77 protein-coding genes and 1 pseudogene are annotated in these 86118 nt (G+C 67.8%); 36 read left to right on the top strand and 42 right to left on the bottom strand.

The window, feature by feature from the left end; genetic code table 11:
• Positions 1 to 60 precede the first annotated feature (60 nt).
• The 6 genes from ACFWF2_RS10970 to ACFWF2_RS10945 all read right to left on the bottom strand — a co-directional run bounded on the left by ACFWF2_RS10970 (position 61) and on the right by ACFWF2_RS10945 (position 5605).
• Positions 61 to 579 carry a ribonuclease H gene (locus ACFWF2_RS10970; RefSeq protein ID WP_379306840.1) on the bottom strand — a complete coding sequence of 173 codons (519 nt, stop codon included), beginning with the start codon at positions 577 to 579 and terminating at the stop codon, positions 61 to 63.
• A 10-nt stretch (positions 580 to 589) separates the two neighbouring features.
• Positions 590 to 1063 carry an SRPBCC family protein gene (locus tag ACFWF2_RS10965; protein WP_379306838.1) on the bottom strand — a complete coding sequence of 158 codons (474 nt, stop codon included), beginning with the start codon at positions 1061 to 1063 and terminating at the stop codon, positions 590 to 592.
• Positions 1064 to 1131: 68 nt separating this feature from the next.
• Positions 1132 to 2337 (bottom strand): L-2-hydroxyglutarate oxidase, encoded by a 1206-nt coding sequence (gene lhgO, locus ACFWF2_RS10960; protein WP_379306836.1) that lies wholly within the window; start codon positions 2335 to 2337, stop codon positions 1132 to 1134.
• Positions 2334 to 3017 (bottom strand): hypothetical protein, encoded by a 684-nt coding sequence (locus tag ACFWF2_RS10955; RefSeq protein WP_379306834.1) that lies wholly within the window; start codon positions 3015 to 3017, stop codon positions 2334 to 2336. Before ACFWF2_RS10955 ends, lhgO begins: the two co-directional genes overlap by 4 nt.
• Positions 3018 to 3353: 336 nt before the next feature.
• On the bottom strand, positions 3354 to 4145 hold the full coding sequence (locus ACFWF2_RS10950) for a TIGR03084 family metal-binding protein (protein WP_379306832.1): 792 nt from the start codon (positions 4143 to 4145) through the stop codon (positions 3354 to 3356).
• 104 nt (positions 4146 to 4249) lie between these two features.
• A complete protein-coding gene (locus ACFWF2_RS10945) occupies positions 4250 to 5605 on the bottom strand; it encodes a hypothetical protein (RefSeq protein ID WP_379306830.1) in 1356 nt (451 codons plus the stop codon).
• Positions 5606 to 5832: 227 nt separating this feature from the next.
• Here ACFWF2_RS10945 and ACFWF2_RS10940 point away from each other — a divergent pair, with 227 nt between their 5' ends.
• The gene (locus ACFWF2_RS10940) at positions 5833 to 7521 is read left to right on the top strand and encodes a serine/threonine-protein kinase (RefSeq protein ID WP_379306828.1); all 1689 of its coding nucleotides are present in this window, start codon (positions 5833 to 5835) and stop codon (positions 7519 to 7521) included.
• 297 nt (positions 7522 to 7818) lie between these two features.
• On the opposite strand, the gene ACFWF2_RS10935 is transcribed toward ACFWF2_RS10940, so the two are convergent.
• Entirely contained in the window at positions 7819 to 8430 is a 612-nt protein-coding gene (locus tag ACFWF2_RS10935) for a TetR/AcrR family transcriptional regulator (RefSeq protein WP_379306826.1), read from the bottom strand.
• Between the two features lie 84 nt (positions 8431 to 8514).
• On the opposite strand from ACFWF2_RS10935, the gene ACFWF2_RS10930 reads away from it, so the two are divergent.
• The 4 genes from ACFWF2_RS10930 to lon all read left to right on the top strand — a co-directional run bounded on the left by ACFWF2_RS10930 (position 8515) and on the right by lon (position 13114).
• A complete protein-coding gene (locus ACFWF2_RS10930) occupies positions 8515 to 9291 on the top strand; it encodes a hypothetical protein (protein ID WP_379306824.1) in 777 nt (258 codons plus the stop codon).
• 29 nt (positions 9292 to 9320) lie between these two features.
• Positions 9321 to 9491: a DUF2613 domain-containing protein gene (locus ACFWF2_RS10925; RefSeq protein ID WP_189031615.1), complete on the top strand. Its 171-nt coding sequence runs from the start codon at positions 9321 to 9323 to the stop codon at positions 9489 to 9491.
• A complete protein-coding gene (locus tag ACFWF2_RS10920) occupies positions 9488 to 10561 on the top strand; it encodes a DUF3068 domain-containing protein (protein WP_379306822.1) in 1074 nt (357 codons plus the stop codon). Before ACFWF2_RS10925 ends, ACFWF2_RS10920 begins: the two co-directional genes overlap by 4 nt.
• A 144-nt stretch (positions 10562 to 10705) precedes the next feature.
• The gene (gene lon / locus ACFWF2_RS10915) at positions 10706 to 13114 is read left to right on the top strand and encodes an endopeptidase La (RefSeq protein ID WP_379306820.1); all 2409 of its coding nucleotides are present in this window, start codon (positions 10706 to 10708) and stop codon (positions 13112 to 13114) included.
• 267 nt (positions 13115 to 13381) lie between these two features.
• Here lon and ACFWF2_RS10910 read toward each other — a convergent pair.
• Positions 13382 to 13804 (bottom strand): annotated as a pseudogene (locus tag ACFWF2_RS10910) (PaaI family thioesterase); the annotation flags it as partial.
• 148 nt (positions 13805 to 13952) lie between these two features.
• Here ACFWF2_RS10910 and ACFWF2_RS10905 point away from each other — a divergent pair.
• Both ACFWF2_RS10905 and ACFWF2_RS10900 read left to right on the top strand, forming a co-directional pair.
• Entirely contained in the window at positions 13953 to 15029 is a 1077-nt protein-coding gene (locus ACFWF2_RS10905) for a DNA polymerase IV (RefSeq protein WP_379306818.1), read from the top strand.
• Positions 15030 to 15118: 89 nt separating this feature from the next.
• Positions 15119 to 16114: an acryloyl-CoA reductase gene (locus tag ACFWF2_RS10900; protein ID WP_379306816.1), complete on the top strand. Its 996-nt coding sequence runs from the start codon at positions 15119 to 15121 to the stop codon at positions 16112 to 16114.
• A gap of 63 nt (positions 16115 to 16177) precedes the next feature.
• On the opposite strand, the gene ACFWF2_RS10895 is transcribed toward ACFWF2_RS10900, so the two are convergent.
• The gene (locus tag ACFWF2_RS10895; RefSeq protein ID WP_379306814.1) at positions 16178 to 18064 is read right to left on the bottom strand and encodes an ABC transporter ATP-binding protein; all 1887 of its coding nucleotides are present in this window, start codon (positions 18062 to 18064) and stop codon (positions 16178 to 16180) included.
• Positions 18065 to 18222: 158 nt separating this feature from the next.
• Here ACFWF2_RS10895 and ACFWF2_RS10890 point away from each other — a divergent pair, with 158 nt between their 5' ends.
• Together ACFWF2_RS10890 and ACFWF2_RS10885 are read left to right on the top strand one after the other, a co-directional pair.
• Positions 18223 to 21252: an FAD-binding and (Fe-S)-binding domain-containing protein gene (locus ACFWF2_RS10890; protein ID WP_379306812.1), complete on the top strand. Its 3030-nt coding sequence runs from the start codon at positions 18223 to 18225 to the stop codon at positions 21250 to 21252.
• A 295-nt stretch (positions 21253 to 21547) separates the two neighbouring features.
• Entirely contained in the window at positions 21548 to 22495 is a 948-nt protein-coding gene (locus tag ACFWF2_RS10885) for a DNA-3-methyladenine glycosylase family protein (RefSeq protein ID WP_379306810.1), read from the top strand.
• Here the strand turns inward: ACFWF2_RS10885 and ACFWF2_RS10880 are convergent.
• A complete protein-coding gene (locus ACFWF2_RS10880) occupies positions 22492 to 22698 on the bottom strand; it encodes a hypothetical protein (protein WP_379306808.1) in 207 nt (68 codons plus the stop codon). The two genes, ACFWF2_RS10885 and ACFWF2_RS10880, sit on opposite strands and share 4 nt — an antisense overlap.
• A gap of 180 nt (positions 22699 to 22878) precedes the next feature.
• Between ACFWF2_RS10880 and ACFWF2_RS10875 the strand changes: the two genes are divergently transcribed.
• The 4 genes from ACFWF2_RS10875 to ACFWF2_RS10860 all read left to right on the top strand — a co-directional run bounded on the left by ACFWF2_RS10875 (position 22879) and on the right by ACFWF2_RS10860 (position 24459).
• Complete coding sequence (locus tag ACFWF2_RS10875) at positions 22879 to 23796, top strand: helix-turn-helix domain-containing protein (protein ID WP_379306806.1); 918 nt, start codon at positions 22879 to 22881, stop codon at positions 23794 to 23796.
• Positions 23793 to 24011: a DUF397 domain-containing protein gene (locus tag ACFWF2_RS10870; RefSeq protein ID WP_189031590.1), complete on the top strand. Its 219-nt coding sequence runs from the start codon at positions 23793 to 23795 to the stop codon at positions 24009 to 24011. The genes ACFWF2_RS10875 and ACFWF2_RS10870 overlap by 4 nt, the downstream gene beginning before the upstream one ends.
• Positions 24008 to 24223 (top strand): DUF397 domain-containing protein, encoded by a 216-nt coding sequence (locus ACFWF2_RS10865; RefSeq protein WP_379306804.1) that lies wholly within the window; start codon positions 24008 to 24010, stop codon positions 24221 to 24223. Before ACFWF2_RS10870 ends, ACFWF2_RS10865 begins: the two co-directional genes overlap by 4 nt.
• A gap of 98 nt (positions 24224 to 24321) precedes the next feature.
• The gene (locus tag ACFWF2_RS10860) at positions 24322 to 24459 is read left to right on the top strand and encodes a hypothetical protein (RefSeq protein WP_229740032.1); all 138 of its coding nucleotides are present in this window, start codon (positions 24322 to 24324) and stop codon (positions 24457 to 24459) included.
• A gap of 49 nt (positions 24460 to 24508) precedes the next feature.
• Here ACFWF2_RS10860 and ACFWF2_RS10855 read toward each other — a convergent pair whose 3' ends face one another.
• The 6 genes from ACFWF2_RS10855 to ACFWF2_RS10830 all read right to left on the bottom strand — a co-directional run bounded on the left by ACFWF2_RS10855 (position 24509) and on the right by ACFWF2_RS10830 (position 31262).
• A complete protein-coding gene (locus ACFWF2_RS10855; RefSeq protein ID WP_379306801.1) occupies positions 24509 to 25255 on the bottom strand; it encodes a succinate dehydrogenase/fumarate reductase iron-sulfur subunit in 747 nt (248 codons plus the stop codon).
• Positions 25256 to 25257: 2 nt separating this feature from the next.
• Positions 25258 to 27192, bottom strand: a complete 1935-nt coding sequence (locus ACFWF2_RS10850; RefSeq protein ID WP_379306799.1) for a fumarate reductase/succinate dehydrogenase flavoprotein subunit — start codon at positions 27190 to 27192, stop codon at positions 25258 to 25260.
• A gap of 30 nt (positions 27193 to 27222) precedes the next feature.
• Entirely contained in the window at positions 27223 to 28053 is an 831-nt protein-coding gene (locus tag ACFWF2_RS10845) for a hypothetical protein (protein ID WP_379306797.1), read from the bottom strand.
• Between the two features lie 228 nt (positions 28054 to 28281).
• Entirely contained in the window at positions 28282 to 28572 is a 291-nt protein-coding gene (locus tag ACFWF2_RS10840) for a hypothetical protein (RefSeq protein ID WP_189031575.1), read from the bottom strand.
• A 192-nt stretch (positions 28573 to 28764) separates the two neighbouring features.
• Positions 28765 to 29691, bottom strand: a complete 927-nt coding sequence (locus tag ACFWF2_RS10835; protein WP_379306795.1) for an alpha/beta fold hydrolase — start codon at positions 29689 to 29691, stop codon at positions 28765 to 28767.
• Positions 29692 to 30080: 389 nt separating this feature from the next.
• Entirely contained in the window at positions 30081 to 31262 is a 1182-nt protein-coding gene (locus tag ACFWF2_RS10830) for an AAA family ATPase (protein ID WP_379306793.1), read from the bottom strand.
• A gap of 105 nt (positions 31263 to 31367) precedes the next feature.
• On the opposite strand from ACFWF2_RS10830, the gene ACFWF2_RS10825 reads away from it, so the two are divergent.
• The 3 genes from ACFWF2_RS10825 to ACFWF2_RS10815 all read left to right on the top strand — a co-directional run bounded on the left by ACFWF2_RS10825 (position 31368) and on the right by ACFWF2_RS10815 (position 32936).
• Positions 31368 to 31649 (top strand): hypothetical protein, encoded by a 282-nt coding sequence (locus tag ACFWF2_RS10825; protein ID WP_379306791.1) that lies wholly within the window; start codon positions 31368 to 31370, stop codon positions 31647 to 31649.
• A 360-nt stretch (positions 31650 to 32009) separates the two neighbouring features.
• Positions 32010 to 32540: a C40 family peptidase gene (locus tag ACFWF2_RS10820; RefSeq protein ID WP_379306854.1), complete on the top strand. Its 531-nt coding sequence runs from the start codon at positions 32010 to 32012 to the stop codon at positions 32538 to 32540.
• Positions 32541 to 32543: 3 nt separating this feature from the next.
• Positions 32544 to 32936, top strand: coding sequence for an RNA-binding S4 domain-containing protein (locus ACFWF2_RS10815; protein ID WP_379306789.1), 393 nt, complete (start codon positions 32544 to 32546; stop codon positions 32934 to 32936).
• On the opposite strand, the gene ACFWF2_RS10810 is transcribed toward ACFWF2_RS10815, so the two are convergent.
• A complete protein-coding gene (locus tag ACFWF2_RS10810) occupies positions 32933 to 34063 on the bottom strand; it encodes a cation:proton antiporter (RefSeq protein WP_379306787.1) in 1131 nt (376 codons plus the stop codon). The genes ACFWF2_RS10815 and ACFWF2_RS10810 overlap by 4 nt on opposite strands.
• Positions 34060 to 34437 carry a hypothetical protein gene (locus ACFWF2_RS10805; RefSeq protein WP_379306852.1) on the bottom strand — a complete coding sequence of 126 codons (378 nt, stop codon included), beginning with the start codon at positions 34435 to 34437 and terminating at the stop codon, positions 34060 to 34062. Before ACFWF2_RS10805 ends, ACFWF2_RS10810 begins: the two co-directional genes overlap by 4 nt.
• Before the next feature lie 154 nt (positions 34438 to 34591).
• On the opposite strand from ACFWF2_RS10805, the gene ACFWF2_RS10800 reads away from it, so the two are divergent.
• A complete protein-coding gene (locus tag ACFWF2_RS10800; protein ID WP_379306785.1) occupies positions 34592 to 35533 on the top strand; it encodes an MBL fold metallo-hydrolase in 942 nt (313 codons plus the stop codon).
• A gap of 69 nt (positions 35534 to 35602) precedes the next feature.
• On the opposite strand, the gene ACFWF2_RS10795 is transcribed toward ACFWF2_RS10800, so the two are convergent.
• On the bottom strand, positions 35603 to 36529 hold the full coding sequence (locus ACFWF2_RS10795) for an NAD-dependent epimerase/dehydratase family protein (protein WP_379306783.1): 927 nt from the start codon (positions 36527 to 36529) through the stop codon (positions 35603 to 35605).
• A 160-nt stretch (positions 36530 to 36689) separates the two neighbouring features.
• Between ACFWF2_RS10795 and ACFWF2_RS10790 the strand changes: the two genes are divergently transcribed.
• Together ACFWF2_RS10790 and ACFWF2_RS10785 are read left to right on the top strand one after the other, a co-directional pair.
• Positions 36690 to 39062, top strand: coding sequence for a lysylphosphatidylglycerol synthase domain-containing protein (locus tag ACFWF2_RS10790; protein WP_379306781.1), 2373 nt, complete (start codon positions 36690 to 36692; stop codon positions 39060 to 39062).
• A 304-nt stretch (positions 39063 to 39366) separates the two neighbouring features.
• The gene (locus ACFWF2_RS10785) at positions 39367 to 40134 is read left to right on the top strand and encodes a GntR family transcriptional regulator (RefSeq protein WP_379306779.1); all 768 of its coding nucleotides are present in this window, start codon (positions 39367 to 39369) and stop codon (positions 40132 to 40134) included.
• A gap of 66 nt (positions 40135 to 40200) precedes the next feature.
• Here the strand turns inward: ACFWF2_RS10785 and ACFWF2_RS10780 are convergent, their stop codons facing one another.
• The 3 genes from ACFWF2_RS10780 to ACFWF2_RS10770 form a co-directional block, all read right to left on the bottom strand.
• Positions 40201 to 41319 carry an NAD(P)H-dependent flavin oxidoreductase gene (locus ACFWF2_RS10780; protein ID WP_379306777.1) on the bottom strand — a complete coding sequence of 373 codons (1119 nt, stop codon included), beginning with the start codon at positions 41317 to 41319 and terminating at the stop codon, positions 40201 to 40203.
• A 43-nt stretch (positions 41320 to 41362) separates the two neighbouring features.
• Positions 41363 to 42721, bottom strand: a complete 1359-nt coding sequence (locus tag ACFWF2_RS10775) for a wax ester/triacylglycerol synthase family O-acyltransferase (RefSeq protein WP_379306850.1) — start codon at positions 42719 to 42721, stop codon at positions 41363 to 41365.
• Between the two features lie 181 nt (positions 42722 to 42902).
• A complete protein-coding gene (locus ACFWF2_RS10770) occupies positions 42903 to 43706 on the bottom strand; it encodes a hypothetical protein (RefSeq protein WP_379306775.1) in 804 nt (267 codons plus the stop codon).
• Positions 43707 to 43930: 224 nt separating this feature from the next.
• On the opposite strand from ACFWF2_RS10770, the gene ACFWF2_RS10765 reads away from it, so the two are divergent.
• Complete coding sequence (locus tag ACFWF2_RS10765) at positions 43931 to 44818, top strand: DMT family transporter (RefSeq protein ID WP_379306773.1); 888 nt, start codon at positions 43931 to 43933, stop codon at positions 44816 to 44818.
• A 54-nt stretch (positions 44819 to 44872) separates the two neighbouring features.
• Here the strand turns inward: ACFWF2_RS10765 and ACFWF2_RS10760 are convergent, their stop codons facing one another.
• The 5 genes from ACFWF2_RS10760 to ACFWF2_RS10740 form a co-directional block, all read right to left on the bottom strand.
• Positions 44873 to 46558 (bottom strand): cutinase family protein, encoded by a 1686-nt coding sequence (locus ACFWF2_RS10760; RefSeq protein ID WP_379306771.1) that lies wholly within the window; start codon positions 46556 to 46558, stop codon positions 44873 to 44875.
• A gap of 233 nt (positions 46559 to 46791) precedes the next feature.
• The gene (locus ACFWF2_RS10755; protein WP_379306769.1) at positions 46792 to 47220 is read right to left on the bottom strand and encodes a hypothetical protein; all 429 of its coding nucleotides are present in this window, start codon (positions 47218 to 47220) and stop codon (positions 46792 to 46794) included.
• A gap of 56 nt (positions 47221 to 47276) precedes the next feature.
• Positions 47277 to 47966 carry a DUF2637 domain-containing protein gene (locus ACFWF2_RS10750; RefSeq protein WP_379306767.1) on the bottom strand — a complete coding sequence of 230 codons (690 nt, stop codon included), beginning with the start codon at positions 47964 to 47966 and terminating at the stop codon, positions 47277 to 47279.
• 109 nt (positions 47967 to 48075) lie between these two features.
• Positions 48076 to 49110: a 1-aminocyclopropane-1-carboxylate deaminase/D-cysteine desulfhydrase gene (locus tag ACFWF2_RS10745; RefSeq protein WP_379306765.1), complete on the bottom strand. Its 1035-nt coding sequence runs from the start codon at positions 49108 to 49110 to the stop codon at positions 48076 to 48078.
• 18 nt (positions 49111 to 49128) lie between these two features.
• Positions 49129 to 49956, bottom strand: coding sequence for an alpha/beta fold hydrolase (locus ACFWF2_RS10740; RefSeq protein WP_379306763.1), 828 nt, complete (start codon positions 49954 to 49956; stop codon positions 49129 to 49131).
• 217 nt (positions 49957 to 50173) lie between these two features.
• Between ACFWF2_RS10740 and ACFWF2_RS10735 the strand changes: the two genes are divergently transcribed.
• The 5 genes from ACFWF2_RS10735 (at position 50174) to ACFWF2_RS10715 (ending at position 54882) form a co-directional block, all read left to right on the top strand.
• Positions 50174 to 51451, top strand: coding sequence for a serine hydrolase domain-containing protein (locus tag ACFWF2_RS10735; protein WP_379306761.1), 1278 nt, complete (start codon positions 50174 to 50176; stop codon positions 51449 to 51451).
• A gap of 3 nt (positions 51452 to 51454) precedes the next feature.
• Positions 51455 to 52270 (top strand): class I SAM-dependent methyltransferase, encoded by an 816-nt coding sequence (locus ACFWF2_RS10730; RefSeq protein ID WP_379306759.1) that lies wholly within the window; start codon positions 51455 to 51457, stop codon positions 52268 to 52270.
• 155 nt (positions 52271 to 52425) lie between these two features.
• Entirely contained in the window at positions 52426 to 53292 is an 867-nt protein-coding gene (locus ACFWF2_RS10725) for an SDR family NAD(P)-dependent oxidoreductase (protein ID WP_379306757.1), read from the top strand.
• 31 nt (positions 53293 to 53323) lie between these two features.
• The gene (locus tag ACFWF2_RS10720; RefSeq protein WP_379306755.1) at positions 53324 to 54217 is read left to right on the top strand and encodes a LysR family transcriptional regulator; all 894 of its coding nucleotides are present in this window, start codon (positions 53324 to 53326) and stop codon (positions 54215 to 54217) included.
• Positions 54218 to 54336: 119 nt separating this feature from the next.
• Positions 54337 to 54882: a dihydrofolate reductase family protein gene (locus tag ACFWF2_RS10715; protein ID WP_379306753.1), complete on the top strand. Its 546-nt coding sequence runs from the start codon at positions 54337 to 54339 to the stop codon at positions 54880 to 54882.
• A gap of 14 nt (positions 54883 to 54896) precedes the next feature.
• Here ACFWF2_RS10715 and ACFWF2_RS10710 read toward each other — a convergent pair whose 3' ends face one another.
• Positions 54897 to 55280, bottom strand: coding sequence for a winged helix-turn-helix transcriptional regulator (locus ACFWF2_RS10710; RefSeq protein WP_379306751.1), 384 nt, complete (start codon positions 55278 to 55280; stop codon positions 54897 to 54899).
• Positions 55281 to 55359: 79 nt separating this feature from the next.
• On the opposite strand from ACFWF2_RS10710, the gene ACFWF2_RS10705 reads away from it, so the two are divergent.
• Entirely contained in the window at positions 55360 to 55770 is a 411-nt protein-coding gene (locus ACFWF2_RS10705) for a RidA family protein (RefSeq protein WP_379306749.1), read from the top strand.
• A gap of 403 nt (positions 55771 to 56173) precedes the next feature.
• Positions 56174 to 57472: a hypothetical protein gene (locus ACFWF2_RS10700; protein WP_379306747.1), complete on the top strand. Its 1299-nt coding sequence runs from the start codon at positions 56174 to 56176 to the stop codon at positions 57470 to 57472.
• A gap of 19 nt (positions 57473 to 57491) precedes the next feature.
• Here ACFWF2_RS10700 and ACFWF2_RS10695 read toward each other — a convergent pair whose 3' ends face one another.
• From ACFWF2_RS10695 to rpsF, 5 genes are all read right to left on the bottom strand, one after another.
• On the bottom strand, positions 57492 to 60587 hold the full coding sequence (locus ACFWF2_RS10695; protein ID WP_379306745.1) for a replicative DNA helicase: 3096 nt from the start codon (positions 60585 to 60587) through the stop codon (positions 57492 to 57494).
• Between the two features lie 589 nt (positions 60588 to 61176).
• On the bottom strand, positions 61177 to 61629 hold the full coding sequence (gene rplI / locus ACFWF2_RS10690; protein WP_189031508.1) for a 50S ribosomal protein L9: 453 nt from the start codon (positions 61627 to 61629) through the stop codon (positions 61177 to 61179).
• Positions 61630 to 61646: 17 nt separating this feature from the next.
• Complete coding sequence (rpsR, locus tag ACFWF2_RS10685; RefSeq protein WP_019050001.1) at positions 61647 to 61898, bottom strand: 30S ribosomal protein S18; 252 nt, start codon at positions 61896 to 61898, stop codon at positions 61647 to 61649.
• A gap of 31 nt (positions 61899 to 61929) precedes the next feature.
• Positions 61930 to 62487 carry a single-stranded DNA-binding protein gene (locus ACFWF2_RS10680; RefSeq protein ID WP_379306743.1) on the bottom strand — a complete coding sequence of 186 codons (558 nt, stop codon included), beginning with the start codon at positions 62485 to 62487 and terminating at the stop codon, positions 61930 to 61932.
• A 94-nt stretch (positions 62488 to 62581) separates the two neighbouring features.
• Positions 62582 to 62869 (bottom strand): 30S ribosomal protein S6, encoded by a 288-nt coding sequence (gene rpsF / locus ACFWF2_RS10675; RefSeq protein ID WP_022565973.1) that lies wholly within the window; start codon positions 62867 to 62869, stop codon positions 62582 to 62584.
• Positions 62870 to 63038: 169 nt separating this feature from the next.
• Here rpsF and ACFWF2_RS10670 point away from each other — a divergent pair, with 169 nt between their 5' ends.
• Positions 63039 to 64424 (top strand): glycosyltransferase family 87 protein, encoded by a 1386-nt coding sequence (locus tag ACFWF2_RS10670; protein WP_379306741.1) that lies wholly within the window; start codon positions 63039 to 63041, stop codon positions 64422 to 64424.
• Positions 64425 to 64495: 71 nt separating this feature from the next.
• Here ACFWF2_RS10670 and ACFWF2_RS10665 read toward each other — a convergent pair whose 3' ends face one another.
• Positions 64496 to 65602 (bottom strand): DUF475 domain-containing protein, encoded by a 1107-nt coding sequence (locus ACFWF2_RS10665; protein ID WP_379306739.1) that lies wholly within the window; start codon positions 65600 to 65602, stop codon positions 64496 to 64498.
• Positions 65603 to 65671: 69 nt separating this feature from the next.
• On the bottom strand, positions 65672 to 66247 hold the full coding sequence (locus tag ACFWF2_RS10660) for a TerD family protein (RefSeq protein WP_019049996.1): 576 nt from the start codon (positions 66245 to 66247) through the stop codon (positions 65672 to 65674).
• Positions 66248 to 66532: 285 nt separating this feature from the next.
• Between ACFWF2_RS10660 and ACFWF2_RS10655 the strand changes: the two genes are divergently transcribed.
• Genes ACFWF2_RS10655 through ACFWF2_RS10640 form a run of 4 tightly spaced genes read left to right on the top strand, consistent with a single transcriptional unit; the run spans position 66533 to position 72204 of the window.
• On the top strand, positions 66533 to 67657 hold the full coding sequence (locus ACFWF2_RS10655) for a hypothetical protein (RefSeq protein WP_379306737.1): 1125 nt from the start codon (positions 66533 to 66535) through the stop codon (positions 67655 to 67657).
• 16 nt (positions 67658 to 67673) lie between these two features.
• Positions 67674 to 68885: an HpcH/HpaI aldolase/citrate lyase family protein gene (locus tag ACFWF2_RS10650; protein ID WP_379306848.1), complete on the top strand. Its 1212-nt coding sequence runs from the start codon at positions 67674 to 67676 to the stop codon at positions 68883 to 68885.
• Entirely contained in the window at positions 68882 to 71359 is a 2478-nt protein-coding gene (locus ACFWF2_RS10645) for a phosphoribosyltransferase (RefSeq protein ID WP_379306735.1), read from the top strand. Before ACFWF2_RS10650 ends, ACFWF2_RS10645 begins: the two co-directional genes overlap by 4 nt.
• A gap of 38 nt (positions 71360 to 71397) precedes the next feature.
• Complete coding sequence (locus ACFWF2_RS10640) at positions 71398 to 72204, top strand: HAD family hydrolase (protein WP_379306846.1); 807 nt, start codon at positions 71398 to 71400, stop codon at positions 72202 to 72204.
• Between the two features lie 45 nt (positions 72205 to 72249).
• On the opposite strand, the gene ACFWF2_RS10635 is transcribed toward ACFWF2_RS10640, so the two are convergent.
• From ACFWF2_RS10635 to ACFWF2_RS10620, 4 genes are all read right to left on the bottom strand, one after another.
• Positions 72250 to 73299: an alpha/beta hydrolase gene (locus ACFWF2_RS10635; protein ID WP_379306733.1), complete on the bottom strand. Its 1050-nt coding sequence runs from the start codon at positions 73297 to 73299 to the stop codon at positions 72250 to 72252.
• 135 nt (positions 73300 to 73434) lie between these two features.
• Positions 73435 to 74199 carry an AIM24 family protein gene (locus tag ACFWF2_RS10630; RefSeq protein WP_379306731.1) on the bottom strand — a complete coding sequence of 255 codons (765 nt, stop codon included), beginning with the start codon at positions 74197 to 74199 and terminating at the stop codon, positions 73435 to 73437.
• 4 nt (positions 74200 to 74203) lie between these two features.
• Positions 74204 to 74902, bottom strand: coding sequence for an AIM24 family protein (locus ACFWF2_RS10625; RefSeq protein ID WP_379306729.1), 699 nt, complete (start codon positions 74900 to 74902; stop codon positions 74204 to 74206).
• A gap of 9 nt (positions 74903 to 74911) precedes the next feature.
• Entirely contained in the window at positions 74912 to 75535 is a 624-nt protein-coding gene (locus tag ACFWF2_RS10620; RefSeq protein WP_379306727.1) for an AIM24 family protein, read from the bottom strand.
• A gap of 167 nt (positions 75536 to 75702) precedes the next feature.
• Here ACFWF2_RS10620 and ACFWF2_RS10615 point away from each other — a divergent pair, with 167 nt between their 5' ends.
• Positions 75703 to 77064 (top strand): TerD family protein, encoded by a 1362-nt coding sequence (locus ACFWF2_RS10615; protein WP_379306725.1) that lies wholly within the window; start codon positions 75703 to 75705, stop codon positions 77062 to 77064.
• Positions 77065 to 77094: 30 nt separating this feature from the next.
• Entirely contained in the window at positions 77095 to 78615 is a 1521-nt protein-coding gene (locus ACFWF2_RS10610; protein WP_379306723.1) for a TerD family protein, read from the top strand.
• 3 nt (positions 78616 to 78618) lie between these two features.
• Here ACFWF2_RS10610 and ACFWF2_RS10605 read toward each other — a convergent pair whose 3' ends face one another.
• The 3 genes from ACFWF2_RS10605 to ACFWF2_RS10595 all read right to left on the bottom strand — a co-directional run bounded on the left by ACFWF2_RS10605 (position 78619) and on the right by ACFWF2_RS10595 (position 83819).
• Entirely contained in the window at positions 78619 to 80298 is a 1680-nt protein-coding gene (locus ACFWF2_RS10605; RefSeq protein ID WP_379306844.1) for a glycosyltransferase family 87 protein, read from the bottom strand.
• Positions 80299 to 80379: 81 nt separating this feature from the next.
• Positions 80380 to 82602, bottom strand: a complete 2223-nt coding sequence (locus tag ACFWF2_RS10600) for a transglycosylase domain-containing protein (protein WP_379306842.1) — start codon at positions 82600 to 82602, stop codon at positions 80380 to 80382.
• 797 nt (positions 82603 to 83399) lie between these two features.
• Entirely contained in the window at positions 83400 to 83819 is a 420-nt protein-coding gene (locus ACFWF2_RS10595) for a DUF5318 domain-containing protein (RefSeq protein WP_189031475.1), read from the bottom strand.
• Positions 83820 to 83942: 123 nt separating this feature from the next.
• Here ACFWF2_RS10595 and ACFWF2_RS10590 point away from each other — a divergent pair, with 123 nt between their 5' ends.
• Positions 83943 to 85016 (top strand): DUF1707 domain-containing protein, encoded by a 1074-nt coding sequence (locus ACFWF2_RS10590; RefSeq protein ID WP_379306721.1) that lies wholly within the window; start codon positions 83943 to 83945, stop codon positions 85014 to 85016.
• Between the two features lie 7 nt (positions 85017 to 85023).
• Positions 85024 to 85815: a DUF1707 domain-containing protein gene (locus tag ACFWF2_RS10585; protein ID WP_379306719.1), complete on the top strand. Its 792-nt coding sequence runs from the start codon at positions 85024 to 85026 to the stop codon at positions 85813 to 85815.
• Positions 85816 to 86118 lie beyond the last annotated feature (303 nt).

The raw sequence follows: 86118 nt of genomic DNA, 5'->3' as shown, positions 1-86118 counted from the left end.
CAGAGCGACTCTGCCGCCGGAGGCGTTTTCGTGCGGACCAACCCCGGTCGTGCCGACCCGTCAGAACAGGGTGAGTGTTCCGGACGGCACTGCCGGCTCGACCGGCTTCCCCGTGGTCCGCGGTCTGGTGGTTTCGGCTTGCGCCGGGCGGGCTGCGGCCTCGCGTGCGGCCTCGCCTGCCAGTGTGTCGGCTTGTTCGTTGAAGTAGTTGCCCACGTGCCCGCGGACCCAGCGGAAGCGAACCGGTCCTTCGCGCCTGGTGATGGCCCGGTCGATCTGCTTGATGATGTCGACGTTCTTCACCGCGCCGCCGGTGGAGGTGCGCCAGCCGTTGCGCCGCCAGCTGCCGATCCACTCGGAGGCGCACTTGATGGCGTACTGGGAATCGCTCTCGATGAGCATCGGCTCAGCGCCGGGGTGGGCGAGGATGGCTTCCAAGACCGCGCGCAGTTCGGCGATCTGGTTGGTACCGCTGACCGCTCCCCCGCTGTCGGCGGGACCCTGGTGATTCACCCAGGCCCAGCCGATGGCACCACCGGGATTGCGCAGGCAGGACCCGTCGGTGCTCACGATGATCATGACCGCCACCCTAGGCGATGCGGCCGACAAGATCGGTACCGTGGAATGCCTCTATCTCCCTTCGCAACCGCGACTCCGTACGGCGCAGTGCCGATCTCGCGGCCGCGTCTACGAGGCCATGGCACAGGCGGCCGAACACACCGCGTGGTGGTGGATAGTCGGCTTCGGAGGTCAGCACCGACCGTTCGTAGCCGAGTGGGTCGAACCGTAGTGTCACGGTTCCGTATACCCGCCCACGCAGGGTATACCCGATCACCGCATTGCGCCGGTATTCGGTGATCTCGCAGGTGGATCGGAGCGGGATCACCCCGAACAGGCGGATTTTCATCGCGAAGGCGGCGCCGAGACCCCGGTCGGGTTCGCCCGCGGGCTCGATGCCGGTGACGCCGGACATCCAGTGTGCGATGAAGCGGAAGTTCTCGGCGTAGGCGAAGGCGACGTCGACCGGTGCGCCGACGTCGCACGCATACTTGATGTGGCCCATCGGCCCTCCCTGATCACGGATGGCCTCAAAATTACTACAAATTTCCTCTTTATTCGCCGGAATGGCGGTCAGAGCTGTTCGACAAGGTATTCCGCGATCGGCATCGCCGAGGTCGCCGCCGGTGAGGGCGCGTTGAGGACGTGAATCGAGCGCGGTGTCCGCTCGATCAGGAAGTCGTGCACCAGGGTGCCGTCGCGCAGCACCGCCTGCGCCCTGATTCCCGCGCGATGCGGCAGCAGGTCGGCAGCGGTGAGTTCCGGGCAGTACTTGCGGCATTCGGCGAGGTAGCCGCGCTTGAACAGCGAATTGCGCAGCTCGCGCGCGCCGGTGCGGACATGGTCGCGGGCCACCCGATGGAAACCGGGGAAGCTCAGTACGTCGACCGCGTCGCGCAGGTCGACGCTGCCCTTGGGATAGCCCTCTCTGGCCAGGCCGAGGACCGCGTTCGGGCCTACGGTCAGCTCGCCGTCGATGGTCGGGCTCAGGTGGACGCCGAGGAACGGCAGCGCCGGGTCAGGCACCGGATAGATCAGCGTGCTGACGATCTCGGCCCGGTCGGCAGGCAGCCGGTAGTACTCGCCACGGAACGGGACGATGCGGAAGTCGGTGCGGATACCGGCCATTCGCGCCATCCGATCGGCCTGCAAGCCCGCGCACACCACCAGCGTGCGCGCGGTGGTCGAGCCGGTCGGCCCGGAAACCGTCACGGCGGAATCGGTTTCGCTGATCGACTCGATCGGGGTGCCGAGCATGATCCGGCCGCCCATGCCCGTCACCTGATCGGCCAGTGCCGCGGTGACCTTCGCGTAATCGATGATGCCGGTGGCGGGCACGAACAGCGCACCGACACCGGCGATCCTGGGTTCACGCCGGACCAGCTCGGCCGCGTCGATGGCCTCCACGTCGACACCGTTGGTGATCGATCGCTCGTAGAGGTCGAGCATCCGTGCGTGCTCGGCCGAATCGGTGGCCACCAGCAGCTTTCCGCATTCCTGGAACGGAATGTCGTTGGCGGCCGCGAACTCCTTGGTCCACTGCGCCCCCGCGCGGCACAGCCTGGCCTTCAAACTGTCCGGTGGGTAGTAGATCCCGGAGTGGATGACGCCGCTGTTGTGCCCGGTCTGGTGCGCGCCGAGAGAGGACTCCTTGTCGAGCAGAACCAGGCTGGCCCCGGGAAACTTGGTCAGCAGCCGATGCGCGGTCGCCACGCCGACGATGCCGCCGCCGAGCACGCAGAAGTCGTACACACCGTCCGCGGTGCCGCCAGAACTCACACGCCGACGGTAGTCGGCGCCTCGTCGTCGGGCGACTGCGGTGCCGGCGTAGCGTCCGCGGCCGGTTCGGTGCCGTTCTGCACATCGGTCGACGGCTGCTGCACCCGCTCGACGCGCAGGGTATGACTGCCGAGACCGGGATCGGACAGGACGAAGACCAGTTCGCCACGGCGCGTGTCGAGTTCGGTACGCAGCGCGGTCACGCCGGCCGGATCTGCCGTGATGCCGAGGTATTTCGTCGCGATGGTCGTCACCAGGTTGGTGTCCACCGTGAACGCGATGGTGTCGGTGCGCGCGGGCGCGACCTGCGCGCCGACGTAGCTGCTGGTGCCGATCCGCAGCCGTCCGCCGAGCGTCGAACTGTCCGGCGTCGCACCGGCACCGGACTGCTGGGTCGCCACGGTGCGGGTCGCGGTCGGCACGGCACGCTCGGACGACATCGTGAGTTCGACGATATCGCTGGCCGACCGCGGCGAAGGTTCCCCGGCGAGCGGGGGACGATGGTGCCCGTGCCCGGGTGAATCGGAAGGCGTCGCGTGGTCGGCGGCCGGTGGCTGCGCGAGTTCGGGCATGTGATTGACGATGTAGGCGCCCGCGGCCACGGTGAGGCAGAGGCTGGCGGCGCCGGCGAGGACGGTCGCGGACAGGCGCACGATCTGCGCTGGTCGATGTGCGGTCACGATGCGGTCCTTCCTGCGTGTGGGTAAACCCGAGGGAACGGGGCCCGCATCGTTGAAAGCCACGCGCTGAATCCCACCGTACGGGGTGCTAGCTGGAGTTAGCACTCTCCGCCGGGTGAGATCAGGACCACATCTGGACGCATGACCTATAAGTCGTAGTCAGGGCGGTGAATCGAGGGTGTGGTTGTTTCTCACATCCACTCGGTGGGTATCCCGGGTTGGCAGGCGAGCGTCATTCACGACTGCCACGGTGGTCAACCCCCGGCCAACGACGTCCGGGGCAGTCGTCACGGATGGCGCTCAGAGACTGACGCTCGCCTGTTCCAGGGATATTTCTCAGGCGAACTGGCCTGCTTCGCGGCCGGATCCGGGCGGGCCCGCGAAGGCTTGCGCGATCCCGAGCCAGTGTTCGGCGTCCGGGCCTTCGGTGACCAGGGCGGTGTCCTCGCGATGGCGTCGCTGGGTGGCGACCAGGCAGAAGTCGACGGCCGGACCGGTGACGCGCTGCTTCGCGTCCTCGGGGCCCCAGGTCCACAGGGTGCCGTCGGGCGCGGTCAGTTCCACCCGGAATTCCTCGGCCGGGCCCGATTCACCGTGGACGGTGTAGGCGTAGTTCCTGGTACGGACGCTGATGTGGGCGACAGTGCGCAGCCGGGCGGTGGGCGTGCGGTCGACGCCGAGCGCGTCGGCGACGTCCTGTCCGTGCGCCCAGCACTCCATGATGCGGGCCGAGATCATCGACGCCGGGCTCATCGGCGGGCCGAACCAGGGCAGCTTGGTGCCCGCGGGCACGGCGGCCAGCGCGGCGATGAGCTCGGCGCGGCCCGCGCGCCAGCGCACGAGCAGCTCGGCGGGCGGGGTCTGCGCCACTTCCTCGGCGGCCTCGTCGACGAAGGTGAACATCTTCGGCGCGGCCTCGGTCAGCAGCTTCGTGAAGGTCTCGCCGTCGGTGGCGGCGAGCTTGGACACCTCGTCGGTCCAGGTCAGGTGGGCGATCTGGGTGGTGATGTCCCAGCCGGGCGACGGGGTCGGGGTCTGCCACTGTTCGGGGGTCAGCGGTGCGACCAGGTTTTCCAGATCCGCGCATTCGGCGGCGAAGTCGTCGAGGAGCGCTGCGAGGTCAGCCATCTGTTCCCTTGCCGATCATGGCGCGGCCCGGTACGGGTGCGCCTCGTCACCAAGAATCTCAGCGGCCCGAGAAAAATGCAAGCACGCGTGCTTGTTATTTGCCGCTACCAGCCGAAGGTGAGCAGGTGGATCGCGCCGACTACGACACCGAGCACACCACCGTGCACGTACAGCAGCCACGCGTCCTGCTCCACCGCGGCATAGAACATCTCCATGAACTCGCCCGGCGTGAGTTTCTGCAGCTTGCGATCGGCGAACTCGTCGATCTTCTTCGCCTGCTCCAGCACGAACTTCTCGTCGTCGACCATTTCCGGCGCGAGGCTCATGCCCGCGCCCGCGCCGGAGATGGCGAGGTTGTCGTACCCTTTCCGCCCGATCGCCGCGCGCACCATGAACGCGGTCGGGCCGAGCTGGTGCTGGATCTCCTCGGCGACGACCCGCTCGATCAACTGCTTGGTCTTGTCGCCGTTCGGCCCATCGAGCAGCTCGTTGGACAGGTTCTCCACGGTCAGCACCTGGTAGGCCAGGATGTGCGCGAGGTCGGTCGCCGCCTGCGGCTGCCGCTTGGCCAGCAGGGCTTGGCGCCACAGGTACTTGTAGCGCGGCTGCGGGTCGCCCGGCTCGAACACCATCTTGATCGCGATGACGTTCACGATGACGCCGATCGCGGCCGAGGCCAGCAGCACGATCACCCACGCGGGCACCAGCCCCCAGTACGGGATCTGCGAGTGCACGTGCAGGTACAGCGCCAGCACCAGGCCGAACGGCGCGCCGAGCAGGCCGATCCGCGCCATGAACTTCAGTTCCGGCGCGGCGATGGTGGTGGTGAGGTCCTTGAGAATGGTCGGGTTCTTCTCCAGGTACCTGATCACGAAGTTCTTGACGTCGAGCAGCTGGTCGATGTTGTCGCCCAGGCTCGCGAACGCGCGCCGGCCCAGCGCGGGCAGCTGCCGGTCGACCCGCTGGTAGACGGCCTGCTTCACCGGCCGCGGCAGCGAGCGCCACAGATCGGGATTCTCCCGGTACATGATCTCGTCGACGATCGGTCGCACCTGGTCGCGGGCCCGTTCGGCGAGATAGTCGCCGATGCCGTCCAGATCGAGTTCATGGATGAAATCGCGCGGGCTGCCGATGCGCATCAGCGCCTTGTCGACGCAGATACTCGCCATCTTCTCGGCGCGGGCGGGGATGAAGCCCTGGAAACCGAGCCTGCGCCCGTCGCCGGAGAAGGTCGGCAGCACCTGGACCCGGCGCGGCAGATACGGGTACAGGACGTGCAGCATCGGTACCCGGAAGCCCTTGAAATGCAGCGGCCAGAACAGCATGAGCACGCCTGTCCAGTTGGTGAGCCAGCCCGCCACCGCGCAGAAGATCGGGAAGCTCACCAGTTCGACCACGAATTTCGACTGCCCCGTCAGCTCTTCCCAATCGATGAAGAGTCCGGAGGCCAGTGTGGTCATCGAGGAGCCCCCTAGTGCTGACGCGCGAAGAACGTGAAGAACGTGAGAATAAGGCAATCACATTCTGACCGGTCTCGATGGGGTACGGCGTCGCGACCCCGTTTGCCGAGGCGGCCGACGCCCGATCTTCCGCGCCCGATGGACCTGGTCACGAGCCCAGTTCGTCGTCTGATCGTGCGGCTAGAGTGACCGGGCAGGCACGCGCTCATGTTCGGAGGGGACCGGTGGTGGAACAGGTATCCGCGATACAACCCCTCGGCAGCGACGATCCACGCCAGATCGGGGCGTACCGGCTGCTCGGCGTCCTCGGCGCCGGTGGCATGGGCAAGGTATATCTGGGCCGCAATGCGGGCGGGCGCACCGTCGCGGTGAAGGTGATCCGGCCGGATCTGCTGGGCGACACCGAGTTCCGGGTCAGGTTCCGCCGGGAGGTTGCCGCCGCGGGCCGGGTCGGCGGGGCGTTCACCGCGCCCGTGCTCGACGCCGATGTCGATGCCGATCCACCATGGCTGGCCACCGGTTACGTTGCCGGTCTTGCGCTCTCGGACGCCGTGGCCCGGTTCGGTCCCTTCGCCGAACCGTCGCTGCTCGCCCTTGGTCACGGGTTGGCCGAAGCGCTCGTCGCGATTCACGGTGCGGGCGTGGTGCATCGCGATCTGAAGCCGTCGAATGTACTGCTGGCCGTCGACGGACCCAAGGTGGTCGACTTCGGTATCGCGCGAGCGGTCGAGGACACCGCGCTCACCACCACCGGAAAGGTCATCGGCTCACCGGGTTTCATGTGCCCGGAGCAGGTCACCGGCGAACCGCTCGGGCCCGCGTGCGATGTGTTCGCGCTCGGTGGTGTGCTGACCTTCGCCGCATCAGGGCACGGCCCGTTCGGCTCCGCCGAGATCGTGCAGATGCTGTGGCGGATCGTTTATGAGGAGCCGCGTCTGGAGGGCCTGCCACCGTCGCTGCGCCCGCTGGTCGCGGCCTGCGTCGCCAAGGACGCCGCGGCAAGGCCTACACCGCGGGAAGTACTGGCCGAGCTCGCCGGAATCGGCAGGCCCGAGCGATCGGGATGGCTGCCGCCCGCGGTGCTCGAAGAGGTCGGCATGCGCGCGGTGCGCCTGCTCGACCTGGATTCCGGCCCGGCCGGCCTCGGCACGCCGGATGCCTCGATGCCGAACTGGGCTGCCACCGGCAGGCACACCGGCGGCCATACGCCGCCTCCTGGCACTCCCCTGCCTGCCGCGAACGTCGGCGGGTACACCCCCGCGCCATATTCGACTGTCGGTCGGCCGGTCGGCGGAGCCGGTGATCCCACCATGACGCCGACGGCCTGGCACCTGGCGACCCATCCGGACGCCGTCTCGGGACCGCATCCGGTCCTGCCCGAGCGCTCGGCCCCGCGCCGCACGCGCCCTCTCCTCGTGGCCGCGGCGGTCACCGTCGCGGTGGCTGTCGCGGCGGGTGCGTTCCTGATCGGCGTCCAGTTGCGCGGCGAGCCCGATGCGGGCGGCGTGCCCATCTCGACGCCGGTCGCCGCGGACACGGACGCGCCGACCGCCACCGGTGCACCGGCCACCACGGTCCCCAGCGCCTTCGTCGGGAGCTGGCAGGGGCAGGCGGCGGACGGTCCGGTGCGCTTCGCGATCGAGCTGACCATCGGCAACGGCAAGGTCGGGCAGAAAGTGGCCACCGCGTCGAACACCGGGATGATCTCCGGTGAGCGCTGCGAGCGGTCGGAGATCCTGGTCGAGGCCACCACCGACCGCCTCGTCCTGCGGGCGAAGCTGACCGGCAAGAGCGCGAGCGGCTGTCTCGACGAGGGCGCGACATCGACGGTCACTCTGCGGCCGGACGGCACCCTCGCCTACAGCACGCCGGGCGCGCTCGGCGGCAGCATCGCGGGCGTGCTGCGGAAGTCCTGATCGCTGGTTGCCGGTCGATTGCCGGACACGTACCGCCGGGTGTGAAACGGCGAACCGGACACCCCGCGCGGCCGGTGGTGGTTCACTACCACCACGAGCTTGTTTGGACCCGTGACCAGCACATCTCCCCAGGTGATGTCGATCGCAAAGTTTCAGCCGTTGCGATCTGGGTCACTACTATGCCAGACTCTCGTCCCACACTGTGAAGCCGTCCGGTCTCACAATGTTCGGAGAGGGAGTGGGTTGAGCAAGCGGCAAGTGCGTGAAGTTGCCACTCTCCCGGCGATGGCGCGGAAATCAGTCCTGATCGACCAGCGAGAGCGCTGCGGCGGTCAGCAGGTCGACCAGCTCGCCTACCGGCGGACGCGAAGCGAGCAGCAGCCATTCGTGCGCGACACCGTTGACCGCGCCGGTGAGCAGGCCCGTGGCGAGCTGTGCGTCGCCGCGCAGCCGGACGCCCTTGCCTGCCAGCGCGGTCTCGATCAGCGCCGACCAGGCGTGGCGCCGCTCCCGGCGATGGTTCTCCATCCGATCGCTGACCCCGATCACCTCGATCAGCGCCACCTGCGCGCGGTACGGGTCGGAGCCGAGCGATTCCAGGTAGGCGGCCAGGCCCGCGCGCAGCGCGGCCTCCGGGTCGGAGTGGTCGATCACCGCCGTGGCGACCGCGGCCGCCGCGTCGTCCTGGATGCGGTCGTAGGCCGCGATGAGCACGTCCTCGCGGGTCTCGAACTCCTCGTAGAACTGCCGCTTGGACAGCCCGGCCGCCGCGCACACCTCGGCGAGCGAGCACGTGACGTACCCGCGTTCGGCGAAGATTCGCGTCGCTGCTTCCAGGAACCGCTGGCGCCGTTCGGCTTTACGCGCGACGACTGTACGACCCCCATACCGCCTGTCCGCTGTAGTCACCTCTCCAATGTATATGAAACCCGGGATCACACTTACCCTTCCGGGCTGCTCCAACCAATCCCCACAAAGAAGGACGGCTGACCAGTGCTGCGCACCCGAGGCTCGCGGACCGCATTGTCCGCTCTCGTACTAGCGGTGAGTGCCTCACTCGCCGCACCGGCATCGACCATGGCTGCCCCGCGGCCTGCGGCTCAGCCGAGCGTCCCGGCGATCGCGGAGAACGTTCCCTCCGAGACGCTGGCCGCGCTGGCACCGTCGATCGTAAGCGCCATCTCCGCTCCCGCCCCCATCGCCGACGGCGCGCAGGCCGCGATCCTGGCCCAGGCGCGCGTGCTGCTCGCTACGCCGGGCATCCCCGCGCAGGTCAAGTCGACGCTCGAGCGGGTCATCACCTTCCTCGACGGCAGTGGTGGCGGTGGCCCCGAGCTCCCGCCGTCCGATGGGCCGCGGATCGCGCAATTCCTCTACCCGACCATCGGCAAGGGCTGCATCGGCCCGACCTCCGATTCCGTCGGCACCGCGCTGGCCGTACCCGGCCCGGCCGAGCTGCCGCCGCCGGGGCCCGCCGCGGGCCAGACCGGTTTCGTCTTCACCGCGCTGGGTACCAAAACGCCTACCGTCGCGCAGAACCCGCCGATGACGGTGCAGTGGGTCAACCTCGACAACCGGCGCACCGGCAACCAGCCGCTCACCACCGCGGCCGGAATCAACCCGGACGGACCGGCCACCCTGTCCGCCATCGCCGACACCGGTTCGGGCCGGGTCGCCGCGGTGATCACCGGTTCGCTCACCACGACCACCGCCGACGGTGACCGGACCTGCTCGTTCGCCCCGACCATCGGGTTCTTCTCCGTCGCTTGAGCCGACGCCGGATATTGGAGTTTCGATCTATGAAGTTTGCCGTCCCCGGCCTGATCAGCGGTCTGGCCGGCGCGATCCTCGGGGTGATTGCCGTGCTCGGCATCACCGCAGGCGCGCAACAGAATTCGATCCCAGCGCCCGAGACCACCGCTGACCCGGGCTCGTCTGTGCTCGGCAACGTGCAGTACGGCAGCCGATGAACAGCGGGCGCAGGATAATCGCCTGCATTCTCGTCGGACTCGGCGCGCTGCTGCTCGCCGCCGCCGTCATGATTCCCACCTACACCGTCGGCAAGGTCGCCAAGACCCCGCTGGATCTGCGGATCACCACGATTGCCAAGAATGTGCCGGGCGAGGAAAGCCTTGTGCTGGACGCGAGGTCGCTGACTTCGCCGGAGGGCTCGGCCAAGGTCGACAAGAACGTCCCCGTCGTCTCGCAGCGCTTCCTGACCGTCGAGGAGCCCTCTGGCTCCGACGAGATGACGGTCCAGGCAGGCCAGACCCTGCGTCGTGACGACCGCGACGGCGACACCGGCATCCTGACCGCCTCGATCGACCGGGTCACCATCGACCGCGTGACGGGTCAGCCCGTCGACGCTTCGCCCAACGGTTCGCTCGCGGTCACCGTCGACAGGTCGGGCGCCTCGGTGGCCGACGCCCTGACCCGTCAGGGTCTGCAGTACCGCTTCCCGATCGGCACCGAGAAGAAGTCGTACCCCTACTTCGACACCAACGCCCGCTCGACCCGGCCCATCGACTTCGTCGAGGAAGCCGAGATCAACGGCGTGCCGGTCTACCACTTCCGGCAGACCATCCCGGTGACGAACATGAACGACGTGGTCCCCGCCGCGACCAACAAGCTCACCCTCCCCGCCGCCAAGTGGGGCCTCGAGGGCGACGAGCCGGTCACGATGACCCGCTTCTACACCAACACCCGCGACCTGTGGGTCGAGCCGCGGACCGGCGCGGTCCTCAAGGGCGGCGAGTCCATCCACCTGTACTACGGCCGCAGCGCCAACCAGGTCGATGTCACCGCCCTGAAGTCGCACCTGGTCTTCGACGAGGAGACCATCGACTCGCAGATGGCCGTCACCCAGGAGAGCCTCGACAGGCTCGACCTGTTCGGCAAGACCCTGCCGATCATCCTGGGCATCCTCGCCGCGATCCTGCTCATCGCGGGCGCCGTCCTCGGCGTCATGAGCGCAGGCGGTTCCACCGCGCGTCGCACCTACGACCCGCCCACCGAACAGCTCCGCTCCACGAACCTCTAGCTCGGTTCCCCTGCACAGCGCGGCCTCCCCGGATCACCCGGGGAGGCCGTGTTGCGTTCGCCGTCGGTGAACGACCGGCCCGGCAGGAACAAACCGGTGGGGCGGTGGGTTGAGTCAGCAAAGCTCAACTTTGGAAGGGTCGACATGACTACAGCTCAGAACCTGCCGGTGCTGTTCCTCACCGATCCGATCGTGCTGCCGGGCATGGTCGTGCCCATCGAATTGGACGAGTCGGCGCAGGCCGCCATCGACGCCGCGCAGGCCGGGAAGACCGGTGCCGTGCTCGTCGCGCCGCGGCTGGACGAGGGGTACGCCTCCTACGGCGTCGTCGCCTCGATCGAGCAGGTCGGGCGCATGCGCGGTGGCGCTCCCGCCGCCGTGCTCAAGGCCGAGCGCAGGGCGCGGATCGGGCACGGCGTGACCGGGCCCGGCGCCGCCCTGTGGGTGGAGGCCGAGGTCGTCGAGGAGGTGGCGGCCGACGCGCGGACCACCGAACTGGCCGCCGAATACAAGAAGCTGGTCGTCGCGGTGCTGCAGCGGCGCGAGGCGTGGCAGATCATCGACATCGTCAACCAGCTCGACAATCCGGACGCCATCGCCGACACGGCCGGCTACGCGCCGTACCTGTCCGACGAGCAGAAGCGCGAGCTGCTGGAGACCCCGGACGTCGCCGTCCGGCTGACCAAGCAGATCGAGTGGATCACAGACCACATCGCCGAGGTCGAGGTCACCGACAAGATCTCCGAGGATGTCCGCGAGGGCATGGAGAAGAGCCAGCGCGAGTTCCTGCTGCGTCAGCAGCTCAACGCCATCCGCAAGGAACTCGGCGAGGACGAACCCGACGGCGCCGACGACTACCGCACCCGCGTGGAGAACGCCGACCTGCCCGAGAACGTGCGCGCCGAGGCGCTGCGCGAGGTCGGCAGGCTGGAGCGCGCCAGCGATCAGAGCCCCGAATCGGGCTGGATCCGCACCTGGCTCGACACCGTGCTCGACCTGCCGTGGACGGTGAAAACCGAAGACAGCACCGATGTCCCGGCCGCGCGTGCCGTGCTCGACGCCGATCACCACGGCCTGGACGAGGTGAAGGACCGCATGGTCGAGTACCTGGCGGTGCGTGCGCGCCGGGCCTCGCGCGGGCTCGATGTCGTCGGCGGACGTGGCTCGGGCGCGGTGCTCGTGCTGGTCGGTCCGCCCGGTGTCGGCAAGACCTCGCTGGGTGAATCGGTCGCGAAGGCGCTGGGCCGCAAGTTCGTTCGCGTCGCCCTCGGCGGCGTGCGCGACGAGGCCGAGATCCGCGGCCACCGCCGCACCTACGTCGGCGCGCTGCCCGGCCGGATCGTGCGTGCGGTGAAGGAGGCGGGTTCGATGAATCCCGTTGTCCTGCTGGACGAGATCGACAAGGTCGGCTCCGACTTCCGCGGTGATCCGGCGGCGGCGCTGCTCGAGGTCCTCGACCCCGCGCAGAACCACACCTTCCGCGACCACTACCTGGATCTGGACCTCGACCTGTCGAACGTGCTGTTCATCGCGACGGCCAATGTCATGGATACCATCCCCGGCCCGCTGCTCGACCGGATGGAGCTCATCACCGTCGACGGCTACACCGAAGCCGACAAGGTGGCCATCGCCCGCGACTTCCTGGTGCCTCGGCAGCTGGAACGCAATGCCCTGACCGCGCAGGAGGTTTCGATCACCGATGCGGCCCTGCGCGAGATCGCGGCGAACTACACCAGGGAAGCCGGTGTGCGCCAGATGGAGCGGCTGGTCGCCAAGGCGCTGCGCAAGGCGGCGACCAAGCTGTCCGGAGGTGACGCGCCCGCTTCCGGCGCCGACGTGATCGACATCGGTCTCGGCTACGATCCGTCGCTCGGATACGACAGCGCGGCAACGGGTCTGACCGTCGACGTCGACAACCTGACCGACTACCTGGGCCGTCCCCGGTTCACCCCGGACTCGGTGGAACGCACCGCGGTCCCCGGCGTGGCGACCGGCCTCGCGGTCACCGGTGCAGGCGGCGATGTCCTCTACATCGAGGCCAATGCCGCCGAGGGCGAGCGTTCGCTCACCCTCACCGGCCAGCTCGGCGACGTCATGAAGGAGTCGGCGCAGATCGCCCTCACCTACGTGCGCTCGCACCTGGAGGAGATCGGCATCGAACCGAAGGTCCTCGACCGCAATATCCACATCCACTTCCCTGCGGGTGCGGTGCCCAAGGACGGACCATCGGCGGGCGTCACCATGGTGACCGCCCTGGTGTCGCTGGCCCTGGATCGCCAGGTGCGCGGTGATGTCGGCATGACCGGTGAGGTCACGCTGAACGGCCGTGTCCTGCCGATCGGCGGCGTGAAGCAGAAGCTGCTCGCCGCCCAGCGAGCGGGCCTGAAGACGGTCTTCATCCCGGCCCGCAACGAACCGGACCTCGACGAGGTCCCGGCGGAAGTGCTGGCCGCCCTGGATGTCCGTCCCGTCGCCGACGTGGCCGAGATCCTGGCCTACGCCATCGAGCCGATCGCCGAGCCTGCGGCCGAGAAGCTGGCGTACACGGCCTAGATCGTCACACTGGCGTAATCGTGCATTTCGCGTCTCCGCGGTCAGATATCTGACTGCAGCGAGCCGGATTGCACGATTACGCCAGTAGCTCTACCGGCTGACCGTGGGCGGCAACTGCGGCGCTTCGTCCGGACTGACGGTGATGACCGGCAGCTGATCGGTCTCGAAGCTGTCCTGCTCCTCCCCGAACTCGTCGTCGAAGTCGGCGTCGTCGTCGAATTCCGGGTCTTCGTCGGCGTCGTCGGCTGCGGACGGGGCGAGATCCTTCTCCACGCGCCGGGTCGTTCCCTGCGCGACCGCGCACAGGATCGGCTCCTCGCCCTCGGTCTCGGCGTAGACATCGCAGTGGGTGACCGCCTGACGGCGGGTGGCGCCGAGGACGGTGGCGTGGATGCGCAGCCGCTCGCCCATGGCCGGGCGCAGGTAGGTGATGGTGAAGCCGCCGGTCAGGACGTTGGGGCCGAGGACGGTGCCCGCGGCGAAGGTCAGCGCGTTGTCCGCCGCGTAGGCGAGCACCCCACCGTGCACGAAACCGAACTGCTGACCGTGTTCAGGCTGGATCTCGATGACCAGCGTGGCCGCACCGTCCCCGAATTCGGTCAGTTCGGTGCCGACGAGGCGCGCGAACGGCTGCGCGGCTAATACCTGGCGGGCCAGGTCGAGGTCGAGGGTGGTGGCTTCGGTCGGCATCGGGTGTTCCGTTCTTCGAGCTCTGTCGTGACATCGGTTGGCGCGCTACGGATATTGCCATCCGGCCGGTGCGGCGATTACCTCAGTGCCGCACCCGTCAGCGCCAGGTTGCGGCGGTTTGTCGGTACCGTGCGGTAATACTTCAACCGTGCCCCAGTGGCTGCTGCATGTCGATCTCGACCAGTTCCAGGCGGCGGTGGAATTCCGGCGTCGCCCTGAGCTGCGCGGACAGCCGGTCATCGTCGGCGGTACCGGCGATCCCGACCAGCCGCGCAAGGTCGTCACCTGCGCGTCCTACCCGGCCAGGGCCTACGGCCTGCGCGCCGGCATGCCGTTGAAGATGGCGCAGCGCAAGTGCCCCGACGGTGTGTTCCTGCCGGTGGACATGGCCGCCTACGAGGAAGCCTCCGACGAGATCATGGCGACCCTTGGCCGGGTGGCCGGCGCGGTCGAGGTGTGGGGCATGGACGAGGCGTTCGTCGCCACCGACGGCGACCCATGGCCGCTGGCCGCCGAAATCCGCAGCGCCGTCGTCGAACTCGGCCTGACCTGCTCGGTCGGCATCGGCGACAACAAGCTCACCGCGAAACTGGCCACCGGTTTCGCCAAGTCGGCGGGCAAGTCCTCCGCCGAGCCCGAACACGACCCCGGCGCGGCGGCCGGCGTCTTCGAGCTCACCGCGGCCAACTGGACCGAGCTGATGGGTCATCGTCCCACCGACGCGCTGTGGGGCGTCGGCGCCAGGATCGCGCAGCGCCTCGCCGCCATCGACATCGCCACCGTCGCCGACCTGATGGCCGCCGACCGGCAGCGCCTCGCCGCCGAATTCGGCCCCACCACCGGGCCCTACCTGTGGGTCCTCGGCCACGGCAAAGGCGACACCGAGCTCACGACCACCCCGCGAATCCCGGTGGGCCGCAGCAAGTCCGAGACCTTCCCGCACGATCTCACCGAGCCGGACGAGATCCGCCGCGAGGTGGCGAGACTGGCCACCGAGGTCGCCGAGGAGATGATCGAGCATCAGCGGATCAGCACCCGCGTCTCGGTCACCGTCCGCACCAAGACCTTCTACACCCGCAGCAAGCAGCAGAAACTCCCCGCGCCGACGGATGACGTCCCCACCATCGTCGACACCGCCCTGGCGATCATCGACCGCTTCGACCTCGACCGCCCGGTCCGCCTCCTCGGCGTTCGCCTCGAACTCCTCCCACCCGAGCACCCCTGACCACCCCCGAGCCCACCCCGACTCGTGATCGCCTGTCCAGGAAGTTGTGCGCTGCCCGTGGGGGTGGTTCGCCTCGTATGCTCTGATCCATGGATTACTCCGCGATGGTTGCCCGGGAGAACGACGGCCAGATCGTGCTCGCTCGTGAGCAGGTCGGGGAGGATTTCCTCGGCAGCGGCGAGGTGACGATCAAGGTCCACTACTCGAGTGCCAACTACAAAGACCTCCTCGCGATCACCCCGCGCGGCGGCGTGGTGCGCAACTACCCGATCGTGCCCGGTATCGACCTCACCGGTGAGGTGGTCGCGTGCGAGACCGACGACTTCGCCCCCGGCGACCAGGTGATCGCGCACGGCTATGAAATCGGCGTCGCCCGCAACGGTGGCTTCGCCGAATACGCCAGGGTGCCCGCCGAATGGGTGGTGCGCCTGGACGGCCTCGACACCCGCGACGCCGCCACCATCGGCACCGCGGGCTTCACCGCGGCGATGAGTGTGCAGGCCCTGCTCGACCGTGGCCTCACCCCCGACGACGGCGCGGTCCTGGTCACCGGTGCGACCGGTGGTGTCGGCACGGTCGCCATCGACATCCTCTCCGGCCTCGGCTTCGAGGTCATCGCCTCCACCGGCAAGACCGACGCGGGCGACCTGCTCGCCGAGCTCGGCGCCAACGAGGTCATCGGCAGGCTCCCGCTCGATCAGGACGCCAAGCCGCGCCCCCTCAACAAAGCGTTCTGGGCGGCCGCGGTCGACAGTGTCGGCGGCGCGTCACTGGCCCACGTGCTGAGCTCCATCGGCTACGGCGGCGCGGTCGCGGCGAGCGGCCTCACCGGCGGCGCCGAACTGCCCGCCACCGTGCTGCCCTTCATCCTGCGCGGTGTCAGCCTGCTCGGCATCGACTCCGTCTTCCTGCCGATCGAGAAGCGGCGGGCGCTGTGGTCGAGGCTGGGTAAAGAGCTTCGCCCGCAGCATCTCTCGGCGATCGAGTCGTTCGCCCCGATCACCGAGGTCGGCCGGGTCCTGCAGTCGATCAAGGACGGCAGCCACTCCGGGCGCACCGTCATCGGGGTCGCCGGCGAGTTCTGACCGGCTCCACAGCCCACTGTTCCCCACCTGCCGACGGTGACAGCAGGTGGGGAACAGTTATATCTAGACCGCGGTCTTGACCGGGACCGGTTCGTCGGCGAACTGGGTGCGGTAGAGCTCGGCGTAGCGACCGTCGGCGTTGAGCAGGTCGGCGTGGGTGCCGCGCTCCACGATCCGGCCCTGCTCGAGCACCACGATCAGGTCCGCGGCGCGGATCGTCGAGAGCCGGTGCGCGATCACCAGGGCGGTCCGGCCGTGCAGCGCCTCGGTGAGCGCTTCCTGCACCGCGGCTTCCGAGGTGGAGTCCAGCGAGGCGGTGGCCTCGTCGAGGATCACCACGCGCGGCTGCTTGAGCAGCAGCCGGGCGATGGTCAGGCGTTGCCGTTCGCCGCCGGAGAGCCGGTAGCCGCGTTCACCGACGACGGTGTCGAGGCCGTCGGCGAGCGAGCCGACCAGGTCGCCGAGGCGAGCCCGGCGCAGCGCGTCCCACAGCTGCTCCTCGGTCGCTTCCGGTTGTGCCAGCAGCAGATTCGCGCGGATCGTGTCGTGGAACAGGTGCCCGTCCTGGGTGACGAGGCCGACCGTGCGCTGGATCGATTCGGTGGTCAGCTCGCGCACATCGGTGCCGTTGAGCCGGACCGCGCCGGAATCGACGTCGTAGAGCCGCGAAACCAGTTGGGCGATGGTCGATTTGCCCGCGCCCGAGGATCCGACCAGGGCGACCAGCTGACCGGGTTCGGCCCGCAGCGACACCTCGTGCAGCACCTCGACGCCACCGCGGGTGTCCAGGGTCGCGACGTCTTCGAGCGAGGCGAGCGACACCTTGTCGGCCGAGGGGTAACCGAAGTCGACCGCGTCCAGCTCCACCGCCACCGGACCGTCCGGCACCGGGACCGCGCCGGGCGCGTCCTCGATCAGCGGCTTCAGGTCGAGCACCTCGAAGACGCGCTCGAAGCTCACCAGGGCGGACATGATCTCCAGGCGCGCGCTGGCCAGGGCGGTGAGCGGGGTGTAAAGGCGGGTCAGCAGCAGCGACAGCGCGACGACCGAACCGGCGTCGAGACTGCCCTGTAGCGCGTACCAGCCGCCGAGGCCGTAGACCAGCGCGAGCGCGAGGGCCGACACCAGCGTCAGCGAGGTGACGAAGGTGGTCTGCAGCATGGCGGTGCGCACGCCGATGTCACGGACCCTGGTGGCGCGCACGGCGAACTCGGACGATTCCTGCTTCGGCCTGCCGAACAGCTTGACCAGCGTGGCGCCGGGCGCGGAGAAACGCTCGGTCATCTGGGTGCTCATGGCGGCATTGAGCTGGGCGGCCTCGCGCTGCATGGCGGCGAGCCGGTTGCCCGCGCGGCGAGCCGGGATGACGAACACGGGCAGCAGCACGAGGGCGAGCAGGGTGATCTGCCACGAGATGCTGAGCATCACGGCCAGGGTCAGCGCCAGCGTCACCAGGTTGGTGACGACGCCGGACAGCGTGTCGCTGAACGCGCGCTGCGCGCCGATCACATCGCTGTTCAACCGGCTCACCAGGGCGCCGGTCCTGGTGCGGGTGAAGAACGCGACCGGCATCTTCTGCACGTGATCGAACACGGCGGTGCGCAGGTCGAGGATCAGCCCCTCACCGATCCGGGCGGACAGCCAGCGGATGACCACCCCCAGCCCGGCGTCGAGGATCGCGAGCCCGGCGATGGCTAGGGCGAGCAGGACGACGGTCCGCGGTGCCGAACCGCCGACGATGTCGTTGACGACCCGTCCGGCGAGCACCGGCGTCGCCACGCCGAGGATCGCGGCCACCACGCTGAGCAGCAGGAACCCGGAGATCCGGCGCTGGTGCGGGTCGGCGAAGCGGAGGATGCGGCGGGCCGTGGCCAGGCGGAACGGCCGTTCCTCCTCTGGCGCGTTCATCCGCCGGTACATCTGGCTGTAGGCCACCGATTCGATACTCACTGCCACACTCCTCTTCGCTCCCCACCCATCGAACTCCTGCCCACCGACACTAAAACCTCAACAAAGGTTGACCGCAAATACTTTCCGCCGACGGCTGGTTCCGCGCACAGCGAAACCGGGCGCGGAAAGCCGCGGGTGGGGCCGAATAGGCTGGTCGGGTGGACGAGATCCGGAGTGCGGAGCTGCTGGCCGATGCCCTGCGTGGCCGGGTCACCTGTGCGGTCGACGCCTCGACGCGCAGGCTCGCGGAGTACTCCTCGGACGCCTCCAACTACCGGGTCAGGCCCTCGATGGTCGTGTTTCCCCGCCACGATTCCGACGTCGCCGCGACGGTGAGCTTCGCCCGCGAACACGGGTTGGCGGTGACCGCGCGCGGCGGCGGCACCTCGGTAGCGGGCAATGCGGTCGGCCCCGGCATCGTGCTCGATTTCAGCAGGCATATGCGGGCCATCCGGGCGGTCGATCCCGAGGCGCGCACGGCGCTGGTACAGCCGGGCGTCGTGCTGTCGGACCTGCAACGACGGTTGCGACCCGACGGCCTGCGGTTCGGACCCGATCCGTCCACCCAGGACCGCTGCACGCTGGGCGGGATGATCGGCAACAACGCCTGCGGTCCGCACGCGCTGGCCTGGGGACGCACCTCCGATACCGTGCGATCGCTGCGCGTCATCGACGGGACCGCGACGCAGCGCATGCTCGGCACGAATCCTGCCGAAATACCTGGCCTTTCCAGCTTCACGAATACCCACCTCGCGGTGTTGCGCACCGAGCTGGGCAGGTTCGACCGCCAGGCCTCCGGCTACGGTCTGGAACATCTACTGCCGGAACGCGGTTCGTCGATCGCGAAGGCGTTCGTCGGCACCGAGGGCACCTGTGGGCTGCTGCTCGAGGCCGAGATCGAGCTCACGCCGCTGCCTGCCGCGACAGTGCTGACCGTGCTCGGCTATCCCGATATCGCCACGGCGGCAGACGATGTCGCCGCGGTGATGGGATGCGCGCCCGTCGCGGTGGAGGGTATCGACGCCGGGTTGGTCGACCGGGTGCGCGCCCATCGCGGGACGGTGCCCGAGCTGCCGCGCGGCCGCGGCTGGCTGTTCGTCGAAACCGCGGGTGCGAGTGCCGCCGAAGCGCTGGCCGCGGCCGAGCGGTTGTGCCGGGAAGCCAATGCCGACGACTACCGGATCGTCACCGATCCCGCTGCGACTGCGGCACTGTGGCGTATCCGCGCCGACGGGGCGGGATTGGCCGGGCGGACGCCGGACGGGAAACCGGCGTGGCCCGGCTGGGAGGACGCCGCCGTCCCGCCCGAGCGCCTTGGCACGTACCTCCGTGAATTCTCGGCGCTGACCGGTGAATACGGAGTCGACGGACTGCTGTACGGCCACATCGGTGACGGCTGCATCCACGTCCGCCTCGACTTCCCGATCGCGGACGCGCCACAACGGTTCCGCTCCTTCCTGTTCGAGGCCGCCGAACTGGTAGTGCGCCACGGTGGCTCGCTGTCGGGCGAACACGGCGACGGCCGAGCCAGATCCGAACTGCTCGCGGTGATGTACTCCCCCGCCGCCCGCGCCGCCTTCGCCGGATTCAAGGCCCTGTTCGATCCCGATGACGTGCTCAATCCGGGCGTACTGGTCGCGCCGAATCCGGTCGACGCCGATCTACGCGTGGCTGGGCTCCGGCCGCTGGCCCCGGCAGGCGGCTTCGCCCTGTCCGCCGACTCCGGCGATCTGTCCACAGCTGTGCACAGATGTGTAGGAATCGGCAAGTGCCGTGCGGACACTCGCGGTTCCGGCGGCTTCATGTGCCCGTCCTACCTGGCGACCGCCGACGAAAAGGACACCACACGCGGCCGGGCCAGAGTGCTGCAGGAAGTAGTGCGCGGCGAACTCGACTGGCGCGCACCGGCAGTCGAGCAATCCCTGGACCTGTGCCTGTCCTGCAAAGCCTGTGCCTCGGACTGCCCCGCCGGCGTCGACATGGCGACCTACAAATCCGAAGTCCTGCACCGCCGCTACCACCATCGCCTACGCCCCCTCGACCACTACGTCCTCGGTCAACTCCCCCGCTGGCTCACCGCCGCACAACGCTTCCCCCGCCTCGCCAACGCCCTCGCCGCGCGCCCGCTGCTCCGGCGCACGGCCATGCGCGCCGCGGGAATCGACCCCCGCCGCGAGGCTCCAGTACTCGCGACGACATCATTCCGCCGAATCTGGCAGGACATCGGCGGCGACAACCGCACAGATCCGGCCGCGATCGCCCTGCAGCGCACCCCTCACCGCCACCTCCTGCCGAACCTGCTCCCCAACACCGAGACGTATACCGCCGCAACGCCTGCCGATGACAAGGCGGCAGACGGCCCGACTGCGGGCGACGCGGCCGCAGGTGACGCAGCGGCTGGCGGCCAGGTTGTGGGTGATGCGGCGCTGGGCGAGGCGGCTGCACGTGACGCGGGGGTGGGGGCGGCAGGTCCGCCAGCCTCTACCACCGGCGAGGTGATGCTGTGGGTCGATACGTTCACCGACACGTTCGCCCCGGACAACGCCGTGGCCGCGACGCTGCTGCTCGAACAGCTCGGCTATCGCGTCCGCATCCCGGCGGCTCGCGTCTGTTGCGGACTGACCTGGATCACCACCGGCCAGCTCGACGGCGCCCGCACCCGCCTGCGCGCCACCCTCGACGCGCTGGCCGATCACGTGGCGGCGGGTGGCCTTGTCGTCGGCCTTGAGCCGTCGTGCACCGCCACCCTGCGCGCCGACCTGCCCGAACTACTCCCGGAAGATCCTCGCGCACCACAGGTCGCCGCCGCCGTGCGCACCCTCGCCGAATTCCTGCTCGAGCATCCCGGTTGGCAGCCGCCACGGCGCACCGGCGAGACGGTCGTGGTCCAGCCGCACTGCCACCAGCACGCCGTGGGTGGCTTCGCCGCGGAACGCAGGCTGCTGGCCGCGATGGGAGTCACCGTCGACGAGCTCGCCGGGTGCTGCGGGCTGGCAGGCAACTTCGGCATGCAGAAAGGCCACTACGACGTCTCGGTGGCCGTAGCCGAGAACGCGCTGCTCCCGGCCCTGCGCACGGCCACGCCCGGAACGACCTTCCTGGCGGACGGCTTCTCCTGCCGAACCCAGGCCGCGCAGCTGGCGGGCGTGCGCGGTGTGCCGTTGGCGTCGTACCTGCTCGGCGGCTGACCCGGCGGTGGTGGCTCGGCTCGATCCGAGCAAGAGCCCGCCCCTTCGGCAGCCTGCGCAGTCGGACCGTGCTCAGCTGCCGTGCGGCAGAGTCCCCGGTGCGAGCTGGTAGCCGGAGCTGCCCGCGGACCCACTGCCCCACGCCGCTAGCAGCCAGTTGAGCGCGTTGGTGATCATCGGTTACCTCCTGCGGCGGCGGGATGCCAGCTGTTTGCCGACGGAGGATGTATCGCGGTCGACGTGGCGAATATTACGAATCCGCGGAGGCACCGGATCGGGCGCGCACAATGGTCGGGTGCGCGATCAGACCCTCGACCCCGGCCTGACGACGGCCGGGCTGTCCAGGACCGTCCGGTCGACCAGGCCGTTCGACGTCGGGCTGACCGTGGTCCCGCTGCGGCGCGGCGGCGGCGACCCGTGCCATCACGTCGACCTCGACGGCGCGCACTGGCACGCCTCGCGGATGCCGAGCGGCGTGGTCACCTACCGGCTCACCCAGGACGGCCGCGACGGTGCGCACGCGCGGGCGTGGGGGCCGGGCGCCGAGGAATTCCTGGCCGGTCTGGACCGGATGCTCTGTCTCGAGGAAGACCTCGACGACTTCGCTCCCGGCCATCCCAAGCTGGTCGAAGCGCATCGCGTGGTGCCCGGCCTGCGCATGCTGCGGACCGGGCTGGTGTTCGAATCGCTGGTGCCCGCGATCCTCGAGCAGAAGGTGCACACGAAGTCGTCGTTCGCGTCCTGGCGGAGCCTGGTGCGCGAGTTCGGGACGAAGGCGCCAGGTCCGGCACCCGCCGGTCTGATGGTCGCGCCCGACGCCGAGACCTGGCGGCGCATCCCGTCGTGGAAGTACCACCGGGCCAATGTCGGGCCGCAGCGCGCGCAGACGATCGTGCGCGCCGCCAGGGTGGCCGACTCGATCGAGCGCACCGCCGACCTGCCGCCCGCCGAGGCCGCGCAACGGTTGCGCAGCCTCCCCGGCATCGGTGTCTGGACGGTTGCCGAGACCGCGCAGCGGGCCTTCGGTGACGCCGACGCCCTCTCGGTCGGCGACTATCACCTGGCCGCGGTGGTCGGCTGGAGCCTGCTCGGGCGCCCGATCGACGACGCGGAGATGATCGAGTACCTGGAACCGCTACGCCCGCACCGCTATCGAGCGGTCCGGCTGCTCGCGCTCAGCGGCCAGGCGCGCAAGCCGAAGTTCGGCCCGCGCACCCCGATCACCGATCACCGGCACCGCTAACGGATCGCGCGCTGGTCGAGCACGCATCGCCCCGACTCCACCAGGGTGTCGCGCGCCCGCCTGCGCACCCGGCACTCGTCGACGGTGCAGTCCAGGTGCGATTGCATTGCGGCATGGGCCTGTTCGGCGTCCATGGGGCCCGGATCGGTGCCGCAACCGAGTAGTGCAGCGGCAACATGCATGTTCACATCGCTCAATTGCATGAACCAAGCACAGCACGCAAACGCCCGGCTAACGGTCAGTACACGCCGATCCCGATATTTAGCGCGAATTCCCAGCACAAGATCCAAGGGGGAGTGCAGGATTCCCCATAGTGGACGAAATCCACCGCCAGACCAGGGTTATGGGTCGTGGCGGGTTGCGAACACAGGAGGAGTGGGGCTGTGGCAACGAACGCATCGACCGGAGCGGGTGGCACGGCGGCGGGTGTCTCCTCGACACTGCCGCGCCGCCAGCTCGGGCGCTATCTGCGCGATTGGCGAACCCAGGCGGGTCTGACCATCGCCGAGGCGGCCAAGTTGATGGAATGGGGCGCCAGCACACTGCAGCGCCTGGAAAAGGGTCAGGCCGATCGCATTCGGACGATCGACATTCACGAACTGTGCCGGATCTACGGCATCCCCGACGATCTCGCCGAAGGATTGACCGGCCTCGCGCAGCAGGCCGCTGTCAAGAGCTGGTGGCACGCCTACGGCGATCTGATTCCCGAAAACTTCGACGTCTATGTGGGTTTGGAGGCGTCGGCGCATCGGTTGCGGGCCTATCAGTCCGAATTGGTCCTCGGTCTACTCCAGACGGCCGACTACGCGCGGGCGCTGAATCATCTGGGCTATCCCAAGGATTCGGTCGACGAACTCGACCGAAGGGTCGCGTTGCGGCTGCAACGGCAGGCGTTGATCACCCGCAAGCATTCGCCCGCCGAGATCGATGTGGTTCTGCACGAATCGGTATTGCATCGCATCGTCGGTGATGCAAAGGTAATGGCTGCGCAGCTGCGACATCTTGCCGACACGAGTACCCGAAGCAATGTGGCTCTGCGTATCCTGCCGTTTGCCGCCGGTGTTCCACTCGGAGTCTCCACCGGACCTTTCACGGTTCTCGAGTTCGGCACCGACAGCAAGGGGCAACCGGTCGAACCGCCGGTGGTGTATGCCGAAGGCTTCACCGGCGATCTCTACCTGGAACGACGCGCGGATGTCAGAAGGTACGACCGGGCTCACGAGTGCCTCCAGCGTCATGCGCTGGATATTCAACCGAGTAGAGACCTGCTGCGGCGGGTCGCGAAGGAGTATGTGGCATGAGTTTCGATCTCGTCGACGCACACTGGTTCAAGAGCACGCGCAGCGGCGCTGGCAAGGACTGCGTCGAAGTCGCGTTCCTGTACGGCGGGCGCGTCGGCGTCCGTGACAGCAAGAACCCGGCGGGCCCCGCGCTGGTCTTCGACGGACCGAGCTGGGACGCCTTCACCCGCGGCATCGACAACGGCGCGTTCGCCTGCGCGCTTGGCGCACGGTGAACAGCAAGCGCACCATCGACACCACCGGTGCCACCTGGCTGCGGGCGGGCACCGCGGGGGCGGGCAGCAGCGTCGAGGTCGCCATGCTGGACGACGGGTATGTCGCCCTACGCGATGGCAAAAACCCCGAAGGGCCGGTGTTGATCTTCACCCCGAGCGAATGGGCCGCGTTCACCGCGGGCGTGCACGACGGCGAGTTCGATCGCCCTTGATCACGTTTGGATCAAGACGCGGCGGGTAACCCTTGGTTATGGACCGAGGGTTGAAGAAAATGCCACCCCGGTACCGGAGGCTGGCGCCTGAGGACGGGGTGGAGCGCCTGATCGTGATACTGCTTTTCGCGGTGTCGTCGGTCGGAATCTATGTGCTCACCGGCTCGTTGCTCGCGGCGCTGTTCATCGGATTACTGGTCGGATTAGTCGCGGTAGGGACTGTAGCCGTGTTGTAGGTAGCAGTCGCTGCGGGGTTCGCCTGCGCGGACCCCGCAGCGCAGCTGCCTACCGCCGGAACAGTTTGTTGCCCAGCCAGACAATCGGGTCGTATCGACGATCGACGACGCGCTCTTTCAACGGAATCAACGCGTTGTCGGTGATCTTGATGCCTTCCGGGCAGACCTCGGTGCAGCATTTGGTGATATTGCAATAACTCAGACCCGCTTCCTCCTGCGCCAATTCGCGGCGATCGGCGGTGTCGAGCGGATGCATCTCCAGTTCGGTGATGCGCATCAGATAGCGCGGCCCGGCGAAGGCCTGCTTGTTGTCCTCGTGATCACGCACCACATGACAGGTGTTCTGGCACAGGAAGCACTCGATGCACTTGCGGAACTCCTGTGAGCGCTCCACGTCGACCTGTTTCATCCGGTACTCGCCCGGCGCGAGATCCGCGGGAGGCGTGAAAGACGGTATCTCCCTTGCCTTCTCGTAATTGAACGAGACGTCGGTAACGAGGTCCTTGATGATCGGGAACGTGCGCATCGGCGTCACCGTGATCACCTCGTCCTGGGTGAACGTCGACATTCGCGTCATGCACAGCAACCCCGGTCTGCCGTTCACCTCCGCCGAACACGAACCACATTTGCCCGCTTTGCAATTCCAGCGCACCGCGAGGTCGGGCGCCTGGGTGGCCTGCAGGCGATGGATGATGTCGAGCACCACTTCGCCCTCGTTCACCAGCACCGTGAAGTCCTCGAGACCGCCGCCGTCGACATCACCGCGCCAGACCCGGAACCGGGCGTCGTACCCCATCGCTACGCCTTTCCCTCGGCCGAGCTCGCGGCCGGATGTTCGGCCAATTCCTGCCCGGTGTAGTACTTCTCGAGTTCACTCAGTTCGAACAGGGCGAGCAGGTCCTCGCGCATCGGCGTCTGATCGGCCGGGGTGACCGTGATCGCCGGCATCTGCTGTCCCGCCGTGGCGGGGTCGATCGCGCAGACCAGCAGTTTGTTGCGCCAGTCCGGATTCATGCCCGGGTGGTCGTCGCGGGTGTGCCCGCCGCGGCTCTCGGTGCGCAACAGCGCGGCCTCGGCCACGCATTCGCTGACCAGCAGCATGTTGGCCAAGTCGAGCGCCAGGTGCCAGCCGGGATTGAACTGCCGCTGCCCAGCCACCGTGACGTTGGCGAATCTGGCGCGCAGCTGCGCCAGCTTCTCGATCGCCTCGCGCACCTCGTGTTCCTTGCGGATGATGCCGACCAGGTCGTTCATCGTCTCCTGCAACTCGCTGTGCAGGGTGTAGGGGTTCTCGCCGGGACCGGCCGCGGGTGGATCGAACGGTGCCAGTGCGGTTTTCGCGGCTGCCTCGATATCGGCGCCGGCCGGTGCGGGCCGCTCGGTGAGCTGCTTGACGTAGGCCGACGCGCCGAGTCCGGCGCGTCTGCCGAACACCAGCAGGTCCGACAGCGAGTTGCCGCCGAGCCGGTTCGAGCCATGCATGCCGCCGGAACACTCACCGGCGGCGAACAATCCGGGGACAACGGCCGCGCCGCTGTCGGGGTCGACCTCGATGCCGCCCATCACGTAGTGACAGGTCGGGCCGACCTCCATCGGTTCGGCGGTGATGTCGACGTCGGCCAGTTCCTTGAACTGGTGATGCATCGACGGCAGCCTGCGCACGATCTCGTCGGCGGGCATGCGGGAGGCGATATCCAGGTAGACGCCACCGTGCTCGGTGCCGCGCCCGGCCTTGACCTCCTCGTTGATCGCCCTGGCGACCTCGTCGCGGGGGAGCAGGTCGGGGGTGCGGCGCGCGGAATCGTTGTCGCGCAACCACTGATCGGCCTCGGCCTCTGTCTCGGCGTACTGGCCCTTGAACACCGGCGGGATGTAGTCGAACATGAACCGCTTGCCCTCGGAGTTCTTCAGCACGCCACCGTCGCCGCGCACGCCCTCGGTGACCAGGATGCCCTTCACGCTCGGCGGCCAGACCATGCCCGTCGGATGGAACTGCAGGAATTCCATGTTGATCAGCGTCGCGCCCGAGCGCAGCGCCAGCGCGTGCCCGTCGCCGGTGTACTCCCAGGAATTCGAGGTCACCTTGTAGGACTTGCCGATGCCGCCGGTGGCGAGCACGATCGCGGGCGCCTTGAACAGCACCAGCCCGCCCGATTCACGCCAGTACCCGAAGGCTCCGGCGAGCCGGCCATTGTCGGTGAGCAGTTCGGTGATCGTGCACTCGGCGAAGACCTTGATCCTGGCCTCGTAGTCGCCGGTGGCCGCGTGGTCCTCCTGCTGCAGCGACACGATCTTCTGCTGCATGGTGCGGATGAGCTCGAGCCCGGTGCGGTCGCCGACGTGGGCAAGGCGCGGGTAGGTGTGGCCGCCGAAGTTGCGCTGGCTGATCCGCCCGTCCGGTGTCCGATCGAACAGCGCGCCATAGGTTTCCAGCTCCCACACCCGGTCGGCGGCTTCGCGCGCGTGCAGTTCGGCCATCCGCCAGTTGTTGAGGAACTTGCCACCACGCATGGTGTCCTTGAAATGGGTCTGCCAGTTGTCCTTCTCGTTGGCATTGCCCATCGAGGCCGCGCAGCCGCCCTCGGCCATCACGGTGTGCGCCTTGCCGAACAACGACTTACACACCACCGCGACCGAGAGCCCCTGCTCCCTTGCCTCGATGACGGCACGCAATCCGGCGCCGCCCGCCCCGATCACCACGACGTCGTAGTCGTGTTGTTCCACTTCTGGCATGTCGATGAAGCTCCTCGAGTCGACGCGAAATCAGTTGACGAACCGCAGGTCCGAAATGGTCTGGCTCGCAACCAACATCACGTAGAAGTCGGTGAGCGCGAGGGTGCCGAGGGTGGTCCAGGCCAGCGCCATGTGGCGGGTGTTGAGCTTGGAGACCTGGGTCCAGAACCAGTACCGCACCGGATGCGCGGAGAAGTGCTTGAGCCTGCCGCCCGCGATGTGCCTGCACGAGTGGCACGACAGGGTGTAGGCCCACAGCAGAATGACGTTGACGGTCAGCACGATATTGCCGAGACCGAAGCCGAAACCGCCGGTGTCACCGTGGAATGCGTAGATCGCGTCGTAGGTGTTGATCACCGATACCACCACCGCGACATAGAAGAAGTAGCGGTGCGAGTTCTGGATGATCAACGGCAGCCGCGACTCACCGGTGTAGCGCGTGTGCGGCTCGGCGACCGCGCAGGCGGGCGGGGAGAACCACACCGAGCGGTAGTAGGCCTTGCGGTAGTAGTAGCAGGTCAGCCGGAAGCCGAGCAGGAACGGCAGCACAACGAAGCCGAGTGGGATCCACATCGGGAGTTCGCCGAACGGGGTGCCGAAGTGGCTCGATCCCGGTGCGCAGGAGTCGCTCAGGCACGGGGAGTAGAACGGCGTCAGATAGTGGTACTGCGGCACCCAATAGGCCGTGCGCACAAACGATCTGATCGTCGCGTAGCCGACGAAGGCGGCCAGGCCGATTGCGGTGAGCAGGGGTGGCAGCCACCACCGGTCGGTGCGCAGGGTGCGCGCGGCGATACGGGCTCTCGTTTTGCTGAAGACGCCCGTGCCGGACGGTGGGGTGGTGGTCGGTGCGGCACTCACGGTGGATGCCTCGCTGATCTAGGCCGTGCGGCGGTTGATCATTCCCCACCGCGATGGATTGTGATGTGGAGCACCATACGCCTGTGTTATCGCCGCTCGAGCCGGGTCTCCCTCAACCGGCCATGACCGCCTCGGTGATCTCTGTCACAGGCCGGGAATGCCGGGTCCGGACAGGGGTCGGCGCGGCGACCCTGGGTGGCAGGACCGCCGCGCCGGTGAACAGGTCTTCTATTTGGTTCGCGGCCGGGAGTGGAAACCGAGCCCCTCGTCCTGCGCGCCCATCCAGGCGGCCTCGTCGGACTTGCTGTCCGGGACGTAGATCGGTTCCGCCCTGCGTGGGGCGGCGAGCTCCGGCGGTGGCGCCTGCTCGAACTCCTCGGCATCGATGACGAGCCGCTCGAGGTCGTTCTCCAACCTGCGCACGGTGGCCGCGTCGCCGTAATTGGAGCGCAGTGCGCCGATCGATTGCCGGAGTTGGCCGACCGCGTAGCGCAGTTCCGCGATATCGCTGCGTGTCATCGTTACCTCCTGTGTATATGGCGGGCATACCGACTCGTCGGATCACCTGGCACGCCCGTGAACTCCCGGGCCGCACTGCACCGAGCCGTGTGACTCACCACACAACGTGATCTCCACCACAATAACCGAGCTTTTCGGTTTGCGCCCGAAGTTGGGTCGGATCCCGCGGTTGCCGTCCGGTAACTCGCGAGCTCAGCCCGCGACGGCGTAGTGCTTGCGGACGCCGACGGCCGCGCGCTCGACCAGCGTGGCGATCGAGTGGGCGACCTCCTCGGCGCACTCGAGGATGACGCTGTGCCCCGCGCCCTCGATTCGCACCAGTTCGGCGCCCGCCAGCTGGGAGGCGAGCACCACCGAGTGCGTGAACGGCACCATCAGGTCGGCCGAGCCTGCCAGCACCAGGGTAGGCAGCTCGCTCAGTCGCGGCAGGGTGTGTGCCTCGTCGAAGGTCAGCAGCGAGCTCAGGAAACCCGACATCGTCAGCAGCGGCGTCTCGTTGAGGATCGCGGTCGCGATCGCGGCGACCCGCGGGTTCACCCGCCTGGTCCCCGCGCTCGCCTCGCGGATCAGCGGTCCGAAGATCCAGCGCGAGAAGCGCTTCGACGCCTGCATCACCCGCGGCGCGTGCACGACGGCCCGCTGGAGCGAGGCGACGGCGTGCCGGTTGAGCAGCCTGCCGAGGCCGACCTCGGTGATCCCGCCCGCCGCGCCGGCGATCAACCCGATCCCGGCGACCCGCTCGCCGATCGCCGCCGGGAACAGCCGGGCGTAGGCCAGCAGCACCATCGCGCCCATCGAATGGCCGACCAGCACGACCGGCCCGGTGGGCGCGATCGCGCGCAGCACGGCGTCGAGGTCGGTCGCGAGCTGGTCGATCGTGTAGGTCGTGTGGTGGGCGTGCCCGGATTCGCCGTGGCCGCGGTGGTCGTAGAACACCATCCTTGTCCCCGCGTCCCAGTGCCGGAGCAGCTGTTCGCGCAGGATCGCCCAGGACTCGGTGTGCAGGCAGTGGCCGTGGACGAAGACGACGGTCAGCGTCGCGTCATCGGCGCCGAAGGTGCGGACCGCGATCGGCACGCCGTCGTCGGCGGTGACCGTCGCGCGTCGGACTGTGTTCATCGGAGCGCTGGCGCGCTCGGGTTCGCGGCCCCTTGGGTCCCGCTGATCAGGCGCCATGGCTTGCTCCTTCGTCGCCTGCGCCATGACGCCTGATCAGCGGGACGGCCGCGAACCCGCCGCTGCGCGGCGGGCCCCTCCTCGGGGTCGGGGCGTGTGTGGCGTGGTGGTCCTGTATGGACATTTTCGAATCAGATTTCCGGGCCGTTAGCCCGCGAATCCTCGCGTTATCCAGCTGATGCGCAACCGAATCCGGACGGGCTCCGGTCGTTATCAAGGAGACTCTTCGGCTTTCTAGCGCTATTGCTAGAAATCTGTAGATCAACCTGCGGACGCAGCCCGTAAGGTCCGTATCGGCATATCTAGTAGAAGGGCTAGATAGCCGAAGAGAGCTATACGCTTCGGAGGTAGCGGCCGAAGTGCGGGACCGTGAAGCCGATCGTGCCGCGTTCGGCCGAGTAGATCAGGCCCTTCTTGATCAGGCCGTCGCGCGCGGGGGAGACCGAGGCGGGCTTGCGGCCGAGCTCGGCGGCCACCGCCGACGTCGCCACCGGGCCGTCGTCGCCGGCGAGGTCGGCCATCGCGCGCATGTACTCGCGCTCGGCGGGCGTGGCGCGCTCATAGCGGGAACCGAAGAAGCCGACCGCCAGTTCTTCCTCGGCCGTCGGTGCGGCGACCTCGACGTCCTCGGCGGTGATCGGGCTCTCCGGCGCCTGATCCCAGGCCGCCTTGCCGTAGGCCTGCACGAAATACGGGTAGCCGTCGGCCTTCTGATAGAGCGAGTCGAGGGCTTCGGAGGTGAACTTCACCTCTTCGCGCTCGGCGGGGGCGATCAGCGCGAGGTCCGCCGATTCCCGGTCGAGCCGATCGATGCGGTGATAACTGAACAGGCGCTCCGAGTAGCTCTTGGACGCCGAGAGCACTGCGGGCAGATGCGGCAGCCCCGCGCCGACGACGATCAGCGGCGCGGCGTCCTGGCTGAGCTCGTGGCAGGCGCCGCAGATCGCGGACACATCGGCAGGGCCAAGATCCTGCATCTCGTCGATGAAGATGCCGATCCCGACGCCGATGTCGGCCGCCAGCGCCGCGGCCTCCTTGAACAGCTCGATCAGGTCGATCTCGATATCGCCGGAATCGGCGCGCCCGGTCACCGCGGGTACATCGATGCCGGGCTGCCAGCGTTCGCGCATGCCCTTGTCGGCGGTGGCGCGCAGGGCGAAGGCCTTGAGGATGCCGAGGAAGTCGTCGACGTGTTCGGGATTGCGGTGCGCCATCGCGATCGCGCGTACCGCCATGTGCAGCGCGGACGACAGCGGCCTGCGCAGATCCTGATCCGGCCGCGCCTCGATCTTGCCGGTCCCCCAGCTGCGCGAGACAGCGGCCGAGCGAAGCTGGTTGAGCAGCACGGTCTTTCCCACACCACGCAAACCGGTGAGCATCACGCTGCGCTCCGGCCTGCCCCTGGCGACGCGCTCGAGCACGATGTCGAAGGCGGCGAGTTGCTTGTCGCGCCCGGCCAATTCGGGTGGACGTTGGCCGGCGCCGGGGGCGTAGGGATTGCGCACGGGGTCCATGCCGGACAACCGTAGCGCGTCGGCACGGCAGAATCTCGGCAACTCTGGGCTGTGTCCTAGATACTGCTAGCGAACGTAAGACGAGCGGAACGGGGACGGAGCGGCATGGTCGAGGAATCCTGGCGCGATGGTCACGACGCCGAGCCTGAGGTGGCCTCCACCGCCGAGATCGTCGCGGGTTGGGAGCTGCCCGCGGGCGCTTTCCTGGCTGACACCATCCGGCGCGGCGTGCTCGCCACCATCGACGCCGGATACGACGATCCGGCGGCGATCGCCGACCTGGCGATCGGGCCGCTGGTGATCGCGCTCGGCAGGCTGGAAGTCGACCTGGCCGACGCGCGTACGCGCATCGCGGAACTGGAGCGACGGCTCGCCCGCCGCGGTTGATAACGAATGCCCGCTGCGGAGATCGAGCCGTTATGCGTGGCGACACGCCGGGGAAATGCCCCTTGTCCTGCGGATTCGCGGATGCAGGGAAAACAACTTGCGCGCTTCGCTGGACAGCCTGCATCACAGGCCGTAATCTTCTCGTGACTTAGTGGAGTCTGTCGCTTCGTCAGAGAAACGGCGCCATTGAGTCACCGCCGAACAGTCGTCGCACCAAGCGATTCCGACGACGCGGTGGTGGAGCAGCAAGATCGGAGACTCGTCTCGGTGGGTAAACACAGCTTGCAGCGGGATTCTCGACTGCCGAATTCCGTCAAGGGTGCACTCGTCCTGGGTGCGGTGGCCGCCACGACCGGTGCGATGCCTGCGATTTCGCAGGCCGCCACGATCAACATTCCCGGCCTCGGTAACTTCGATCTGCCGCCGGAGCTCGAGCAGCCCGCGCAGCAGGTGGAGAAGCAGCTCCAGGCGATGGTCGCGCCGCAGGGCCAGGCCGCTCCGCAGCTGCCGAGCGTCAACTTCGACAACCCGTTCCAGCAGCAGCAGTCGGCGGGCAACGTCGCGCTCGACGCAGCGCGGACCAAGCTCGGCGCGGTCTACAGCTGGGGTGCCGCAGGCCCCTCGAGCTTCGACTGCTCCGGCCTCGTGCAGTGGGCCTACCGTCAGGCCGGTATCGAACTGCCGCGCACCAGCTTCGAGCAGTCGCACGTCGGCGCTCCGGTGTCCTTCGACAACCTGCAGGCCGGTGACATCGTCATCACCAACGGTGGCGGCCACGTCGGCATCTACGCGGGCAACGGTCAGCTGCTGAACGCGGTGCAGTCGGGCACCCCGGTGTCCTACACCCACCTCAGCGCCGACGACGTCGTCACGGCTCGCCGTATCGTCTAAGGGGTGAGCCCCGCCGAACAACGCTCCATCACCCAGGCCCGCGTCGATTCGTGGATCTGGGCGGTGCGATTGTTCAAGACGCGCTCGGCCGCGGCGGAAGCCTGTCGTGGCGGGCACGTGCGTGTCAACGGTGTGACCGTGAAACCGGCGCACCAGCTGAAACTCGGCGACGAGGTCAGGATCCGGCACGCGGGTATCGAACGCATCGTCGTCGTGGAGCGGATCATCCACAAGCGCGTCGGACCACCGATCGCCGCACAGTGCATGATCGACCGCAGCCCGCCGCCACCGCCGAAGGAAGTCCTCGCGTCCATCCCGCAGCGGGAACGCGGTGCGGGCAGGCCGACCAAACGCGAACGCCGCGAAACGGATCGGCTGATGGGCCGCTCCGACTAAACAGGCGCTTTCGCCGCCAATCGGCTCGCCGCCATCGTCGCGATCGCGATCGTGCACAGCGTGGCCAGCATGATCGCCGAACCCTCACCCGGCACCAGCACCCCCAGCTGACTCCCCACCGTCACCGCGGCGACCGGCACCCCGATCTGTGCCGCCGCCAGCGCACCGTAGGTCAGCGGCTGCCCGATGACTCGCGTCGTGCAGTGCACCGCGACCGCGCCGAGACCGAGCGCCAGCCCTAGCAGGATGAACTGCGGATGCTCCCCGAGCTCACGCAGATCCAGGCGCGCCCCGAGCCAGACGAAGAACAGGGGCGCCAGCAGACCGTCGCTGATCGCGAACACCTGTTTGGCCACCCGGCGCGGTTCACCGACACCCGCCACCGCCAGCCCGGCCGCGAACCCGCCGAGCATGATCGACACGTGCATCGCGCTCGCGACCCCGCACAGCGCGAACACCAGCACCAGGCTCACCCGCAGCTCCAGGGTCAACTTGCGCTCCTCGGACACCACGTGCACCTGCCGCTGCGCGCCCGTCTGCTGCAGATACCGCAGGATCAGGAACATCACGCCCGCACAGGCGGCGACCACCACCGCACCGAGCGCGGCCCGCGCCGCATTGCCCGGGTCGATCACCAGCGGCAACGCCACGATGCAGGCGGTGTCGGCGATGGCGACCTGGGCGGTCAGCGCGAGCACCGGCGGTCCGCTCAACCGCAGCGAGTCGATGATCGGCAGCGCCATCGCCGCCGAGGACGACGCCATCAGCACCGCGTAGATCGCGCCGTGGCCGATGCCGAAGGCCTGCGCCACCGCCCAGCCCGCGACCGCCGCGACGACGCCGACCAGCGCGGCCCGCACCACCCCGGCGCCGAGCGCCCCGCGTACTGCCGGATCGCGAACCGGAACATGGGTGCCCGCCGCGAACATCACCAGCGCGAACCCCATATCGGCGAGGAAGACGAAGATCGGATCCTCGGCGTCGAGAATTTGCAAGCCCGTGGTGCCGAAGATGATCCCGGCGATCATCTCGCCGAGGATGACCGGCAGATGCAGCCGTTTCGGCAGGGCGAGCAGCGGCCCGGCGACCCCGAGCGCGACGACCAGCGCCAGGGTCGTGAAGGTCACGGCATCGCGGCGATCTTGGCGGGGATCTCCGCGTCTTCGTCGGCGAAGTAGAGCGCGCACACCCGGTGGTAACCGTCGGCGATCAGCATCGGCACATTCCTGCGGCAGTCACCGCGCACCAGCAGGATCGGCGAGAGCGGCTTGCCCTCGTTGATCTTGAGCAAGTCCTTGCGCACGTGCGGGTTGTCGGGCGTGAGCGCTTCGAGCTGGGAGGCGCGCAGAATGTCCTTCGCCTTCTTCACGACCACCGGTGCGCTGCGAAGTTGGGCCACGATCGCCTCGACCACGGCCGCGTCGCCGAGCAGGTCGAGGTAGTCGGCGGCGGCCGGATAGTCGTGTTCCTCCGGCGTTGTCTTCCATTGCACCTGGACGATGTGGTCTGCCATCGGATCATCATCCGCCGCCGCCGCCGGAGTTAGCGGGACAGTCGCTGGATGTTGTCGTTTGTTTGCGTGATCGGTATGCGCGCACGCCTCCCCGAAAAGTACGTGGTGGTCGGGTTGTGGGCAATCGCCTACGGTGGCAGCTATGGGTGAGCGCAGGCCGATGTTATCGACGCTTCTTGCCTGCTGTGTCGCTGCCGCCGCCACGGTCCCGCGCCTGGTGTGGCCGCGTCAGGCCGATGCCGCTTTCCTCGCCGAGCTCGACTCGGCCCCGCTTCCCCCGGCGCACAACACCGTCGAGCTCACCGCGCTGATCCAGGCCGACCTGTCCGCGCCGACGGCGATCGTCGCCGAGGGCGTGCGGACACTGCGCTCGACACCGATGACCATGGCGACCTTCCTGGTCCGGCACCCGTCGGCCACCTTCCTGGTCGACCCGGCGATCTGCGCCGGCGTGCACGAGCGGGTGCTGCCCGAGCTGCCGTTCCCTCTCCCGCTGCTGGTCGCGCCAGAGCAGCCGGTGCACGGTCTGAGCGAGGTGCTCGCCGCCAACGCGCTGACCGGCGCCGACATCGACTTCGTCCTGCCGACCCACCTGCACTGGGACCACGTCGCCGGGTTGTACGAGCTGCCCGGCTGGGTGCCGATCCGGGTGCCCGACATCGAATACCGCTGGGCGATGGGCGGATCGCACGCCCCGCTCGGCGTCGCGCGCGGTCCGCTGCGCGGCCGCGTCTTCGATCTCTACGACCTCGACGGACCGCCGGTGCTCACCTTCGCCCGCAGCCACGACCTGTTCGGCGACGGTTCGGTGCTGCTGGTCGACCTGGCCGGGCACACGCCGGGCAGCGTCGGTGTGCTGCTGGCTGTCGACGACGGATCGCGGGTGCTGCTGGCGGGTGACGCGGTGTGGAGCACGCTGCAGGTCGAGCTGCTGCGGGAGAAGGCTCCGATGCCGGGCGACCTGTTCGACGACGATCGCGACGCGGCCTTCGAAACCGTCCACCGCTTGCACGCGCTGCCCGAGGGCATCGAGCTGATCCCGGGACACGACCGCGCCGCTGTCACCGCACGCGCCGCGCACTGACTCGCCGCGCGCCACGCAGCAACCGCCGGCACCGCGCAGTGACGACCGCGCGACCCCGACGCAGAATCGTCAGTGCGCTGCGAGCCCTTCTACAACGCTCGCGTACCGCGGCCGCCACCCCAGTTCCTCGTGCGCCAGCGCGCTCGAGATCCGCATCGACGTATCGGACATGAGTGCGCCGATATAGGGCACAGCCAGCCGAATCATCCACGCGGGCAACCGGATCGGTCGCGGCGTGCCATGGCTGCGGGCGACTTCGCCGAAGAACTCACGCCAGGTGATCGGCGTATCGTCGGCCAGGTTGTACGCCCGTCCCGTCGTCCCGCGTTCGAGCGCGGCGACCGTCGCTGCCGCGGCATCGTCGACGTGGATCCAGCTGTTCACCCCGCCGGAACCGAGCGGCCCGACCGGGCTGTGCTTGCGCATCATGTCGGCGAACAGGTCGCTGAACGCGCCGGGACCGTAGAACAGTCCGTACCGCAACGCGATTCCGTCGACCGGCGCCGCGAAGACCAGATCCTCCCCGGCGACGGTCGCGCGCACGACCTCGTCGGCCACGCCGCCGTTGTACACGCCGAACTGATCGCGCTCGGTGACCGGCCGGTCGCCGTGGTCGTGATAGCCGTAGCCGAGGATCAGCGACTGGGTGAGGAAGCGCCCCGCGCCGACCAGCCCGGCGGCCTCGAGCAGGTTGGCGGTGCCGACGGTGCGCAGCAGACCGGTCGGATCGTCGGCCGGAATCCGGCGCTGCACCTTCGCGTCGCGCAGCGCGGTCGCCTCGTGGATCACGGCATCGGCGCAGGCGCCGTCGAGCGCGCGGAGCAGCCCGTCGCGGTCGAGGACGTCGGCGGTGATCGGCTCGGCGCCGAGTTCGCGCACGAGCGGATGGGAGTCGGGATTACGCACGATGGCCGACACCTGATGACCATTCGCGGTCAGCGCGCGGATGAGCGGGCGGCCGATGGCGCCGGTGGCGCCTGCGAGCAGAACCTGCATGAGAGTTCCTTCCGGGCGAGCGAGTGTTTCCCTGCTACCTGGACGAGCTACAACCCGACGATGTGACGGTCTGTGACCGGCCTCACCAGGGCGGAGGCGGCCGGAAGCTTGTGCGATGTCACGGCGGGTCGACGGCGTGTCGGTGTGTATCGTGCGGCTCATGCGAGTCGACGGTCGGGAGATCCCGGTCACGGGAAGTCTCCTGCAGCCGCTGACCCGGCGGACCAGCGACATCATCCGGGTCGTGCTTGCGGCTATCGGGGTCGGAGTGGTGGTCGCCGGCTCGTTGATCACCAGGCCGGAATGGCTGGCGCTGGAACGGGCGGTGTCCAATATCGTCGACTTCCTCAGCCAGGACCAGTCCACCATGATCTACCTGGTCTACGGAATGCTCATCCTGGCCCTGCCGTTCGCCATCCTGATCGAACTGGTGGTGCGCAGGCAGTGGAAGCTGCTCGCGGGATACGCGGCCGCTGGTCTGTTCGCCCTGCTGGCGCTCTCGATCACCGGGGCGGGGATCTCGACGCCGAAATGGCATCTGCCGGTACCGGACCGATTCGACACCTTCCTCGCGCAGTTCCTCGACGACCCGCGCTGGATCGCGATGCTGGCCGCGATGCTCACCGTCTCCAGCCCGTGGCTACCGGTACGGCCACGGCGCTGGATGTGGTTCCTGCTGTTGATGTTCGCGCCCATCCACCTGGCGGTCAGCTCCGTGGTGCCTGCCAGGGCGATGCTCGGGCTGGTGGTCGGCTGGCTGGTCGGGGCGGTGATCGTGTGGCTGGTCGGCACGCCCGCGCTCGAGGTGCCGCTGGAGGCGGCGGTCCGGGTGCTGGCCCGGCGCGGCTACACCGTGCGGGCCTTCCGGGTCGACCGGCCCGCCGGGCGCGGCCCGCTGCTGCTCGCGACGGACGTCGACGGCCCGGAGTCCGAGCTCGTCGTCGAGATGTACGGCAAGAACCAGCGCAGCTTCGGCGCGGTCAGGCAGTTGTGGCGCTGGATCACCTTCCGGTCCAGCGAAACCGCGCCGCTGCACGGGTCGATGCACCGGGCGGTGGAACATCGGGCGTTGCTCGGCATCGCGATCGGCGACGTCGGCATGGCCGACTGCAGGCAGGTCGCCGTGGCGGGCCTTGACCGCGGCTGGATGCTGTACGCGCACACCCTTCCCCACGGCACCCCGATCCGGAAGCTGTCGGCGCAAGTGCTGCCCGGGGTGTGGCGTTCGTTGCTGCGCTTGCACGAGCACCAGATCAGCCTCGGTGACCTGCAGGCCGGCTATGTGCGAGTCCACCAGGGCGACACGCTGTTCGGCGGCTTCGCGGCCGCCGAGTTCGGCGCCTCCGAGGCGCAACGGCAGACCGACATCGCCCAGTTGCTGGTCACCACGACCTCGCTGTACGGCAAACACGAAGCGGTGTCGGCGGCGATCGAGGTGCTCGGGGAGAGCGCCGTCGTCACCGCGGCCAGGCGGCTCACGAAATCGGCCATGCCGACCGGCATCCGCAAGTCGGTGCCCGACTGGACCAAGGTGATGGCCACCGCGCGCGAGGAGATCCGCGAGCAGACCGGGCACGACCGCATCCAGTCCGCGCAGCTCACCCGCTTCACCCGCAACCAGATCATCCAGCTGGTGCTGTTGGGCGCGCTGGTCTACGTGGCCTACCCGTTCTTCAGTCAGGTGCCGACCTTCTTCAGTCAGCTGCGCACGCTGAACTGGTGGTGGGCGCTGCTCGGCCTGGTGATCACGGCGCTCACCTACCTCGCCGCGGCGGTCGCGCTCGGCGCGTGCGCGGACTGGGTGGTCAAGATGCGTTACCTGTTCCTGGAACAGCTGGCCAACACCTTCGTCGCCACGACCACCCCCGCAGGCGTCGGCGGCCTGGCGCTGAGCGTGCGGTTCCTGCAGCAGGCGGGCATGACGACCATGCGCGCCACGGCCGCGGTTGCGCTGCAGCAATCGGTGCAGGTGATCACCCACGTCGTGCTGCTTGTCGTGTTCAGCGTGGTGGCGGGTACCTCGACCAATCTCGCCCATATCGTGCCCGACGCGACGGTGCTGTACCTGGCCGCGGGCGTCGGGGTCGGGCTGATCGGCGCGTTCATGTTCGTGCCGACACTGCGCCGCTGGGTGAATCAATCGGTGCGCCCGCAGTTGACGGAAGTCCTCGGCGAACTCGCCGACCTAGCTCGCGACCCCATCCGGTTCTCGCTGATCGTCGGCGGCTGCGGTGCGATCACCCTCGGTAAGGCGTTCGCGCTGTGGGTGAGTATCGAAGCCTTCGGCGGCGGTACGGATTTCGTCGCCGTCACCATCGTCACCATGATCGGCGGCACGCTCGCCTCGGCCGCGCCGACACCCGGTGGCGTCGGCGCGGTCGAGGCCGCGCTGATCGGTGGTCTCGCGGCCTTCGGCGTGCCCGCCGAGATCGCGGTCCCCGCTGTTCTGCTCTACCGCGTCCTGACCTGCTGGATCCCCGTCGCCCTCGGCTGGCCGATCATGCGCTGGATGAGCGAGAAGGAAATGATCTGAGCCGCGCGGCCGGAATCACTGTTTAGCTGTCCCGTTGCCTGCGTAGTCAAACATGGTGGCGCGCAATGCTGTCTGATCCACGCCAGGCGCTGTGCCACACATGTTTCCGCCGGTTCCGCCGTCGGCGGCAAGGCCATGGTGGATTGCCGAGAGATTGCCGATCGGGCCGGTCGGTTGGTTCTTCGCGATGATCGGCCGCCCGACGTGAACCGCCCCACAGCGACCGCGGGTGGGTGCGGGGTGGGGATTCTGCGCATAAACTGTCTGGGACGTAGCCGGATGATGACCGAGAGGTGTTGTTTCGATGGGATCCCGGACGGTGGTCGCCGACGTCGCCGACGAGTTGGCACGCCGGGTAGCCACCGGCGAATACCGGCCCGGCGAGCTGATGCCGTCGGTCCGCCAGGTCGCCGACGAGTTCGGGATGAACCGCGCCACCGCGCAACTCACCCTCGGCAGGCTCGAGTCCTACGGCTTCGTCGAGGCCCGTCGCGGCAAGGGCTTCACGATCCGCGATGTCAGGGAAGAGGGCGGGATGGATGTCTACCGGCATCTGTTCCGGTTCTCCGTCACCGCGCCCGACGTCGCCGCCGAGATGTTCACCGACATCGTCGAGGTGGAACGCGGCATCGTGCTGGAGGCACTGCTCGGCTACACCGAGGCGGAGAAGGTGCTCGACCCGGCCGAGCTCGCCGCCGCCGTCGACGAGCTGGAGGCGATGGCCCGCCAGTCCGTGCCCGATCACGTACGCATCATCGCCGCCGAGATCGCCCTCGTGCGCAAGCTGCTCGGCGTCCTCGGGATGAGCATGCAACGCGCCGTGCTGAATTCGGTGGCCGACATGGTCGTCGAGGTGCCGGAGGCGATCGCCGCCTACTTCGCGGTGGCGCCGGATCTGCACGTGCTCGTCTGGCGGGCGCTGCTGGCGGTGTGGGATGCCGAGTCGGCGCCGACCGAGGCCCAGCTCGCCCTGTTCGAGGACCTGTTCGCGCTGTATCACGAGAAGGTGATCGCCCGCTTCGACGAACTCGTCGGCGCCACGCCCGTGGAATCCGCGGCCGCCACCGCCTGAGCGAACCGGCTCAGCTGTCTGGGTCGGATTTCGGCGGGGACGGCCGCGACGGCCGGTTACGGTGGGTCAGCCGTTGAGCTTGGTCAGCCGGTCGTACGCGGTGACGTACTCCTCGACCAACCGGTTGACCACATCGGCACTGCGCTCGATCTTGTTCATCATGCCGACGACCTGGCCGACCGGATTGAAGTTCACGTCCTTGGCGGCCTCGGGGTAGCGATGCCCGCGCTTCACGCCGTCGAGGGCGACCATCATCTGCAGCGGCATCGGCAGCGGATCGGGGTTCTCGGTGTCCTCCCACGCGTCGGTCCAGTCGTTGCGCAGCATGCGGCACGGCTTGCCGGTCCAGGAGCGCGAGCGGATGGTGTCGTGGCTGGTGGCCTCGAGGTAGGTGTCCATCTGGGCAGGCGGCACATTGGCCTCCTCGACGGTCAGCCACAGCGAGCCGGTCCACGCGCCCGCCGCGCCCATCGCCAGCGCCGCCGCGACCTGCGCGCCGTTGCCGATACCGCCGGCGGCCAGCACCGGCGTATCGCCGATGGCGTCGATGACCTGCGGCCACAGCACCAGCGACGACACCTCGCCACAGTGCCCGCCGCCCTCGGTGCCCTGGCACACCACGAAGTCCAGCCCGGCCGCCTTGTGGTTCATCGCGTGCTTGACCGAACCACAGAGGGCGCCGATCACGCGGCCGGAGTCCTGGATGCGCTTGACGACGTCCTCGGGCGGAGTGCCGAGCGCGTTCGCGACCAGCTTCGCCTTCGGGTGATTGAGGATCACGTCGACCTGCGGGCCCGCGGTGGTCGCGGTCCAGCCGAGCAGCTCGTTGTGGTGCTCACCGTCGGGCAGCGCCGGCACGCCGTGGTCGGCCAGGATCTTCTGGGCGAAGTCGCGATGGCCCTGCGGAACCATCTGCGCCAGCTGCTTCTCCAGCTGCTCGGGGCTCAGGCCTTCCACGCCCTTGCCCTCGTACTTCGACGGGATCACCAGGTCGACGCCGTAGATGCCGTTGACATGCTCGTCGAGCCAGGCCAGCTCCACTTCGAGCTGTTCGGCGGTGAAGCCGACGGCGCCGAGCACGCCGAGTCCGCCCGCGTTGCTCACCGCTGCCACGACATCGCGGCAGTGCGTGAAGGCGAAGATGGGGAACTCGATGCCGAGTTGTTCGCAGAATTCGGTACGCATACCGAACTGTAACACGTTCTAGTTTGTTCGATAAGGGCAAATTTCAGACGGCCGCGGCCTCCAGCTCGGCCAGCGAGTCCTCCAGGTGATCGAGGAGTCGATGCAGGTCGGGCAGGGTGCGGCGGCAGCCGACCAGTCCGAAATCGAGGTTGTCGCCGTTGGAGGTGAGGGTGATGTTGACGGCCTGGCCGTCCAGCGGGATCGACAGCGGGTAGCTCGCGTCGAGCCGCGACCCGTTCCAGTACAGCGGCTCCCGCGCGCCCGGCACGTTCGAGATGACGATGTTGAACGGCGGCGTCGCCATCGAGGCGAAACCGGGCAGCAGCATCGCCGCCATCGGGCTCAGCATCACCCCGGCGACCGCGAGCGTCTGGGCGGGCGTCAGCGAGCGGTAGACCTCCTTGTTGCGCCGCGTCGACTCGCTCACCACCCGCAGCCGCTCCAGCGGATCGGCGACATCGGTGCCCAGATTGCACAGCAGCGCCGCGATCTTCACGCCCTGGGTGTCGGTGTCGTCCTCGTCGCGCAGCGACATCGGCACCATCGCGATCATCGGCTTGTCCGGCAGGGCGTCGCGTTCGAGCAGGTAGGCGCGCAGCGCGCCCGCCGACATCGCCAGCACCACATCGTTGACGGTGGTGCCGGTCGCCTTCTTCACCTGCTTGACCCGGTCCATCGACCAGCTGCGCACCACGCACTTGCGCGCACCGCCGATCGGCACGTTGAACAGCGTGCGCGGCGCCTCGAACGGCAGCGTCAGCTGCTGCTGCAGCAGGCCGGTGCGGGTCGCCCGCATCAGCGCGGCGGTCGACGAACCCGCCGAGCCGAGGTTGCCGAGCAGGCCGCCCAGCCGGGATCGGTGGTCGCGCGGCTGGTCCGTTCGCTGCTTGCGCGGCAGGTTCCACGGCGTCTTGATCTCGGTCGCGAACGGATCGGTGGTGAGCGTGCGACGCAGCAGCCGCTGCGCGGAGACGCCGTCGATCAGCGAGTGGTGCATCTTCGAGTACAGCGCGAACCGGCCGTCGGCCAGGCCCTCGACGAAGTGCACCTCCCACATCGGGCGATGCCGGTCGAGCAGGGCGCTGTGCAGCTTCGAGGCGTGGTCGAGCAGCTGACCCATCCGGCCCGGCGCTGGTAACGCGCTGCGCTGGACGTGATAGTCCAGGTCGACCTCCTGGTCCTGGGTCCAGGCCAGCTGGGGCGCGCCGAGCCAGGTGGCGGGCCGCTTGCGGAAAGTCGGCCTGCAGGTGTTGTCGGCGAGCAGGGTGTCGCGGAACTCGCGCAGATAGTCCGGCCCCGCGTCCTCGGGCGGCTCGAACAATTGCAGTGAGCCCACATGCATCGGGTGCTCACGGGATTCCGCGAGCAGGAACAGCGCATCCAACGGCGCGATGAACTCCATCACAAATCGCCCCCTGACGAGAGTGGTTCGGTGCAAGTCTTCAGACAATCGACCACGCTGTCGGGTCGGCAACGCGACGCGTCGCGTGCCGCCCTCCAAGTTACCCGGGCGTTCGATGTCGCGTCAGCTGAACGGGTCACACCATTCAGCCGCGCGGCGGAAAGAAGCGGTTCGGCCGCGGTCAGACCTTGGCCGGCTCGGCCTGTCGCGCCTCGACCACGTCCTCGACGACCTCGGTCGCGCGCAGCTCGGCGGTCTGCGCCTCGGCTTCCTGCTCGAAAGCCGCTTCCTCGACCGGGGTTTCGACGACAGGGGTCTCGTCGACCGGCTCGGCCACCGGCTGCGCGGGCGCCGGAACCGGCGGGACCGCAGGGCCTTTCGTGGCGATGTCGATGCCGAGTTCGATCCGGGTCGTCTCCACCAGTGCCCGCTCCTGCTCGGCGGCATGGCGCATCGCCTTCTGCCACAGCGAGGCCATCTCCTCGAGCTCCTCGACCGTGGCCTCCACATCGATGTGCAGCTTCAGCCGCTGCATGGTGATGTGCTGGGCGGCGGTGAGGGTGCGCAGTAGGTCTTCGCACTTGTTCGGAATCCGGCGGTGCGCCACGACCCGCAATCGAGTCAGCATGCCGTTCGGGCGATCCCAGATCACCTTGTGGATCTGCGCGCCGACGCTGTCGATCTCCTCCACGGTGACGAGATCCCATTCCCCGCAGCTGGTCAGATCGGCGCGCACCGAGGCCGAGGTCTCCAGGATCGAGGCGACCGCGGCGAGCACGGCCTCCCGGCGCCACGCCTCGTGATCGCGCTGGTCACCCACCATGTTCGACAGCTCGACATTGCGCTGCGCTGCGTCGAGTGCCTGCCTGCCGCGCTCGTCGGCCGCGGCGATGCCGTCGCGGTGGGTGCGGTTGTTGGCGATGACACCGACCAGAACTGCGGCGGCGACGACGAGCGAACCGAGGAGTGGGAGCCACTGAGTCACCCGCCGATCATTGCACCGAGGCACCGCACAGTCATCATGATCGGCGCGTTGCCTGGCGATGTCGCGCGGAGTGTCGTCGGCGGGGAGGTGTCGGCCGTCCTGCTGGTTTGGCCGGATATCGACGAAAGATGTCACTCGCGCCACTCGCGGCAGGGGCTCTGCCAAATCATAGGATGAACTGCGCGAGGACGAATCTCGTCGCGGGATCGAAATGGTGGTGAGCTGTGAGTAAGCGCGGGTGGGTGCTGTTTCTGGCGCTCGGCGTGATCTGGGGCGTGCCGTACGCGATGATCCGCATCGCGGTCGAGAGCATCGATCCGGTGGTGGTCGCCTTCGGGCGAACCGCGATCGGCGGCCTGATCCTGCTGCCGATCGCCCTGTACACCAACGCCTTCCGCGGCGTCGCCGCCCGCTGGCGAATGTTGCTCGCCTACACCGCGATCGAGATCGTCGGGCCGTGGGTGCTGCTCGGTTACGCCGAGCAGACACTGCACAGCTCGACCGTCGGCTTGCTCGTCGCCGCGGTTCCGCTGATCGCCATCGTCATCGTGACGTTACTCGGCCACGACCGTTTCGACGGACGCCGCACAATCGGCCTGCTGATCGGCTTCGCCGGTGTCGCAGCACTTGTCGGCCTCGATCTCGACCTGACCGACCCGGCGGCACTGGCCGCCGTCGCGGTCACCACGGTCGGCTACGCGATCGGCCCGATCATCTACGATCGCACCCTCGCCGACCTGCCCGCACTCGGCGTCGTCACCGCGTCGCTGCTGCTGGCCGCGCTGGTCTACACCCCGTTCACCGCCGTGTCCTGGCCTGCGCACATCCCCGCCGACGCCGCCTGGTCGGTCCTCGGTCTCGCCGTGATCTGCACGGCCACCGCGTTTCTCGTCTTCTTCGCGCTCATCGCCGAGGTCGGACCGGCGCGCGCCACCGTCATCACCTACGTCAATCCGGCGGTCGCGATCGTCCTCGGCGTGGCGGCCCTCGGCGAACCGCTGACGATCGGCATGGCGATCGGGTTCCCGCTGGTCGTCATCGGCTCGATCATCGGTACCCGGAGTGCCACGCGGGTCCAGGACAGATTGCCCGCGCCCGCCGACAGCTGCTGAGAAACGACAATCCCCGGTGGGCAGCGTGGCCCACCGGGGATTGTTCGGTCTCGATCAGTTCGTCGGAGCCGGGGTGGTGGTCGTCGGCTCGACGGTCGTGGTCGGCGCCACCGTGGTGGTGGTCGGCGCGGGCGCCGCCGTCGTGGTCGTCGGCTCGGGCGCCGCGGCCTGGTTCGTCGCCGGTTCCTGAACCGGAGCGGGCGTCGTTGTCGACGGCGTCGTCGTGGACGGGGTGACCGTCGTGGTCGAGGTGGTCGTGCTCGTGCCCGTCGTCGATGTGGTGGTCGGCGACGACGTCTTGGCCGTTGTCGTCGACTTCGCCGTCGTGGTGCTCGGCGCCACCGCGGTGGTGGTCGTGGCCGGCTTCGTCGGCGCGGCCAGCGCGGCGGTCACATCGTCATCGGTGGGCGCCGCCTTGGTGTCCACCTTCTCGCCCGCCTGCGCCTGCTTGGCCAGGTGGGTCAGCCACGCCGCCGCGTACTCGGCGGAGGTCAGCGGCTTGCCGTTGGCGGTGTCGGAGTCACGCCAGTAGTCGAAGTGATGACCGGTGCCGTTCGGGCCGAGGGTCAGCTGGTACGGATCGCTCATCGCCACGGGGATGGTGTTCTGGTTCGTCACGATCAGCCCGACGATCTCGTTGAACACCTTCTGCGGCAGGTACGCCAGCGGCGAGATCTGCTCACCGGCGATGGTGTCGACCTTGGCGGGCGCCTTGGTCTCGCCCGGCTTGTAGTCCGGATCCGACACCTTCAGCAACACGTCGAGGAAGGTCTCGTCGCTGGCCATCCAGTTCGGGTTGGCGGCGATGTCGGAGAAGGCCGCCATCGCGATCCGGCCGAGAGTGAAGGCCATGTCCTGACCGGTGGCCGGGGTCAGGCCGTCGCGCTGCAGGTCGTCGACGTTGATCTGCCTGCCGACATTGGCGGCCAGCTGCAGCAGGGAGATGTTCTCCGGCGCCGCGCAGGTGAGGTCGCCCTCGGAGCAGAACGAGGCGATCTTGCCGTTGAGCGCGCCGAAGCCGCCGCCGGTGGTCACGCCCTGGCCCGAGATCGGCTTGGTGCCGTCCTGGTACTTCTGGTCGAAGCCGTCCGGGTTGGCGAACGGGTCCTCGGCGCCGATGAAGGTGCCGTCGCCCGCCTTGCGACCGGCGTCGGCGAACATCACCACGCCGAGCACGTCGTCGGGATCGACGACCGAGTAGCCGTCGGCGGGGTTGTCGTTGCCGATCCCCTCCGCGACGCGGCGCACCACGTCGGCGCCCTCGCTGTAGCCGACGATGGAGAACTTGGTGTCCGGGCAGGCGGCGGAGATCTCACGCATCACCTGCTGGGTGTTGGCGACGCCCTGGTTGACCGCGTCCTCGTAGGTCCGCATGTCCGCCGGGTAGGCGATGTAGATCGCCGCGTACTGGCCCTCGGCCAGGTCGTCGCGCGGCGCGTTCACCACCGGGTCGACCCAGACGCTGCTGTGATCGCCCGACAGCGCCGCGGGCAGCGGGTTGCCGTTGGCGTCGAGCAGCATCGCCGTTGTGCCCTCGACCGGGGTGTCGTTGCGGCCTGCCACCGAGATGGTGACCATCTCGCGGCACTCGGTGACCGAGGTGGTCAGCTGGTAGGTGGGCGACTCGGGCTGCGACGTCACCGCGAACGACGCGGCGACGATGGCCGCGACACCCAGCGCCGCCGGTGCGGCGACAGCCGAAGCGATGCGATGTTTCGCAAGGAACTCGCGCAGTTTCATATTCTGATCCCGTTCGAATGACCTACAGGTGGGCAGGCCCCCCGACGGGCCGTTTGTCACGACCTTTGTCGTCCCACCCAGCAAGATCGTTACTGCCGCGAACAGGAACTATCGCCCCTGGTTCCTGGGGCACCCGGCCTGGCCGCCGGGTCCGGCCGACCGGTCCTACCTCCCAGCCCGGAAACATTCGGCTACCGGAACGTCTCCGGGGTGGGCGGATTCTCGGTGGTAGGTCAGCCTATTCCGCTTCCGTTCGTCACCGGATGGTCCGCCATACCCTCGGGCAGCCATTGGGTGTGCGCGAGCGCTTCGAAAACACAGATCAACAACAATTTACGGCCACGTTGCCCGCCGCTGAGCTCGGGTTCGGCAGATGTTTCCTGACCGCGTACTCCGGCCGCGGCGACGCGTCGTGGTCCCGGCTCGGACAGCATCCAGAACAGTTCCGGCCCCATCAGGGTCGAGCGACCACCGGTCTCGATGAACCAGCGTCCGGAGTATTCGATCATCAGATCGGTGAATGCTTCCGCGTTGCCGATCGCTTCGGTGAGCTGGGTCATAGAACCCGATCGATCCAGGCTGCTCTGGATGATCGAAGCCAAGCGGATCGCGAGTTCCCGAAACTGCTCCAAACCTTGGTCCTGCCACACTGTCATCGCCATTTTCTGCTCCCTCGAGTGGTGGTGGGGTGAGTGCGAACGTCGAGCGGCGTGCATCGTCAGAAACGTATTCCGGTCGTAGTGAACTGGGGTCCGTCGATGACATCCACGGACGTCGGCCAGTGCGGCGATCCGACACCGGTGGCCTGCCGTCTGGTGAACAGTGGCCCGGTGTTGTCGAGCGGGTAGACCTTCGGCACCTCCACCTCCACCTCGACGGGTGCGACGGTGGGCTCTGGTTCCGCGGCCTCGGCGCCACATTCAGCCGAGACCTGTCGGCCGCGTTCCCAGAGCATCAGCGTGAGATGCACGGCGAACAGCATCGTCAACGGCATGCCGGCGTAGATCGACATCGACACGACACCGCCACCGATCTCGTTGGCGTACTGGATATTTCCGGAAACAGAAATCAAGGTCGAGAAGGCGAACAACACGGTCGCGTACCACCAGCCCGCGCTCCACTGCGAGAACGAGGCGGTGGCGATGATGGAAGCGGCGACCAACCCGACTATGGCTATCGGCACGTTCGCCGCGAGTTCGGGCGGTACCAGATTTCGTATCGATAGATCATGTAATGCGGCGAAAGACATTTGAAACGAATTGACCGCCACCACTGCGGTAACAATCAACGATGCGTGTGCCATCCGGGGTCTGAACGAACTCAACCGGCCAATAAAGTGCGGCTCCCTGTGCGACGTGTCCGGTCCCACAGTGTCATCTGCAGGTACCGCAGCTGTGATCGTGGTCATAGCCGGGGAGGTTACAGTGGCGACCTCTCGGCAACTCGACCGCCCGGCCTCGGCGATCCGCTTCGTTCTCCGCGACCCCGGCTATCGCCAATTTCCCAGCGTAACAGTATTACCGCCGTATCTGGCTACCACCGGTGAAGGCGGAACCGTCACGGGGTCCGTTGGTGTTCAGGAAGACGACAGGACCGGTGCCCAGCTCACCGCCGGCATCGAGGGCGAGGGTCGCCGCCATGGCCTTCGCGGTATAGACGGGCTCGAGGATCAGCCCGGCGTCGGCGGCGAGTGCGCGGGCACGCTCGCCCTGCTCGGTGGGGTGACCGTAGCCCGCGCCGAGCTGGTCCTCGACGAGGACCAGCCGGTCGGGTGCGAGCTCGAGCCGCGGCAGGGGAGCGCCACGCTTGCGCAGCAGCGCCTCGGTCCGTCGCGCGGACCGCAGCAGGGTCGTGGCATCCAGCCGGAGCTGATCGTTGACGACCACCCCGACCACCCGGGTCGACAACCCCGCGAGCTCGAGTCCGAGCAGCAGCCCGGCCGCGGTCCCGCCCGATCCGATCGCGGTGACGACATGCGTCGGCTCCGGCACCACACCCGCGGCGACCTGATCGGCCAGCTCCAACGCCGCCTCGACATAGCCGAGCACGCCGACCGTCGACGACCCGCCCGCGGGCAGCAGATACGGAAGTTTGCCGCCTGCCGAATGCCTCGCGAGAAGGTAGGGGACAGCCGCGATCGTGCGCGCCTTCGTATGAGTGAAATGCAGTGTGGCACCGCTGTGCTCGAGCCGCGTGAGCTGAGCACGGACGTGCTCGTCGACCGGCTGATCGACGAGCGCCAGCGCCGTCTTCAGCCCATACTCCTTCGCGTACAACGCGGTAGCGAGTCCCCAATTCGTCCCTAGCCCACCGACAGTGAAGATCGTCCGCCGTCCCCGCCGCAGCGCATCGGGGATCAGCCATTCGAGCTTGCGGACCTTGTTTCCACCCCACCCTCCGTCTCCGAAAAGCCCATCGTCCTTGAGCCACAACTGCGTTGACCCCGCGGAAAGCCCGGAAAGCTCGCGCACCGTGGTCGGTCCCGAACCGAGCCGGATGTGCGGCAAGGTATTCCGCAACTCGTCGAACCGGTCATGCAGCAGCGCAGTCATGCTCGCCTCCTATCCTTCTTACTTCCGTGCCTGGTCGAGTCCCGCGACTTCGCGCACCGAGTCGGCGATGGCCCGGAAGTCCTTGCGCAGGATGGCACCGTGATTGCTGGGCACCTTAGCGCCGATGCGGACATTCGGGTTGCGGGTGGTCGCCGCGTCGAGGCCGCTGCGGATCTTCTCCTGCTCGTCGCGCTTACTACCGAACGACGTGCCCGAGGCGACCAGATACCGCACCGGGACGGTGATCCCGTCCAGCACCGGACCCAGCTCGCTGGAACGGGAGAGCTTGCCGAGCTCGATATTGCTCTCGGCCTGCTGCGCCGCGGTCATCCGCGGGGCCAACCCGGTCGGACGCAGCAACGGCATGAACCAGCTCAACCGCTTGAACAGCGTGCGAATCCGCTGCTCCATGGCATCGTCGAGCCAGTCGTACGGAAACGCGCCGTCGACGAGAACCGCACCGATGGCCCGTTCCGGATTCCGTTCGGCCCAATGCGCCCCGACGACCGCGCCGTAGGACCAGCCGACCACCAGCGCCCGGTCCACGCCCCGTGCCGCGAGCACCGCGTCGACATCACGGACAGCGGCCTCGAAGGAGTAGTCGGCGGACAGCTTCGACTTCCTGCCACGCGCCCGCTCGTCATAGGTGATGTGCCGGAACTCCGGCCCGAGCTCGGCAATGGTCTTGCGCCAGTACCCCTGGGTGGCGAACTGCCCGTTGAGGTAGACCACCGGGATCCCGTCACCACCGCTGTCGGTGACGGCCAGCGCCGTATCGTCGACGGCCACCATGCCGCTCCACGCGGTGTTCTCGGATTCGGTGTGGTTCGTGTGCTGCGCGGTCATGTCGCGATCACCCCTTCGGTTCGTCCTTCGTGATAGCGACTACTTTCACGAGCCGGCCTGACACCGACCTGACACGCACCTGACGCACCCGCTGACACCACGCCGCGCGGTTTCCCGACGACTCGGCGAGGTCGCCATAGGATTGGCTATTCGCTCGATCCACATTTCGGAGGACACCAGGGCAGTCGGATTTTCCAGGTAACCAGGAAGGTGACCAATGTCCGTTTCTCGGAACGTTCTGGTGTTCGTCTGCGCGCTGGGCCTCCTGGCGGCGGCATGTTCGTCGAACGACACTGCGAAGGATTCGAGCTCGACCTCGGGCGCGCACCCGACGTTCTCCAGTGATGACCCGGCGAAAGCCGAGGCCATCATGCGGATCGTCGACGATTACATGGCGGAAGCGCACCTGAAGTCGGTGATCGTGCGCGTGACGGTCGACGGCGAAGAGATCGTCACCGCGGCCAGGGGCGAGTCCATGGCGGGCGTGCCCGCCACCACCGACATGCATTTCCGCAACGGCGCGGTCGCGATCTCCTACGTGTCGACCCTGCTGCTGATCCTGGCCGACGAGCGGAAACTGAGCCTCGACGACAAGCTCTCGAAATACCTGCCCGGCATTCCCGAAGCCGACCGCGTGAACCTGCGCCAGCTGGCCCAGATGACCTCGGGCTATCACGATTTCGTGCTCGGGAACGAGAAATTCGCCGAGATCGCTTTCGCGGATCCGTACAAGGCGTGGACCACCGAGGAGCAACTCGCGCTCGCGATCAACGACCCCCTGTGGTTCGAGCCGGGAACCAACTGGGCCTACGCGCACACGAACTACGTACTCCTCGGGTTGGCGCTGGAGAAGGTCACGGGCAAATCGCTCGCGGATGCCTTGCAGGAGAGGGTCCTCGGCCCGCTCGACCTGAAGAACACCGTGCCGAACCTCACGCCCTATATCCCCGAGCCGGTCCTGCACTCGTTCACCTCGGAACGACGCGAGTACTTCGAATTGGCGCCCGACGTACCGTTCTACGAGGAATCGACCTACTGGAATCCGTCGTGGACGATCAGCCATGGTGCGATCCAGACGAGCGACATCTTCGACCTGGAGCGCAGTGCCGTCGCCATCGGCAGCGGCGAACTGCTGTCCGAGGAGTCGTACCGGGCGATGACGACCACGGACCTGCGCGGCAAGACGACAACGGTCCCCGGTTGCGTCAACTGCAGGCCGCTCGACGATTTCCAGACCTATGGTCTCGGCCTGTGGCTCACCGGCGACTGGTCCTACCAGAACCCACTGTTCTTCGGCGGTGCCGCGGTCAACGCCTACCTGCCGTCGCGGAAGATCGCGATCGCGGTCGCCGTCACCTTCCTGCCCCAGGCGTTCAGCTCCACCGGCGGCTACTCGAACGGCGGTGACGCGCTGTTCCGCAAGATCGGCGCGTACCTCGCCCCGAACGACGCGCCGCCGGTGAAGAAAGACGTTCCGCCGCAGGGCGGGTCGTAGCCGATGGCGGACTGGGACGGCGCGGGCTACGCCGACATCAGCGCACTCCAGCGGGCGATGGCGACGGACGCGGTGGAGTCCGTCGCGGTCGCGGGTGCCGAGCGCGTGCTCGATGTCGGTTGTGGCGACGGCTATGTGACGCGCCTGATCGCGGCGCGGGTGCCCGGCGGTTCCGTGCTCGGCGTCGACCCGTCACCGCGGATGATCGAGGCCGCCCGCACGGCCGACGACCAGCTCACGAATGTCGACTTCCAGGTCGGCGATGTCACGACCATGACCTTCGCCCGCGAGTTCGACCTCGTCGTTTCGTTCAACGCCCTGCACTGGGTGGTCGATCAGGAAACCGCCTACCGGCACATCGCCGCGGCCCTCGCACCCGGCGGACGGGTGCTCGTGCAGTATGTCTGCGCCGGACCGCGCCCGAGCGTCGAGGACATCGCGATGGCGGTCACCGGCGACGCGCGGTGGTCGGCGGCATTCGCCGATTTCACGCGCCCCTACACGCATATCGAACCCAGCGCGCTGACCGCGATCGCGGCGAGCGCAGACCTCGAACTCGCCGCGCGATCCGTGACCGACCGCGAATGGGACTTCGGCACCCGCGAGGCCTTCGCCCGGTGGTGCACGGTCGGGTTCGCGGACTGGACCGCCCGCTTGCCCGCCGCCGACGTCCCCGCCTTCGTGGACGAGGTCGTCGACCGCTACGAAGCCGTCATCGGCAGGCCGGGGCTGTTCCGATTCCTGCAGATGCGGGCCGAACTGTCGCGGCGCCCGCAGGACACCGCAGGCAGTCGGCGATCCCTAGGCGAATCCGCGTAGGCCCCTCGGCTCTTTCGCCGGCAATGCGTCGAGAACCATGGCGCCCTTGGCTTCAACAAGACGACACGTCTCGTATTGACAATCGGGCCGACATGATGCAGAGTTCTCTCCATCAGCGAGACGCAACGTCTCGTTTCATAGCTGGAGGAGCGCTTATGCCCAGAACCTGGTTCATCACCGGCGCCAATCGCGGTCTCGGCCGCGCGTTCACCGTCGCGGCCCTGGCCGCAGGCGACACCGTCGTCGCGACCGCTCGCGACCCACACACCATGTCCGACCTCGCCGATGCGCGACTCACGGTGCTGCCCCTCGACGTGCGTGACCGTGATCAGGTATTCGCCACGGTGGCCAAGGCATTCGACGTCACCGGCCGCATCGACGTCCTCGTCAACAATGCCGGCTACGGACTCGTCGGCGCGCTCGAGGAACTGACCGAAACCCAGATCCGCGACCAGATGGACACCAATTTCTATGGCGCCCTGTGGGTGTCACAGGCCGCGCTCCCCTACCTGCGCGCGCAAGGGTCCGGCCACATCGTGCAGATCTCGACAGTCGGCGCGGTCGGCTCCCTGCCGCTGTTCAGCATGTACAACGCCAGTAAGTGGGCCCTCGAAGGCTTCAGCGCCTCCCTCGCCGACGAACTGCGCCCCTTCGGCATCAAGGTCACCCTCGCCCAGATGGGCGGCTTCGACACCGACTGGGCCAAGTCGAGCATGAAGTTCGCCGATGGTATCGCGGCGTATTCCACTGTCCGCGAATCCATTCTCGGCATGCCGGAATACCCGGACATGTCCGCCCTGCCCACGGCAGCCGAGGACATTGCGACCGAACCAGCGGCCGACAACGAATGGGTCGAAGCCGCACCGGAAGTCGCCGCCGCCGGCCTGCTCGCCCTCGTCGACGACCCGAACCCGCCGCTGCGCAAGATCATCGGACCCGGCGCGCATCAGATGGTCGCCATGGCCCTCGACGCCCGCCGCCAGGACTACCTCACCGACGCCGAATTCACCTGGCCCGCCTGACCGTAGCCAGCGCCGCACGAATGGGATATGGATGCTGGAACGTCTCGAACTGGAGGCATTTCTCACCCTCGCCGAGGAATTGCACTTCGGCAGGACGGCGGAGCGCCTCTGCGTGACGACGAGTCGAATCAGCCAGACGATTCAGAAGCTGGAGCGCCGCATAGGCGCACCGTTGTTCGAGCGCAACAGCCGCATCGTGCGGCTCACACCGCTCGGCAAGCGGCTGCGCGACGAGTTGCGGCCCGCCTATGACCAGATCGCGGCCAGTGTCATCGCGGCGAGCAGTGGCCGCTGCGTCGAACAGCGCATCACGGTGGGGTTTTCCGCGCCGTGGTGCGGGAATCTGGTCGTGCGGGCGGCGGATGCCTTCCGGATTCGCTTTCCGAACGCTGTTGTCGATATCGAGGAGATCCAGCTGGTCGATCCGCTCGGCCGCATGCGTTCGGGCGCAGTGGATCTGCAGCTCACCGAGTTCCCGATCGCCGAACCCGATATCACCACGGGTTCGATCATCTTCTCCGAACCGCGTGGACTGATGGTGCCCGAAGGGCATCCGTTCGCGGTACGGGAATCGGTATCGGTGGAGGATCTGGCCGACGCGACACTGGTCACCATCACCGACGAACGCGTTCCGCGTTACTGGATGGACTGCTACTTTCCGCGGCGGACACCATCGGGTCGGTCGATATCGCAGGGTCCCGCCACGAACTTCTGGCCCGAGGTGCTGGTTCACGTCAGTCAGGGCATCGGTGTCAGTACCGTCGCGCTCCGGGCCGAGGACTTCTATTCCCGGCCGCATATGGTTTTCGTGCCCTTCCGCGACGCGCCCCCGATCGACTACGGCCTCCTGTGGCCTGCCGCGGGTAGGAACCTCCTCGTGCAGCCGTTCCTGGAGACAATCGCCGAGGCCGCCGGATCGCTGTGACGGGCATGCGCGCGCATCGTTGAATGTCGCTTAGCGATGCGTTGCCGAAATACCGCTTGTCGGTGGGTTTTCGGGTGGCGATGCTGAGGGAACATCCACTCAGCATCGAAAGGTTGTCCATGCGCAAGATCATCGAATCCACCTTCGTCACGACCGACGGGGTTGTCGGCGAGCCACACGAGTGGGGTGGGCCGTACTGGGATGCCGAGCACAGCGAGTACGCGTCCGAGCTGCTGTTCGCCTGCGATGCGCTCCTGCTCGGCCGGGAAACCTATGCCGGATTCGCGCAGGTGTGGCCTACTCGCCCCGCCGATGATCCGTATGCGGCCCGGATCAACGCCATGCCCAAATACGTCGCGTCCCGCACCCTCGCGCAGCAGGACGCCACGTGGAACGCCACTGTCCTGCAGGGGGATATCGTCGACGCGGTGCGCGCCCTCAAGGCGGAGGACGGCCGTGACATTCTCAAGTTCGGCACCGGGTCGCTGTCGCACGCGTTGCTCGAGGCGAAACTGGTCGACGAATACCACTTCTGGATCTTCCCTGCCATCGCGGGCGCGGGTGAGCGGCTCTTCGAGGGCTACGCGCACCTCACCCACCTCGAATTGCTCGGGACGACCACCTTCAAATCCGGCATCGTCGTGCACCGCCTCGCCCCGCGCTGATCACCAGCGTCGCCTCACCGCGATCGGGCCTCTTCCAGCTGGAAGTCGTCGAACCGGGCACGTGCCTGCTCGACCTCGGGGAGGGTGTCGGTGGTCCAGAGCAGCAGCGCGTCGATAAGTCCCTGCAGCGTCCGGCCGATCGGGGAGATGCGGTATTCGACGGCGACCGGCCGGGTCTGGGTGACCACCCGCTCGACCATCCCATTGCGTTCCAGTCGCCGCAGCGCCGCCGTGAGCGATTTCTGGGTCACCACCGGTATCGCTCTGCGGAGTTCGTTGAAACGCAACGGCTGATCGCAGAGCGCCTCCATGATCTGCAGCGACCACTTGTCGAGCATCTGATCGAGCAACTCACGGTGCTGCGCGGTGAGCTGGGGGACCGCGTCGGTTTCCTGCATGACACCTAGTCTCGTTGAAGTGCCCTTCGAATACCACGTATACATCGGATACCTAGTCCGATCGTGAAGGGAACCACCCATGACCGTGCAGCTCATCACCCCGCCGAACATGTTCGGCCCCGTTCCGTACCACCATGTTTCGATCAGCACCGGCACGCGCCACGTCCACGTCGCCGGTCAGATCGCTCGCGACGCCGATGGCAACCGGGTAGCCGAGGGCGACCTCGCGGGCCAGCTCGCCCAGTCCCTCCGCAACACCGCCCGCGGCCTGGCCGGCGCGGGCGCCACCTTCGCCGACGTCGTCCGCCTCCGCTTCTTCGTCACCAACTGGACCCCCGACAAATACGCCGACTTCCTCGACGGCATCAACCAGGTCGCCGAAGAACTCGCCCTGCCCGACCCGCTCCCACCCCTGTCCGCCATCGGCGTCGACTACCTCTTCGAACCCGACGTCCTGGTCGAGGTGGAGGCCTACGCCGTCGTCGACTGACTCGACCCGAAGTCCGTCCTCGGCGTGAGCACAAGGCCGCGACCCCGCTCCGGTGTAAAGCTCTCCGCCAGAGCGGGATCGGCGAGCAGTGCGATCGGAGCGAGGTGATCAGCCTTCCGCGGCTGCCACCATGGCAGCGCCGCGCATCCCGCATCCGCTGAGGGCTGAAGTACTTTGTGCGCTGAGGGGCTCGCCGCTGCCATGGCTGCTGACCGTACAACCGATCGGACAGCGCGGCTGATGACCTCTGGATACCATCGCACCAGCGCGCGAGCTACCGGTGTCCGGCCTGTTGTGTTCGGCACGAACCCTGATAGTTGCCATGCGCGATGTCAGCTGATACTCCTTGTCCGGTTGCTACAAACGCTACGAGGTACGCGCAGGGGGTATTATGCGGCACGATATGAGCGTTCCGAATTTTGCGGGAGATATTGTCGACATTGCAGTCGGCAATCCGGCTCATCCCATCGGCTTCGGGTTTCTTAGGCCGCTGGAATCTGGATGCTATCAACTGCGGGCTGAATTGCGGCCGTCCGATTGGGCGGGTTTGAAGATAATATCCGGCTTGTGTCGTGATCGCCAATTTCTGATGTATGGAGGCCGCATATCTGGGGGTTACGGCATGCAGCTGGCGGTCAACGCGCGAGATCTTTTTGTCGCCCGCAATTACTTCGACACCGAATCGTCAGCGTCTTCGTTGGAAATATTGGACGGGATACGGGGCATCATGTTGCAATTCAAGCCGTCCGATGTTGCGCCGACATTCGGCCTTCGAAGTGGGCTGCCATTGGCGGTCGGGGGCGATTTTGCGGTCGGCATCGACTATGCGAAGCTCGATGAGCCGATATCCTACGAGGGCTCGATGGCTGCGGTGACTCTGCACCGACTCTCGCGACATTTTGAGGATGCAATGCGGGAGGTGGTGGCGGACTCGCACGCTGAGCGGGTCGTCGTGGAGTTTCATTTCTCGAAGATCGTGGATGTCGAACAAGCGCGCATCGCTGTCAAGGCATTGCGGATACTTCTCCTTTATATGGAGGGTAGTGCCGAACCTGAAAGTGTCGATGTCGTTCTCGAAAATGAGTACTTCATGTGGCGTGGGGCGGAGTTCTCTTCGGTAGCGCCTGGATTCGATCGCCCGAACTTTCGTCTGGGCAATGGCGATTTGTTAGCTCTGATTCGGTTGATGCATGACTTCATTTTCCGTTTGGTGGAGATTCCTCACGTAGTCGAAGTTCTCGGTGAAATCGTATTCGGCCAAGTGCCGCACCGATATCAAGTGACACTTCTGGGCACCGCGTGGGAACACGTGGTCGAGAGTTCGTCGTCAGCGAATGGTTCACTAAAAGTGAGGGACGCAGTGGCGGCAACACTCGCCGCCGTCACGCAAGGTGATGCTGAGGTTGGCAAGCTGATCGATCTGTCCTGGAACACGTATAACAAACTGAAACATCGAAACTTGAGAAGTGTATCGAACATGCCTACGCGGATGGTAGTCGATGACAGAAATATCGATGATATGGAGCTTCTTGCAAGCTTTATGACACATGTGGTGGTCGTGATGATCTTGCATGAGATCGGTTTCGCAGCGGGGGCATCAATCCTAGCAGGTGACCTTGTAGATGTGACCACTTCAGCGGGCACAATCCAGTCGAAGTATGGAGTTCTACTACGGAATCATTCGAGTACCGATACTGCGTAAGTAGGCGACATAACGAGCATCACCCTCTGGCCATGTCCACGAACCTACTCAGGTGCAGCTGGTGGGCGACGGTGATGGTGGCGGTGGGGCCGTTACGGTGCTTGCCGACGATGAGGTCGGCTTCGCCGCCGCGGGGGTCGTCGCGTTCGAAGGCGTCGGGCCGATGTAGCAGGATGACCATGTCGGCGTCCTGTTCCAGCGAGTTGTGGGCTGAAATTCCTTGCGCCACAAAGTTATGCGTCCCCGGAACGGTGCCGTCGTAGACGTCTTGTTCGCCGAGGCTGGTGATTTCGGCGATCTTGTCCCAGAACACGTCGTTGGTGGCGAGCATGTCGATGTCGGCGTCGTCGAGGACGGTGGCTACGCGGGCTAGACGGGACCGGCTGGGGGAATGCTTCCACATTGTGCTGCCGCAGAAGCGAGAACCCATGGCGGCAGAGAATTCACGGTGCGTCATTTGCTTTTCGGCCAGCAGGGTGCGGACCCGGCCCCAGACCTCGGCGGGGACGGTGTCGACGTTCGTGTTGCGGGTCATCGGTTCCAGCTCGGCGAGCGCGGTCTCGGCGGACTGACCACGGGCGCCGTGCACGCCGACATCGCGCAGGAACACCGTCTGGTTTTCGCTGCCGTCGATTGTCAGGTGGTAGCAGGGGCGGTAATCGCCCTTGCGCACCGTTTTGATGCGTCCGTGCACCCCTAGTCGCAACAGCAGCTGGTTCACGTCGTCGACCAGACGCCGGCTTGTCGAGGCGTAGTAGACGCGCGCCTGGCGACCCTTGGCATCCCAGCGCACCGATCCGTCCGTCGCCCACAGGTGCCGCAGGAACAGCGCGACCTGATCGTCGGGCAGCGCGAAAATTGGTTCGGGAACGAACTTCTCGTAGCTGCGCAGGCCGAACAGGCCGAGAGAGTCCAGCCAGGCGGCGATCGGGTTGCGCTTGCCGTGGGTGAGGCGGTACGGCGCGGGCAGGCGCAGGGTGGTGACGCGCGCTGCGGCGTGCTCGTCACGGACCGCGCTGACACCGAAGTGCTCGGCGGCGGTGGTGACGGCAGCGAGGTTCTCCTCGTCGACGCCGGCGTAGCGGATCGGCTGGCGCTTGACGCAGGAACCGTCACCGATCATGTGCGCGAGCATCACGATCTCGGCTTCGGGAAGCCGGGTGGTGTGCGCAGGCTCGGGGACGCGTCGAGGCGTCGCGAGCCGATCGCCGACAGCGAGCTTGTCGAGCGCGATCCAGCCGTCGACGGTCAGGAACGGGTGGTTACCGGTGGCTTCGACTTCGCGGCCGGAAGCCAGGCGGAGGCGGAACACCTCCTTGCGGCCGCTCGGGAACACCTTGACCATCGGCCGCGCGACCATCCGCATGCGCTCGTCGAGCGACCATACGAGCGGCTGCTCACCGCTGGCGATCAGTTCGCCCAGCGTCACCTCGGCGCCATTGTCCGCGCGAAGGATTCGCGTCGACGCGGGCATGCAACCCGACTCACGAAGGTCGGACACCATGGGCCGCTTGTCGGTTCGCTGTTCCGGACCACGGTTCAGCTGCGAGATCGCGATCACCGGAACTTCGAGTTCCTTGGCGAGCAGCTTGAGATGCCGCGAGAATTCCGACACTTCCTGCTGCCGGGATTCGACCTTCTTGCCGGAGCTCATCAGCTGGAGGTAGTCCACGACGACGAGCTTCAGATCATGGCGCTGCTTGAGCCGCCGTGCCTTGGCGCGAATCTCCATCATCGTCAAGTTCGGGGAATCGTCGACGAACAGCGGCGCTTCGCTGATCTCGCTCATCCGCCGGGCGAGTTTGGTCCAGTCGTCGTCGCTCATCCGGCCGGATCGCATATCACCGAGTTTGATCTTCGCCTCGGCAGAGAGCAGACGCATGACGATCTCGGTCCGGCTCATCTCGAGCGAGAAGATCACGCTCGCCATCCCGTGCTTGATCGAGCAACTCCGCATGAAGTCCATGCCGAGCGTCGAGTTGTGGGTGGGCACCAGGGAACGGCCTGCCAAGTACATGTGGTCGGAATTGTCGACCTCCACGCAGCGAACCGGCAGTGGATCGATCTTGCGCACGTCGACGATCTGGCGTGCTTCGGAACGGGCGGTGCGTGGCACGGCGTGCGCGAAGTGATCGCGGGGTGTGCGCAGGCTGTGCGCGATCTCCCCGGTGGTGCGTACTACCGGATGTGGCGCGAGCGTCGGTGCCAGTGTCGTCCACTGGTGTTCTTCGTCGGCGACGAGCACCGTGCCGTCGGAGAACTCGACCTCGTAGCAGGGCCGGTCGGTCATGACTTCGGTGGTCGCCACGACGCGAGTCGCACGCCCGTCAGGCCCGAGCAGTTCGTCGCCGACCTGAATGTCGCCCATCGTGGTCCACCCGCGCGGCGTCGGTAGCGGCGTGTCGAGCGCCAGCGCCTTACCCACACCAGGTCGGGCCGCGACGATGATCATCTGGCCCGCGTGGAGGCCGTTGGTGAGTTCGTCGAGTTCGGTGAAGCCGGTGGGGACGCCGAGGGAGATGCCGCCGCGGGATGCGATGGAGTCGATTTCGTCCATGGTGGGCTGGAGGAGTTCTTCCAGCGGGGTGAAGTCCTCGGTGGTGCGGCGCTCGGTGACCTCGTAGATCTCGGCCTGGGCGCGGTCGACCACCTCGGCGACGTCCTGGCCGTCGGCACCCGCGTAGCCGAACTGGACGATGCGGGTGCCCGCTTCGACGAGGCGGCGCAGGATGGCCTTCTCGGCGACGATCTCGGCGTAGAAACCGGCGTTGGCGGCCGTCGGGACGGTCTGGGTGAGGGTGACCAGGTAGGGCGGGCCGCCGATGCGCTTGAGCTCGCCGCGGCGGTCGAGACCGGCGGCGACGGTGACGGGGTCGGCGGGCTCGCCGCGGCCGTACAGGTCGAGGATGGTGTCGTAGACGGCCTGGTGGGCGGGACGGTAGAAGTCGCCGGGGCGCAGCACCTCGACCACGTCGGCGATGGCGTCCTTGCTCAGCAGCATGCCGCCGAGGACGGACTGCTCCGCGGCCATGTCGTGCGGGGGCTGGCGGCCGAAGTCCTCGCCGGGGGGTTCGGGCGGGAAGTCCGTATGCGCGCGGTCACCGGTGGTGGTCACCAGAATCGACCGTCCTCTCTGCCCGCAGAACCGGGGGTTTCACATCGATGAACTCGTTGTACTCCCGGGCACCGACACGGATGTCAGCAATCGGTTGCCTGCGTGATTCCCGGGGTCGCGCGCAGGGCAATGCGACGAACCTAGGCGACGTTTCGGGGCGCCGCCAACCCCATATGTGCACACAACTGTGGATAACTTGGGGGTAGTTCACCCAGTGTTGTGTAGCTCCTGTGGAAAACGTGGGGAAAACCCAGGTCAGTGCGGTGGAACGCCCTGCTAGGCCCCCTTTTACTCAACTCTCCACCTGTGGATGAAAGAAGTCCCGGCGTGTCGGTCAAGGTGAACGGCCGGGCGTGTTGGGTAAACAGCGATGGTGCACGCTATGACGAGAGTCACAAATCTGCCGGTCGGTTTCGGCAATCATCCACAGGCTGAATAACCGGAGGTCAGCGAATTGCGGACCGTCGGCCGCCGGGGGTGACCTGCAGGGGAGCGATCTCTGGCTATCGTCCAGTTATCGCGATTTCAGCCGTGAAAAGGCAACGAGAAACCACCCCCATGTCGAACACGGGGGTGGCTCTCAGCGAACTCAGTTCGCGGCAACCTCGAGGTTGAACTTGGCAGCCACATCGGGGTGCAGGTGCACCACGATGCCGTGCTTGCCGGTCGCCTTGATGTGCGACTTCGGCAGCTCGATGCTGCGCTTGTCCACCACGGGGCCACCGGCAGCCTTGATGGCGGCGGCGACATCGGCCGTGGTGACCGAACCGAACAGCTTGCCGCTGTCGGCGGTCTTCACGGCCAGCGAGACCGAGTCAAGGCCCTCGATGGCCTGCTTCAGCTCGTTGGCGTGATCGAGGTCGCGCACCTTGCGGGCGTCCTGCGCCCGGCGGATGCCCTCGACCTGCTTCTGGGCGCCACGGGTGGCCACGATGGCCAGACCGCGGGGCAGCAGGTAGTTGCGGCCGTAGCCGTCCTTGACCTCGACGAGATCGCCCGGGGCACCGAGGTTGTCGACATCAGCGGTGAGGATGAGCTTCATCTGTCTGACTCCCTTTCTCAGCGAGCGGTCGACACGTAAGGCAGCAGGGCCACCTCACGCGAGTTCTTGACGGCGACAGCGATATCACGCTGGTGCTGGACGCAGTTGCCGGTGACGCGGCGGGCGCGGATCTTGCCGCGATCGCTGACGTACTTACGCAGCAGCGTGGTGTCCTTGTAATCGATATTGACGATTCCGGACTTGCTCTCCTTGCAGAAAGTGCAAGCCTTCTTCTTCAGCACCTTTTCGCGCGCGGGCGCTTTAGGCATGGTCTTCTCTCCGTACTATGAGTGCCGTTCCTCAGAACGGCGGTTCGTCATCCATGCGGCCGCCGCCCCCGAAGGAGCCGGCCGCGGGCGCGCTACCCCACGGATCGTCGTTGCCTGCGTTTCCGCCGCTCGACTGTCCGCCGCCACTGTTGGCGTTGTAGCCGCCTGCGCTTGCACCACCACCGGCATTGCCGGAACCGCCACCGAAGCCACCGCCGCCGCTGCGACCGGCCTTGGATACCTTCGCTGTGGCACTGCGCAGCGAAGGTCCGACTTCGTCGACCTCGAGTTCGACGACTGTGCGCTTCTCGCCCTCACGGGTTTCATACGAGCGCTGCTTGAGTCGTCCGCTCACGATCACGCGAGTCCCGCGAGTCAGGCTCTCGGCGACGTTTTCCGCTGCATCACGCCAGATGTTGCAGCGAAGGAAGAGCGTCTCGCCGTCTTTCCATTCGTTCGAATTGCGATCGAACACGCGGGGAGTCGAAGCGACGGTGAAATTCGCCACCGCTGCGCCCGCGGGCGTGAAACGAAGCTCAGGGTCTGCCGTCAAGTTTCCGATGACGGTGATGACCGTGTCGCCTGCCATGGGGGTTCCTCCTGCTCGGGGTGCAGTCCGCGTCTCGCTGTCGCGCTAGAGCCTAAAGATAGGCACCGACGAAAACGAGAGTTCGCTCTGCGGACTACTTGTCGTTGCGCAGAACCTTGGTGCGCAGCACCGTCTCGTTCAGGCCCAGCTGGCGATCGAGCTCGCTCACGGTGGCCGGGGTCGCGGTCAGTTCGACGACCGCGTAGATGCCTTCGGCCTGCTTGGCGATCTCGTAGGCGAGCCGGCGGCGGCCCCAGATGTCGACCTTGTCGACCTTGCCGCCCTCGGTCTTGACGACGTTGAGCAGGTTATCCAGGGACTGCCCGACGATGCGCTCGTCCAGGCTCGGGTCGAGGATGACCATAACTTCATAATGACGCACGGACCAATCACCTCCTGTGGACTAGGAAACGGCCATGGACTTTCCATGGCAGGAGGGTTCGTTGCGTCAGCAACCCGGTAAGGCTACATGAGCGGGCACTGAGCAGCGAAATCGATCTACTCCGCGGGTGCGCCCCTGGATCGCGGCGGCGCCGCATAATGTGGTCGATATGACCACTGCCGACCCACAGCAGCGCGCAGCACGTGGCGCGGCGCGGGCCACGGCGCTGACGTTCCTGATCGTGCTGTTGTGCGCGCTCACCCTCGCGATGGCCTATGCCAACAAGGCGCGGTGCGCGGGCGGCGCGATCGATGAAACCGGTCGCAGCCAGGTATTCGATGTCCGCAAGGATATGGATGTCTGCTATTCCGATATCCAGTTCCTCTGGATCGGCCGCGATATCGACAATCACGTCTTCCCGTATGTCGACGGCGGGATCACCGAGGAGGGCGCGCTCACCGGCGGCGCGGTGGAGTATCCGGTGCTCAGCGGTGTGCTCATGTGGGCGGGCGCGATCGGGGTCACCAACGACGCGGACTTCCTGTGGCATTCGGCGCTGCTGCTCACACCGTTCGCGCTGCTGACGGCGTGGATGCTGGCCCGGTTGGCAGGCCCGGCCGCGTTGCTGTGGGCGATCGGCCCGCCACTGGTGCTGTACGCGTTCCACAACTGGGAACTGCCGGTCGTGTGCACCGCGGTGGCGGCGGTCTACGTGATGTCCAAGCTGACCGGCCTGTCGATACGCACCCGCGGGATCATCGCCGCGGTGCTGCTCGCCATCGGGTTCTGCTTCAAGCTCTATCCGGGCATCTTCCTGCTGCCACTGGCGGTCTACATCCTCACCGAGGGCGCGCCGCGCGACGCGCGGCGCGTGCGTGATCTGGACGTGGCGGGCGCGGCGCAGGCACTGCTCGCGGCGATGGGCACGGTGGCCGCGGTGAATCTGCCGTTCGTGGTGGCGGGCGTCGAGGGCTGGCGGGCCTCGATCACCTTCCAGCAGATGCGCCAGGCCGACATCACCACGAACTCGATCTGGTACTGGGGACATCAGCTGATCTTCGGCCGCGACGCGGAGACGACGACCACCTGGCACGACATGGTCGCCGTTGCCTCGCCCGCGCTGATCCTGGCGTCCTTCGTGCTGGCGATGTGGCTCGGCCTGCGCCGCTGGACGCCGACTTCGCCCTTCCCGTGGGTGGGCGTGAGCGGCGCGATGCTGTGCGGATTCATGCTTTTCCACAAGGTCCACTCACCCCAGTACACCCTGTGGATAATTCCGTTCCTGGTGCTGCTTCGGGTGCCTTGGTCGCTGGTCGCGGCGTATCTGGTTGCCGACGCGGCGGTGGGGATCGGCGTCTTCCGGTACTTCTACTCGATGGGCGCCGGTGAGGGCGTCGAGCTGATGGAGGGGATCGTCCAGTTCGGCGTGTGGCTGCGCAGCGCCCTGCTCATCGTGCTGTTCTTCCTGTTCCTGCGGGCCGGGCTGCGCGGTGCGCGCCGGGCCGAATCGGCCTTCGCACTCTTCGATCGACGCGAACTCCAGCCGGTCGCCTGAGAACGACAGCGGCGGCGAATCCCGGTTCGGGACCCGCCGCCGCTGTGGCTATCGCTTGTTCGTGCCGCCGATCAGCTGACCGGTGCGGCTTCCTTGGACTCGTCCACCGCGTCCGGCTCGTCCTTGCGGTTGCGCAGGATGCTCGAGATGAACGCCGCGCCGATGAACGCCACGCCGATGAGACCGGTGATCAGCTCGTCGACGTGCACGCCGATCGAGATCAGCAGAATCGCCGCCAGCGCGCCGATCGCCCAGTGCGCGCCGTGCTCGAGGTACACGTACTCCGAGAGCGTGCCCTGACGGACCAGGTACACCGTGATCGACCGGACGAACATCGCGCCGATGAAGCCGAGGCCCAGCGCGATGATGATCGGGTCGGAGGTGATCGCGAACGCGCCGATCACGCCGTCGAAGGAGAACGACGCGTCGAGCACCTCGAGGTACAGGAACAGGAAGAACGCGGCCTTACCGGTCGCCTTCACCAGACCGGACGGGCCCGAAGCGGCGTTCTCCAGGTCCTCGGTGTGGAACATCGAGCCGAGGCCGTCGACCGCGATGTAGACGATCATGCCGAGCAGACCCGCGACCAGCACGGTCGACCGGTCCTCCTCCTTGGCCAGGAACTCGGCGGTGAGGATCAGGCCAGTGCCTGCCACGACCACCGACAGCATGTCGAGCTTGCCCGCCCTGGCCAGCGGCTTCTCCAGCCAGCTCAGCCAGGTGATCTCGCGCTCTTCGAAGATGAAGTTCAGGAACAGCAGCGCGAGGAACATGCCGCCGAACGCCGCGATCTGCGGGTGCGCGTCGGTCAGCAAGGTTTCGTAGCTGGGGCTGCCGTCAGGGAAGTAGGGTGCGTCGTCGGGGGGCGGGTTGAGGGCCAGGTCGAACGCCTCGATCGGACCGAGCCCGGCGGTGATCCACACGATGGCGAGCGGGAACACCAGTCGCATGCCGAACACGGCGATGACGACACCGATGGTCAGGAAGATCCGCTGCCAGAACTCGCTCATCCGCTGCAGGACGGTGGCGTTGATGACGGCGTTGTCGAACGACAGCGACACCTCGAGAATGCCGAGGATCGCGCACAGTGCGAGGGCGGTCGGACCTCCGTAGAGGAAGGCGACGACCAGCGATAACACCGTGACGGCGACGGACAGGCCGAATATGCGCGTAATCACGCGGAGGGACCTTTCTGTGTCACACGGACAGGGGGCCCGGTCAGTCGAGCCCCCTGTTCGCGATGGTGACTAGACGTTGACGCCGTAGTCGCGTGCGATACCGGCGAGGCCGGAGGCGTAGCCCTGCCCGATGGCACGGAACTTCCATTCGGCACCGTTGCGGTACAGCTCGCCGAAGACCATAGCGGTCTCGGTCGAGGCGTCCTCGGACAGGTCGTAGCGGGCGAGCTCGGTGCCGTTGGCCCGGTCGACGACGCGGATGTAGGCGTTGCGCACCTGGCCGAACGACTGCGAGCGGGTCTCCGCGTCGTAGATCGAGACGGGGAAGAAGATGCTCTCGATGGTCGGCGGGGTGTTGGCCAGGTCGACATTGATGACCTCGTCGTCGCCCTCGCCCTCACCGGTGGTGTTGTCGCCGGCGTGCTCGATGGCGCCTTCGGGGGACTTCAGGTTGTTGAAGAACACGAAGTGCTTGTCCGAGACAACCTTCTTGTCGGCGCCGGTCGCGATCGCGCTGGCGTCGAGGTCGAAGTCGGTGCCGGTGGTGGTGCGCACGTCCCAGCCGAGGCCGACCGCGACCGCGGTCAGGTTCGGAGCCTCTTTGGTCAGCGAGACATTGCCGCCCTTGGACAGACTGACACCCATGCGGGAATCCCTTCGGTTAGTCCGGTGTGTCGTTTCCCAGCATGTCCGAATCGCCGGGTACCGCTACGACAGTAATAGGTTTCGCGGAACTTGCGTAGGAACGAGCAGCAGCCCTGGTTAACGCGGGGAATCTCCTACCATCGGGACTGTGCGTGGTCGGGTCGCCGCGCGGTTCGGAAAGGGGACGTGCCGGTGACACCTCGCAGACGCGGATGGTTCAGATCGGGGGCCGATCATGAGTGGATCAGTGGGGCAAGGGCGGCCACGTCGTCGGCCTTCCTCGATATGGATCATCGGCAGACGGCGGCGGAGGCGGGCGTGGTGGCCAGCGAACAGGTCTTCCCCGACCGCCGGATCGGCGCGGTCTGGGAGCCGGTGCGCGCGCGGTGCTACGCCGCCGCCGGTGCGTATCTGAGTCTCACCGAAGAGCTCGACACCGCCGAAGCCACGGGCAGCCCGATCGCGGACGGGCCTGCCAGGGCGGATGTGCTGGTGCGTCAGCTCAACGACGCGGCGCGCGGGGTCGACGAGTTCTATCACTCCCATCGCAGCGGCCTGGAGGAAGCGGCGCGGGTGCGATCGGCGGTGCCACAGCTGCTGGCGCACGTGCGGGCCGAGGCCGAGCAGGTGCTCGCCGCCGCCGCGTCGTCGGGGTATGCGAGCTACCCCTCGATCGCGGCAGGTGTAAGGCGGCTGAATGAGGATCTGATCACAGCGTCCTCGGCCGATCCGCAGACCTCCGTCGCCGCCGCGCGCACGGCTGCGGCGGCGGTGCAGCAGGCGACGGCGGAATTGTCGGATGCGTTGGCGCAGGCCCCTTCTCGCGCTTCGGCGGCGGCGAAGGCGATCGCGTCGGTGACGACCCGGCTGGCCGCTGTCCGCAACCGCGCGAGTGGCCTCGGCCCCGCGTACTCGGCGCTGTTGCGCGAGTTCAGCGCTGCGAGTTCGGCGGACTTGACCAACAATGAGCGGGAAAGCCGGCGCGGCATCGACGCCGCGGACGCGGCGCTGGTGGGCGCGCGTGTCGCGGCTGCCGATCACGACCCGGAGACAGCCCTTGACCTGACCGCCACCGCGCGCCAGCACCTCGCCGAGGCCGAGCAGTTGGTCGACGCCGTCACCCGGCGCCTCGAACTGTTGCGCGAGGTGCGTGCCGACCCCGACGCGCACGCCCGCACCGTACGATTCCGGCTGCGGGACGCGCAGATGCTCGCGGTCGACCGAGGCCTGGTCGGCGAGTGGGGGTCGGTGCTCGATGCCCAAGCCGAACGCCTCGACCGCATCAATTCCGGACTGACGGGTCGTCATCCAGACTATTGGGCATATGTTTCCGAACTGGACACCGTCGCGGCGTTCATCGCCGGAGTGGTCGAACGCATCAGAAAACACGTAGGAACCGACAGGACTTAGGAATGCACAGGACATGATGACAGCGGGGTACGCGGTCGCGCCGGAGATCTGCCTGCGTAAGCAGGTTCCGCTGCGCCACTTCCGGCAATTGCACGGGCCGAGAGCCCGTGAGCTGTTCCTCCGCGAGCCGGAGCCGATCGTCGATGCCGACGACCGGGAGCTGCTGGCCACCGCGCTCGGCGCGACGCTGTATGTGCCCGCGACCCGCCCCGACCTGGCCGCCACCATCGCGCGGCGTGCGGCGCGCGGCGTGTGCTCGATGGTGATCGATCTCGAGGACGCCGTCGCCGACCATCAGGTGGAGGCGGCCAAGGAGCACGCCGTCGCGACGCTGGATCTGCTCGCCCGCAGCGAGGATCCGAACCCGATGCTGTTCATCCGGGTCCGCGACCCGCAGACCGTCACCGAGCTGGTCGACCAGCTCGGGCCGGGCGCCGATGTGCTCACCGGCTTCGTCTTCCCCAAGTTCGACGCCGTCACCGGGCCCGCCTACCTGGCCGCGCTCGCCGACGCGCGGCGCAGGCTGGATCGCCCGGTCTACGGCATGCCGGTGCTCGAATCGGCGAGCCTGGTGCATCGCCAGACCCGCGACGAGCAGCTCTCCCGCATCGCGGACTTACTCGGCGAACACCGCGACCAGCTGCTCGCGGTCCGGATCGGCGCCACCGACATGTGCTCGACCTTCGGCATCCGCCGCGACCGCGATCTCACGATCTACGACGTGCGCGTGGTCGCCGACGTGATCGCCGACATCGTCAACTACCTCGGCCGCGCCGACGGCACCGGTTTCATCATCACCGGGCCGGTGTGGGAGTACTTCGCCGATCACGAGCGGATGTTCCGGCCGCTGCTGCGGACCGCGCCGTTCGAGGAGTCCGACGCGGTGCCGTTCCGCCAGTACCTGGTCAGCCGGGACCTCGACGGCCTGCTGCGCGAGATCACCCTCGACCGCGCCAACGGCATCCAGGGCAAGACGGTGATCCACCCCTCGCACGTGGCCGCCGTGCACGCGCTGTCGGTGGTGACCCACGAGGAGTACGCCGACGCGCTGCACATCATGGAGGCCGACGTCGGCGGCGTCGCGGCCTCGGAATACCGCAACAAGATGAACGAGATGCGCCCGCACCGCAGTTGGGCCCGCCAGACGCTGGTCCGGGCTCGTGCGTTCGGGGTCGCCAACAAGGGAGTGTCCTTCGTGGATTTGCTGACAGCGATGATCGCCGAATGAGCGTGTTCGGACTCGACCTCGAAATACCGTGGGCGACAAAAAATCTGGGTATAGAACTGCGGCATGGTGCGTCGTTCGCCGCGTCGGCGGCCGAGGACGCGCTGCCCGGTGAGCTCTCGATCGCCGCGCTGGTCCAGCCGGGGCTGCGGCGCAATCCGCGGCGGGCGCACCTGCTGGTGTCGACCGTGCTCGGCAAGCATCTGCCGACCGATCCGCGCGTCGTGATCGGCGCGGGCAATCGCCTCGGCGACCTGGTGCGCGAGAAACTCGGTGACCGTGAGCCGGTCGTGCTCGGATTCGCCGAGACCGCAACCGGTTTGGGCCACTGCGTCGCCGCGCGTCTCGGTGCGAGCTGCTATCTGCACTCCACCCGCAGGGCGGAACCGCGAGCCACCACGCTGACCGGTTTCGAGGAAGGCCATTCGCACGCCACCTCGCACCTGCTGCAACCAGCACCAGCCGACATCTTCGTCAACGATCTGCCGCTGGTGCTGGTCGACGACGAGATCTCCACCGGTGACACCGCCATCGACGCCGTCCGCGCGCTGCACGCCTTCGCGCCCCGCTCGCACTACGTGCTCGCCTCGCTGGTCGACATGCGTACCGCCGCCGACCGGGCGAAGTTCGAGGCCTTCGCCGCCGAACTCGGCGCGCGCATCGATACCGTCTGCCTGGCCGCGGGTCGCACCGAGCTGCCCGATGGCCTGGTCGAGACGGTCACCGCGATGCCGGAACCAGAGCTCAATCCGATGGCAGCGCAGCGTGGTTCGTTCGGCCGGATCGAACTGACTTGGCCCGCTGACGTTCCCGAAGGCGGCAGACACGGCATTCTGAACTCCGATGTCGCGGCGTTCGATATCGCGCTGAAAGCCGCCACCGACGAGGTGCACTCGCGCCTCGATGCCGAGTTCGCCGGTCGTCCCGTGATCGTGCTCGGTCACGAGGAATTGATGTACCTGCCGCTGCGGCTCGCTGCCGAGCTGGCGGAATCGGGGACGCTCACCCGCTTCCAGACAACCACGCGCTCACCGGCTTACGTACTCGACGAGCCGGGCTACCCGCTGCGCCGTGGCTTCCGCTTCCACGCACCCGAGCCGGACGCGACCGCTCAGCGCTACCTGTACAACGCGCAGTGGACCGACGGCGATGCGGCGCCGGTGCTGCTGGTCGTCATCGACCCGCCCGCCGACACCGACGAACTCGTTTCCCCCGACGGTCTGGTCGACGTGCTCACCGCTTCGGGCGCCGACGTGCTGATCGCGGTGCTTCCCGGCGCGGATCCGCGCACCCTGCACGCGGATCGCACCGACGAGTCGACCGCGGGCGTCGCCGGGCCGGACACTGCGCGCCCGGACGTGACACCGTTGCACGGCCCCGACTTCGGTTCCTATGCGGCTGACGAGGTGTCGTGGCTGCTGAAGGATCTCTCCGGCGCTGACCTGGAAGCCGATGTCGCCGAACGCGAGCGGCGGATCCAGGCGGGCGTCGCCCACTACGCCGAATCCCTGCCGGTCGAGTACCAGCCCGACGCCGAGTACCGCGAGCTGTTCGACCGCGTGCTGGCCGACAGCGCGGAACGGCTGGCACTGGCGGTGGCCACGGTGGCCGAGCTCGTTGTCGCCGAACGCGGTGAGGACATCGTGCTGGTCTCGCTGGCCAGGGCGGGTACTCCGGTCGGCGTGCTCATGCGGCGCTGGCTGCGCAGCGGTGTGGGTCGTCCGAGCCTGACCGTGCCGCACTACGCGGTGTCGATCGTGCGTGATCGCGGCATCGATGCCGTGGCCTTGGATTACCTCGCCCACCATCACGATCCGTCCACGATCGTGTTCGTCGACGGCTGGACCGGCAAGGGCGCCATCACCCGCGAGCTCACCGAGGCGCTCGACGCCTATCACGCCGCCGGTGGCGCCCGGTTCAACGATGAGCTGGTCGTGCTCGCCGATCCCGGCAACTCCGTGCGCACCTACGGCACCCGCGACGACTTCCTGATCGCCTCCGCGTGCCTGAATTCCACGGTCTCGGGGCTGGTCTCGCGCACCGTCCTCAACGACACCCTGATCGGACCCGGTGAGTTCCACGGCGCCAAGTTCTATCGTGAGCTCGCCGACGCCGATGTCTCGAACCAGCTGCTCGACGCGGTGACGGCCGCCTTCGAGGGCATCCGCGATCAGGTTCCCGCCGCGGTCGCCGCGATCCGGGACTCCGATCGCACCCCCGACTGGTCGGGCTGGGCGTCGGTGGAGCGGGTGCGCGCCGAATATGGTGTCGCGACAGTGAATTTCGTGAAGCCGGGCGTCGGCGAGACCACCCGCGTACTGCTGCGCCGGGTACCGTGGCGGGTGCTGGTCCGGGAGGCCGATGCTCCCGAACACGCGCACATCCGCCTGCTCGCCGCGGCGCGCAATGTCCCGGTGGAAGTGGTCGGAGACCTGGCCTACTCCTGCATGGGCCTGATCAAGGAGCTGGATCAGTGACCGCCGACGCGCTGTTCGCCACCGATCTCGACCGCACGATGATCTTCTCGCGCAATGGCTTCGGCGGTGCCGACGCGGTGGCGAAGCAGTGTGTGGAGTACTACGAGGGCGAGCCGCTGTCGTACATGACCACCACCGCCGTGGAACGGCTCGGTGCGCTCGCCGCCCTCGCGCCGGTCATCCCGACGACGACCCGCACGATCGAACAGTTCCAGCGGATCGATCTGCCCGGCGCGCCGTGGCGCTACGCCGTCACCAGCAATGGCGGCAACATCCTGGTCGACGGCCTGCCCGATCCGACCTGGCGCACCGCGATCGACGATCAGGTGCGGGCCACCGGCGCCACCCTCGCCGAGGTCGGGGCCGAATGGCGGTCCCGCATCGATGATTCCTGGGTCACCAAGTACCGGGAGGCGGACGACCTGTTCTGCTACCTGGTGGTCCGGCCCGACGCGGTTCCGGAAGGTTTCCTCGCCGAATGGGACGCGTGGTGTCGCACGCAGGGCTGGTCGGCCTCGCAGCAGGGTCGCAAGATCTACACGATGCCCGACGCGGTCTCCAAGAGCCTGGCCGTTGCCGACGTCCGCCGCCGGTTGGTGGAATCCGGTGAATTGTCCGAGAACGCAGAGCTGTTCACCGCGGGCGACGGCGCGCTGGACGCCCCGATGCTGACCTCGGCCGACGCGGCGATCCGTCCCCGGCACGGTGAACTGGAGGAGCTGAACTTCACCAGCGCGAACCTCACCGTCACCGAGTCAGCGGGCATCCTCGCGGGGGTGGAGATCCTGGAGTGGTTCCACGACGCCCTCGAGCGCGCCGCGCTGACTGTGGGCGACGCGGCCTGAGAACCGAAACCCCGGGTGCCGCAGGAGCACCCGGGGTTGTCGGAATCAAGGCTGAGGGAACAGTCCCTTCGCCAGCACCGGCCACGACGTCTTGAGATCGTCCTGCCAGTAGCCCCACGAGTGGGTACCGGTATCGCGGTAGACGAAGGTGCCGGGAATGCCGAGCTGGTCCAGCCGCGCCTGCAGATTGTGCGAGGACACGAAGATCGCACCCTCGATCAGCGCGCCGAGGGCCACGGTCTTGGGTGTATCGGCGGGCTTCTCCATCCGGAACGGCCCACCGGGCTGATCGTGAATGCCAGGGATGCCGGTACCGGTGGAGACGAAAAGATGCGTACCGCGCAGCTTCTCGGCATTGACCAGCGGATCGTTGGCCGCCCACAGCGGCCCGCCGACCGGCCCCCACATGTTCTCGGCATCACCGCCGCCGTACAGCTCGACGGTCAGCTTCACCGCCTGCTGACCCGCCGGATCACTCACCTGGGTGAGTCCGCTGTAGACCGCCGCGCTGCGGAACAGCCCCGGCTTGGCGATAGCCAGGTTCAGCACGGGGATACCCGACATCGACAGGCCCGCAATGGCATTGATCCCATTGGTGCCGAGCGCCGCGTCGATCAGCGGCGGCAGCTCCTCGGCGATATAGGTCTGCCACTTGTTCACCCCGAGCACCGGATCGGGCTTGACCCAGTCGGTGTAGAACGTCCACGCCCCGCCGATGATCTGCACGACGTTGACGTCCTTGTCGGACAGGAAGTCCAGCGCATCGGTCCGCAGCTGCCACGAGGCACGGTCCACCCCGCCACCCGCACCGTTGAGCAGATACAGCGCCGGTTTCGGGGTAGCGGTATCAGCAGGCCGCTGAACGTCGACCGGGAACGTCTGATTCATCGCGGCCGAATGTACGAACAGCCGCAGATGCCGCGCATCGGTGACCTCCATCCGCTCGATGAAGGACCCATCCGGCGAGGTCACGGAGCCGAGCGTGACGCCGGGCGCACCGACAGGCGCGGCGGACACGGGGATACCGGTAACGATCGACGCGGCGACAGCGCACAGCACCGTCGCCACGACCCGTCGAATGCTGCGACGCTGCACTGCGCCCACTCCTCTGATCGAGCAACCGCCGACTCATACTCTCGGCGGCCCCCACCGTAACGGCACTCCCGCACCCACCGTCAGCTTTTGGAGCGTACTCGTTTCAGAATTTGCCCGCCCGCCCGAAGGGCTCGCTCAGTAGTGCTGCTGCTGACCGGCGAGCTGCTGCTGGACGACCCCGTGGATCCGTTGCAATCCGCCCACGGTGATACCGCTCTGCAGCTGACCTTCGATGGTCCTGACCAGCGCGTTGTCGCTCATCACCTTTTCCGAGGACTGGATGAGCACGGTGCCGGCGCCGGTGAAGTCGAACTGGCGCTCCTCGCCCGAGTTGGCGCCCATCCTGGCCGCACCGGCCGCCAGGAAGCTGCCGATCCAGCCCTGGTCGTAGTGGTGGCTGGGGGAGGGGCAGTCGGCCCAGCCGACGAGTGCTTCGGGGTCGACGCGCAAGGGGGGCTCGGCGAACATGACCGGGCCGTTGGAGGAGGCGAGGAACTTGCCGGTACCGATCAGGGTGAGGAAGCCGGGAACGATCGACTGCTTGAGCGCCAGGCCCGGCTCGAAGGCGAGCAGGTTGGCGCCGCGGATGGTGAGGTTGCCGTCCTCGAGATCGTAGGAATTGATGTCGTAGCCGCGGTCGCCGATGATCAGCTTGCCGTGGCCCTCGGCCACCACGTACTCACCGGCGAACAGCGGCGCCGAGAACTGGCTGCTCACCATGTGCATGAGGTTGCCCTGCAGGCCGTGGGTGAGCATCTGGAACTGGATCTGGCCGTAGTAGGCGATCATCGCGCCCTTGCGCATGAACCACGGGCCGGTCAGGTCGATGCAGTAGGCGTAGCTGTTGCCCGGAATGTTGTCGCTGGCACCGAGAGTCATCGGCGAATGGATCTGGCTCATCGGCTCACAACTTCTCTTCGGAGGCCTGCACGTACACGACACCCTGTCCATGGCAATGCAATTGCATCGCCTCGCCCGCGCCGCGGCCGACCGCGTCGCGCCAGCTCATCGCCGCCTTGAGTTCGGTCTGCACATTGCCGTAGGCGGCGACGAACGCCTGCGGGTCGACGACCACCGGATTCGGCCCGCCCACTTGCAGTTCCAGGAAACCGCCGTGGGCAAGCAGTACCGCGGAACCCTGTCCGCTGAGCTGGGTGGTGAACATGCCCTGGCCGGTCGCGACACCGGCGGCCGCGCCGCGCAGCGCGCCCATCAGGCCGCCACCGCCACCGCCACCACCGGAACTCGCCACCGAGACGACCGAGGCCTGCAGACCCGCGCTGTTGGCCAGCAGTCGCGAGGCCTCGGCGCGCAGCACCGCTCCGGGCTGCATGTGCACCACGTGCACCTCGAGTCCGGCGAATCCGTAATGGACGACGCCGTTTCCGCGCGCCAGCATGGTGCGCTCGTGCTCGCCCGCCATCATGGCGCCCGCCATCCGCATCAGCCCGCCACCGCCCATCCCTGGCCCGGCGCCGGGAATCTGGTGCGGCGCGAACGCGACCTGACCCTGGTAGAACAGCATCGCGCCGGTCCGGGCGACGACGCCGCCCGCCTGCCCGACATCGACCTTGACGACCTTGCCGTTGACCTTCTCGAACATCGCCGCTTCCTACCGTTCCGCCGGCTGGATCAGCACGACACCCTGGCCGTCCCACCGCAGCGAGAAGGCCTCGCCCGCGTCCTGGCCGACCATCGTGCGCCAGGAGACATCAGTGACGAAGGACTGGTTGAGGTTGCCGCGCGCCGCGACGAACGCGTCCGGATCCACGATCAGCGGATACTGCGGCGAGACCTCGAGATGGATCAGCGGACCACCGGCCGACAGCAGCGCCACCTGGCCCTGCCCGCTGACGGTGGTGGTGAACAGGCCGCTGCCCGCCGACATCCCGCCGACACCGGCGAACCGCACATCCGTGCGCAGATTGCCCGCGAAGGCGAGCAGCTGCTGCGACTCGACCTGCAACGTCTCGTTGTTCAGGTCGACCACGGTGACGTTCTGGCCGTTCACGGCGAAGAACACCCTGCCGTTGCCGCTGCATTCCATCAGCGACAGCTTCTCGCCGGTGGCGCGGCGCTTGAGGCCCGAAAGCACGCCCTCGCCGCCGCCGAAACCGGCCGATTTGAATTGCACATTGCCTTCGTAGGCGACCATCGAGCCGGAGATCGCGCGGATACTCGTCCCCGCGAGATGGGCCTCGATCACCTTCTTCGATTGTTCGAACAGCTGCGCCATGACGGCCCTGGGGTCCCCTCTGGACAGGCGGGTGGAATGCCCGATACCTACTGCGTGGTCACCCTAACCGATCGATCGGGCACGCGTGGTGGCTGCAGAGCGCGGACGCTCGCGCTCGCTTTCTCGTAGAGTGACAGGCGACCGCACCGACAAGCGAAGGGTCGAACTTGTCTGCAACACTCGCCAAGGGCCAGAACGGTCCAGTGGCCGTCAGTGACGTGGTGATCTCGCTTCAGCTCACGGCACCGGCCGATCTGTCCGCGCTGCTCGTGACCGAGCAGGGCAAGGTCCGCACCGATGCCGATTTCGTCTTCTACAACCAGCCGAGTGGGCCCGGCGTCGATCTGCGCCCCGGGCCCGCGGGCCAGCCTGCGTCCCTGGCGGTTTCGCTGCCCGCGGTACCCGCCGACATCGACCAGATCCGCGCGGTGATCACCCTCGACGACGCCACGAGCAACTTCGGCCGGTCCGCCCCGCCGACCGCGATCGTCTCCGACGCCGCCGGTAACCGGCTGTTCGAGTACCGGATCGACGGGCTGAACGCGGAGTCGATCGTGATCGCGCTCGAGCTGTACCGCCGTCAGGGCAGCTGGAAGGTGCGCGCCGTCGGCCAGGGTTACGCCGGTGGTTTCGCCGCGCTGGTCACCGATCACGGTGTGCAGGTGGACGATTCGCCCGCGCCCGCCGCCGCACCGCAGGCCGCGCCGCCACAGCCGGCGCCCCAGCAGGCGCCGCCCGCGTACCCGGCGCAGTCCGCGCCGAGCTACCCGCAGCAGCCAGCGCCCGCCTACGCCCCGCCCGGTGGTGGCTACCCGCCGCCGCCAGGCCCGGCGCAGCAGCCGCCCGCTGCCGGTTACCCGCCGCCGCCCGGTCCCGGCCCCGGTTACCCGCCGCCCGCGCAGGCCGCCCCGCCGCAGCAGGCCGGTGAGGTCAGCCTGAGCAAGGATCGCCCGGTCAGCCTGCAGAAGGGGCAGCGAGTCACCCTCCGCAAGGAGGGCGGCGCCGCGCTCACCTTCGTCAAGATGGGCCTTGGCTGGGACCCGGTGCGCACGCGCGGCATGTTCGGCAACCGCACGGTCGACATCGACCTGGACGCCTCGGTCTGCCTGTTCGCCGACCAGAATCTCGTCGACGTCGCCTACTACGGTCAGCTGTCGTCCAAGGACGGCTCGGTGCGCCACCAGGGCGACAACCTGACCGGCGAGGGCGAGGGCGACGACGAGATGATCCTGGTGGATCTGACCAGGATCCCCGCGCACATCTCCACGCTGCTGTTCATCGTCACCTCCTACAAGGGGCACACCTTCGAGCAGGTGCAGAACGCGTTCTGCCGCTTGATCGATGGCACCACCAACGGCGAACTCGCGCGCTACACCCTCGCCGGCGGCATGCCGTTCACGGCGATGGCGATGGCCAAGGTGTACCGGGTCGGCGGCGACTGGAAGATGCAGGCGCTGGGCGAGGGCTTCCAGGCCAAGCATCCCGGTGAGGCCGTGCCGCAGCTCGGCCGGTTCCTCGGCAGGGACTAGGCAAGTACGGACAAGAGCAAGGCTGACAACGTGATTCACCTGAAGGCGGGCCAGAACACCGCGCTGACCGCCGACACCGTGCGTTTCACCGCGCACACCGCGGGCACCGTCGATCTCGGTGCGCTGGTGGTCGGCGAGGATCTGCGGGTGCGTGACGAGCACGATCATGTGTGCGCGTCGCGGCCCGCCGCTCCCGGCGTCACCTTCGCCGGCGGCGCGGTGGATATCGCACTGCCGCAGGTCAGGTCGGACGCGCATGCCGTGCTCCTGTTCGTCACCGCCGGGCACGTGCTCGGCACCGTCACCGCGACGCTGGCCGAGAACGGCACGCCCACAGCCGAATTCGTGATCTCGCCCACCGCGGGAGAGAGCGCGCTGATCTGCTTCGAGGTGTACCGCCGCGGTGGTGGCTGGAAGCTGCGCGCGCTCGGTCAGGGGTACGACGGCGGGGCGGCGCAGCTGCTGCCCGCCCACGGCGTGGCCGCTCCCGCGTCACCGGAGGCCGCCGCGCCGACCGTGACGGCCGAGCGGCCCGCCGGTGCGCCGGGCATCCCGCTCGAGGTCGACCACGGTTTACAGCGGATGTGGATGATCTTCGAGGACGCGGCCCGTTCCGCGGCCGCACTGGTCTCGGCTCGCGACTACGCCGCCAAGCGACTGGATCAGGAGCTCTCCGACGCGGTCTCGAACCCGGCGACCCGCAACACCCCGGCCGCCGACGCGGCCCGCGCCGAGGCGCAGCGCAGGCACGACGAGCTGGTCGGCATCGCCGATTCGGATCATCGGCGCGACAGCGACCATCTCGGTCGCGAGATCGCCGAGGCCGACTCCGTCATGCCAGCCGCGCTCGCCTCCTGGCTCGCGCCGGCCTGGACCACGAAAGCCGCACGCAGCGACGGCATCCGGCTCGGCGAGCTGTACGCGCACGACCGCGGTGAGCTGCGCGTGCCGTATTGCGTTCCGGTGCCGCTGAACCGGCCGCTGTGGGTCGACACCGAGTCGAGCGGGGCCGCGTCCCGCGTGGTCGGCGCGCTGGTGGCCCGGCTGGTCGCTGCCCTGCCGGACAAGCCGACCCGGGTCGACCTGATCGATCTCACCGGTGGCCTGCGCGGGCTCGCCGCCCCGCTCGCCCCGCTGCTCGCCGGTCCGGTCATCGTCGACCACGCCGACATCCCGGCGCGCCTCGGCGCACTGGCGCACGCGGCCGAGCTCGCCGACATCGCCTACAACAGTGGGCAAGCCGTGCCGCCGTCCGAGCACCGGATCCTGGTCGCCGCCGATTTCCCGCACGGCTACCAGGCCACCGACGTGGTGCACCTCGGTCAGCTGATGGTGCGCGGCGATCTGATCGGGCTGTCGCTGGTGATCGTCGGCAGCGGCGGCGCCGACTTCGGTGACGGCCCGCTGTCGCTGCTCTCCCAGTCGTGCAGGCACCTGCCCACCATGCCCGGCACCCCGCTGTTCGACCCGTGGACCGGAAACGCCTGGGAACTCGACCTCGACATGCTCCCGGCCGAACCCGAACTCCAGGCCCGCTACCTGCGGATGTAGCGCTCAGTCGACCATCGACGCGGGCCGCGTGCTCGTGCAGGCCTGCTTGGGACGCAGGAATTGTGGCAGCCACGGCAGGAGCGGGTCGGGTGCGCGGTCGAGGATTCCGCCCGCCGGGTCGTCGACGAAGTCGCGGCGCACCAGGTCGTCTTGCGGGCGCAGGATCTCGTGGACGATCAGCGCGCACAGGCCGAGGACGGCGAGGTCGCGCAGCACGACGGTGCCGGTGAACCACTGCTCGGGCAGGCCCTTGGCGTCCTCGCCGAGGTAGTAGTACATGCGCGGTACCCAGACCAGCGCGTCGATCGTCATCCAGGCCAGCAGGATTCGCCGATGCGGCAGCGCGAGCACCGCCAGCGGCACCAGCCACAGCGAGTACTGCGGGCTCCACACCTTGTTCGTCAGCAGGAACGCGGCGACGACCAGGAAGCACAGCTGCGCGACCCGCGGGCGCCGTGCCGCGGTCAGCGCCAGGTAGGCGATGCCGGCGCAGGCCGTCAGGAACAGCAGCAGCGAGACGGTGTTCAGCACGGCAGGCGGCTGGCCGTGTTCGAGCGGCCCGTCGAAACCGCCCCACCCGGTGAACGAGGTGATCACGTTGTAGATCGAATCAGGGTCGGCGTGCCGGGTGGTGTTGAGCCGGAAGAACTCCCGCCAGCCGTCCGGGTACAGCACGGCGATCGGCAGGTTCACCGCGATCCAGGTGCCCGCCGCGGCGAGCACGGTGAGGGTGGCCGCGCCGAGCGGGCGCAGCGCGAAGAACTGTGTCCTGGCCGGGGTTTCGCGCAGCCAGGTGCGGGCCGTGCGGAGGCTGTCGACGTCACGCAACCGCAGGCCCGCCCGCGCGGCGGGTAGCCGCTGCATCGGATCGGCGCGCAGGCACAGCACCAGAATCGGCCCGAGCAGCAGCAGCGGATACAGCTTCGCCGCGCCGCCGAGACCGAGCAGCACACCGGCGAGTACCGGTTTGCGCCGCGCCCAGGCCAGCAGGCCGGTGGCCGCGAAAGCCGTTGCCAGCGCGTCGAAATTGGTGAACGCGTGCACGATCACCAAGGGCGATACCGCGATCAGCGCCGCGTCCCAGACGCGCCGCCCGGCTAGTCGCGAGGACGCCCACACGGTGATCAGCCAGCCCATCGCCAGACCGAGCGCGACGACATTGAAATACACGACCACCGACAGCGCGCCGGGCAGCGGCAGGTGATCCCAGACATTGCCGATCTGCATCGCCGCGTACTGGTACAGGCCCGAAAGCACCGGATACTCCATGTATCTGGTCTCGGTGCCGCCGTCGGGGGTCGACTCGGTCCAGGACTTCTTGTACGGGAACGCGCCCTCGTTGAGCCGTTCCGCGCCGTAGAGCGGCACCGTGTCGGAATAGCACATGGCCACGTACTGGCGGCCGTTGTTCCAGTCCAGCATGAGACCGCCGGCGCCGTCGCCGGTCTGCTGGATGCAGCCCGCCTTCGCGAACCAGCCGAGCGCGAGGAACGCCACGGTGAAGGCGAACATCACCCGCAGCGGCGTCCAGAACCGCACCCGGCCGATCAGCGCGTGATCGCCGACCGGGCCGCCGATCACCGTCGACAGCTGCGCGGTCAGCGAATCGTTGCGGCTCGGCTTATCTCGCGCATCGATCGAGCGCAGGTCGGGGGCGAGCTGGGCGGGCGCGACGTACTGCACTCCGCGGCCCGGCCGGGTACCACTCGACGCCGGCTGGTCCGCGAGCTGCTGATCGGTCACGACATCCGAGGCTACCGGTGGCTACCGGGATCTGGTCGGTGTGGTTCCCCCGCCACTCTCGTTGCCGTTGTTCGTACCGCCCGTACCTGGCCTGGTGCCACCGCCGTTACCGGTGCCGTTGCCGTTGGTCGGCGGCGAACCGTCAGCGGGCGCGGTCGGCTGACCCGGCAGCGGGCCGGTCGTCGTCTCCGGCGCCTGCTGCGACGGCTGCTGTCCGGCGGGCTGCTGCACACCGGGCACCGGGATCCGGATGCCGGGGAAGACCTCGACCTGCGAGGGCACGATCACCGGCGGGGCGAAGGTCGGCGCGGTGGTCGACGGTGCCGTGTAGGGCGCCGACCATTCCGGCACACCGGCCTGGCCCTTGATCGGGGCGGGCTTGGGGAACGACTCGTTCGACGTGCCGGACAGCGCGCCGTCCATCGTCGCCTTCCAGATGTCCGACGGCAGACCCGAACCGTAGATGCTGCCGCCGCCGTAGTTGCGCAGCGGATCACCCTGCTCGGTGCCGACCCACACCGCGGTCGACAGCGACGGGGTGTAGCCGACCATCCAGGCGTCGCGGTTGTTGCCGGTGTCGCCGAGCTGGTGGGTACCGGTCTTGGCGGCCGACTCCCGGCCACCGGCCAGGTTGTGGTTGCGCGAGTACGCCGCGATCGGCTTCATCGCCGCGGTGACGTTGTCGGCCACCGCCGCGCTCACCCGCTGCTCACCGGCGGGCTCGCCGCGATCGAGCAGCACCTGACCGTCGGCGGTCACGACCCGCTGCACGAAGTGCGGCGCGTGGTACATGCCGGAGGCGGCGAGCGTGGCGTAGGCCGAGGCCATGTCCAGCGGACGCGACTGGTACTGGCCGAGGATGACGCCGTTGTTCGGGCCCGCGCCGTTCGGCTCGGTCAGGGTAGCGCCGATGCCGGGCAGTTCCTCGGGGATACCGAGTTTGTGGCCCATGTCGGCGACCTTCTGCGGGCCGTTCTGCATGTCCAGCTGCATGCGGTAGAAGCTGGTGTTCAGCGACCGCTTGAGCGCCTCGGCGATGGTGCACATGCCGCATTGCTCGCCCTCGACATTGCCGATCTTGATGCCGTTGACGGTGATCGGCGAGCTGTCGTACAGCTGTGAGAGCGGGATGCCCAGCTCGAGGTTCGCGGCCAGGCCGATCACCTTGAAGGAGGAGCCCGTCGGCAGACCCGCGTTGGCGAAGTCGAAGCCCTGGCCGTCCTCACCGCCGTAGTAGGCGCGCACCGCGCCGGTGCGCGGGTCGATCGAGACCACCGCGGTCCGCAGGTTCTCCGGCTCGCCCTCCAGCTTGGACCGCGCGGCGTTGACCGCGGCCTCCTGCGCCTTCGGATCGATCGTCGTGGTGATCTGCAGGCCCTCGGTGTTGAGCTGCTGCTCGCTGATGCCCGCCGAGGACAGCTCCTTGAGCACCTGGTTCTTCACCAGGCCGCCCGGGCCCTCGTCCTCGTTGTTCTCGCCGAGCGAGGCCAGGGAGACCACCTGCGGGTACTGCATCGACGACCGCTCGGCCGTCTGCAGGTTGCCGCCGGCGACCATGCCGTCGAGCACGTAGCCCCAGCGCGTCTTGGCGCCCTCGGGGTTCTTCTCCGGATCGAGCAGCGAGGGCAGCTGGATGGTCGCGGCGAGCACCGCGCCCTCGGCCACGGTCAGCTCCTGCACCGGCTTACCGAAGTACGACTTGGCGGCGGCATCGATGCCGTACGCGCCACGACCGAAGTAGATCGTGTTCAGGTAGGCGGCCAGGATGTCTTCCTTGCTCCACTGGCGGGCCATCTTGGCCGAGATCACCAGCTCGTGCATCTTGCGCTGCATCGAGCGCTCGTCACCGACCAGCGCGTTCTTCACGTACTGCTGGGTGATCGTGGAGCCACCACCGGCGCTTTCCTTGCCGAGGACGTTGTCGCGGGCAGCGCGCGCGAAGCCCGACACCGAGAAGCCCGGGTTGGTGTAGAAGTCGCGGTCCTCGGCGGCGATCACGGCATTGCGCACGTGCGGCGGGATCTGATCGATCGAGACCTCGGTGCGGTTGCCCTGCGGCGGGACCACCCGGCTGAGCTCGGTGCTGCCGTCGCTGGCGAAGATCGTCGCGACCTGGTTGGTCTCCAGGTCGCCCGGCTTGGGCACCGAGACCGCCGTGTAGGCGACGAGGAACACCGCGCTCGGCACGACGATGGCCAGCGCCATCAGCACGTACATGGTCCGGCGAATGGCCCGCCACGGCATCTTCCGCAACGCACCACCCTTACCGGAGCCGTCGTCGCCACCGCCACCGTCGCGGCGGTTACGCGGTCCGGTCGGAGGCGGCGTGCCGCCAGTGCCGGTGGCCCTGCGCTCACCGGTGGCCGGACCGCCGGGACGGCGACCGGCGCCGGGGCGCGCGGTCGTGGCCGACGGACCGGTCCGCGGCCGGTTTACCTCGTCGGCGCCGCGGACGGGCCTTGCCGCGTCGGGGTGAGCCGCCCGCACGGTCTCGTCACGCCCTGGGCGCGGAAGTTTCTGGGTGGCGCCTGCGGCGGGCGGCGGCACCGGCCGACCCGGCTGGGCCTGCCTGCCCTGCGGCGGCCTGCCCTGACCCGGCGCTCCCGGTCCGCCCTGCGGACCGGCCGGTCGCTGGGGTGGCGGACCCTGCCGACGTGGCGGCATGCCGCCCGGCGGCGGACCCTGCCGATTCGGCGGCGGCCCGCCCTGCGGACCACGTCCACCGGGCACCGGGCCACGTCCGCCCTGCTGGCCGGGGCCTGCGGGCGGCATCGGGCGACGCGGCGGCGGGGCAGGCCGGTCACCCGGCTGCGGAGGGAGACCCGGCTGTGAACCCCGAGCCGGACGGCCGCGCTGCGGATCATCGCCGAAGGGGGAGGACTCGTAGGGCGAACTCACTGACCAGATCTCCATAACTTGTAAGGTTCAACCGGCACACGACATCCGCGCCGGACAACCGGCGCGGATACCTTGCACCCCGAACAGCGGCACGTCATGCGGTGGCCACCATCACTCGGCGGCTCCATCATTGCGCCGCCCCATCACTCGGCCGCAGAGCGCCGCCCCGCTCGCGAACTCGTCCGGCGGCGGGCCGGCGCAGGGGCGGAGCCGAGCACATACGACTGCACCAGATGGTTCCAGCTGCATGAGCGGCACACCTCGACGACATGCACCGAGAATTCCTCGTTCGACTCTGCCATCCTGACCAGCTCCTCGGGTGTCCGCGCGGAACCGGCCACCTGGCCGAGCCCGTCGCCGTACACCCACGAAACCAAGGTCAGCTGCTCTTTCCGGCAGATCGGGCAGGTGACTTCGCTGCCCCGGCCATGGAACTTGGCGGCCCGGAGCAGGTACGGATTCGCGTCGCACACCTCGGCGACGCCGACCCTGCCCGCGTAGACGTCAGCCAGCAGCGACCTGCGCCGGAGCGCATAGTCGACCACCTGCCGCTGAATTCGCACGATCACCAGAGTAGCGGGGTTTGAATCCCGGTGCCGGTGGCACCGCTTGTTCCGTCCTCTCGCCGTAAACTGCCGATACCGGGGTCGGCCCGGGTATTTCCGCAGGTGAGGCGCGCCGCAACGATGGCTGATTCCGGGCGGGCTCGCAGAGCCGCCGATTCCGTGACAAGGGCGCGTGATATCGATCGCGCACAGGTGTCGACCGTGCTTGACGCGGCCTACGCAGAGGGCCAGCTGGGGGCGCAGGAGTACCACGACCGGGTGGATCGCGCCGGCTCCGCGCGCACCCTGGGTGAACTGGAACGACTGACCGCCGACCTGCAGTCACCAGCGTTTTTCGGTGGTCATCCGCCCGCCGAACGAAAGCGATTCGGCCGTGGGCACGCCGGTGCGTACCCCGCCCGGACCAGGGCCCGCGACGCCGACCGGGCTCGCACCACAGCGGCACTCGACGCCGCCCGCGCCGACGGCCAGCTCGACGCCGACGAGCACGCGACCTTGACCGAATCGGCCGACAAGGCAAGAACTCTCGGCGATCTGTCCACCCTGGTTGCCGAATTGCAGCAGCGGCCCGTCGTCCCGGTGAAGCCGAAGGCGCGCAACACGTTCCGCATCGTCACCGTCGCGGCCGCCGTGGTGGTGGCGATCGTCGGTTTCGTGTGGACGGTCCGCGAGGACGAGCCCGCGTCCGCCGCGGCGACGCCCGCCCCGATCAACTACGACGCGGCGTCCCCGCTGGTAATTCCCACGCCGGTGCTCACCACCCTCGCTGGATTCGTCCAGTTCCGCGACGACTACCGCACCAAGTTCGGCGACACCCTGGTCGACGAGGCAGTGCTGCACGACGAGCACGCCTCGGCCGTCCGACGTGCGCCCGGCAAGGAGAACTGGACCGCCGCCTACACCTATCGCGGTGGCTTCGATCGGTCGAATTCGCAGATCACCACCCGCAAACGCGACGCCGTCGACATCGATCTGGCGCAGGTGAACGCCGAGGCCCTCGGCGCCGCGCTCGCGAACGCGGCCGCCACCGTGCGCGTACCCGACGGCAAGATCACTCACCTCCGGATCGCCGTCGACAGCTGGGTCGGCCGCCCTGGCATCACCATCTTCGTGCGCAACGAGGTCGCCCAATCGGGAGACCTCGTCCTCGCGCTGTCGGGGGAAGTGCTGTCGATCGACCCATACGAAGGATGACCTCGCGATGAAGACCCCGTCCCCGGCCAAGAACCTGCGTGCCCGCGACACCGACCGCGCCGATGTGTGCGCCCTTCTCGACGCCGCACTGTCCGATGGCCAGCTGACCACCGCCGAGCACGAGAAGCGCACCGCGACGGCGATGCGGGCCGAGACCTTCGGCGCACTCGACCGTCTCGTCGACGACCTGCAGATCCCCGGCGACCTCGCCGCCACCCCCGTCGCCCGCGGCATCCCGCGCGCGCCGCGGCGCTGGTGGATGCCGGTCGGCGCGATCGTGCTCGCCGGTCTGCTCGGCGCCGGCGCGGGTCTGCTCGGCCGCACCGTGGGCGACGCCGCGTTCGGCGAACCGCTGCCCGACCTCACCACCGGCAACGGCTTCGCCCACTTCCTCGCCGACTACCGCGCGAAATACGGTTCGACCGAAGTCGACGAGCTGACGTTGTACCCGGACTACGCCATCGTCGAACGCAAGGCCGACAGGCCCGGCAAGCAGGACGAACAGATCTACCGCGGCTCCTTCAAGGCCTGGGGTTCGCAGGGTTCGCGCACCCCGGACACCAAGTCGTTCGACCTGGCAGGCGTCGACCTGACCCGCTACGCCCGCCTCATGTCCGGCGCCCCGGTGACCACCCGGGTCCCCGGCGGCTGGGTCTCCCATGTGCTGGTCAGATTCGAGCCCGGCGGCGGCAAGGATGCCGAGCCCGAGATCAGCATCTACGTCAAGAACGACGCCGAGGTGAGCGGATACCTGAAGATCCGCCTCAACGGCGAACCGATCGCGGTGCACCCCGCCTAGCCCAGGCCCATCCGCACTCGGCGCCGAGATTGATCCATTCATCATGCTTACCCAATTCCCACACCAGATCACCGAGCTGATCACTCGATTGAGTCGCCGGAACATCTCGCAGCACAATAGATTCACGAATTCCTAGGGCATCATATACTCGCCGGAGCGCTCCTGCGGCCAGCCACCTGATCTCACCATATCGATACGGGATGCCCGTTATGCACGGCGACCTATAATCGAGCAAAGCCTCAATATATGGAATTATGCGAGCTTCGGGATATGACGACTGCTTGAGCGTCCGCAGAGTAATGA

The organism is Nocardia sp. NPDC060259, from assembly GCF_042728775.1.
GTDB lineage: Bacteria > Actinomycetota > Actinomycetes > Mycobacteriales > Mycobacteriaceae > Nocardia.
The sequence above is the reverse complement of the archived record's forward strand: the minus strand, read 5'-3'. Positions and strand labels throughout refer to the sequence as shown.

Bases quoted from the DNA above. Each gene is read 5' to 3' on its own strand.
- ACFWF2_RS10970 (WP_379306840.1), bottom strand. From the start codon at position 579: ATGATCATCGTGAGCACCGACGGGTCCTGCCTGCGCAATCCCGGTGGT.
- ACFWF2_RS10965 (WP_379306838.1), bottom strand. From the start codon at position 1,063: ATGGGCCACATCAAGTATGCGTGCGACGTCGGCGCACCGGTCGACGTC.
- ACFWF2_RS10950 (WP_379306832.1), bottom strand. From the start codon at position 4,145: ATGGCTGACCTCGCAGCGCTCCTCGACGACTTCGCCGCCGAATGCGCG.
- ACFWF2_RS10945 (WP_379306830.1), bottom strand. From the start codon at position 5,605: ATGACCACACTGGCCTCCGGACTCTTCATCGATTGGGAAGAGCTGACG.
- ACFWF2_RS10925 (WP_189031615.1), top strand. From the start codon at position 9,321: ATGAAGTTTGCCGTCCCCGGCCTGATCAGCGGTCTGGCCGGCGCGATC.
- ACFWF2_RS10920 (WP_379306822.1), top strand. From the start codon at position 9,488: ATGAACAGCGGGCGCAGGATAATCGCCTGCATTCTCGTCGGACTCGGC.
- lon (WP_379306820.1), top strand. From the start codon at position 10,706: ATGACTACAGCTCAGAACCTGCCGGTGCTGTTCCTCACCGATCCGATC.
- ACFWF2_RS10900 (WP_379306816.1), top strand. From the start codon at position 15,119: ATGGATTACTCCGCGATGGTTGCCCGGGAGAACGACGGCCAGATCGTG.
- ACFWF2_RS10880 (WP_379306808.1), bottom strand. From the start codon at position 22,698: ATGCAATTGAGCGATGTGAACATGCATGTTGCCGCTGCACTACTCGGT.
- ACFWF2_RS10870 (WP_189031590.1), top strand. From the start codon at position 23,793: ATGAGTTTCGATCTCGTCGACGCACACTGGTTCAAGAGCACGCGCAGC.
- ACFWF2_RS10855 (WP_379306801.1), bottom strand. From the start codon at position 25,255: ATGGGGTACGACGCCCGGTTCCGGGTCTGGCGCGGTGATGTCGACGGC.
- ACFWF2_RS10850 (WP_379306799.1), bottom strand. From the start codon at position 27,192: ATGCCAGAAGTGGAACAACACGACTACGACGTCGTGGTGATCGGGGCG.
- ACFWF2_RS10840 (WP_189031575.1), bottom strand. From the start codon at position 28,572: ATGACACGCAGCGATATCGCGGAACTGCGCTACGCGGTCGGCCAACTC.
- ACFWF2_RS10835 (WP_379306795.1), bottom strand. From the start codon at position 29,691: ATGAACACAGTCCGACGCGCGACGGTCACCGCCGACGACGGCGTGCCG.
- ACFWF2_RS10830 (WP_379306793.1), bottom strand. From the start codon at position 31,262: ATGGACCCCGTGCGCAATCCCTACGCCCCCGGCGCCGGCCAACGTCCA.
- ACFWF2_RS10825 (WP_379306791.1), top strand. From the start codon at position 31,368: ATGGTCGAGGAATCCTGGCGCGATGGTCACGACGCCGAGCCTGAGGTG.
- ACFWF2_RS10820 (WP_379306854.1), top strand. From the start codon at position 32,010: ATGCCTGCGATTTCGCAGGCCGCCACGATCAACATTCCCGGCCTCGGT.
- ACFWF2_RS10800 (WP_379306785.1), top strand. From the start codon at position 34,592: ATGGGTGAGCGCAGGCCGATGTTATCGACGCTTCTTGCCTGCTGTGTC.
- ACFWF2_RS10795 (WP_379306783.1), bottom strand. From the start codon at position 36,529: ATGCAGGTTCTGCTCGCAGGCGCCACCGGCGCCATCGGCCGCCCGCTC.
- ACFWF2_RS10790 (WP_379306781.1), top strand. From the start codon at position 36,690: ATGCGAGTCGACGGTCGGGAGATCCCGGTCACGGGAAGTCTCCTGCAG.
- ACFWF2_RS10785 (WP_379306779.1), top strand. From the start codon at position 39,367: ATGGGATCCCGGACGGTGGTCGCCGACGTCGCCGACGAGTTGGCACGC.
- ACFWF2_RS10780 (WP_379306777.1), bottom strand. From the start codon at position 41,319: ATGCGTACCGAATTCTGCGAACAACTCGGCATCGAGTTCCCCATCTTC.
- ACFWF2_RS10775 (WP_379306850.1), bottom strand. From the start codon at position 42,721: ATGGAGTTCATCGCGCCGTTGGATGCGCTGTTCCTGCTCGCGGAATCC.
- ACFWF2_RS10760 (WP_379306771.1), bottom strand. From the start codon at position 46,558: ATGAAACTGCGCGAGTTCCTTGCGAAACATCGCATCGCTTCGGCTGTC.
- ACFWF2_RS10755 (WP_379306769.1), bottom strand. From the start codon at position 47,220: ATGGCGATGACAGTGTGGCAGGACCAAGGTTTGGAGCAGTTTCGGGAA.
- ACFWF2_RS10750 (WP_379306767.1), bottom strand. From the start codon at position 47,966: ATGACCACGATCACAGCTGCGGTACCTGCAGATGACACTGTGGGACCG.
- ACFWF2_RS10745 (WP_379306765.1), bottom strand. From the start codon at position 49,110: ATGACTGCGCTGCTGCATGACCGGTTCGACGAGTTGCGGAATACCTTG.
- ACFWF2_RS10740 (WP_379306763.1), bottom strand. From the start codon at position 49,956: ATGACCGCGCAGCACACGAACCACACCGAATCCGAGAACACCGCGTGG.
- ACFWF2_RS10735 (WP_379306761.1), top strand. From the start codon at position 50,174: ATGTCCGTTTCTCGGAACGTTCTGGTGTTCGTCTGCGCGCTGGGCCTC.
- ACFWF2_RS10730 (WP_379306759.1), top strand. From the start codon at position 51,455: ATGGCGGACTGGGACGGCGCGGGCTACGCCGACATCAGCGCACTCCAG.
- ACFWF2_RS10725 (WP_379306757.1), top strand. From the start codon at position 52,426: ATGCCCAGAACCTGGTTCATCACCGGCGCCAATCGCGGTCTCGGCCGC.
- ACFWF2_RS10720 (WP_379306755.1), top strand. From the start codon at position 53,324: ATGCTGGAACGTCTCGAACTGGAGGCATTTCTCACCCTCGCCGAGGAA.
- ACFWF2_RS10715 (WP_379306753.1), top strand. From the start codon at position 54,337: ATGCGCAAGATCATCGAATCCACCTTCGTCACGACCGACGGGGTTGTC.
- ACFWF2_RS10710 (WP_379306751.1), bottom strand. From the start codon at position 55,280: ATGCAGGAAACCGACGCGGTCCCCCAGCTCACCGCGCAGCACCGTGAG.
- ACFWF2_RS10705 (WP_379306749.1), top strand. From the start codon at position 55,360: ATGACCGTGCAGCTCATCACCCCGCCGAACATGTTCGGCCCCGTTCCG.
- ACFWF2_RS10700 (WP_379306747.1), top strand. From the start codon at position 56,174: ATGAGCGTTCCGAATTTTGCGGGAGATATTGTCGACATTGCAGTCGGC.
- rplI (WP_189031508.1), bottom strand. From the start codon at position 61,629: ATGAAGCTCATCCTCACCGCTGATGTCGACAACCTCGGTGCCCCGGGC.
- rpsR (WP_019050001.1), bottom strand. From the start codon at position 61,898: ATGCCTAAAGCGCCCGCGCGCGAAAAGGTGCTGAAGAAGAAGGCTTGC.
- ACFWF2_RS10680 (WP_379306743.1), bottom strand. From the start codon at position 62,487: ATGGCAGGCGACACGGTCATCACCGTCATCGGAAACTTGACGGCAGAC.
- ACFWF2_RS10670 (WP_379306741.1), top strand. From the start codon at position 63,039: ATGACCACTGCCGACCCACAGCAGCGCGCAGCACGTGGCGCGGCGCGG.
- ACFWF2_RS10660 (WP_019049996.1), bottom strand. From the start codon at position 66,247: ATGGGTGTCAGTCTGTCCAAGGGCGGCAATGTCTCGCTGACCAAAGAG.
- ACFWF2_RS10655 (WP_379306737.1), top strand. From the start codon at position 66,533: ATGGATCATCGGCAGACGGCGGCGGAGGCGGGCGTGGTGGCCAGCGAA.
- ACFWF2_RS10650 (WP_379306848.1), top strand. From the start codon at position 67,674: ATGACAGCGGGGTACGCGGTCGCGCCGGAGATCTGCCTGCGTAAGCAG.
- ACFWF2_RS10645 (WP_379306735.1), top strand. From the start codon at position 68,882: ATGAGCGTGTTCGGACTCGACCTCGAAATACCGTGGGCGACAAAAAAT.
- ACFWF2_RS10640 (WP_379306846.1), top strand. From the start codon at position 71,398: ATGATCTTCTCGCGCAATGGCTTCGGCGGTGCCGACGCGGTGGCGAAG.
- ACFWF2_RS10630 (WP_379306731.1), bottom strand. From the start codon at position 74,199: ATGAGCCAGATCCATTCGCCGATGACTCTCGGTGCCAGCGACAACATT.
- ACFWF2_RS10625 (WP_379306729.1), bottom strand. From the start codon at position 74,902: ATGTTCGAGAAGGTCAACGGCAAGGTCGTCAAGGTCGATGTCGGGCAG.
- ACFWF2_RS10620 (WP_379306727.1), bottom strand. From the start codon at position 75,535: ATGGCGCAGCTGTTCGAACAATCGAAGAAGGTGATCGAGGCCCATCTC.
- ACFWF2_RS10600 (WP_379306842.1), bottom strand. From the start codon at position 82,602: ATGCCGTGGCGGGCCATTCGCCGGACCATGTACGTGCTGATGGCGCTG.
- ACFWF2_RS10590 (WP_379306721.1), top strand. From the start codon at position 83,943: ATGGCTGATTCCGGGCGGGCTCGCAGAGCCGCCGATTCCGTGACAAGG.
- ACFWF2_RS10585 (WP_379306719.1), top strand. From the start codon at position 85,024: ATGAAGACCCCGTCCCCGGCCAAGAACCTGCGTGCCCGCGACACCGAC.